At 54.6% G+C, this 115,343-nt stretch carries 108 protein-coding genes, 6 tRNA genes, 3 pseudogenes, 2 CRISPR repeat arrays and 1 other annotated feature (2 of these 120 running past the window's edge); of the genes and pseudogenes, 75 read left to right on the top strand and 42 right to left on the bottom strand.

The window, feature by feature from the left end:
* The 10 genes from cofE to TTER_RS09430 all read left to right on the top strand — a co-directional run.
* Positions 1-517: the 3' portion of a coenzyme F420-0:L-glutamate ligase gene (cofE, locus tag TTER_RS09475; RefSeq protein ID WP_012875799.1), read on the top strand. 245 nt of this gene lie to the left of the window's left edge; only the last 517 of its 762 coding nucleotides appear in the window; its start codon lies off the left edge, out of view; the stop codon is at positions 515-517.
* 18 nt (positions 518-535) lie between these two features.
* On the top strand, positions 536-1,543 hold the full coding sequence (locus tag TTER_RS09470; RefSeq protein WP_012875798.1) for a TIGR03557 family F420-dependent LLM class oxidoreductase: 1,008 nt from the start codon (positions 536-538) through the stop codon (positions 1,541-1,543).
* Between the two features lie 172 nt (positions 1,544-1,715).
* On the top strand, positions 1,716-3,671 hold the full coding sequence (locus tag TTER_RS09465; protein ID WP_012875797.1) for a glycosyltransferase family 39 protein: 1,956 nt from the start codon (positions 1,716-1,718) through the stop codon (positions 3,669-3,671).
* A gap of 91 nt (positions 3,672-3,762) precedes the next feature.
* The gene (locus TTER_RS09460; protein ID WP_041424444.1) at positions 3,763-5,709 is read left to right on the top strand and encodes a glycosyltransferase family 39 protein; all 1,947 of its coding nucleotides are present in this window, start codon (positions 3,763-3,765) and stop codon (positions 5,707-5,709) included.
* A 175-nt stretch (positions 5,710-5,884) separates the two neighbouring features.
* Positions 5,885-7,888, top strand: a complete 2,004-nt coding sequence (locus TTER_RS09455; protein ID WP_012875795.1) for an ArnT family glycosyltransferase — start codon at positions 5,885-5,887, stop codon at positions 7,886-7,888.
* A gap of 12 nt (positions 7,889-7,900) precedes the next feature.
* Positions 7,901-8,764 (top strand): TIGR03560 family F420-dependent LLM class oxidoreductase, encoded by an 864-nt coding sequence (locus tag TTER_RS09450; protein ID WP_012875794.1) that lies wholly within the window; start codon positions 7,901-7,903, stop codon positions 8,762-8,764.
* Positions 8,757-9,809, top strand: a complete 1,053-nt coding sequence (locus tag TTER_RS16270) for a TIGR03668 family PPOX class F420-dependent oxidoreductase (RefSeq protein ID WP_012875793.1) — start codon at positions 8,757-8,759, stop codon at positions 9,807-9,809. Before TTER_RS09450 ends, TTER_RS16270 begins: the two co-directional genes overlap by 8 nt.
* A 47-nt stretch (positions 9,810-9,856) precedes the next feature.
* Positions 9,857-9,930, top strand: a tRNA-Arg gene (locus tag TTER_RS09440).
* Between the two features lie 115 nt (positions 9,931-10,045).
* The gene (locus TTER_RS14845) at positions 10,046-11,290 is read left to right on the top strand and encodes a serine hydrolase (RefSeq protein WP_012875792.1); all 1,245 of its coding nucleotides are present in this window, start codon (positions 10,046-10,048) and stop codon (positions 11,288-11,290) included.
* Positions 11,287-11,601 (top strand): helix-turn-helix domain-containing protein, encoded by a 315-nt coding sequence (locus TTER_RS09430; RefSeq protein WP_012875791.1) that lies wholly within the window; start codon positions 11,287-11,289, stop codon positions 11,599-11,601. Before TTER_RS14845 ends, TTER_RS09430 begins: the two co-directional genes overlap by 4 nt.
* A gap of 13 nt (positions 11,602-11,614) precedes the next feature.
* Here the strand turns inward: TTER_RS09430 and TTER_RS14840 are convergent, their stop codons facing one another.
* Complete coding sequence (locus TTER_RS14840) at positions 11,615-12,775, bottom strand: ABC transporter permease (RefSeq protein ID WP_012875790.1); 1,161 nt, start codon at positions 12,773-12,775, stop codon at positions 11,615-11,617.
* Between the two features lie 158 nt (positions 12,776-12,933).
* Here TTER_RS14840 and dxs point away from each other — a divergent pair, with 158 nt between their 5' ends.
* Entirely contained in the window at positions 12,934-14,856 is a 1,923-nt protein-coding gene (gene dxs / locus TTER_RS09420; protein WP_012875789.1) for a 1-deoxy-D-xylulose-5-phosphate synthase, read from the top strand.
* On the top strand, positions 14,840-15,595 hold the full coding sequence (gene rsmG, locus TTER_RS09415; RefSeq protein WP_012875788.1) for a 16S rRNA (guanine(527)-N(7))-methyltransferase RsmG: 756 nt from the start codon (positions 14,840-14,842) through the stop codon (positions 15,593-15,595). Before dxs ends, rsmG begins: the two co-directional genes overlap by 17 nt.
* On the opposite strand, the gene ychF is transcribed toward rsmG, so the two are convergent.
* On the bottom strand, positions 15,596-16,648 hold the full coding sequence (ychF, locus tag TTER_RS09410; RefSeq protein WP_012875787.1) for a redox-regulated ATPase YchF: 1,053 nt from the start codon (positions 16,646-16,648) through the stop codon (positions 15,596-15,598).
* A gap of 164 nt (positions 16,649-16,812) precedes the next feature.
* On the opposite strand from ychF, the gene TTER_RS09405 reads away from it, so the two are divergent.
* The 8 genes from TTER_RS09405 to TTER_RS14825 all read left to right on the top strand — a co-directional run bounded on the left by TTER_RS09405 (position 16,813) and on the right by TTER_RS14825 (position 26,086).
* Complete coding sequence (locus TTER_RS09405) at positions 16,813-17,991, top strand: NAD-dependent epimerase/dehydratase family protein (RefSeq protein ID WP_012875786.1); 1,179 nt, start codon at positions 16,813-16,815, stop codon at positions 17,989-17,991.
* A gap of 133 nt (positions 17,992-18,124) precedes the next feature.
* On the top strand, positions 18,125-19,042 hold the full coding sequence (locus tag TTER_RS14835) for an NAD-dependent epimerase/dehydratase family protein (protein ID WP_012875785.1): 918 nt from the start codon (positions 18,125-18,127) through the stop codon (positions 19,040-19,042).
* 2 nt (positions 19,043-19,044) lie between these two features.
* The gene (locus tag TTER_RS09395) at positions 19,045-20,202 is read left to right on the top strand and encodes a glycosyltransferase family 4 protein (protein ID WP_012875784.1); all 1,158 of its coding nucleotides are present in this window, start codon (positions 19,045-19,047) and stop codon (positions 20,200-20,202) included.
* Positions 20,196-21,497 (top strand): flippase, encoded by a 1,302-nt coding sequence (locus tag TTER_RS09390; protein ID WP_012875783.1) that lies wholly within the window; start codon positions 20,196-20,198, stop codon positions 21,495-21,497. The genes TTER_RS09395 and TTER_RS09390 overlap by 7 nt, the downstream gene beginning before the upstream one ends.
* 112 nt (positions 21,498-21,609) lie before the next feature.
* Positions 21,610-22,575, top strand: a complete 966-nt coding sequence (locus tag TTER_RS09385; RefSeq protein ID WP_012875782.1) for an NAD-dependent epimerase/dehydratase family protein — start codon at positions 21,610-21,612, stop codon at positions 22,573-22,575.
* An 83-nt stretch (positions 22,576-22,658) separates the two neighbouring features.
* Positions 22,659-23,735, top strand: a complete 1,077-nt coding sequence (locus TTER_RS09380) for a glycosyltransferase (RefSeq protein WP_169302663.1) — start codon at positions 22,659-22,661, stop codon at positions 23,733-23,735.
* 9 nt (positions 23,736-23,744) lie between these two features.
* Positions 23,745-24,935, top strand: coding sequence for a glycosyltransferase family 4 protein (locus TTER_RS14830; RefSeq protein ID WP_012875780.1), 1,191 nt, complete (start codon positions 23,745-23,747; stop codon positions 24,933-24,935).
* Positions 24,932-26,086 (top strand): sugar transferase, encoded by a 1,155-nt coding sequence (locus TTER_RS14825; RefSeq protein WP_012875779.1) that lies wholly within the window; start codon positions 24,932-24,934, stop codon positions 26,084-26,086. Before TTER_RS14830 ends, TTER_RS14825 begins: the two co-directional genes overlap by 4 nt.
* A gap of 78 nt (positions 26,087-26,164) precedes the next feature.
* On the opposite strand, the gene TTER_RS09365 is transcribed toward TTER_RS14825, so the two are convergent.
* The 13 genes and pseudogenes from TTER_RS09365 to TTER_RS09315 form a co-directional block, all read right to left on the bottom strand.
* Positions 26,165-27,538 (bottom strand): glycine--tRNA ligase, encoded by a 1,374-nt coding sequence (locus TTER_RS09365; protein ID WP_012875778.1) that lies wholly within the window; start codon positions 27,536-27,538, stop codon positions 26,165-26,167.
* 74 nt (positions 27,539-27,612) lie between these two features.
* Positions 27,613-27,813, bottom strand: a complete 201-nt coding sequence (locus TTER_RS09360) for a hypothetical protein (protein ID WP_012875777.1) — start codon at positions 27,811-27,813, stop codon at positions 27,613-27,615.
* Complete coding sequence (locus TTER_RS09355) at positions 27,810-28,742, bottom strand: site-specific tyrosine recombinase (protein WP_012875776.1); 933 nt, start codon at positions 28,740-28,742, stop codon at positions 27,810-27,812. The genes TTER_RS09360 and TTER_RS09355 overlap by 4 nt, the downstream gene beginning before the upstream one ends.
* A gap of 84 nt (positions 28,743-28,826) precedes the next feature.
* Entirely contained in the window at positions 28,827-29,687 is an 861-nt protein-coding gene (gene rsmI / locus TTER_RS09350) for a 16S rRNA (cytidine(1402)-2'-O)-methyltransferase (protein ID WP_012875775.1), read from the bottom strand.
* Between the two features lie 15 nt (positions 29,688-29,702).
* Positions 29,703-31,010 carry a GTPase ObgE gene (gene obgE, locus TTER_RS09345; protein WP_012875774.1) on the bottom strand — a complete coding sequence of 436 codons (1,308 nt, stop codon included), beginning with the start codon at positions 31,008-31,010 and terminating at the stop codon, positions 29,703-29,705.
* Between the two features lie 5 nt (positions 31,011-31,015).
* Positions 31,016-31,192: pseudogene (locus TTER_RS16445) on the bottom strand (sigma factor-like helix-turn-helix DNA-binding protein); the annotation flags it as partial.
* Positions 31,193-31,384: 192 nt separating this feature from the next.
* Positions 31,385-32,077 (bottom strand): annotated as a pseudogene (locus TTER_RS16440) (sigma-70 family RNA polymerase sigma factor); the annotation flags it as partial.
* Between the two features lie 459 nt (positions 32,078-32,536).
* Positions 32,537-32,692 (bottom strand): annotated as a pseudogene (locus TTER_RS16435) (sigma-70 factor domain-containing protein); the annotation flags it as partial.
* Between the two features lie 258 nt (positions 32,693-32,950).
* Entirely contained in the window at positions 32,951-34,822 is a 1,872-nt protein-coding gene (gene dnaG / locus TTER_RS09335) for a DNA primase (RefSeq protein ID WP_012875772.1), read from the bottom strand.
* Positions 34,823-34,853: 31 nt separating this feature from the next.
* Positions 34,854-35,912: a deoxyguanosinetriphosphate triphosphohydrolase gene (locus TTER_RS09330; RefSeq protein WP_012875771.1), complete on the bottom strand. Its 1,059-nt coding sequence runs from the start codon at positions 35,910-35,912 to the stop codon at positions 34,854-34,856.
* 151 nt (positions 35,913-36,063) lie between these two features.
* A complete protein-coding gene (locus TTER_RS09325) occupies positions 36,064-36,363 on the bottom strand; it encodes a metal-sulfur cluster assembly factor (protein ID WP_012875770.1) in 300 nt (99 codons plus the stop codon).
* 54 nt (positions 36,364-36,417) lie between these two features.
* Positions 36,418-36,888, bottom strand: a complete 471-nt coding sequence (locus TTER_RS09320) for an EVE domain-containing protein (RefSeq protein WP_012875769.1) — start codon at positions 36,886-36,888, stop codon at positions 36,418-36,420.
* Between the two features lie 16 nt (positions 36,889-36,904).
* Complete coding sequence (locus TTER_RS09315) at positions 36,905-39,244, bottom strand: UvrD-helicase domain-containing protein (RefSeq protein ID WP_012875768.1); 2,340 nt, start codon at positions 39,242-39,244, stop codon at positions 36,905-36,907.
* 139 nt (positions 39,245-39,383) lie between these two features.
* On the opposite strand from TTER_RS09315, the gene TTER_RS09310 reads away from it, so the two are divergent.
* From TTER_RS09310 to TTER_RS09245, 15 genes are all read left to right on the top strand, one after another.
* Positions 39,384-39,635 carry an FmdB family zinc ribbon protein gene (locus TTER_RS09310; RefSeq protein WP_012875767.1) on the top strand — a complete coding sequence of 84 codons (252 nt, stop codon included), beginning with the start codon at positions 39,384-39,386 and terminating at the stop codon, positions 39,633-39,635.
* Positions 39,636-39,718: 83 nt separating this feature from the next.
* A complete protein-coding gene (gene cysS, locus TTER_RS09305; RefSeq protein ID WP_041425147.1) occupies positions 39,719-41,077 on the top strand; it encodes a cysteine--tRNA ligase in 1,359 nt (452 codons plus the stop codon).
* On the top strand, positions 41,059-41,853 hold the full coding sequence (rlmB, locus tag TTER_RS09300) for a 23S rRNA (guanosine(2251)-2'-O)-methyltransferase RlmB (RefSeq protein WP_012875765.1): 795 nt from the start codon (positions 41,059-41,061) through the stop codon (positions 41,851-41,853). The genes cysS and rlmB overlap by 19 nt, the downstream gene beginning before the upstream one ends.
* A gap of 45 nt (positions 41,854-41,898) precedes the next feature.
* Positions 41,899-41,970: transfer RNA gene (locus TTER_RS09295), tRNA-Thr, on the top strand.
* 12 nt (positions 41,971-41,982) lie between these two features.
* Positions 41,983-42,065 (top strand) — tRNA-Tyr (locus TTER_RS09290).
* Between the two features lie 22 nt (positions 42,066-42,087).
* A tRNA-Thr gene (locus tag TTER_RS09285) sits at positions 42,088-42,163 on the top strand.
* A gap of 83 nt (positions 42,164-42,246) precedes the next feature.
* The gene (gene tuf, locus TTER_RS09280; protein ID WP_012874665.1) at positions 42,247-43,449 is read left to right on the top strand and encodes an elongation factor Tu; all 1,203 of its coding nucleotides are present in this window, start codon (positions 42,247-42,249) and stop codon (positions 43,447-43,449) included.
* A gap of 91 nt (positions 43,450-43,540) precedes the next feature.
* Positions 43,541-43,705, top strand: a complete 165-nt coding sequence (gene rpmG / locus TTER_RS15410; protein ID WP_012875764.1) for a 50S ribosomal protein L33 — start codon at positions 43,541-43,543, stop codon at positions 43,703-43,705.
* A complete protein-coding gene (gene secE / locus TTER_RS09275) occupies positions 43,706-43,936 on the top strand; it encodes a preprotein translocase subunit SecE (RefSeq protein WP_012875763.1) in 231 nt (76 codons plus the stop codon). It begins immediately after the preceding gene.
* Between the two features lie 31 nt (positions 43,937-43,967).
* Entirely contained in the window at positions 43,968-44,573 is a 606-nt protein-coding gene (gene nusG / locus TTER_RS09270; RefSeq protein ID WP_012875762.1) for a transcription termination/antitermination protein NusG, read from the top strand.
* Positions 44,574-44,597: 24 nt separating this feature from the next.
* Positions 44,598-45,020 carry a 50S ribosomal protein L11 gene (gene rplK / locus TTER_RS09265; protein WP_012875761.1) on the top strand — a complete coding sequence of 141 codons (423 nt, stop codon included), beginning with the start codon at positions 44,598-44,600 and terminating at the stop codon, positions 45,018-45,020.
* Between the two features lie 55 nt (positions 45,021-45,075).
* Positions 45,076-45,804, top strand: coding sequence for a 50S ribosomal protein L1 (rplA, locus tag TTER_RS09260; protein ID WP_012875760.1), 729 nt, complete (start codon positions 45,076-45,078; stop codon positions 45,802-45,804).
* An 11-nt stretch (positions 45,805-45,815) separates the two neighbouring features.
* Positions 45,816-45,970: a sequence feature (ribosomal protein L10 leader region), on the top strand.
* Between the two features lie 17 nt (positions 45,971-45,987).
* Positions 45,988-46,527: a 50S ribosomal protein L10 gene (rplJ, locus tag TTER_RS09255; RefSeq protein WP_012875759.1), complete on the top strand. Its 540-nt coding sequence runs from the start codon at positions 45,988-45,990 to the stop codon at positions 46,525-46,527.
* Positions 46,528-46,566: 39 nt separating this feature from the next.
* Positions 46,567-46,968 carry a 50S ribosomal protein L7/L12 gene (rplL, locus tag TTER_RS09250; protein ID WP_012875758.1) on the top strand — a complete coding sequence of 134 codons (402 nt, stop codon included), beginning with the start codon at positions 46,567-46,569 and terminating at the stop codon, positions 46,966-46,968.
* 78 nt (positions 46,969-47,046) lie between these two features.
* Positions 47,047-47,120: transfer RNA gene (locus tag TTER_RS09245), tRNA-Pro, on the top strand.
* Positions 47,121-47,187: 67 nt separating this feature from the next.
* Here TTER_RS09245 and TTER_RS09240 read toward each other — a convergent pair.
* The 8 genes from TTER_RS09240 to TTER_RS09205 all read right to left on the bottom strand — a co-directional run bounded on the left by TTER_RS09240 (position 47,188) and on the right by TTER_RS09205 (position 54,038).
* Positions 47,188-47,907, bottom strand: coding sequence for a CdaR family protein (locus TTER_RS09240; protein WP_012875757.1), 720 nt, complete (start codon positions 47,905-47,907; stop codon positions 47,188-47,190).
* Complete coding sequence (locus TTER_RS09235) at positions 47,904-48,806, bottom strand: hypothetical protein (protein ID WP_012875756.1); 903 nt, start codon at positions 48,804-48,806, stop codon at positions 47,904-47,906. Before TTER_RS09235 ends, TTER_RS09240 begins: the two co-directional genes overlap by 4 nt.
* 2 nt (positions 48,807-48,808) lie before the next feature.
* Positions 48,809-49,609, bottom strand: coding sequence for a diadenylate cyclase CdaA (gene cdaA / locus TTER_RS09230; RefSeq protein ID WP_012875755.1), 801 nt, complete (start codon positions 49,607-49,609; stop codon positions 48,809-48,811).
* A gap of 78 nt (positions 49,610-49,687) precedes the next feature.
* Positions 49,688-50,530: an ATP-binding protein gene (locus TTER_RS09225; RefSeq protein ID WP_012875754.1), complete on the bottom strand. Its 843-nt coding sequence runs from the start codon at positions 50,528-50,530 to the stop codon at positions 49,688-49,690.
* Positions 50,531-50,546: 16 nt separating this feature from the next.
* On the bottom strand, positions 50,547-51,887 hold the full coding sequence (dnaB, locus tag TTER_RS09220) for a replicative DNA helicase (RefSeq protein WP_012875753.1): 1,341 nt from the start codon (positions 51,885-51,887) through the stop codon (positions 50,547-50,549).
* 1 nt (position 51,888) lies between these two features.
* Positions 51,889-52,338, bottom strand: a complete 450-nt coding sequence (gene rplI, locus TTER_RS09215) for a 50S ribosomal protein L9 (RefSeq protein ID WP_012875752.1) — start codon at positions 52,336-52,338, stop codon at positions 51,889-51,891.
* 89 nt (positions 52,339-52,427) lie between these two features.
* Complete coding sequence (locus TTER_RS09210; RefSeq protein ID WP_012875751.1) at positions 52,428-53,651, bottom strand: DUF2851 family protein; 1,224 nt, start codon at positions 53,649-53,651, stop codon at positions 52,428-52,430.
* A gap of 6 nt (positions 53,652-53,657) precedes the next feature.
* On the bottom strand, positions 53,658-54,038 hold the full coding sequence (locus TTER_RS09205) for a CBS domain-containing protein (RefSeq protein WP_241215202.1): 381 nt from the start codon (positions 54,036-54,038) through the stop codon (positions 53,658-53,660).
* 162 nt (positions 54,039-54,200) lie between these two features.
* Between TTER_RS09205 and TTER_RS09200 the strand changes: the two genes are divergently transcribed.
* Both TTER_RS09200 and rdgB read left to right on the top strand, forming a co-directional pair.
* Positions 54,201-55,064, top strand: a complete 864-nt coding sequence (locus tag TTER_RS09200) for a diacylglycerol/lipid kinase family protein (protein WP_012875749.1) — start codon at positions 54,201-54,203, stop codon at positions 55,062-55,064.
* On the top strand, positions 55,057-55,659 hold the full coding sequence (gene rdgB, locus TTER_RS09195) for an RdgB/HAM1 family non-canonical purine NTP pyrophosphatase (RefSeq protein WP_041425139.1): 603 nt from the start codon (positions 55,057-55,059) through the stop codon (positions 55,657-55,659). Before TTER_RS09200 ends, rdgB begins: the two co-directional genes overlap by 8 nt.
* Before the next feature lie 5 nt (positions 55,660-55,664).
* Here rdgB and TTER_RS09190 read toward each other — a convergent pair whose 3' ends face one another.
* The 3 genes from TTER_RS09190 to TTER_RS09180 are packed head-to-tail and all read right to left on the bottom strand — an operon-like array spanning position 55,665 to position 59,168.
* The gene (locus tag TTER_RS09190; protein WP_012875747.1) at positions 55,665-57,248 is read right to left on the bottom strand and encodes an FAD-dependent oxidoreductase; all 1,584 of its coding nucleotides are present in this window, start codon (positions 57,246-57,248) and stop codon (positions 55,665-55,667) included.
* A complete protein-coding gene (locus TTER_RS09185) occupies positions 57,245-58,279 on the bottom strand; it encodes a Gfo/Idh/MocA family protein (protein ID WP_012875746.1) in 1,035 nt (344 codons plus the stop codon). The genes TTER_RS09190 and TTER_RS09185 overlap by 4 nt, the downstream gene beginning before the upstream one ends.
* Positions 58,280-58,334: 55 nt before the next feature.
* Positions 58,335-59,168: a sugar phosphate isomerase/epimerase family protein gene (locus TTER_RS09180; RefSeq protein WP_012875745.1), complete on the bottom strand. Its 834-nt coding sequence runs from the start codon at positions 59,166-59,168 to the stop codon at positions 58,335-58,337.
* A 349-nt stretch (positions 59,169-59,517) separates the two neighbouring features.
* Between TTER_RS09180 and TTER_RS09175 the strand changes: the two genes are divergently transcribed.
* The 5 genes from TTER_RS09175 to TTER_RS09155 all read left to right on the top strand — a co-directional run bounded on the left by TTER_RS09175 (position 59,518) and on the right by TTER_RS09155 (position 66,380).
* Entirely contained in the window at positions 59,518-61,827 is a 2,310-nt protein-coding gene (locus TTER_RS09175) for an ABC transporter substrate-binding protein (RefSeq protein WP_041424442.1), read from the top strand.
* 79 nt (positions 61,828-61,906) lie between these two features.
* Positions 61,907-62,890 (top strand): ABC transporter permease, encoded by a 984-nt coding sequence (locus TTER_RS09170; RefSeq protein WP_012875742.1) that lies wholly within the window; start codon positions 61,907-61,909, stop codon positions 62,888-62,890.
* Between the two features lie 29 nt (positions 62,891-62,919).
* Positions 62,920-64,083 (top strand): ABC transporter permease, encoded by a 1,164-nt coding sequence (locus TTER_RS09165; RefSeq protein WP_012875741.1) that lies wholly within the window; start codon positions 62,920-62,922, stop codon positions 64,081-64,083.
* Between the two features lie 23 nt (positions 64,084-64,106).
* On the top strand, positions 64,107-65,219 hold the full coding sequence (locus TTER_RS09160) for an ABC transporter ATP-binding protein (RefSeq protein WP_012875740.1): 1,113 nt from the start codon (positions 64,107-64,109) through the stop codon (positions 65,217-65,219).
* Between the two features lie 42 nt (positions 65,220-65,261).
* Positions 65,262-66,380, top strand: a complete 1,119-nt coding sequence (locus tag TTER_RS09155; RefSeq protein WP_012875739.1) for an ABC transporter ATP-binding protein — start codon at positions 65,262-65,264, stop codon at positions 66,378-66,380.
* 50 nt (positions 66,381-66,430) lie between these two features.
* Here TTER_RS09155 and TTER_RS09150 read toward each other — a convergent pair whose 3' ends face one another.
* Positions 66,431-66,760 (bottom strand): helix-turn-helix domain-containing protein, encoded by a 330-nt coding sequence (locus TTER_RS09150; RefSeq protein WP_012875738.1) that lies wholly within the window; start codon positions 66,758-66,760, stop codon positions 66,431-66,433.
* Positions 66,761-66,888: 128 nt separating this feature from the next.
* Between TTER_RS09150 and TTER_RS09145 the strand changes: the two genes are divergently transcribed.
* The 5 genes from TTER_RS09145 (at position 66,889) to TTER_RS09125 (ending at position 73,206) form a co-directional block, all read left to right on the top strand.
* Positions 66,889-67,785 (top strand): polysaccharide deacetylase family protein, encoded by an 897-nt coding sequence (locus TTER_RS09145; protein ID WP_012875737.1) that lies wholly within the window; start codon positions 66,889-66,891, stop codon positions 67,783-67,785.
* Positions 67,736-70,639, top strand: coding sequence for an ABC transporter permease (locus tag TTER_RS09140; protein ID WP_083768879.1), 2,904 nt, complete (start codon positions 67,736-67,738; stop codon positions 70,637-70,639). The genes TTER_RS09145 and TTER_RS09140 overlap by 50 nt, the downstream gene beginning before the upstream one ends.
* A gap of 67 nt (positions 70,640-70,706) precedes the next feature.
* A complete protein-coding gene (locus tag TTER_RS09135; protein ID WP_012875735.1) occupies positions 70,707-71,255 on the top strand; it encodes a hypothetical protein in 549 nt (182 codons plus the stop codon).
* 223 nt (positions 71,256-71,478) lie between these two features.
* Positions 71,479-72,336, top strand: a complete 858-nt coding sequence (accD, locus tag TTER_RS09130) for an acetyl-CoA carboxylase, carboxyltransferase subunit beta (RefSeq protein WP_012875734.1) — start codon at positions 71,479-71,481, stop codon at positions 72,334-72,336.
* Positions 72,337-73,206: an acetyl-CoA carboxylase carboxyltransferase subunit alpha gene (locus tag TTER_RS09125; protein ID WP_012875733.1), complete on the top strand. Its 870-nt coding sequence runs from the start codon at positions 72,337-72,339 to the stop codon at positions 73,204-73,206.
* Between the two features lie 78 nt (positions 73,207-73,284).
* On the opposite strand, the gene TTER_RS09120 is transcribed toward TTER_RS09125, so the two are convergent.
* Both TTER_RS09120 and TTER_RS09115 read right to left on the bottom strand, forming a co-directional pair.
* The gene (locus tag TTER_RS09120) at positions 73,285-74,313 is read right to left on the bottom strand and encodes a 6-phosphofructokinase (protein WP_012875732.1); all 1,029 of its coding nucleotides are present in this window, start codon (positions 74,311-74,313) and stop codon (positions 73,285-73,287) included.
* 97 nt (positions 74,314-74,410) lie between these two features.
* Positions 74,411-74,493 (bottom strand) — tRNA-Leu (locus TTER_RS09115).
* Between the two features lie 53 nt (positions 74,494-74,546).
* Here TTER_RS09115 and TTER_RS09110 point away from each other — a divergent pair.
* The 5 genes from TTER_RS09110 to pnp all read left to right on the top strand — a co-directional run bounded on the left by TTER_RS09110 (position 74,547) and on the right by pnp (position 79,562).
* On the top strand, positions 74,547-75,116 hold the full coding sequence (locus TTER_RS09110; RefSeq protein ID WP_012875731.1) for an RNA polymerase sigma factor: 570 nt from the start codon (positions 74,547-74,549) through the stop codon (positions 75,114-75,116).
* Between the two features lie 63 nt (positions 75,117-75,179).
* Entirely contained in the window at positions 75,180-75,896 is a 717-nt protein-coding gene (locus TTER_RS09105) for an anti-sigma factor family protein (RefSeq protein WP_277422784.1), read from the top strand.
* 21 nt (positions 75,897-75,917) lie between these two features.
* A complete protein-coding gene (locus TTER_RS09100) occupies positions 75,918-76,958 on the top strand; it encodes a lysylphosphatidylglycerol synthase transmembrane domain-containing protein (protein ID WP_012875729.1) in 1,041 nt (346 codons plus the stop codon).
* A 36-nt stretch (positions 76,959-76,994) separates the two neighbouring features.
* Positions 76,995-77,282: a 30S ribosomal protein S15 gene (rpsO, locus tag TTER_RS09095; protein ID WP_012875728.1), complete on the top strand. Its 288-nt coding sequence runs from the start codon at positions 76,995-76,997 to the stop codon at positions 77,280-77,282.
* A gap of 78 nt (positions 77,283-77,360) precedes the next feature.
* Positions 77,361-79,562: a polyribonucleotide nucleotidyltransferase gene (gene pnp / locus TTER_RS09090; RefSeq protein ID WP_012875727.1), complete on the top strand. Its 2,202-nt coding sequence runs from the start codon at positions 77,361-77,363 to the stop codon at positions 79,560-79,562.
* A gap of 31 nt (positions 79,563-79,593) precedes the next feature.
* On the opposite strand, the gene coaE is transcribed toward pnp, so the two are convergent.
* Entirely contained in the window at positions 79,594-80,202 is a 609-nt protein-coding gene (gene coaE, locus TTER_RS09085) for a dephospho-CoA kinase (protein WP_012875726.1), read from the bottom strand.
* 1,078 nt (positions 80,203-81,280) lie between these two features.
* On the opposite strand from coaE, the gene TTER_RS15785 reads away from it, so the two are divergent.
* From TTER_RS15785 to TTER_RS09060, 4 genes are all read left to right on the top strand, one after another.
* The gene (locus tag TTER_RS15785) at positions 81,281-81,454 is read left to right on the top strand and encodes a hypothetical protein (protein ID WP_169302662.1); all 174 of its coding nucleotides are present in this window, start codon (positions 81,281-81,283) and stop codon (positions 81,452-81,454) included.
* Between the two features lie 174 nt (positions 81,455-81,628).
* Positions 81,629-82,267: direct repeats of the CRISPR family, unit length 29 nt; unit sequence CGGTTCACCCCCACGCGTGTGGGGACAAT.
* Positions 82,268-82,959: 692 nt separating this feature from the next.
* The gene (locus tag TTER_RS09075; RefSeq protein ID WP_012874478.1) at positions 82,960-83,148 is read left to right on the top strand and encodes a hypothetical protein; all 189 of its coding nucleotides are present in this window, start codon (positions 82,960-82,962) and stop codon (positions 83,146-83,148) included.
* Between the two features lie 418 nt (positions 83,149-83,566).
* Positions 83,567-83,842, top strand: a complete 276-nt coding sequence (locus TTER_RS09065) for a hypothetical protein (RefSeq protein WP_041424317.1) — start codon at positions 83,567-83,569, stop codon at positions 83,840-83,842.
* A gap of 791 nt (positions 83,843-84,633) precedes the next feature.
* Positions 84,634-84,879 carry a hypothetical protein gene (locus TTER_RS09060; RefSeq protein WP_041424440.1) on the top strand — a complete coding sequence of 82 codons (246 nt, stop codon included), beginning with the start codon at positions 84,634-84,636 and terminating at the stop codon, positions 84,877-84,879.
* A 186-nt stretch (positions 84,880-85,065) separates the two neighbouring features.
* On the opposite strand, the gene TTER_RS09055 is transcribed toward TTER_RS09060, so the two are convergent.
* From TTER_RS09055 to TTER_RS16210, 4 genes are all read right to left on the bottom strand, one after another.
* Positions 85,066-86,535: an SH3 domain-containing protein gene (locus TTER_RS09055; RefSeq protein WP_012875721.1), complete on the bottom strand. Its 1,470-nt coding sequence runs from the start codon at positions 86,533-86,535 to the stop codon at positions 85,066-85,068.
* A gap of 93 nt (positions 86,536-86,628) precedes the next feature.
* Positions 86,629-86,949, bottom strand: a complete 321-nt coding sequence (locus TTER_RS09045; protein WP_012875720.1) for a GlsB/YeaQ/YmgE family stress response membrane protein — start codon at positions 86,947-86,949, stop codon at positions 86,629-86,631.
* Positions 86,950-87,022: 73 nt separating this feature from the next.
* Positions 87,023-87,928, bottom strand: a complete 906-nt coding sequence (locus TTER_RS14810; RefSeq protein WP_012875719.1) for a DNA-3-methyladenine glycosylase family protein — start codon at positions 87,926-87,928, stop codon at positions 87,023-87,025.
* Positions 87,929-88,744: 816 nt separating this feature from the next.
* Positions 88,745-88,876: a hypothetical protein gene (locus TTER_RS16210; protein ID WP_277422771.1), complete on the bottom strand. Its 132-nt coding sequence runs from the start codon at positions 88,874-88,876 to the stop codon at positions 88,745-88,747.
* 1,216 nt (positions 88,877-90,092) lie between these two features.
* On the opposite strand from TTER_RS16210, the gene TTER_RS09020 reads away from it, so the two are divergent.
* The 10 genes from TTER_RS09020 (at position 90,093) to TTER_RS08980 (ending at position 98,393) form a co-directional block, all read left to right on the top strand.
* Positions 90,093-90,860, top strand: coding sequence for a TetR/AcrR family transcriptional regulator (locus TTER_RS09020; RefSeq protein WP_012875715.1), 768 nt, complete (start codon positions 90,093-90,095; stop codon positions 90,858-90,860).
* Positions 90,841-91,758, top strand: coding sequence for an ABC transporter ATP-binding protein (locus TTER_RS09015; protein WP_338131987.1), 918 nt, complete (start codon positions 90,841-90,843; stop codon positions 91,756-91,758). The genes TTER_RS09020 and TTER_RS09015 overlap by 20 nt, the downstream gene beginning before the upstream one ends.
* Positions 91,759-91,776: 18 nt before the next feature.
* The gene (locus TTER_RS09010) at positions 91,777-93,417 is read left to right on the top strand and encodes an ABC transporter permease subunit (RefSeq protein WP_012875713.1); all 1,641 of its coding nucleotides are present in this window, start codon (positions 91,777-91,779) and stop codon (positions 93,415-93,417) included.
* Positions 93,418-93,685: 268 nt separating this feature from the next.
* On the top strand, positions 93,686-94,123 hold the full coding sequence (locus tag TTER_RS15780; RefSeq protein WP_012875712.1) for a GNAT family N-acetyltransferase: 438 nt from the start codon (positions 93,686-93,688) through the stop codon (positions 94,121-94,123).
* 39 nt (positions 94,124-94,162) lie between these two features.
* Positions 94,163-94,354 (top strand): DUF1059 domain-containing protein, encoded by a 192-nt coding sequence (locus TTER_RS15395; RefSeq protein ID WP_148211929.1) that lies wholly within the window; start codon positions 94,163-94,165, stop codon positions 94,352-94,354.
* Between the two features lie 253 nt (positions 94,355-94,607).
* On the top strand, positions 94,608-94,937 hold the full coding sequence (locus TTER_RS09000; protein WP_012875710.1) for a hypothetical protein: 330 nt from the start codon (positions 94,608-94,610) through the stop codon (positions 94,935-94,937).
* A gap of 3 nt (positions 94,938-94,940) precedes the next feature.
* Positions 94,941-96,248 carry a phage portal protein gene (locus TTER_RS08995; RefSeq protein WP_012875709.1) on the top strand — a complete coding sequence of 436 codons (1,308 nt, stop codon included), beginning with the start codon at positions 94,941-94,943 and terminating at the stop codon, positions 96,246-96,248.
* Positions 96,249-96,259: 11 nt separating this feature from the next.
* The gene (locus tag TTER_RS08990) at positions 96,260-97,150 is read left to right on the top strand and encodes a major capsid protein (protein WP_012875708.1); all 891 of its coding nucleotides are present in this window, start codon (positions 96,260-96,262) and stop codon (positions 97,148-97,150) included.
* Positions 97,151-97,162: 12 nt separating this feature from the next.
* Positions 97,163-97,738, top strand: a complete 576-nt coding sequence (locus TTER_RS08985; protein ID WP_012875707.1) for a hypothetical protein — start codon at positions 97,163-97,165, stop codon at positions 97,736-97,738.
* A 55-nt stretch (positions 97,739-97,793) separates the two neighbouring features.
* On the top strand, positions 97,794-98,393 hold the full coding sequence (locus TTER_RS08980) for a hypothetical protein (RefSeq protein ID WP_012875706.1): 600 nt from the start codon (positions 97,794-97,796) through the stop codon (positions 98,391-98,393).
* 291 nt (positions 98,394-98,684) lie between these two features.
* Here the strand turns inward: TTER_RS08980 and TTER_RS08975 are convergent, their stop codons facing one another.
* Positions 98,685-101,981: a type ISP restriction/modification enzyme gene (locus TTER_RS08975; protein ID WP_012875705.1), complete on the bottom strand. Its 3,297-nt coding sequence runs from the start codon at positions 101,979-101,981 to the stop codon at positions 98,685-98,687.
* A 250-nt stretch (positions 101,982-102,231) separates the two neighbouring features.
* Between TTER_RS08975 and TTER_RS16205 the strand changes: the two genes are divergently transcribed.
* From TTER_RS16205 to TTER_RS08955, 5 genes are all read left to right on the top strand, one after another.
* Positions 102,232-102,357, top strand: coding sequence for a hypothetical protein (locus TTER_RS16205; protein WP_277422770.1), 126 nt, complete (start codon positions 102,232-102,234; stop codon positions 102,355-102,357).
* Between the two features lie 67 nt (positions 102,358-102,424).
* A complete protein-coding gene (locus TTER_RS08970; RefSeq protein WP_012875704.1) occupies positions 102,425-103,018 on the top strand; it encodes a protoglobin domain-containing protein in 594 nt (197 codons plus the stop codon).
* Between the two features lie 23 nt (positions 103,019-103,041).
* Complete coding sequence (locus tag TTER_RS08965) at positions 103,042-103,749, top strand: glutamine amidotransferase-related protein (protein ID WP_169302661.1); 708 nt, start codon at positions 103,042-103,044, stop codon at positions 103,747-103,749.
* Complete coding sequence (locus TTER_RS08960) at positions 103,750-104,340, top strand: MarR family winged helix-turn-helix transcriptional regulator (protein WP_012875702.1); 591 nt, start codon at positions 103,750-103,752, stop codon at positions 104,338-104,340.
* A 145-nt stretch (positions 104,341-104,485) separates the two neighbouring features.
* On the top strand, positions 104,486-104,782 hold the full coding sequence (locus TTER_RS08955) for a hypothetical protein (RefSeq protein ID WP_012875701.1): 297 nt from the start codon (positions 104,486-104,488) through the stop codon (positions 104,780-104,782).
* A gap of 619 nt (positions 104,783-105,401) precedes the next feature.
* A CRISPR array of direct repeats spans positions 105,402-106,162; the repeat unit is 29 nt; unit sequence ATTGTCCCCACACGCGTGGGGGTGAACCG.
* 1,171 nt (positions 106,163-107,333) lie between these two features.
* Here TTER_RS08955 and TTER_RS08945 read toward each other — a convergent pair.
* Positions 107,334-109,298 carry an AAA family ATPase gene (locus TTER_RS08945; RefSeq protein ID WP_012875700.1) on the bottom strand — a complete coding sequence of 655 codons (1,965 nt, stop codon included), beginning with the start codon at positions 109,296-109,298 and terminating at the stop codon, positions 107,334-107,336.
* Complete coding sequence (locus tag TTER_RS08940; RefSeq protein WP_012875699.1) at positions 109,282-109,494, bottom strand: helix-turn-helix transcriptional regulator; 213 nt, start codon at positions 109,492-109,494, stop codon at positions 109,282-109,284. The genes TTER_RS08945 and TTER_RS08940 overlap by 17 nt, the downstream gene beginning before the upstream one ends.
* A gap of 223 nt (positions 109,495-109,717) precedes the next feature.
* Between TTER_RS08940 and der the strand changes: the two genes are divergently transcribed.
* Together der and plsY are read left to right on the top strand one after the other, a co-directional pair.
* Positions 109,718-111,064: a ribosome biogenesis GTPase Der gene (der, locus tag TTER_RS08935; protein ID WP_012875698.1), complete on the top strand. Its 1,347-nt coding sequence runs from the start codon at positions 109,718-109,720 to the stop codon at positions 111,062-111,064.
* Between the two features lie 2 nt (positions 111,065-111,066).
* Positions 111,067-111,663, top strand: a complete 597-nt coding sequence (gene plsY / locus TTER_RS08930; RefSeq protein WP_012875697.1) for a glycerol-3-phosphate 1-O-acyltransferase PlsY — start codon at positions 111,067-111,069, stop codon at positions 111,661-111,663.
* Here plsY and TTER_RS08925 read toward each other — a convergent pair.
* Positions 111,660-112,145, bottom strand: a complete 486-nt coding sequence (locus tag TTER_RS08925; RefSeq protein WP_012875696.1) for a hypothetical protein — start codon at positions 112,143-112,145, stop codon at positions 111,660-111,662. The two genes, plsY and TTER_RS08925, sit on opposite strands and share 4 nt — an antisense overlap.
* A 36-nt stretch (positions 112,146-112,181) precedes the next feature.
* Between TTER_RS08925 and upp the strand changes: the two genes are divergently transcribed.
* Positions 112,182-112,808 (top strand): uracil phosphoribosyltransferase, encoded by a 627-nt coding sequence (upp, locus tag TTER_RS08920; protein ID WP_012875695.1) that lies wholly within the window; start codon positions 112,182-112,184, stop codon positions 112,806-112,808.
* A gap of 10 nt (positions 112,809-112,818) precedes the next feature.
* Here upp and TTER_RS08915 read toward each other — a convergent pair whose 3' ends face one another.
* Together TTER_RS08915 and rsfS are read right to left on the bottom strand one after the other, a co-directional pair.
* On the bottom strand, positions 112,819-113,004 hold the full coding sequence (locus TTER_RS08915) for a hypothetical protein (RefSeq protein ID WP_012875694.1): 186 nt from the start codon (positions 113,002-113,004) through the stop codon (positions 112,819-112,821).
* A 13-nt stretch (positions 113,005-113,017) separates the two neighbouring features.
* Positions 113,018-113,386 (bottom strand): ribosome silencing factor, encoded by a 369-nt coding sequence (rsfS, locus tag TTER_RS08910; protein ID WP_012875693.1) that lies wholly within the window; start codon positions 113,384-113,386, stop codon positions 113,018-113,020.
* A gap of 283 nt (positions 113,387-113,669) precedes the next feature.
* Here rsfS and TTER_RS08905 point away from each other — a divergent pair, with 283 nt between their 5' ends.
* Positions 113,670-113,954: a hypothetical protein gene (locus TTER_RS08905; RefSeq protein ID WP_012875692.1), complete on the top strand. Its 285-nt coding sequence runs from the start codon at positions 113,670-113,672 to the stop codon at positions 113,952-113,954.
* A 28-nt stretch (positions 113,955-113,982) separates the two neighbouring features.
* On the opposite strand, the gene dnaJ is transcribed toward TTER_RS08905, so the two are convergent.
* Together dnaJ and dnaK are read right to left on the bottom strand one after the other, a co-directional pair.
* Entirely contained in the window at positions 113,983-115,113 is a 1,131-nt protein-coding gene (dnaJ, locus tag TTER_RS08900; protein ID WP_012875691.1) for a molecular chaperone DnaJ, read from the bottom strand.
* Positions 115,114-115,225: 112 nt separating this feature from the next.
* On the bottom strand, positions 115,226-115,343 hold the end of the coding sequence (dnaK, locus tag TTER_RS08895) for a molecular chaperone DnaK (RefSeq protein WP_012875690.1). Its footprint extends 1,796 nt past the window's final position; only the last 118 of its 1,914 coding nucleotides appear in the window; its start codon lies beyond the right edge, outside the window; the stop codon is at positions 115,226-115,228.

The following is a 115,343-nucleotide window of genomic DNA, read 5'->3' as shown; positions in this document are numbered from 1 at the left end:
TCGACATGTAGAGGTTGTGCTTCGAGAGAGTAACCGCATAGTGCGTATGGATAGAGGCATTATTATTTCTGAGACCCGGCATGGATTCGTGTGCGCTAATGCGGGCGTAGATGCTTCTAATGTCAGAGGAGAAGAGTGTGTATGCCTCCTACCCTTGGATCCGGATGCCTCAGCCAGATCTATAGGAAAGCGTTTGGAGGAGCGCACTGGTTTCCACTTACCAGTGATCATCACCGACTCCTTTGGCAGGCCTTGGAGAAGCGGTATAGTAAATGTAGCTATTGGTGTTTATGGCATGTCCCCTGTTGCTGACTATAGAGGACAGGCTGACATATATGGTAGAGATCTAGTTGTAACTGTGATGGCAATAGCGGACGAGATAGCCAGTGCTGCAGAACTGGTAATGGGTAAGTTGAGCGCTGTGCCCGTAGCTATAGTTAGAGGATATCCTTATGAGCAAAGTGAGGGATACGCAAGATCCCTAGTAATGCCCGCAGAGCGTGATCTATTCAGGTGATTTTTTAGGAGGTTGGTTATGGGAGTTATAGGCTACGCTGCTATGTTTGAGCAGTTTCATCCTACTGACCTGCTGAAGTGGTGTCAGCTGGCCGAGGATGTAGGCTTTACTTCAGTGATGGCATCAGATCATTTTCATCCCTGGACTCCGCAGCAAGGCCAGAGCGCTTTTGTATGGTCCTGGATGGGTGCTCTAGGTGTTCAGACTTCTCTAAGATTTGGCACCGGAGTAACACCACCAGGGTATAGATATCATCCTGCGATCGTTGCTCAAGCTGCTGCTACTTTAGAAGCTATGTTCCCTGGCAGGTTCTGGCTTGGCTTGGGTGCGGGTGAAGCGCTGAACGAGCACATTGTGGCTGAGTACTGGCCCGAGCCGGCGATTCGTCTAGAGAAGCTGATGGAGTCGATCGAGGTGATCCAGAAACTGTTTACAGGTAAACCTGTAAAGTATCAAGGTAAACATATCAGGATGGAGACCGCCAAACTGTATACCCTGCCGGAAACTCCTCCCCCTATCTATGTAGCTACCTCTGGTCCTATTATGAGCGAGCGTACAGGACGCATGGTAGATGGTATCATCACCGTAGGTGCAGCAGATGAGAAGATCAAGATGCTGCTAGGCAGGTTCGAGAAGGGGGCTCGGGAAGCAGGCAAGGATCCATCCAAGATGCCCAAGATAATCCAGCTGCATGTATCCTGGGCTGAGTCTCAAGAAGCTGCGATGGAGCAAGCGATTAAGGAATGGCCCAACGGCGGTATGAACTTCCCCAAGCAGGATATACGCAATCCCGAAGACTTCGAGGCTATGGCCAAGCTAGTAAGACCTGAGAACTTCAAGGGTAGAGTACTAATATCTGCCGATCTGGAGGAGCACCGAGAACATATACAACACTTCATTGACCTTGGATTTACTGAGGTCTACGTACATAATGTTGGTCGTAATCAAGAGCAGTTCATAAAGGAGTTCGGAAAGAAGGTTATTCCAAATCTACATTGGCCTGAGTATCAAGCAGTCCCATCCTAATCACCTGCTTGATTCAAGTGAATTCTGGGAATATATCATAAAGTTGGCTATGACTCCTCACAGAGTGAGGAGTCTTTTTGTATGCCCTAAACGTGGGGTGTATTGCTGTATTGGTATAATGATCAGGCTCGTTTACTTGTCCCTTAGCAAGGCGTAATCCTTTGGAGGTAGAGTGTCTAAAGACTCTGGACAGTATACTCTCTCGAAGAACCTCATCCTTGATCTAGCTATCATCATACTAGTAGTCCTAATATGCAGCTTGCCGGTATTGTACTGGTTTGGGCGTAACTGGAGGTTAGCCCAGGACCCAGCATGGTACATACTGCAGGGACTCAACCTTGCTGGAGGTAGAGGGTATACCACATACGGTGATCTGCCATCTCCCCTGCGTGGCCCAGTAATGGCAATGATCATTGCCCTGATTATTAGTATTTTGGGGACCGATATTGTCAAGATAGTTTGGGTAATAAGATTGCTCTCAGCATTGTCACCAGTAATACTAGCTTTAGTTGTACGTAAGGTTGCTGGTATCTATCCTGGGATAATTGCTGGTGCTTTGACTGCGTTCTTTGGGCTCTTGTCTGTTCTTAGTATTGCGTTTACGGTTGATGCTGTACTGTTGCTCTTCTACTTGATATCCCTGTTGCTTCTCACGCATGCTGCGCGTAACGAGAGATCTTATGCTTCCTGGCTTCTCTCCGGTGTTAGCCTGGGGATTGCTATCCTAACTAAGGAAACAGCTTTAGTTGCTTTACCTTCCGCACTGCTGACATCGTTCTTGTTCGGAACTTACTGGAGTAAGCCTGCGCTTCACTACCTGGGCTTGTTAGCTATCCTTTTACCCTGGTGGGGATGGGTATATCTGCGAACTGGAGATATATATCTTGTCGATCTAGGCCAGGCTACTCTTAGCTTAGGCCTAGTGTCTGCGGCTCTTTTAATGGCTTTAGTAGCTTCGCTAGCTGGGTGGTCGTTACGTTACAGAATTCTTGCCCTTATCAGTAATAAATCTACAAGGGTTGTTCTTAGCTGGATCCTTGCGGTTATATGGTCTTTGGCTATGTTGATGCTCCTCTCTGTGAGCGTGCGTGATATAAGTAGCGATTCTCCTTTAGAGCATATAAGTAAAGATATATTGCCAAACCTAAAATTATGGTTTTTCTATCCCTTGGTTATTCTCTATTTCCTTTGGAGGGTCATCAGTGATGGTAGAGCCGAATGGCATCTCTATGGAACCTGCCTTTTGGTGTGGATGCCAGTTGTAGTGATCGTTTTGATGATGGGTTATGCCCCACGGCAGCTCATGGTTCCACAGGCTCTGCTGTTCGGTCTACTTGGATGCATGATCTTTGATCTCTGCACTTTGCCCTTCAAGAAAGATAGGTATTATTCTGCGTGGCTACGTATATCAGGAATATTTCTTAGTTTGATCGTATTTGCTGTAGTGGCGTTTTCAGCGCTTGCCCATGCGAGAAGCTTAGCTGAGCCACAGTCTAAGAATCTAGCAGCTTCAAGGCTTCCTTTACAAATTGACAGATCCGTTAGCCGTACCGAGAATTGGATCTCGGCTCATATACCAAGTGATGAGCCTATTACTGTTATCCTTACTGATGCTGCCAGATATCTGGATCAAGTTGCTCTCAGGGATAAGCTCTACCATAGATGGCAACAGTTCAATATACCTGTACATAACCTTGATCAGGTAAGCAACACTAATGTCTGTTCCTCAATAGAGTGTAGTAAAATTATATGGATACAACATTTACAAGAATGTAATTTTAGATTGCTATCTAGTACGGATCTATTAGAGTTCATGCAGCGCTCTGGTTCTCAGTACCTGCTATTGCCCGTTACAGAGGCCGATCAGCTTGCTGGCAGGATCTGGCAGGAGCGACTGGTAGATACTGGAGCCTTCGAGGTTGCTTACTCTGATGTAAGATCCAAGACTAGGTATTTTCAAGGATACGTGATACTTAGAGCTAGGTTTGGGGCAACTGTCAATACAGTACCTTACGCTGTAGGCAGCTCTGAGGTAGAAGGGAAACTTACCAGTTGTCTCAAGAAGGACAGAAAGGAAATGTTTTTCCCGCAAGGTAAAGCGACCGCCATACCAGAGCCTACAAACTAAATTTGGAACTTTTTCGTTTCTGGATTCGCTATTAATGCGGTGGTTTATCTGGGTTTGAGTTAGTTAGTGTTCTGCATGAATATGAGGAGTAATGTTGGAGAATCGGCATAGTAACCTGTTTGGTCGTCTTGTGGATCTATTAGTTATAGCTTTATTTAGCTTGCTTCCTCTCTACTGGTTTACACGCAATTGGATGATTTATCCGGACGGTAATCGCTACCTGCTGGAAGGTCTCAATCTATCAGGTGGCAAGGGATACGAGCTTTTCGGCGCGCCAGCTTATCCTTTACGCGGGCCTGGTATGGCTATTGTCATAGCTTCCATTATCAAGGTTGTCGGGGCTGATCTTGACAGGGTAATGTGGGGCATGCGACTGTTCTGCTTAGTAGTACCTTTTGCCCTTTATTTTATTGTGAGCAAGGTATCTGGACGCTTAGCTGGCGTGCTTGCTGCAGTGATGGTCACGTTCTTTGGCTTGCAGTCTGTTCTAACCATGGGGTTTACTGTTGACTCTGTCATGATGGCCATATATCTGTTGTCGTTACTATCCCTGCTTTGGGCCGTAGATCGTGATAGTTTGCCTCTGGGCTTCTTAGCAGGATTATTGTTGGGATTTAGCATAATCACTAAGGAGACCTCAATAGTAGGTTTGCCAATAGCGCTTCTGGCAGTGCTGTTTTTTGGTAAAGGACTATATACTCTTATACCCTACTATCTAGGCGCAGTGATTGTAGCGACACCTTGGTGGGTATGGGTCTACCAGAATACGGGACAAATATATCTGGTAAGCACAGGACAAGTAGCTATTACTCAATTTATTCCGGAGCTTATTGCTCTGGGGTGTTTATCGTTGTTAGCAATCGTTATAGCTCTGCTTCTGATTTATAGATATCGTACCCTTATCTTGCAGAAGATAAGCAGTTATAAGACTAGAAGGATAATTGCTTGGGTCATAGCTATAGCGTGGGTAGGTGTTATCACTTATATGCTCTCCAGCGGAGCTGTTTATAGCTATAAGAATTTGACTCTTGCTGAACATATAAGAGAAGACATAATACCCTTTACTCGACTGTGGTACCTATACCCTGTCTCACTTCTGTACGTTTTATGGAGGCTGCTGGTTAGGCCTAACCCCAATTGGGATTACTTTAGTGTTGTGCTTGTTACTTGGTTGCCAGCAGTAATCGTTACTGTCTTCTTTGGCTTTGCTGCGAGGCAGCTTATTGCTCCTCAGGTGTTTATTCTCGGAGCTCTTGGGTGCCTAATCGCTGATTTTATATGCTCTTTGCCACGGCTAAAGATAGCTAGATTTACTAGCAAGTTGCTCTGGGCGCTTGGATCAGTCATATTCTTGATTGTCCTAGCCTCGGGCGTTGCCCAGGCACTTGAATTTGTAACCGAGCATCGGCCTGAAGTAGCTGCTCCAGTATATGTTCACACTTATTCTCAGCAGGTGGCTAAGTGGATCAGACAGAATGTACCTAATGGTCAAACCGTGATGCTTATGACGGATAGAGGTGGAAACTATTACATAGCCGAAGTGCCTTTTCATGATGCATTGCATCATGATTGGCGGATGGTCGATCCTGTGGATTTGCAAGTCAGCTCTGCTTCGAGTCTGCGTAATCTATGTGAGCGTTTTGACTGCAGCAGTGTTTTCTGGATCGAAGAAAACACAACTACAAGGAACATAGCCTGTGACTTTAGACTAATTGGTACTGATATGGTCTCCAAGAGAATGCAAGAACTGCATTCTACTTACTTGGTACTAATGATTCAAAATGAGACGAGAAACACGGCAATTTGGTACAGGAAGCTTTTAGAGTCTAGAAAATTTCAAGAGATCTATAGTGTTTCCCCTAAGAGTAGCGATACTAGCTTTGCAGGATTTCGCGTGTTTCGAATCATTGACAGTGTATCGTTCAAGCGTCAACCCATTTATATGACTTCTAGTAGTCTTACCAGCCTTAACAGATGTTTAGGTGATCCTTCTGTAATAGAACGCTTCTTTCCTCAGGGGGTGGAGGAAATGAAATAACAGGAACCTAAGGTTTCTCGGGTGCGTCTCATTCTTCTGGAACGGCCCATAGTAGGTAGTTATTCTCCTTAGAAGACATCATGCGTCGATCTCTAGTTACAGAAAGTTTATACAAGTATATTCAAACATATAATACTTACGTATAAAATTTGGAAAATAATCCTCAGGGAGTGTTATGCGTCGCCTGCTAATCTCAAAAGTTATCTGTAGGCTTGATCTGCTCATTTGTACACTACTGGTCTTGCTAGTCAGTATACCTGCCTTGTACTGGTTTGGGCGTAATTGGAGGTTAGCCCAGGACCCAGCATGGTACATGCTGCAGGGACTCAACCTTGCCGGAGGCAGAGGGTACACCACCTACGGTGATCTGCCATCTCCCCTGCGTGGCCCAGTGATGGCAATGATTATTGCCCTGATCATTAAGTCGCTAGGGGTAGGGGCAACGAGAATCGTATGGATGATGAGGTTTATTTCTGTCCTCACTCCGGTCAGCCTTTACTTGGTTATCAAAGAGGTTAGGGGAAGGGATAGTGCTTTCTTATCAGTTATCCTATTTGCGTTCTTTGGCCTCCTTACAATGATGTTTATAGCCTTCTCCCCAGATGCTATTATGATGGCCTTCTATTTTTTGTTCCTGTATTTATTTGTGAAGAGTATAAAGTGGCGTCAAGCACTCCCAGCCTTTCTCTCCGGCCTGCTGTTGGGCTTAGCGGTTCTCACCAAGGAAACGTCTATGGTGGCTTTGTCCATTCCATTTATTGCATTTATTCTAATGCCAAATTCCGGTTTGCTTAGCTTTGTATGTTATAGTGGGTTATCTCTGGTACTTCTTCCGTGGTGGGTATGGGTATATATCAAGACTCATGAGATCTACTTAATCAATCTAGGCCAGATCAACATAAGCTCTCAGATATTTCTTCTGTCGCTAGGCGTTGCCTTGGTAATGCTAGTTATCGGAGCTCTTGCTCTGGTTATAGCTTCGAAGAGAGGGGTCTTCAGTAATATTCCTAATATCCCTATAAGCCTGAGAATTATGTTTTCTTGGCTATGCTTGTGTCTATGGGTTGTGCTTATTACATACGTGCTTATGAAAGGGGTATATGGCTACAAGGAACAGCCTCTAATTCAGCAACTAAAAACAGGTATTATTCCCTACTTAAAGCTTTGGTATCTGTATCCTCTGGCAGTGGCTTACGGCATCTGGATGGCATATAGATGTAGAGACAATTTGTTGCATCTGTTTGTGATTTCTTCGGCTACTTGGATACCCATATTTATAGTAACCGTATCGAAAGGTTACGCTGCTCGCCAGCTGATAGTTCCACAAGCTTACATATTTGCCTTCTTAGGTATGATGATTGCGGATCTTACCAAAAATACCCTTTCTTGCTCTCTTCGTAAGAGAGAAGTTACTGTAGATATTCCCAGGTTTGTGGTCTTACTCCCTCTATGGATAATCCTGCTCGGAGCTGCTGCCTTTCATCTCAGGTGGATGCTAACTTTCACTGATGATTTAAGGCGGTCGGGCTCTATATATGTTCGCCAAGCTGCGGTTAACACAGCCTCATGGCTTAGTCAAAACGTCCCCCATGGGCAGATGGTGTTTATCACATTAGACGGTACTAGCAAGATACCTGATCACTTACCAGATATTCTGGCATTTGAGGATAAACTTAATCACTACTGGAAGTCTCCTTACTATATCAGCAATATCAATCCTGACAATTATGTAAGAGCCTTATGTGCTCAAAGAAATTGTTCCAGTGTTATTTGGATAGGTCAGGATGATGGTTGCAGGTATAGAGTGTTTTCCCTTGACTATCTTCGATCTCTTATGCAAGAGCATCACAGTAGTTACCTGATTGTATTTAAGGTCAGACCTAATCCAGCGACCAGCTTTTGGGCTAATACCTTGGCTAGATCCGGCATGTTTGATGTCGTATATAACAGTAACCCCAAAGCTTACAAGACCAAACGAGACTTCCAGGGATTTGTGGTTTTCAGGTTGAAAAGTGATGCTCGTCCAGCCTCTAACTTACCCGCAGCTATTGACTCGAACTCACTCAATGAACTCAAAGCTTGTACAGCTAACAGAGTTAAGTCTATAGGTGACTTGCTTGGTAAGCAGGTAAGTATAATAGAACCACCATACAATGTGCTTTCTAATCCGGCTCGCTAAGAGGAGGTCACCTTGAACAATACACTCCCCAGACCTGGGTTTGGCATGTTTCTACGCCAAGGCGGCAGGACTTGGCCTGAGATGGTTGAGAGGTTTCAGCTAGCTGATCAACTAGGCTTTGACTATGCTTGGACGTCAGATCACTTTGTTGCTGGTGAGGATGGTCTACAGAATCGCCTTGAAGGGTGGACTCTTATCGCTGGTCTTGCACCACTCACATCTAGGATAAAGCTCGGTGTCCTGGTTTCTGGTGTTACCTTCAGGCATCCTTCGCTCCTTATGAAGGAGGCTGTTACAGTCGATCATATTAGTGGCGGTAGGGTTATCATAGGTATTGGTGCTGCTTGGCATGAAGCTGAGCATCGCATGTATGGCTTTACCCTTCCTCCTGCTGGGGTGAGGGTTGCTATGGTTGCCGAAACTTTGCAGATCATGCATAGCCTGATGACCCAGCAGTACACTACTTTCAAGGGGCGCTACTATACCTTGGAAAATGCTCCTTTTGAGCCCAAGCCTGTTCAGAAACCGCGTATCCCGATACTGGTTGGTACAAGTGGGAATAAGATGCTAGAGCTGACGGCTCGCTATGCAGATATGTGGGATACCATTGGAGATCCTGAGTTTGTAGCTGAGCGCATGCGGTTTCTGGATAGTAAGTGTAAAGAGATAGGAAGGGATCCTTCTGAAATCCGCAGGTTTATACGTGAACCTGAGGATGACAGTGTTGCGACTTCGGTCGACAAGTTTCTGGATTTCTATAACCGCTATAGATCACTTGGATTTACTGATTTCACCATAGACTTCCCAAAGAATGGGGATGTTCGTACGTTGGAGAAGATAGCAACCGAGGTTATCCCGGAGTTGAGGAATGCGTAAGTCTGAGCTCTCTCCCCAAGAGTTGGCTTTTCTGCAATCTAGACGTGTTGCTCGCCTTGCAACAGTTAGTGAGAATTGCGCTCCCAGCAATATCCCTGTCTGCTTCGTTTACAAGGATAACCGCGTCTATATTCCATTAGACGAAAAACCAAAATCCGTGGCTCCGACATATCTACGAAGAGTTAGAAACATAGTCAAAAACCCTTTAGTATCTTTGGTAGTAGACAGATATTCTGAGGACTGGGATTGTCTAGCTTACATACAGATACAGGGCAAAGCTTCTCTCCTGCATGAAGGCAGTGACTACGATGAAGCTATAGCCTACCTCAGGGCTAAGTATTCTCAATATTTGGATATGAATATCCAAGCTAACCCACTTATAGTAATTGAGCCGGAGTATTTCAATGTTTGGGGCAGAAATTTTGCTCCTGATCGCTCCGATCGTGACCTGATGACGATTATTCGAGAACGTAGATCGGTTAGATGGTTTCTGCCTGAACCGATCCCTGGAGAGCTCGTAGGAAAGATATTGGAAGCTGGCAGGTGGGCTCCATCCCCACATGGTGTACAGCCTTGGCGCTTTGTTGTGCTTACTTCAGAGAGTCGTCGTCAAGAGCTCGCAGAAGCTATGGCCGAGACTTGGCGATATCAGTTGGAGATGGATGGCCAAGAAGCGTCAGTTGTCGAACAACGTCTAGCAAAGAGCAAAGCAAGACTTATATCTGCCCCTCTGGTAGTTATACTATGTCTTTACCTCCAGGATCTGGACCGCTATCCAGATCCTGACAGGCAACAAGCAGAGGAGATAATGGCGATTCAAAGCCTTGGGGCAGCAGCTCAGAACATGCTACTTGCAGCTTATGCTCTTGGCCTAGAAGGCGGATGGATGTGCGCTCCGTTATTTTGCCCGGATACGGTTCGAGATGTCCTGCATCTGGATGCATCTCTGATTCCCCATGCTATGCTCACTTTCGGGTTTATGGCTAGGGAACCTGTTAGGAAGCCTCACAAACCTGTAGAGGACCTTGTAGTCCTGTACGATTAGCCTCTTGGTTGTATGCGGGCCATCGTGATAATATTAAGCTGTGTACTGTTCCCGTAGCTCAATCGGATAGAGCGTTGGCCTCCGGAGCCAAAGGTTGTGGGTTCGAATCCCGCCGGGAACGCCCCACCACTCCCCTCACCTCCTCTCCCCCTCCCCGATCAATAAGCATATAGTGTAGAACTGATCCTGTTTTGTGATACACTCTTCTGCACACCTTATTCTCTTGGGAGGTGATAGTGCTTTTTAGGAAGAAAGGGAGTAATCCCCTAATACTGTTCCTCAGCTTTATGCTCATACTTGTTGTAGCTTTTGCGCTGGGTCGATGTGGCAACGACTTAGCTCCCGAAGGCGTCACCCCTTCACCTACTGTAGGCGCCTCGCATGCTTCTCCAGGTTCTAGTAATTCAGCAGTCCATTCACCAACGCCAGCGGCTGGCGCGCAAGTTACTCCAACGAAACCAGCAAGCGTGCCTCCGAGCCCTGCTCCGACTCAGCCAACTAGAGAGCCCACGAGGAATCCAAACAGGAGCCCTAGACCTACAGCCACTCCAAAGGAGAAAAATAGAGCTAGGTACTATGTCGTGGTTGCAGGGGATACTCTCTGGGGTATAAGTAGAAAGTTTGGGATCACAGTAGATGACCTGGCTCGTGCTAATGGTCTTAGTGTCAACGCTACTTTGCAGGTTGGGCAAAGACTTATAATTCCTTCAATGGATGAGGATTCTGATTTTGAGCTTCCTCCCATAACCAATAGGCTTGATGCCCCTAAACAAGCCAATCTTAGATCCATAGCCCCAGATCTTGTGGAATATCTTACATCTCGACAGGGTGTATCAGCTGCGGCTGTATATCTGCCCGAGACCGACACTATCTATACATGGAATACCAATATAAAGTTTCAGATGGCTAGTACAGTAAAGGTTCCAATCATGGTTACACAACTGAGCCAACAGTACAGGCGCGATCCTTCGGCCTCATCTCCAGGCACTGATCTGCTGGTACCGATGATAACGGTTAGCGATAACGATGCCGCTACAGCCCTGCTTAATGCTGTTGGAGGTCCTGCTGCTGTTGAGCGTGAGCTAAATCGCAGGGGAATTACACATACAGACATCAATCCTAATGCTTGGGGGCTAAGTACGACCACTGCTCCTGATATGGTAATGCTTCTTAGAAGCCTTTACTATGGTCAGTACCTCAATGAGCCGTTACGAGGCGTGGCCATCCGTCTTATGGCATCAATAGTACAAGACCAACGCTGGGGGGTGCCTCAGGGACTCCCTGCAGGTACGCCGATAGCCTTCAAGGGTGGTTGGCTACCACTTGACGATGGCTGGCTAGTGCATCAGATAGGTATCACCGAAGTGAAAGGCAAAACTGTCATATTTGCTTTCTATAATAGTAAGCAGCCTACTTGGGATTACGGAAAGGATACGTTGCGCAACTCTGCCATGATTCTCAGTAGAGAAGATCTACCATGATAAAGAAGGACCACATGACGGTTGCTGAATTGAAGCACATGCTACATAAAGAGAGGATGGAGGCTATAGCAACGAGAGATCCATTGGCTATCAAATATGCCGATAGCCGCTGGGAAGTTATTACTCAGCTCATAGCTGGGAAAAAGGACGATGAAGAGTTGGATCTGAAGAGAGTCACAGTAGGAGTGAAAGCTGCTTCCGAAGTTTTAGGGTATACGCCACAACAAGTCAGGAAATTAATCCGCGAGAAGCGTCTGGATGCCCATAAGGAGGGTGAGCAATGGCGCATTCCGCTCAAATCAATCCTATAGATATTAGGAGAGTCTATTTGCGTTTGAAGTCCCTACCTAGTATGAAACTTGATGCTAGGGTAGTTATTAGAAATATTGCTCCTAGTGCATATAGATTCTCTTCCTTTATGTGGATGCCTAATAGTAGGACTTCTTTGAGCGAATCTATTGCATATGTTACCGGCAAAATGTACGAGATCCATCTTGCGTACTCATTCAAGCTTTCAATGGGAAGAAAGAAGCCGCTGAAGAAAATGCTGGCAAGCAGGGTTAGCATGGAGAACTGCACTGCTTGACTTTCACTCTTACTGATTGCGGATATAAAGAAGCCTATACCCAGAGAGGAAAAAGTCAACGCCGCTAACAGTATGGCCAGCTCGTACACAGATCCTAATAGTGGCAGACCTAAGAAGTACATCATGGATGCTATAAGCACTACTCCAACTATCAACGTAACTATCCCATAGCCTAGATATTTGCCTGTAATGACCTCTGTTCTACCTACTGGTGCTACACGAAAGAGCTCTATTGCACCGATTAATCTCTCACGCACCAGTGAGAACGAAGCCAAAGTGATCGCTAGATGCTGCAGTAGTAGTGCAATTGCACTCGGAAGATAATAGATAACTACTGAGGGTTGGTATGGCACTATATTTCTTGTCTTGGCGTCTAATGGAGCAACGATTACCTGGGGGGAAAGTGATGTGTTCTCGAGTAATCGAGTGGAGCTGATAGCCTGGGTCACTAGCTGTCTGTTCATGCTGTCTATGGCCGCACGCGTGAAGTAGGGAATCCAGCTGCTCGCTATCGGATCAAGCTCCCTATAGATGACTTGTACGGTTGCTCTATGCCCGCTCCTTATACTCTGCATGGTATCCTCAGGAAAGATTATCACGACCTCAGTTTGCCCAGCTTGTAGCTTAGCAAGTGCCTCCTCTGTGTTTCTGTATAAGCCGTCGATCACAAATGGAGGAGGTATATGGCGAGTGTATTCTTGCTGGTTGCCTGGTAAGCCGGAGTTTTCGGGGACAACCAGCAGGGCATGTATAGGAGGTTGTGTCGAGTTGTAGCCCAGCCCGAAGGCAAGGAGTATGAGGAAAGGTCCCATTATCAAGGTTAGTACTAGTCTTGGCTGGCGCTTGATGTCCGTTATCTCTTTGGCAGCGAAGGAGAAGATGCGCACCAGGGCTCTCATTTCCATCCCCCAAGTAAATTCTCAACAGCCTATAGCTAGAACCTTGCCAGGGCGTTTGGGGGCTGCAACTTATTCACTCATTTGACCGTTCTTAAGTTGACTGCTATTATCACAAGGAAAGATAGGTAGATAAAGTCTATATAACAATTGGAGAGAGTATGTCTAGGATCTTAGATACTATTGAGTCGCCTGATCAACTCAAGAATCTGACTCATGATCAGTTGAAGCAACTAGCCCAGGAGATGAGAGAAAGGCTAGTTGAGACTGTTTACGGAGTTACCGGTGGACATTTTTCCTCCAACCTGGGGACAGTGGAGATAGCTATAGCTTTACATACTGTGTTCGATTCGCCTCGCGACAAGATTATCTGGGATGTGGGACATCAGGCTTATCCTCATAAGATGCTTACCGGGCGAAACAAACTCATGCATACTATTAGACAATATGGGGGGTTGGCTCCCTTCCTGATGCGTGAGGAAAGTCCTCACGATCAATTTGGAGCTGGGCATGCTAGTACCAGCATATCTGCGGCACTCGGCATGGCAGTAGCTCGGGATATGCAGGGTGAGGACTACCATGTGGTGGCAGTCATAGGGGATGGTGCTCTAACTGGGGGTATGGCCCTGGAGGCTTTAAATAACCTGGGCCATCTGGGTACTAAGATGATCGTGCTGCTAAATGACAATGAGATGAGCATCTATCCCAACGTTGGAGTCGTACCTAGGCTGCTCACCCGCCTACGCACCAGCAGGACTTACCATCGGGCTAAAGGGGATGTGGTATCCATTCTACAAAGGATGCCAGCCGGGGACGCTCTTGTTGAGCTTGGTAAGCGCTTCAAAGATAGTGTCAAAGAACTCGTCATCCCCAATATGATGTGGGAGGAGTTGGGGCTAACTTATCTTGGACCCATAGATGGTCATAACTTGGCCGATCTGCAGGAGACGCTGACTCTTGCCAAGCAATTGGATCGCCCTGTGCTCATACATGCTATAACTATCAAGGGCAAGGGGTTTGAGCCTGCGGAAGCTGAATCTAAGACACATAAATGGCACTCAGTAACTCCTAAGTCTCCAGGTAAATCGGATAACAAGCCATCTGCTCCCAGGTACCAGGATGTATTTGCTCAGACACTTATAAGGCTTGCGGAAGAGGATGAACGCATAGTGGGTATTACTGCCGCGATGCCTGATGGCACCAGCCTTGATCAGTTTGGCAAGCGTTTTCCTGACCGAATGTTTGATGTGGGCATAGCAGAGCAGCATGCGGTCACTTTTGCTGCTGGATTGGCAGCTGCAGGTATGCGTCCTGTTGCGGCTATATATAGCACATTTCTTCAGAGAGCTTATGACCAAGTGGTGCATGACGTTGCCATGCAGAATCTGCCTGTAGTGTTTGCCATGGACAGAGCGGGTATAGCTGGCAACGACGGTCGTACTCACCATGGTGCTCTGGATATAAGCTATCTCAGATGCGTGCCCAACATGACGCTGATGGCTCCGAAGGATGAGAATGAGCTCCAACACATGCTCAAGACTGCCCTAAGCCTGGAAGGTCCAGCAGCTATCAGATATCCAAGGGGCAATGGCTATGGTGTGCCTCTATCAGAGACCTTCCACGTTATCCCAGTCGGCACTTGGGAGTTACTGCAGGAAGGCGAGGACCTCCTTATACTTGCTACTGGTTATAGTGTCTATCAGGCTCTTGAGGCTGCTAAGATATTGTCCAAGCAAGATGGTATATTTGCGACTGTGGTTAACTGTCGGTTCATCAAGCCTCTGGATGAAGAGCTGCTTCAGAAGCTTGTTGCTAAGCACGATTACTTGATCACAGTCGAGGAGAACGTCCGGATGGGAGGATTTGGCAGTGCCGTGTTGGAGTCCCTGGCTGATCACAGCATGGTACCAAGTCGTTTCGTTCGTCTCGGTATGCCTGATCGCTATGTTGAGCACGGCAGCCAAGAGATACTCAGGAAGATACTAGGTTTGGATGCTGAAGGTATAGCCCAGACAGCTCGTGAGCTCTTATACAAGACTACTGATTTGCGTGATAAGACCTTGAAAGATGTCCATCAGCGCTAGTGATAGCAGGCGGGCGGAGATCTATTTTCTGTCAGAGTCCGCATATAATCTTGGTATAGAGGTAGAAGAAGATCAGCTAGAGCTTTTCCTGGCTCTAGCTGATCTCGTTAATGAGTGGAGTTACAAATACAACATAACTGCCATTAGATCAAGACGGGAAATCCTTACCAAGCATATTATCGATTCTCTCTCTGTTGCTATAGGGCACTGGCAGATCAATGATGGAAAAGTGCCTGCTAATCTGCTAGACGTGGGAAGTGGAGCTGGATTTCCTTCACTTCCAATTGCGATCGCCTTCCCGGATATAAATGTAACGGCCCTGGAGGCGATCAGAAAGAAAGCCTCCTTTATAGCTGCTGCTTCTGAGTCTCTGGGGTTGAACGTTACAGTATTGAATCAGCGCGCCGAAGTAGCTGCTCATCTTCCTGACCTGAGAGAGGCTTTTGAGCTGGTAGTTGCGCGAGCGGTGGCCTATATGCCTACTTTACTAGAGTATTGCTTGCCGTTCGTGAGGTTGGGGGGTAGGTTTGTCGCAATGAAGAGTGAGAATCTGGATGAGGAGCTGAACGATTCCTCACAAGCGCTGGAGATTCTCGGTGGTGAATGGGGACAGACGTTGCACTACCGACTGCCGGATGTAGATGGTATCAGGAGTCTAGTAGTCGTAAATAAAGTGAGATCTACCCCACAAAGGTATCCTCGTAGGCCAGGGATTCCCGCAAAGAGACCTTTGAAGTAGTTAAACATTTGCCAAGAAGTGGCAAATGTCTCCATCCTTGACTATATAGTTTTTGCCTTCGAGGCGCAGTAGACCTTGTCGGCGGGCTTCTGCCAGGCTTCCCACACGTATGAAATCGTCGTAATGAACCACCTCAGCGCGTATGAATCCCCGAGCAAAGTCGGAGTGGATAACGCCAGCTGCTTCAACCGCCGTCGCCCCCGACTTGATGGTCCATGACCTGACCTCGTCCTCTCCCACGGTAAAGAAAGAGATGAGATTTGCTGTGTCATAAGCTGTCTTGATCACCCTATTGATACCTGGCTCTCGTAGCCCTAGATCTTCCAGAAATGCCTTAGCGTCATCTGGCGGCAGCTCTGCTATCTCAGCCTCTATGATGCCAGATACCTGTACAGTGGGCAGGTTGAGATGCAGGTCTAGATCCTGTTTGCTTGCTTCGGTCTCTGCTACATTGAGGATTACGAAGGCTGGTTTAGCAGTCAGGAATCCATATCCTCTCAGCATTTTTTCTTCGTCGGCAGATATTTCTAACTCTCGTATTGGTTTATCATTTGTCAGCGCCTGCTCGAGTCTTTGGAGCAGTTCACGCTCTTTCTCCAGCTCTACTCTTCTTGCGGCGGGGGTCTTGGAGATTTCTGAATTCAACCTTTCAAGGCGCTTTTGTATAACAGAAAGATCTGCTAGGTTAAGTTCCAGCTCTATTTCTTCTAGTTCGGCTTGTGGATCGGAGCCGGGTAAGAACTTGCCAACTACTATCCCTAATACATCTACATTACGTGCAGCGGCTAGGAAAGTTGAGCTAAATCCTTTGCTCCTAGCAGTATCTACTCCCTGGAGTCCTGCTACGTCTGTGAATTCCACTGATGAATAGATGGTTCTCTTTGGTCTGAATATCTCTGATAGCTTATCTACTCTCTCGTCCGGTACGCTTACTACTGCCAGGTTTGCAGCTTCCCTTTTGCTCGAAGTACTTATACTGGATCTGACACCAGTTAATGCCTGGAAGATCGTAGTTTTGCCGCTTCCCGGCAACCCTATAAGACCTATCTGCAATTTTTACACCTCTGCATTAATTCGTATACTTGAGTTGTGTTATCGTATATTTGACAGCATTGGCGCACCCTTTTATACTGGGCACGGCCACAATCGTTACCTGTCGGATTATGGTAGATTAACCTGATTATTTTAGAGGTAATGTTAGGAGGGTATCAATCACCATGACTATACTTCTAACGGGCGCTGATGGATACATGGGGTGGCCCACCCTTTTGAAGCTAGCTAAGGAATTCCCGAATGAAAGAATCGTTGGTGTAGATAATTTCGGGCGGCGCAGATGGGTTGAGGAGATAGGGTCTGTATCTGCGGTGCCTATAGCCTCGATGGAGGATAGAGTCAAGGCTGCCCATGAGAAGGGTCTAACCAATATCAGCTTCATCTACGGCGACCTCGTTGATCGAGATTTTGTCCTGGAGCTGGTATCTGTTTTCAAGCCAAGGGCAATCGTACATCTGGCAGCTCAGCCCTCAGCCCCCTATTCTGAGATAAATGGAGAGAGGGCTAACTACACCCAGCATAATAATACCCAGTCCACCCGTAATCTACTGTGGGCCCTCAAGGAACTCAATGCTCTGGACACACTCTTTATAGAGACTACTACGACTGGGGTCTACGGTCAGCCAGGATTCCCTATACCTGAGGGTTACGTAGAGGTTGAGCGTAAAGGACAGAGGGATACTATTATCTTTCCAGGTATGGCAGGCTCATGGTACCACATGAGCAAGTGTCATGATGTAAATAACCTCTGGTTGGCGAATAGCAAGTGGAAGCTACCGATTATAGACCTTAGAACTGCTATCGTCTATGGGACAAGCACTCCGGAGACTCAGGAAGATCCCAGGTTTGCTACCAGATTTGACTTTGATTTCTACTTTGGTACGGTTGTGAACAGGTTTGTTGCCCAGGCTCTTGCAGGCTTTCCAATAACCGTCTATGGCAAGGGTGATCTCAAGCGCCCGATGATAGGACTTCAGGATGCTGTTAACTCCACAGTTGCGGCTGTCAAGAGAGGCACCGACGGTAAGTTTGAGATCTTCAACCAGACAAGTGGTCCTGTCAGCATTCAGGAGGTAGCTAACGCAATTCAGAAGATAGCTGGTGAGATGGGGGTTGAGGTAGAAGTTGAGCATCTTCCCAATCCTCGTGTTGAGAAAGAAGAGCACCAGATGGTTATGGAGAACGATCGCTTCATACAGGAACTGCTGCCCGACATACATGTAGACATAGAAGCAGGTATCAGAGACACCTTGGAGAGTCTCTTGCCATATAAGGATGTTCTTTCTGCTTACAAGGACAGATTTATACCTGAACAACTTTTGGCCAAGGTTGCTGCGAGATAAAGCCTAAGTGCTCTATAAGACTATTTACTAGAAAGGTCCCCTGAATATAGGGGACCTTTATTTTGGAATGCTTTTACACCCAAACTTGGTAAGATAAAAATTGCTTGATCAACATCACCTAGGAGAGTGAGCTTTGAAGATACTCGTTACAGGTGCGGCTGGGTTTATTGGGTCCACTCTTGTGGATCTGCTTAGGCACGATCACGATGTTAGAGCTATTGATAATTTTTCTGTAGGAACGGTGAGGCAGATAGGGGATGTTACAGTAGAGGAGATGGATTGCGCGATCCCCGAACATGCTGAGGAGATGGTAAGAGGATGTGATGTGGTAGTACACCTTGCAGGTATGACAGGAATTCCTCAGTGTGAGCAACATCCTCTGGATGCCTCTAGAGATATCCTTGTGGCGACAAAGTATGTTTCTGAGGCGGCTGTTCGTGCTGGAGTAAAGCAGTTTCTGTTCTCTTCTACATTCGCTGTCTATGGCCAGGCCTCTGGCTTGGTTACGGAGGATACTCCCAGAGCTCCCATCGGTATGTATGGGTTCTTGCGAACAGCTAGTGAACACTTGCTATTAGCAGCCCAAAAGCTTGACGGGTTGAACGTTTTGATATTCAGGCAGACAAATATCTACGGTAAGGGTATCACCAAGAAGAACACTTTGCTGAATGTGCTTGCCGATCGTGTGCTCAATCACCAGCCTATTACTATCTATGGGACTGGTATGCAGGCAAGAAACTTCCTGCATGTGATGGATACGGTGCAGGCATATAAGCTGGCAATAGAGAAACAAGCCACAGGTATCTATAACCTTGGTAGCACAGAGACCCTTACAGTCAAGACTGTGGCCGATATCGTCAACGATGCAGCCGAGCGAATACTAGGTTATAGAGTTCCCATAGAGCAGAAGCCGGATAGAGGCGCAGGCAACAGGGAGATATCAGCAGATAACTTCGTCGTCGATATAAGCCGTATATGTCACGATCTTGGCTTTTCACCACAGCGTACGGTAAAGGGAACCGTGGAAAGATTGCTATCAGGTGAGGAGTAGATGTGCCGCCCAATATAAAAGTCCTAATAGTAATGGGGCCAATAGCTCAGGGTGGAGCTGAATGGCAAATATATCATCTATTAAGGCTCCTAGATAAAGATCGTTTTCAGCCCTTCCTGGCGTCTGTTAGATTTGCTGATTCTTCACTCGTTATCGATGATGGCGATCGTCTCATTAGAGATGAATTTTACAGCCTGGGTGTGCCCATATACGAGATAAGTGAATATGGACGTAATGATCCAAGTAATGCCTTGGCTTTGGCTCGTATAATTCGAGACCTGTCTGTGGATGTGGTACATGCCAACCTGTATCCAGGAGAGACCTGGGGAAGACTCGCTGCCTTTCTTACAGGTGTGCCAGTGATCATTCATAAGAGAGGCATGCCTTTCCTGACTGGAAAGTCTACCCATGTTCTGGTGGATTGGCTTCTCAACCTGCGCACGACTAGAATAATAGTTCCCAGTAATGCTGTTAGAGATAGGCTTATTGGGCTTGAGCCGTTACTTAAGGACAAGGTAAACGTTATATATTCGGGAGTGGATTTAAACTCTTGGAAAAGAGCTTCATCTGATGAACTGATTTCTTTCAGAAGAGAGTTGGGCATCTCTGAAGGCGAGTTCGTAATAACAAACGTTGCTAGGCTTAGAAAGATAAAGGGACAAGAATATTTGATAAGAGCTGCTCCTAAAGTCATAGAGCAATATCCTAACACACGCTTTCTATTTGTTGGCAACGGAGAGCTGCAACAATATTTGTCTGATCTAGCTAATAGTTTAGGTATTGGCTCCCGTGTACTTTTCCTTGGAGCTCGTAAGGATATAGACAGAATACTTTCGCTAACGGACGTATTTGTCTTCCCTAGCCTACAGGAAAGCTTTGGGGTGGCGTTGGTGGAGGCTGCTCTTATGGGCGTACCGGCGGTAGCCACCAGGGTGGGCGGCATTACCGAGATAGTTATTGAAGGGGAGACGGGTCTTTTAGTGCCTCCTCGTGATCCTGAAGCTTTAGCAAGCTCAGTGATCAGGTTATTGTCAGAAGATAGTTTGCGCGAGCATATGGGATTGAAGGCCAAGGAATGGGCAGCCTCCAGATTTGATATAAAGCTTACTATTGGCAAGTTACAGGAAGAGTATCTCAAGGCGGCAGGTGTTAGATGCTAAAGGATACTGTCCTGGTATTTATTAGCCGTAACTTTCAGAAAGTGGTATCCCTGTTGCTTACGGTGATGCTGGCTCGTGTAGCAGGTAGGGAAGGACTTGGGTCCTATGGTTTATTGGTAACCATATCTACTTTCGTAACTACGGTCGCTACTTTGGGACTTGGCCCTGCCCATGTACACTTCAGGGGGCAGAAGCAGCTTTCCCTCGAGGAGATAATAGGCAACTCGTTTATAGGCGCAATTATATTTGGCCTATCTTCAATATTGGCGTTCTCCATACTAAGGCCTTACCTCAATATGGAGCTAGAGTCCAAGCTCTCTATTACCATCATTACCCTGACATTCCCTGTAGCGATATTGCAGAGTTATCTAGATTATGTTTGGGTTTCCGAAAGGAAGTTGGACTGGTTTAGCGCCATGTATGTGGCCAGATACCTCACTCTCCCGGTGTTCATACTCTTGGGGCTTGTCATTTGGAGCGGGGATGTGGGGATAGCTTTTGGTTTGGCTGCCAACTCTATTACGACACTTCTTCTATCTCTGGTAACTATTGCCCGAAATCTAGGATTTAGCTTCAGAGTAAGCCTGGATGCTTTTTTCAAGGCCGTCAGATATGGATTTCATATAGAGGCTGGTACAGTCGCTCAGGCCATTGGTTATAGATTCGATTACTTCCTTGTGAAGTACTTCTTAGGTTCATCTCATCTAGGACTGTATGTTCCTGCTACTAACTGGGCCGAAGTAGTGTGGCTTATACCTGGAGCGATCTCTACAGCTCTACTACCAAGAGTCTCGGTTGCGGACAGGAAAAGTGTCAAAGACATAACAGCAGCCACGATGAGGATTACTTTTACTATCTCTCTGATCATAGGGCTGGGGATAATGGTCTTCTCGCATTTCATAATAACTCTCCTGTATGGTCGTAGCTTTCTAGGTGCTGTGGATGCCCTTCGCATACTGCTCATAGGTACTGTAGTTTTTTCCCTACAGAGGGTGCTTTCGAATTACTTTATAGGTCAGGGGGAGGCTAAATGGTTTCAAATCGCTACCTTGGCGTCTATGTGTATAAATGTCGTAATGAACGTATTTCTTTTGGGGGTTGCGGGGTGGGGCATAGAAGGGGCAGCGTTATCCTCGGCCGTTAGTTATAGCCTCTCGACAATCTTCCTCACCGTGCTGTTCATTCGCTGGTCAGGATTGCCGATTAGAGATATTTTGATAATCAACTCCATGGATGTATCCAAGATATTGCAGCAAGGGAGCTTGATCTATAGGCGAATAGTCGAGGCAAGGTAATTGATAATTATTTTTTGCTTGACGATACCTTCTAGACAATAATAGTTGATCCGAAGTGTATAATTCCTTCTTGGTAGATGAAAACAAAATCGTGAAAAGAGGTGTAAGGCAGTTGAACATACTAGTAACAGGTGGCGCTGGGTATGTAGGTTCTCAACTCATCAGGGACTTGGGAGAGCATCCAGAGTTAGCAGGATCCAGGATAATCATTTTTGACAACATGCAAGACGAAAGATACCAATCCCTGATGAACTTACCACCAAGTGGTATCTATGACTTCGTATACGGTGATGTGCAGAACCTTGACGATCTGGTTGATGCTGTTCAAGGGTGCGATGTAGTTATACATCTTGCGGCTCTGACCAATGCAGTGGTTTCCTTTGAACGTATTCCGGAGACGGAGCGAACGAACTTTCAAGGAACCAAGAACGTTGTCGAGGCTGTTAAGAGATCTAGTACAGTCAGACGAGTAATATACGCTTCCACATGTAGTGTCTATGGTGAGACTACAGGGATAGTCAATGAGGAATCAGAATGTCATCCTGAAAGCCCCTATGGTGTGTACAAGCTTATGGGAGAGCAAGAGGTCCTTGCCCTTCCATCTCAAACTAACGGCAGAATAAGTGGCACAGCATTGAGGCTTGCTACTGTATTTGGTCTGAGCCCCGGACTACGCGTGCATACCGTGGTAAACAAGTTTGCTATATATGGCGCGTTGGGTATGCCGATTACTGTGCATGGTACGGGGGAGCAGAAGCGACCTTTTATACATGTAAAGGATGCTAGCTCGGCCTTTATCTTTGCCCTCTTGAATCCAGCGACTGAGAACGGTGTATTCAACGTGGTTGGTGAGAACGCTTCCGTAAATCAGGTGTTGTCTTACGTAAGGCCCCGTTTCCCAAGGCTCAAAGTGGAGCGTAAGGAAGGAAGGCACCTCAACCAGATCTCCTATGAAGTCGATGGATCAAAGTTCAGGGCTCTGGGATGGAAACCTACCATTTCGGTAGAAGATGGAGTTGAGGAGTTCGCCAAGCTCTGCTCGGGCATAAATTCAGGTATATACGCTATGGTGAAATGAGGCTATATCTTCATCCTCTGCGCTGGTTGTTTTGGTTGTCCTCACTCATGGTCGGATATACCTGGGTGGCGTATCCGTTTCTCTTGAAGCTGCTGTCTATTTTGAAATCCAAGAACGGCTCTCGGCAGGTAAAAAGCTGGCCTTCAATATCTATAGTAATGGCTGTTCATAACGAGGCTTCGGTCATAGAGGATTCTCTAACTGATTTGTTGGCTATGGATTATCCGCATGGGGAGCTCGAGGTCGTTGTTGTGTCTGATGGATCTACGGATGCGACCAATGAAATCGTACGCAGCATATCTTCAAAGGATTCGAGGGTACGCTTGATAGAGCTACAAAGATCTGGTCAGACTGCAGCCATCATACAAGGGGTTCTGGCTGCCAGGTATGAGGTCATTGTCAGGTCAGATGCTGATACACGTCACGATAAGGATTTCCTAATCCATATAGCTAAGCATTATCTTGATCCGCGTATCGGATGTGTGGGGGGAGAGCTCAAGATAAGGAACACTAGTGCTTCAGGTATATCGCAGAGCGAGGGGATCTATTGGAGATACGAAATGCTACTTAGAAGGCTCGAGAGCGATGCAGGCGTACTCTCAACAACCAGTGGTGCTGTTATGAGCTTCAGAAGAGAAATCTTCGAGCCCTTCTCTCCAGATTGTAGTGAAGATGTTGTTATACCCAAGCTTGCGATAAAGAAAGGCTATGTGATGGTACATGAGCCCAGGGCTGTGGCTTACGAGGTGATGCCATCCAGCGCAAGAGGAGAGGTAAATGCTCGACGGCGGATGGTGTCAAGAGCTCTTCGAGCTCTTTTTAGCGATGAGGGGAGTATTAACCCTTTGAGACATCCCCTACATTGGTGGGCAGTATTCTCGCATAAAGTGCTGAGATGGATGACTCCTGTATTTTTGATTCTATCTTTTGTCTCATCGATAGGCTTAAGATCCCATAAAAAGATTTATTCCCTGGCTTTATGGTTGCACCTTGTGTACTTTTCTATGTCTTTATGTGGTTTTCTTTTGGAAAAGGTGGGCAAAAGGGTTGGCTTGCTCTCTGCTGCATACAGTTTCTTTGTAGCTAATTTGGCTTTTCTGTTGGGCTGGAAGGACCTGCTTCTGGGGAGAAAGATTAGGACCTACAGTTCTGTGGAATGAATCGGAAGTATGAAGATAAACAGATTGTGCCTTGTAACAAGTGACTATCATTTTGTGGATGAAGATAAGGTCTGCACTACCAGCGCCTTTATGAAATTTGTCCCTGAGCTGCTTGCTTTTACTGAAAATATAGAGATTTGCTGCCCAGTACATGCCTCTGGCGTTGGCGGATTTAGTATAGAAAGCGAGCGTATTCGTTATATAAAGCTTCCACCCTCAAGGACTATCGAGCAGTTCATGAAGCAGCTGCCGAGAGATCTTCCGGTTATAGTGCGGAAGATTTACCAATGTGTTCGCAGGTCAGACTTAGTGTGGATAAATGGCCCGCATCCTCTGCTACCTATAACGGCTTTCGTCTGTCTATTGCTAGCAAAACCGTATGTCCTCTGGATACGAGGGGACATAATGGAAACTACCAGAGCTAAGTATGTTTCCAAAACAAAACGGGATAATATGGCTCGAAGGCTTGCAGTCTACTTGGATAGAAGCATGTTATTGGCTGCTAGGAGAGGGGCGGTATTAGTAACTGGCAAGGGGCTCAGTCGATATCTCGAAAGATCCAAAAATGCGATCATTGCTAATAGTAGCCTGGTGAAGGAATCTGATATCAGCAATAACCCTAAGGGTGTACTGCATAATCCTGTGCGTTTACTTTGGGCAGGTCAGCTCAGACCAGTCAAAGGCCTTGCTTATCTTCTTGAAGCGGTAAAGCTTCTAATCGATAGAGGCTTCAATGTGCATCTGACAATAGTTGGAGATGGGGAACAAGGAGACTACCTTAGGGATCTTGCTTCTAAGTTAGGCTTGAAACATGCTGTTGAGTTCCCTGGCTATGCCCCCCCTGGTCCGGCGCTAAAGACCTACTTCGACAGAGCAGATATATACGTTCTGCCGAGCCTTTCTGAGGGCATTCCAAAAGTGCTGCTTGAGGCTATGGCAGCTGGACTGCCCATAGTGGCGACGAAAGTGGGCGGTATACCCGATATCATAGAGGATGGCGTCAATGGTCTATTAGTAGAGCCTGGGGATGCTAGGGCTCTAGCTTTTTGTGTTCAACGCTTGATACAAGCAGACGATCTAAGGATGAGTTTATCTTCAAATGCGCTGCGTTTTGCCCGGGATCATACCGCTGAGGCTGAGGTTCGAAGAATACATAAGCTGTTAACAAAGGCATATCCATATATTTGGAGAACATCATGAAGCTAGGGGCTTTCTGGTGGTTCATAATAGATGTGCTGTGTGTGGCTGCTTCTTTTATACTCAGCTTTGCAGTGCGTGTGCCTTTTCCATATCTGGAGAGGGAGCTTCCGAGATTTATTGACCTGTTATTCCCTCTTATAATTCTCAGAATAGCTCTATTTGCCCTTTTTGGACTATATAGATATATTTGGCAGAATGCTGCTTTGAGAGAAACGGTAGCTGTAGTGTCCGCTACTGTAGTGGGGTCTATAGTTGCAACCCTCCTGTTAGTATTCGTGTCCCTTCAGGATCCTATTCAGGAGTTCCCGAGAAGTGTTCTAATATTTGAAGCAGCTATCACCACTTCTCTTGTGGCAGGATATCGCTACTCCTTACGTATCCTGGATCTGCGCGATCTCGAGCCCAGGGAGGCTCATATACATGACAGACAGCAATATATACTAGATGCCAAGATCCAAGAGTGGCTTTACAATGCGCCTATAGAAGTACAGATACTTTGGGCTGAGAGTCAGAAGTGGAGCCTCAAAAGAGTTCTCAAGAGAACTTTTGACATAATAGTATCTCTGACAGCCTTGCTGATATTTGCTCCCCTATTGCTGATAGTGGCAATACTAATCAAACTGGAATCTCCTGGGCCAGTCATGGCGGATATTCCCAAGAGGGCGGGGAGGCATGGTGTACCTTTCAAGATGTATAAGTTCAGGGGTATGGTGCCAAACGCACACTTACTTCTGGTAAACAACCCAGTACTGTGGGAGAAGTATAGAAGAAACAACTTCAAGCTTCTAGATGATGATCCAAGGTTGACAAGGGTAGGCAGGTTCATACGTAAGACTAGCATCGATGAGCTTCCTAACCTTATCAATGTCTTGCATGGCGAGATGAGTATAGTGGGGCCAAGACCTCGCTACCCCTTCGAGATCATAGCTCAGGCAGAGAGATTTCCCGAGACAATACCCGACATACTGAAGATGCTGACGGTTAAGCCTGGCCTAACAGGCCCTTGGCAGGTAGCAGGTAGATCTAATCTTGGCTATGAGGAACGCACCAAACTAGAAGCTGAGTATGCTGAGAACCATACGCTTCTAGGAGATATAATGCTGTGTCTAGCCACCATACCGGTGGTGTTGAGGCAGGAGGGCGCTCACTAGCCCTCCTGCCGACAAGTTATTCTCCGTACTTTGAATGCTTCTTTGCCAGGATTCCCACTTTGGGTATGTTGTGGGCTCCTAGAACCCAAGCTTATCCTTGAGGACAGACTCGAGCTCAGAAATGCTCACCCTGTCCTGCTGCATGGTATCTCTGTCTCTTATAGTAACGGCGTTGTCTTCTAGTGTCTGGAAGTCAACCGTTACGCAGTAAGGAGTTCCGATTTCGTCCTGCCGGCGGTATCTCCTGCCTATACTGCCGGTCTCATCGTAGTCGGTCACATACACATCTGCCAGTCTGTCTCTTATCTCCCATGCTATCTTGATGAGAGGCTCCTTGCGGGATAGCGGTAGCACAGCGACCTTCACCGGAGCTATCCTTGGGTGGAATCTGAGAACTACGCGAGTACCTTCATTGTCTGGTTCCTCATGATAGGCATCTAGAAGGAATACCAGGAAGGATCTGTCTACTCCTAGTGATGGTTCGATGACGTATGGAACTATGTGGCTCTTAGTCTCTTCATCGTAGTAAGTCAGCTGCTGCCCACTGACCGCCATATGAGCTTTGAGGTCATAGTCGGTGCGGTTAGCGATACCCCACAGTTCGTTCCATCCAAACGGATAGAGGTATTCCAAGTCGGTTGTTGCCTTCGAGTAGTGAGAGAGGTCTTCCTTAGCATGCTCCTTAAGGCGCAACCTCTCTCTGGATACTCCCAGAGACACAAACCAATCTATCGCAAAGTTGCGCCAGTAATCATACCATTTGTCATCTTCGCCTGGCCGTACGAAATACTCCAGTTCCATTTGTTCGAATTCTCTCGATCGGAATATGAAATTGCCTGGGGTTATCTCATTACGATAAGCTCGGCCTATCTGGGCTATGCCGAAGGGCAATTTCTTCCTGCTAGTCATGAGTACGTTTGAGAACTGAACAAATATAGCCTGGGCAGTCTCGGGTCTTAGATAGGCTACCGCGGCCTCGTTTTCTACTGGCCCAACGAACGTCTTGAACATGGTGTTAAATGGGCGAGGAGGTGTTAGATCTTTCGATCCGCAGTTGGGGCAGGAGAGTCCCTCTATTGGATTCTCTTTCCCTGCTCTCTTGTTCTCTTCGTAACCAGGAAGATGATCAGCTCTGAACCTTTGCTTGCAGTTCCTACAGTCGACCATTAGGTCGTTGAAGTTCTCAAGGTGCCCAGAAGCTTTCCATACTAGAGGATGCATTATCGTAGCTGCATCTATACCTACGACATCGTGTCGGATTTGTACGACGTCATGCCACCATGCCTTCTTGATATTTTTCTTCATCTCTACGCCTACGGGGCCATAGTCCCAGAAAGCTGACCAGCCACCGTAGATCTCGCTGCTGGGAAAGACGAAACCTCTCCTTTTGGCGAGAGATACGATAGTATCCATGCTCACTGTAGTTTCGGTTGTTTCCTTAGTTTCAGCCATCCTAACCTCCTAAAAATGAAAGCCAACCCCAAACATTGGTGGGGATGGCTAGATATCTTGCAAGGAGCTTGATTTCATGCACGCTTCGTTTCTGGTTGAGGCAGTGCCTTGCGCGGCATGCGCATGTAAGCAACGAAGCCTGGGGTCTTGCTGAAAGAGAACCTCATTACCTTTCCCCCATCTGGGGCATCGTACACTTTTACCACAGGAAATCCTAACTTGTATGCAGAAAGTGCGATTAGCCCCGTTAGCAAGGCGATGAATGGAGATCTCATTTAGCTACTTCCTCGGGTATTCTCTCTTCCCTGCTTTTAATGTCTATTATTTTCTCTGAATGAGAGTTCGACTTTATCTGTCTATAGACCTGGGTGGTCGTTATGCTTGCGTGTCCAAGCCACTCTTGTACCTGCCTCAGGTCTATTCCTCCATCGATCATATGAGCGGCAAAAGAGTGCCTGAGCGTGTGAGGTGTAATCCCTTTGATCCCAGCCTCCGAAGCATAAGCCTTGAGAATTAACCAGAAACCTTGTCTAGTGAGCCTCTGCCCTCGGTGGTTCACGAATAGTGCCTGCTCGTCTTGCCCTCTGACCAGCAAAGGTCTGGATCTCTCAAGATACAACTTGAGGACATCCACTGCGGGTTGAGACAAAGGCACCTTTCTGGTCTTTCCTCTGCCTATGCATTTGAGGTGGCTTTCGTCTAGATTTATATCGTCCACATTCAGGCTAACCAGCTCACTCACTCTCAGCCCGGTGCGATAAAGCACCTCAAGCATTGCTCTATCCCTAATTCCCTCTGGCGTCTCTGAATCACTGGCAGCTGCAAGTAGCATATTGACTTCTTGCACGCTTATGGCTTTTGGCCAGTATTTCTGTACTCTTGGGCTTATGAGATCGCTGGCTGGATTTTGATCCACTACAGACTTGGCTACCAAGAACTGGAAGAAGCTCTTTATAGCTGCCATCTTACGTGCCTGTGTGCTTGGAGCGTAGGCCCTGTCCTGATTACCTTTCAGGTACAGGAGGTAATCCTGTATGTCAGAAGAGGTTACCGCCGCCCAAGAGTTGATATGATCCTTACCCTGAAGCCAATCGTGGAACTGTAATATATCGTTTTTATAGGCAGCAGTAGTGTTGTTTGAAAAATGCCTTTCCGATTCTAGATGGGATATGAACTCCTCAACACTGCTCAGTCCGTCGAACAATGGTTCTCTCCTGTTCGTGAAGTAAACCCAGAAACATTCTATCATTATGGAGTAGCGTTATAGCAAGTAAAAGTCAAGAAAACGCTACGACTTTTTATCTTGATTTATGTTTTGTAAGTGATCTAACCAAGCCCTATAAAGCAGATTCCTGGATATGCCGGTTTGTGTAGCTATCTGCTTTATGATGTCCTTAGCTTTTTTGCCTGCTCTTACTCCCTCTTCTATCCTATCAAGATAAACAGATAAGCTTTGTTCATCTTGACCTGCTTCTTGTAATGCTGCTGATGGAGCTATAACCAGGGTATATTCTCCTCTAGGCTCAGTCTTACTCCAATACTCTATTTCTTGAGATATGTGGGACCTGCGAAACTCCTCGTGTATCTTGGTCATCTCCCTGGCTACTACTATTTGCCTGTCGCCAAGAGCGTTTAGCAAGTCTTGAAGGGTTTTTACCAATCTATGTGGAGCTTCGAACAGCACTATCGTATACGGGGTCGTGGTAGCCTGAGCCAGGGCCTCAGCCCTTTCCTTGGAGCCTCGGGGCAGAAAGCCCAGGAATAAGAATCGATTTGCAGGGAATCCAGACCCCATTATTGCGGTAGTTAGAGCGGATGCTCCAGGGAGTGGAGTTACCTTTATACCCTTTTCTAGTGCCGTAGCTACTAGGGTCATTCCTGGATCAGATATACCTGGAGCGCCCGCATCCGTTGCGTATACAACATCCTGATCCTGAAGTACACTTAGTATCTCATCTAACCTAGAAGGTGGGGAGTGTTCGTTATAGCTTATCAGTCTACAATGTATGCCATAGTGAGACAGGAGCTTCCTTGTTACTCTGGTATCCTCTGCTGCAACTACACGCACGCTTTTGAAGATCTCTAGCGCACGTAGAGTTATATCCCCTAGGTTCCCTATAGGCGTGCTGGCTAAGTAGAGAGTGGCCAAAGCTATTCGACCTCGCTACTTGTTTTGGTCTTTATCTAAGCTGGGTCCCCACTCTATTTCCACCCCCCCAATTCTCACTACATGGCCCGGCTCGATACCTGCGTTCTCCAGATCCTTGGTGATGCCCATCCTGTCCATCTCTCTCTCCAGGCGATTCACTGCCTCAGGATTTGTGATATCGGTCATCACTGCTATACGCTCGATTGTAGGGCCATGTACCTCCCAAGTACGCTTGCCTTTACGCCTTATTTGGTACCACCTGTGATCTATTGATCTAGGGCGTATGACTGCTTGCTCTTCTTGGGGTGCAAAGGTGCCTATAGGTGGTGCGTTTTCCAGCATTTGAGAGAGTTTATATATCAGCTCTCTAAGTCCCTCCCTGGATGCGCCACTAACTGGTAGTGCTTCGTACCCTAGAGTCTCAACTTCCTTCTTGAAAGACTCCCATCGTTGCTGAGCTTCGGGAAGGTCAATCTTATTGAACGCTACCAGTGAAGGTCTCTCAAGAAGCTTGGGATCATAATATCTAAGCTCTTCTCTAAGGATTCTTATGGCATCCAGGGGATCCACACCATCCTGGGAAGAACCATCTACCACGAAGAGTAACACTCTCGTTCTCTCGATGTGTCTGAGAAATTCGTCTCCTAATCCTGTGCCCTCGTGGGCTCCTTCTACAAGTCCTGGGATATCTGCTACTACAAAGCTCTTTTCTGATCCTGGAACTTGTACCACCCCTAATACCGGTTCAAGAGTAGTGAAGGGGTAGTTCCCTATCTTGGGTCGTGCAGAACTTATGGCTGATAAGAGTGTGCTCTTTCCTGCGTTTGGCAGCCCCACTAGCGAGACATCAGCGAGCAGTTTCAGCTCTAGCCTAAGTCGTCTTTCCTCACCCGGTTCACCCTTTTCGGCAAACCTAGGAGTCTGATATGTACTAGTAGCAAAATGGGTATTGCCTAATCCTCCACGCCCCCCTCGAGCCACAAGCACTTTTTGGCCAGGGGTAGAGAGATCCGCAAGCAATTCCCCTGTTTCGTCGTCATATACTACTGTACCCACGGGTACGGGCAAGAAGAGATCTGCGCCTGCTTTACCATGGCGCTTCTGGGATCTACCGTGACCACCTGATTCTGCTACATATCTCTTCTTGAAGGTGTAGGGGAGGAGAGTGTTCTCGCTAGGATCTGCCACAAGGTAAACAGATCCTCCTCTCCCTCCGTCTCCTCCATCCGGACCACCCTTGGGGACGAATTTCTCACGCCTTAGGCTGGCACTGCCATTTCCGCCATCGCCAGCTTTTACCTCTATTACTACTTGATCTACCATGCTATTTAAGATAGCAGATCTTCCAGCTGCCTTCGGAATACATCTCGGCGAAGTTTGCGAAGAGCCTTTGATTCTATCTGCCTGATCCTCTCCCTGGTTACTCCAAAGGCTCTACCAACTTCTTCCAGAGTTCTAGGTTGTCCTATATCTAGGCCAAACCTGAACCTCATCATATCCCTTTCAGGAGCTGGAACATGTAACATCACGGATGCCAGAGCTTCGCGTAGCTTTTGGTCGATCTCCCTTAGCTGTGTCTGAGTTAGCTTGTATTTGAGGCGAAAGCTTTCTTCACTCATGGGAGACCTATCTAGGTGCCCAAATCTATCGAGCAACATCTGATAGTCCTCTGGAGAGAGCCTGGCTGCAACCATGTCGAGCACTCGGCTTTCAGCCTGCATGACTTGATTAGGAGACACAGCGAGTATATGTGCTACCTCTCTGTATGGACGAGGTTCACAGTCCAAGCCGAATCGCATCAGCAGGACCCCTCTCTCCCTCTCGCTCAGGTGCTTAAGTACCTGATCTATCTGATCCCTCAAGAGGGATTGGGATGCCGCATCCATAGGGGCAGGAGCCTTATGATCTTGTATGAAGTCTCCAAGCGAGGTGTCCTCTTCCTCTCCTACAGGGTTCTCCAGAGATATGGGCTCCTGTGATATCTTCTGTACCTCTCTGATTTTTTCTACTGGAATCCCCAAGTAGTTTGCTATCTCTTGTTCTGTAGGCTCTCTCCCTAGTTCTTGAGTTAACCTTCTTCTGGCCTGGGCAATTTTGTTAATCGCCTCGCCCATGTGGACTGGTATGCGTATAGTACGGGCTTGGTCTGCAATGGCTCTGGTTATTGCTTGCCTAATCCACCAAGTGGCGTAGGTTGAGAACTTATATCCCTTTTGGTGCCTAAACTTTTCAACGGCTTTGATTAGCCCTATGTTACCTTCCTGTATCAAGTCTAATAAGGTTATGCCCCTACCGGTATACTTCTTAGCTATACTGACTACCAGGCGCAGATTTGCCTCTATGAGCCTCTTCCTGGCAATATCACCTTCTGCTATCCACTTGGTGATCTTATCTTGTATATCAGCTTGATTAGCACCAAAGTGTTTTATCAAATCCGACGTGAAGTCAAATGGCCTATAACTAGTCCTAACTATCTTCTCGGAAATATCTGCAGGCGCCAGCTCTTGTAGTATGTGCAACCTAACTATGGCCCAATCTATCTCAGAATAGATGCCTTTGGATTCTGAATCTTCATCCGACTGTTCTGTGGTTTGTTCTACCCTAGATTCCAATCCTAGGTGTTGGACAACTCTTTCTATTAGTTCAACCCAGTAGTCTGGAATACTATCGGCAGGGAATATATGAGTATACAATTCCTTTGCTGCCTGCAAGGAACTCTCCAGATCGGTGATGAGTGTGACAGCCAGCTGCTCGGTGAACTGAGATGGGTCAAGTCCTTGCAGTGAGGATCGAATATTTGAGAGATAATTGCCTCTTTCGTTCTTTCTGGCTAGCTCTATTTCTTGTTCCTGACTTAGAAGGTTCTCCTTGCCTATTTCCCTTAGATAGAGCCTTATAGGATCATCTAAGTTTGTCCCTTCAAGATCCTCAAGATCCTCTGGATCCTGCAGGCTTTCCTCAATCTCGAGGTCGACATAATCAGCATCATTTTCCTGATTCTTCATTCTCATGCCTGCTCTGTAAGAAGTGTCCCGTCGGTTAGAAACATACTTATAGATCTCTCCTTCCTGATCGGAAGGAGTAGGTTTGGAGTTTATCGAGCCTGATATTGGTACCATCCCCTGCCCTCCATAGACTACAAGGGGCTGTTGCATATATGTTGAAGTGAATTCCTGGTTTTCACGAAGTCTAGGATAAGAGGTGTTCTCGTGTCAACAGCCAGAATTTAAAGTTTACGTTTCCTTTACCTAAAATTGATGTTTTCATACGATTTCAGACCTTGAATCCTTGAAATAAGGACTTGCTGGTGGATCATATTGCCTAAGCTCAGATGCGAGCGTAGGGACCAGCTGTAGTAAACTCCTTACGGATTCTTCATCTCCTTGTTCCATGGCTTCTTTTAGTAGTAAGGAGTGTTGATGTAGCAGGTCTCGCAGTCTCTGCCTGCGGATAAGGTTGATCTTCTTATTTAGCTCAAGCAACTGCTCATTGCTGAATAGTTCAGGCTGAGTGGATGCTAAGGCTACCAGTCTTTCAACGTGCTGTCTGAGGGATTCATCTACGCTCTCAAGTAAGCTCTCTGGTGTTAGTTTCTCGTGCCCCAAAGTTTGCATCTTTTCCAGGATCTCTTTGTTAGGGGAATTCTCCATATCATTGATGAAATCCTCGGGTAGATTGCCCAAGAGCCTGGGATATCTAATGAGCAGAGCTAGCACCATCTCTTCCTGAGACACACTATTGAGATTGATAGGAGCAGCCTCGCCTCCACCGGGTCGTGAGGATTGTTTTCTGGCTTGAACGACGTGTAGATGTATTTCATTCTCATCTACACCCACTAGCTTGGCTAGCCTGGATTCATAGTGAGCTCTCTCGATAGGATTGCCCAAGTCACCTATTACTGGTGCCAAATCTGCTATGGCCTGAGTTTTCCCCTGTGGAGTCTTTAGATCATAGCCTCTTTCAACTATTTCGAAGAAGTGATCTATAACAGTTTTTGCACCTTCGATGATCCTGGCCCATTCTGATGGATCCTTGCGGATTAGAGTATCCGGATCTTCCCCTTTGGGTAGAGTGGCTATTTTTACGAGCACTTCAAGCTTACTATCTGAGCTTATCACCCTGCCCTTGGATCTGATCGGGATGCTTCTTCTACGGATTGAATCCCTGAGAACTTCCCATCCTCTTAGCGCAGCTGCCTGTCCTGCGGTGTCGGCATCGAGAGCCAGGCAAATATTAGCAGCCATTTTGGATAGTAACTTCACATGAGAGGGGGTGATTGCTGTCCCTAGAGTAGCTACAACATTCCTAAAGCCATATTGGTGAGCGGTGATTACGTCTACGTAACCCTCTACTACCACTACCAAGTTGGATTCCTTGATCGCAGACTTGGCAACATCAATACCATAGATGTGTTCTCCCTTTGTGAATATAGGAGTCTCCGGAGTGTTCATGTACTTAGGAATGCCCTCGCCTATGGCTCTTCCGCCAAAGCCGACGAACCTGCCATCTTTATCCTTGATTGGGAACATTAGCCGGTCGCGGAATCGGTCGTAGTATCCTCCACCTGTTCTTTCGACCGTAAGCCCTGCCTTGAATATGAGATCTTCCGAGAAACCCCTCTTCTGGAGGAACTTTGACGTTACATCCCAGGAATCAGGGGCATAACCTAGCATCCACTCTTCCCATGTAGCAGGAGACAACCCTCTGTCTTTGAGATAATCTCTTGCATGCTCTGCGGCCTTTGAGTTCATAAGCAGGTGATTGAAGAGCCTGGCAGCGAGCTTATTGATCTCATACAAGGAATCAATCTCAGACTGTGGAGATTTCTCCTTGGGTTTCTCGGGCTCAAACCTGACACCTGCCTTCTGAGCCAGCTGCTCCACTGCCTCCCGGAAGCTGAGGTTCTGGGTTTCCATGAGAAAGGATATTACGTCTCCACTTTTTCCACATCCAAAGCAGTGGTAGGTCTGACGCTCTGGGAATACTATAAAGCTTGGGGTTTTCTCCTGGTGAAAGGGACATAACGCCTTGAAGCGTGAGCCCGTACGCCTAAGCTCTACGAAGGAGCCTATTACCTCCACGATGTCAATGCGACTCTTGATCTCCTCGATTATGGTTCTGCCAGAAGCTACCATGAGTCCCGTCCTAATAAACAAAAGACCTAAGTTAGTAAGACCATGATTGAGGTGTAAACAGCTTTACAAAGAGGTTACAGGCGAATCTATCCGTCATACCTGAAACGTAGTCTGCCACTGTCCAGTCGGTGTTGCTCTCCTCATTCCCCAGATACGTTTTGAACTCCTCAGGATGACTTGCAAAATATTCGTATAGTTTGGTCACAACCATCATGGCCTTTTGAGCTTCCTTCTCCACAGCAGGGTGCCTGTAGACGTTTTTGAACATGAAATCGCGGAGTATATCCGTAGCCTTAAGCAACTTAGATTCCATTCTTATGGTTGCTGAGCTGTCCCCCTCGGATATTCCCCAGCTCTCTCTAATTATGCTGTGCACCATTGCTTCGATGCGCTCGCCATGAGAGCTTCCAAGCACAGCGATAGCTTCCTGAGGCAAATCGTGAAAAGTAATAAGACCTGCTCTTATTGCGTCATCGATATCAGCATTCAGATAGGCTATAGCGTCAGCCACTCTTACCACACAACCTTCAAGGGTACTGGGCATGGATATAAGAGGCTCGGATACCGACTCTTCGTGCTTGGAGTGATAGGAAATACCGTCGCGAACCTCCCAAGTGAGGTTGAGTCCTTTCCCGTCTTTCTCGAGGACTTCCAATACTCTTAGGCTCTGTTGACTATGTATGAAGCCACCAGGTACCAGTGCGTCAAGAGCTCTTTCCCCTGCGTGGCCAAAGGGGGCATGTCCTACATCGTGGCCTAGTGCTATGGCTTCTGTAAGATCTTCGTTCAGTCTTAGTGCACGTGATATGGTTCGAGCTATCTGGGCTACTTCTAGAGTATGACTTAACCTTGTTCTATAGTGGTCCCCTGCAGGGGAAAAGAATACCTGGGTCTTGTACTTAAGGCGACGAAAGGACTTTGAGTGTAATATTCGATCTCTGTCTCTTGCGAACTCGGTTCTGGTTTCAGAAGGCTGTTCTGGTCTTTGACGCCCCTTTGAGTAAGCGCTCTTAGCAGCGAGAGGAGATAGCCTAGAGATCTCCTCTCGCTCAAGTCTTAGCCTGATGCTTTCCAAACTTACATCTTTCATAACCATCACCTAATACCGTAAGGAAGTATAGATTTTGTCACAAGGGTATTTTGTTAGCAAGGGAGCTTTTGTAAAGATTTTTTCCTAAAGCAAGAAGGTGTGGCGAGTGCCACACCTTCTTGTAATCATCTCAGATTGATGGACTCAACGGTTAGGCGAAGCCTAATTCAAGCTTGGCATCTTCCGACATCATCGAGGGATTCCAGGGCGGAGTCCAAACCAGCTGGACATTTACCTCCTCTACCCCGGGCAGTGAGCCAATCACCTCTTCAATCTGTTGTATGAGTATAGGACCTACGGGGCAGCCCATGGAGGTCAAAGTCATCTCTATATCTACTTTGTTCTCTTTGACCTCTACGTTATATACAAGCCCCAGGTCTATGATGTTTATACCTATTTCTGGGTCATAAACATCCTTTAGGGCTTCTCTCACGATCTCTTCGTTGACCATTTTGTAAACCTCGCTTGCAAAGCCTATCCGTCTAAATATTGTAACTTATTGCGTCTAGGTTGCCATCACCTTTTGTGTTTCTTCAATCCTTGATTTTATGAGCTCATAGTCCGTCTTGGGGATTTTATGAACGTTACCCTGGAAGGCAAGGCGCCAATGCTCTGGAGGCCACTTCTTTGTGTACTCCATCTGCTCTACTAATTCTACCGCGGGTATGTACTTTCCCGGATCAGCTGCCACTTCTATCTTTATTGGGAAACGGTATGGGTAGAGTTCCCCCTCTTTCTTGCTTACCCATATTGGTTCTTCACTATACTCAGCAGTACCTGTTACCTCCGCGGTACCTCCAAAGGCCATTACCCCTGTCAAGTAAAAGACGACTTTGTCTCCTGGTTTGACTTGAGCTGCTTTCTTACCGTGCCTGCTCTTCATGCCCGCGAGGTCGAATCCTCTCGATCGGGAGATCTCGAAATTTTCTGCCGAAGATACTAGCATCCAGTAGGTTACCTCTTCGCTAACACTCATCGTATACGCTCCCCAATCAAATTTTTTGCAGCCTGGCCATACTTGCCAAGAGTTTCTTCGTACTGCCTGCTGCGAATCTGACCTCTACCTCTGCGTCCTCGCCCTGGATCTCCACTTTGAGAACAACCCCTTCTCCAAATTTTGGATGCCTGACTCTGTCACCAGGCTTGTATTCCTGTATTATCCTCTCCAAGTTGCTACTAGATACGAAGTTGCTGTTTGAAGGAAATGGTCTATATGATTGACCACTATAGTTGCGTGCACCACCTGGGTAGGTACTACCAGATGGTGTTCTGGGAGAGGTTGTGGAAGTTAATCTCCCCGGCCCTCTTCTTCCCAAGGATGGGAGGCTGCCGTCCAACAAATCAGGTGGGATGTTTGCCAGGAATCTCGATGGCACATTAGTTTGTGTGGCTCCAAAGACATTGCGGTGAAAAGCGTATGAGATATATAACTTTTCCATGGCTCGGGTAACTCCTACATACGCGAGCCTGCATTCTTCCTCTATGTCGCTTTCCCTGTCCATGGACCGCGCATGTGGTAATAGTCCCTCCTCAAAGCCTATTATAAAGACTACTTTGTACTCTAGCCCTTTGGCGGCATGGAGGGTGATTAGAGTAACTTGGTTCCCATTGTTTTGCATGGTGTCCACATCACTTTGAAGAGCAACCTCTTGGAGGAACTCAACCAGTGCCTCGGAAGTGTCTATAGCCGCGTAGTCTTGCGCGATGGATATGAGGTCTCTGGCGTTTTCTAGTCTTTCAAGATCCTCTTCTGCCCCGCTACTTAGGAAGGATGCATAGCCACTCTTGATAAGCAATGTGTCGATTAGGTGAGGGAGTGTCAGAATGTCACGTTGCTCTCTAAGCTCGTATATTAGTCCTACGAGCTGCTTGAGAGACTCTTTAGCTTTGGATTGCAACTTGGGAATTTCGAGGTTGGGTAGAAATGCTCCTACCTCTTCCAAACTCTTGATACCCAATGCTATCTCTATAGCGTCCCACAAAGATATGTGTGCTCTGGAGGCAAGATCCTCCAGCGTTTTCATTGTGCCTTTACCTATGCCTCTTCCCGATGGGGTGTTCTCGATTATTCTGCGCAGGCTAGCTGCATCATGTGGATTGTGTATCAGCCTGAGATAAGCCAGTACGTCCTTTACCTCTCTTCTTTCGTAGAAGCGAGTACCGCCTATGATCTGATATGGGATTCTGTACCTGGAAAACGCTTCTTCTACCGGGCGTGATTGCGAGTTGGTTCGGTACATTACTGCGAAATCTGAGTAGGTATATTCCCCTAGTGATGTAAGCCTGCTGATCTCTCGTGCTATATATGAGGCTTCGTCCTGCTCGTCATAAGCCTCCCTTACGCGTACCAGCGCACCTCCAGATTTGTTTGTCCAAAGTTTCTTGGGACGTCTCAGGCGATTACTGCTGATTATGTGGGAAGCTACGTCCAAAATCTCTTGGTATGATCTGTAGTTTTGTTCTAGTAGTATTACCTTTGCCTCTGGGTAGTCTCTCTCAAAGTTCAGTATGTTTCTTATATCAGCCGCTCGCCAGGAGTATATACCCTGATCTTCGTCTCCTACTACGAATATGTTGCGGTGCTCCTGAGTAAGCAAGTTGATGAGCATATACTGCGCTCTGTTTGTATCTTGATATTCATCTACTAGGACGTACTGCCATCTATCCCTGTACTGCTGGAGTATGTCAGGGTAGGACTTCCACAGCAGTACCACTTTCATTAGTAAGTCATCGAAGTCTACAGCCTGATTGATTTCCAGTAGCTGTTGGTATCGACGGTATACTCTTGCCGCTATCTCATCGAAATAACTTGAAACTCCCTGACTTGAGTAGTCTTCGGGATCCAACAGCGCGCTCTTGGCACTACTGATCCTAGCTTGTATGCTTCTGGGTGCGTACTGTTTTTCGTCCAGTCCTATCTCGTTGAGTGCTTGCTTGATCAGTCTTATCTGGTCATCGTCGTCATAGATTACGAAGTTGGGACTGATGCCTATAGCTCCACCATCACGCCTGAGCACTCTGGAGCATATAGAGTGAAAAGTTCCCATAGTTATATTTCTGGCCTCATAGCTACCAAATGCGCCGCCTACCAATCTCTCTATGCGTTCTCGCATCTCTCTTGCTGCCTTGTTGGTAAACGTCACGGCCAGTATGTTAAATGGACTAACTCCTTGAGACAGGAGGAAGGCTATTCTGTGAGTAAGGACTCTGGTTTTGCCTGACCCTGGTCCTGCTAGTACCAGTACAGGACCATCTGGGGCCGTTACGGCTTCGAGCTGCTTATCATTCAGTCCCTCTAATATCGAACTATAGATGTCTGGATAGTTACTCATAGCTTGATCATTCTATCAGTATGTTAGCCTAGTTGGCAGCGTCCAAGGAGGTTTGCGCGCCGAATCACAATTGAGTTAACATATACTACTGGAATTCCTCCTGAGATCTGTGATTCCAGTATCTGAGCAGAGGTGGACTATGCCTACATACGAGTATGAGTGTGTGAGCGGTGGACATAGGTTTGAGCGGTTCCAGAGCTTCTCGGAGCCTGCCATTGAGGTCTGTCCGGAGTGTGGTGGTCAGGTACGTAGGGTGCTCTTTGCAGCTCCCGTTATATTTAAGGGGCCGGGATTCTTCAGGACTGAATCTCGTAAGAACTCGGATGGTTCGGGAGAGTCTAATAAAGACAAGAGCGAATCCTCCAACGGTTCATCCGAATCTGAAGATTAGTATCAGGGATAGACAAATCGGTGTAGATATTTACTTTGCCCGGCTCTGCCGGGCATATTTGTACCATCATGGAGGGCGAAGTGCTGTACATACACAACACACTTACTGATAGAAAAGAGGAGTTTATACCTCTTAATCCTCCCAACGTACTTATGTATGTGTGCGGGCCTACTGTATATGGGCCGGCACATATAGGCCACGCCATGTCGTACACCGTCTTTGATATAGTGCGCAGATATTTGGAATACAAGGGCTACAAAGTAAAACACGTCCAGAACTTTACCGATGTCGATGATAAGATCATCGCGCGGTCCAACGAAGAGGGTATTAGCTGGAAGGATCTGGCGACCAGATACGAAAGGGAGTTCCTCAGGCAGATGGACAGCCTGAACATTTTGAGGGCTCATTATTATCCTCGGGCTAGCGAAGTTATACCCGAGATAATTGAGGATATACAAAGGCTTATAGCTCGAGGCTATGCTTATGTCGTTGACGGGGATGTATATTTTAGGGTTCTCAAGGATGAAGAGTACGGTGAGCTAAGTCACAGACGGTTGGATGAGATGAGAGCAGGTGCAAGGATCGAAGCAGATCCTCGTAAAGAGCATCCTATGGATTTCGCTCTCTGGAAGTCGGCCAAACTTGGCGAACCATATTGGGAAAGTCCATGGGGACCCGGCAGGCCCGGGTGGCATATCGAGTGCACGACGATGAATCTGCGAATGCTCGGGGAGCAGATAGATATACATGGTGGTGGAGCGGATCTCATATTCCCTCATCATGAGAACGAGATAGCCCAAAGTGAAGCTATTACAGGTAAGCATCCGTTTGTCAGGTATTGGATACACAACGGCCTCTTGCAGCTGGAAGAGGAGAAAATGGCTCGCTCGGTGGGTAACGTGCTGTCGATAGACTTTATAGTGAGACAGTACGGAGCAGATGCTTTTAGGTTGTTTGTGCTCTCTTCACATTATAGAAAACCTTTGAACTTCTCATTCGAGGCGCTGGAGTCGGCAAAGAGAGGAGTCCTCAGGCTTTATCAGGCTGTAGGTGAAGATGCAGGGCCTGCTGGTTCGGAATTCAAGGACTTTCGACAGAGATTTGAGTCTGCTATGGATGATGATTTCAATACTCCTCAGGCCATAGCCGTTCTCTTTGAACTAGCAAGGGATGTGAACGCACTTCGGAGTGAGGGTAAGGACGCTTCTACAGCAGCGGGTCTACTCAGAGAGCTGTCAGCTTTACTGGGTTTAAGGCTGGACTCTGTGGGTGGCGAGGCCACAGAAGCTGAGCCATTCATAGATCTGATTGTAGGAGTCAGAGATAAGCTTCGAGCTTCCAGGATCTATGAGCTCTCGGATTACATCCGAGACAAGCTGGGAGAGCTAGGAGTAAGCGTGATGGATACCCCTGAGGGGAGTAAGTGGAGGCTAGAGAGATAAGAAAAAGTCACGAGCAAGAGTCTGTTAAACCTTCAGGTAGGGTGTATATATACGGCCGTAATGCTGTCAGAGAGTGTCTGTTAGCTGGCCGGCGGAAGGTATACAGGCTGCTTGTTGCTTATTCGCATTCTGCGTCTCAAACGTTAGAAGCTATAGAATCACTGGCTGCCAGATCTGGATTACAGATTGAGAGGGTAGAACGTAGCATTCTCGACAGGCTCACACATGGTGCTAATCACCAGGGAGTAGTGATAGAAGCCTCAGAGTTTAGCTATAGTTCAATTGAAGATCTGTTAGCGAGTGGGGAGCTGAGGGGCAAGGACATCCTGATGTTGGATTCTCTTCAGGATCCACAAAATTTTGGAACCCTGCTTCGAACTGCGGAGGTATTTGGTATTGGGGCGGTCATAATCCCTGAGCATAGATCTGTAGAGGTCACGCCCGCAGTAGTAAATGCCTCTTCTGGTGCTACCGAGCACTTGAATATATCCAAGGTAACTAACCTGGCAAGGACAGCGTCCAAACTCAAGGAATACGGATACTGGGTTTTGGGTTTGGAATATGATGAGAGCTCCAGTGTTATATGGGATGTAGACTTGAGGATACCTATATGCCTGGTAGTAGGTAGTGAAGGCAGTGGTATAAGAGAGTTGGTGCGTAAGCGCTGTGATTTGCTAGTCAAGATCCCCCAGGCGGGGAGGATCGGATCTTTAAATGCGGCGGTTGCAGGCTCGATAGCCTTGTATGAGATCTACAAGAGCAAGAGCTCTAAGTAGACTTGACCACTCGTTCCCGTGTTACGTATAATTTGAAGCTGGCAGGCCGACGTAGCTCAGCGGTAGAGCAACTGTCTTGTAAACAGTAGGTCGTCGGTTCGAATCCGACCGTCGGCTCCTGCAAGATAAGGGTCGGTGCCGGAGTGGACAAACGGGCCTGGCTGTAAACCAGGTGGCGAAAGCCTTCGGAGGTTCGAATCCTTCCCGGCCCACCTGTAGCCTTGTGCTACGGATGCCCACGTAGCTCAGGAGGTAGAGCACATTCTTGGTAAGAATGAGGTCACCGGTTCGAGTCCGGTCGTGGGCTCCAGTGCTGCATGTTTTTATGCGGCCTTTTCGTATTTAAGTTATCTAGGAAGACAAAACTACTAAGATCACTAAGGAGGCCTGAGGTTGGCGAAGCAGAGGTTTGAGAGGACGAAGCCGCATGTGAACGTAGGGACGATAGGGCATGTGGATCATGGGAAGACGACGTTGACGGCAGCGATCACGAAGGTGCTGGCATTGAAGGGGGAGGCGCAGTACCGGCCGTTTGAGACGATAGACAAGGCGCCTGAGGAGAGGGCGAGGGGGATAACGATTTCGATAGCGCATGTGGAGTATGAGACGGACAAGAGGCATTATGCGCATGTGGACTGTCCTGGGCATGCGGACTACATCAAGAACATGATCACGGGTGCGGCGCAGATGGATGGAGCGATTTTGGTGGTGAGTGCGCCGGATGGGCCGATGCCGCAGACGAGGGAGCACATATTGTTGGCGAGGCAGGTGGAGGTACCTGCGATAGTGGTGTTTTTGAACAAGGTGGACATGATGGATGATCCGGAGCTGTTGGAGCTGGTGGAGATGGAGGTGAGGGAGCTATTGACGCGGTATGGATTTCCTGGGGATGAGGTGCCGATCATACGTGGGAGTGCGCTCAGGGCGTTGGAGAGCAGCAGCACGGACATCAATGCTCCGGAGTATCAGCCGATATTGGAGTTGATGGATGCGGTAGATGAGTACATACCGACGCCGCAGAGGGCTGTGGACAAGCCGTTTTTGATGCCGATAGAGGACGTATTTGCGATCAAGGGTAGGGGGACGGTAGTAACTGGTAGAGTAGAGAGGGGTAGGATCAAGGTAGGTGACACGGTAGAGATAGTAGGGTTGAGGGCAGAGAGGCGGAGCACGGTAGTGACAGGGGTGGAGATGTTCCAGAAGACGTTGGATGAGGGGGTAGCAGGGGACAACATAGGGTGTTTGTTGAGGGGGATAGAGAGGACAGAGGTAGAGCGGGGCATGGTGTTGGCGGCGCCAGGGAGCATCAACCCGCACACCAGGTTCAGGGCTGAGGTGTACGTGTTGTCGAAGGAGGAGGGAGGCAGGCACACACCGTTCTTCAGTGGGTACAGGCCGCAGTTTTACATTCGGACGACGGATGTGACAGGGGAGGTGAAGCTGCCTGAGGGGGTAGAGATGGTGGTGCCTGGGGACAATGTGAACTTGGAGGTGGAGCTGATAGCGCCTGTGGCGATAGAGGAGGGGTTGAGGTTTGCTATCAGGGAGGGTGGACGCACAGTGGGCGCTGGCGTCGTCACCCAAATCCTAGAGTAGGTATACTTAAGGATGTAAAATACTGGCCCGAGCTGAGCTCAGCTCGGGCCAGGTCGTGAATGATAACAAATGTTTGTAGGTAGGTGGCAAAGTGCCTAAGAAAGCTGATAGACAACTAATAACCCTGGAATGCACGGAATGTCGTGAGCGTAACTACCTGACTGAAAAAAACAGGCGAAACGATCCTGGTCGCCTGGAGCTTAGAAAGTATTGTCCAAGGTGTAGGGTGCATACGCTTCATAGGGAGACTCGCTAAGTGAAAGCCATTAGAGTCAGGAGAGGGTTCTTCCCTCGCCTCCGAAGTAACCTTTCGAAGTTCTACGAAGATACTAGAGCAGAGATTAGAAAGGTATCCTGGCCGACCAGGGATGAGGTAATCAGACTATCGATAGTAGTGATAGTCCTGTCGGTGTCTATGGCCATTTTCCTGGGGGTCATAGTAGATGGCATATTTCTATGGCTTTACCGTTTGATAGGTGGCATATAGAAACCAGGGGTGAGATACTTGGAGGTTACTAGTGAGTAACGATTCGGTGCTCGAGAACCAGCAGTCACAGCCGGTAGAGGCAGAAGCTATTGCTCAGGAAGAAGAGGATGGCTTCCAGTGGTATGTTATTCATACCTATAGCGGCTATGAGGATAAGGTAAAGAGAGACCTTCAACATAGGGTCGAAACCATGGGCATGTCGGACAGAATACGAGACATAATTGTGCCCACTGTGGAAGAGATCGAGATCAGGGAAGGTAAACGTCATAAGGTACAGAAGAAGGTCTTTCCCGGTTACGTGCTGGTCAGGATGCGAATGGATGATGCGGCCTGGAATGTGGTCAGGTACACCCCTGGTGTAACTGGATTTGTTGGCTCCGGCACTAAGCCTACTCCTCTCGATGAGAAGGAGGTTGAGAAGATCCTCCAGCGTATGAGCGAGGAGCCTCCGAAGGTTAAGATGAGCCTCAGGCTTGGAGAGGCGGTCAGGATTGTCGATGGTCCTTTCACGGACTTTGAGGGAACTGTGGACGAGATCAATGAGGAGAAGGGAAAGGTCAAGGTGTTGATTAGTATATTTGGGCGTCCAACACCTGTTGAACTTGACTTCCTTCAGGTTGAGAAGATAGTTCCATAATAGATCTTTTCTTGGGAGTGCAAAGTGGCTAAGAAAGTAAAAGCAGTTGTAAAGCTTCAACTACCTGCTGGTAAGGCGACTCCTGGCCAGCCAATTGGTCCGGCTCTCGCTCCTCATGGGGTTTCCATACCCCAGTTCGTTAAGGAGTATAATGAGAGGACGGCCTCTATGGCTGGGCAGATCATACCGGTAGAGGTTACCGTTTACGAGGACAGGTCCTTTACATTTGTTACAAAGACTCCGCCTGCTGCTAATCTTCTATTGCAGGCTGCTGGAATCGAAAAAGGTTCAGGTGTTCCCAATCGTCAAAAGGTTGGTCGTGTTACCAGAGACCAGATTAGAGAGATTGCTGAGCTTAAGATGAAGGACCTGAATGCCTATGATGTAGAGCATGCCATGAAGATGATAGAGGGTACCGCTCGTAGCATGGGCATAGAAGTAGTATAAGGTTGTACGTATTTTGTGGGAGGGTAATCCCGCTATTACCACGGAGGTATAAGAAATGGCTAAGAAGAGAGGCAAGAGATATCTAGAAGCTCTTAAGCTAGTTGATGAGTCGAAGATCTATTCCCCCCAGGAAGCAATAAAGATTGTAAAGGAAACTGCTTCCAAGACTGCTAATTTTGATGCTACTATAGAAGCTCATCTAAGGTTAGGTATAGATCCCAGGCATGCTGATCAACAGGTGAGAGGCACTGTGACTCTCCCTGCCGGTACTGGCAAGCCGGTCAGGATATTGGTTTTTGCGCAGGGTGAGGCCGAGCGAATAGCGCAGGAAGCTGGCGCTGATTACGTGGGATCTGACGATCTTATACGCAGGATTGAAAACGAGGGATGGTTGGATTTCGACGTTGCCTTGGCTACTCCTGATATGATGGCCAAGGTTGGTAGGCTTGGTCGAATACTGGGTAGAAGGGGCTTGATGCCCAACCCCAGGAGTGGGACTATAGTCCAGCCACAGGACCTGCCTAGGGCGATACAGGAGATACGCAAGGGTAAGGTTGAGTTCCGTAACGACCGTACTGGTATACTGCATGTACCTATAGGAAAGGCCAGCTTTACAGAGGAACAGCTTAGACAGAACTTCGATGCTCTTATGGATGCTGTTTTGAAAGCTAAGCCTTCTGGTGCCAAAGGCACTTATATTAAGAGCATCTACCTGACTAGTACGATGGGTCCTAGCGTCCAGGTAGATGTGTCAGAGGCTCAGGCCGAAGCTAAGGCCGCATAGTTAATGCTATAATTTGCAAGCGTTGCCTGCCTGAGACAGCTGGTGCGCCCTGAGCGCTTAATGTTATCGCCAGCCGAGGCAAGGGGAGTGGGTAGAAGATATATACCGAGCGTATAGTGGTAAGCCCCTGCCTGTCTCAAGCAGGTAGGGGCTTACTTTATTGTAAAGGAGGTGAAGACCGAAATGCCCAATCCTCAGAAAGAGGCTGCTGTAGCCGAGCTGCAGGAGCTTCTGAGCAAATCGTCCGCGGTAATACTTGCGGACTACAGAGGGCTGAACGTGGCTCAGATGAATGAGCTGCGCAGAAAGATGCGTGAGGCTAATGCGGAGTTTCACGTTGCCAAGAACACCCTTACCCGTATAGCCTCTAAGGCTGCGGGGATAGAGGGACTGGATCCTTACCTCGAGGGGCCAACAGCTATAGCTGTATCCTTTGGAGATCCCACGGTAGTTGCGAAGGTCATAAACGACTTTGCCAGGTCCACTAGGATTCTTAGTGTCAAGGCGGGAGTGCTCGAGCACAAAGTCATATCGGCTGAGGCTGTGAATGATCTGGCTAACATAGAGCCTCGAGAGGTACTGCTTGGCAAGGTGGTAGGAGGTTTGAATGCTCCGATAGCCAACTTGGTAGGAGTGCTTAACGCCGCAGTAGCTTCCATAGCTTACGTGTTGCAAGCACGAATAGATCAGCTTGGTGGTGTTCCGGCTGAAGCTGCCGGTTAGAGTATAATTAGTCTTGAACATAAAGGAGAGGTTAGGAAGATGGCTGTAGAGAACAAGCTTTCCCAGGAAGAAATTATTCAAGCTATAGAGAACATGACCGTCTTGGAGCTTTCTCAGCTGGTAAAGGCGCTTGAGGAGAGGTTCGGCGTCACCGCGGTTGCCCCTGTAGCTGCAGCTGGTGTAGCTGCTGCGCCTGGAGCTGCTGCTCCGGCTGAGGAGCAGGAGGAGCAGACTGAGTTCGATGTCGTGCTCACTGATGTAGGGGCCAACAAGATTGCCGTTATCAAGGCGGTACGCGAGCTAACAAGCCTCGGCCTAAAGGAGGCTAAGGATTTGGTCGAGTCTGCTCCAGCTCCTGTCAAGCAGGGTGTGTCCAAGGAAGAGGCACAGGCAGCAGTTGCTAAGCTGCAGGAGGCTGGCGCTAAGGCTGAGATGAAGTAGCTTTTCTGTTTGACAAGTGGAGGGGTGTTCCCCCTCCACTTGTAATTTGGCACCTTGGGTTTGGTATAATCTGATTGCCGGGGCGTGGCGCAGCCTGGTAGCGCACCAAGCTGGGGGCTTGGTGGTCGGAGGTTCAAATCCTCTCGCCCCGACCTTATAATCACGCAGGGGCTTGAAGATATTTGCTTCAAGCCCCTATTTTTGTTATCAATTTGGTCTTTAGGATGGCGATGGGGTGGGTGTTTCTTGTGGTGTTATCCTTATCTTCACCTGCTGGGGATCAATAGTCACGCTATCGATTACTCTGTTGTTTTCGTCGTAAGCTTGTACCTCTGCTGTTATCTCTGTTCCAGGTTTCAGGGTCTGCTGGTTGATATTAGCTACTACTTTTTGTACTCTTGACAGCTGATTCATGGTCCCGCTAACGGTCACTTCTTTGGGCTCTACGGTGAACTTGAGCTTACCATTTGTGTTTATCCCTTGAGGACTCATCTGAACCTGCACTGGATACTTTCTAGAGAGTATCTTTCTAAGAATGACTCTTACTCTTCTCGGTGAGACATCTACGATCTGTGCCCCTGGTAATCCCTCAATCTGTACTGGCAGAGTATGTACTCCGGGACCTACTCCAGACAGGTCCACATAAGCTCTGGGTCTGTCTATTTGTCCTCCTAGTACGGGACTAAGCGGTTGTATAGTTACAGTCACAGTAGGTACCCTGCTAACCAGTACCATATCCGGAGGCAGGTTACGGAGTTCTACCTCGACCGCAGGGTAAAGTATCCGCTGGGTGTCTATTGTGGAAGTGACATATAGCCATAGCAGTATGGCCATGCCTAAGGCTATGGCTGCCCGAGGTAATCTGGAAGATATAGCTTCAAGCTTGGAGCTGGGGATCTTCGTAGCTACGAAGATCCTTCTCCAGGGAACTTCCTTCATAGAGATAGTATATCTTGAGTATCAGCTTTATTGCTGGAGTAGATACCTGTTTTGTCCAGGAAAAGCATCAGCAAGCTTGTAAGATCAAACAACTCTATAGCAAACGGGATGAAACCAAAGAAACCCAACCAAGGCATCTCAAAGTAGTGAGGTCCTGCGCTCAGAGGGTAGGGGATGGTATACTCCCACCTGGCCTCAGCCCAGTAGTTCCAGAATTCCCACAGTGCTCCGGTTATTACTCCAGCGATGAGCAGGCTTACCAGACGTGTTGTATGGCCCTTTGCTAAATCGCCTAATATTGAAGGCTTATTTAACAGGTATAGTATGGGGTCCAGGAGCAATATAAATCCGATCCAGACAAGTGCAAACATGTAACTTGCTACTCGCTGGGGCATCAGTAGAGGTAGAATCAAGCATAAAGCTCCTAATAAGATAGATGAGTTTAGCAACTTCTGCCCTGGCGTCCACTTGTTGATTCTTACTCTTGGAGCTAAGAAAGCTCTGACGAAGTCGGCTGACTCAAGCACGCCTGGAATTATTGTTGCGAAAGCCCATACGTATCCCAGGAGCCTCGGGGTAAGGTCCTGAGGTAGTCCGAAATATTGCCAGTTTCTCAGATGGAGGTTGTAACCTTCGAATACTAGCCATGTAATTATGGACCAGGGCAGTATGATAAGAAACAAGCTGAATCTCGTAGTTATGAGAGATCTGCCAGTTTTGGCCTTGACTAGCCCATCAACCAGCAATATGTAGCCGGTCCATACTATGGGTGTGAAGAAGGTAGGTACAGGTTTTACCCTAAGGAAGAGTAGTATCTCAGCAAGGACTATCCATATAGCTCCTACCCAAAGGTAGGTGGGAATACGGATTTTGTTGGAGTATCCAAGACTTTTACTCATATCTAGCTGGGTTTGAGAGCTGCTGTGAGGAACCTCATCAGCCTCTCTTCAGTAAAGTTACTCAGTAACCTGCCATTTTGGGCTACAGATATCACACCTGTTTCCTCGCTGACCACCACCGCTATTGCATCAGAGGTCTCGGTTACACCCAGTGCTGCTCTGTGCCTTGTCCCCCTTTCTCCCAGTACCCTCATATTCTCACTTAAGGGTAACACACATCCAGCTGCGACTATCCTGCCGCGGCTGATTATGACAGCTCCGTCATGTAGAGGCCCATTGGGCATGAATATGCTTTCGAGCAATCCTGGATCCGCACAGGCATCGATCCTTGTCCCTGTGTCTGCTATATCCTCAAGCCCTGTCTCTCGCTCAATGACTATGAGCGCGCCTATTCTTCTGTCTGCAAGATCGGTCACGGCTTTGGTTATGTTCTGGGCCAATTTAGTTATCTCATCTGTTTCAGAATGGCTGTAAAGAGCTGAGAATGTGGTGGATGTGCCGATTCTCTCTAACGCTCTCCTAAGCTCCGGCTGGAATATAACTGGAATGGCCACTACAAATCCCGGGAGCAACGCCCTTTGAAGCAGGAAGTCCAGAGCTCGAAGCTTGAAGGGCGTAATTTGGAAGATTATCAGGAGCGCTACGGAGGATACAAGGATTATGGCTAATCCTCTAAGTACTGGTACAGCCCTTGTGCCCTTAACGAGTCCCAGTATCCAATAGAATATAGCTGCTACTACTAGGATGTCTATTACTGACAGTAGAGGGCTGATATGGTTTGTGCGACCTATTACTTCGGTCACGCTGAAGCTGCTCCATAAGGGACGAATCTCTACTTGTAGCAGTATATCAGTTTATGTGAGCGTGTATAAGTATATGTTCTAGGGCCAGGCGTATACTTTTCGTTGACTTTTTCTGGTAGGAGAGTGTTTACCCTGCTGATACCTATAGTCCGGTGCGTCCAGTACTATGTGCATAACCAACCTGGTGTCAGAAAGCCTGGATCGAATACGATCGTCTATGGCCTCAGGTGGTTGGTTGGTAGTGATCACGGTGGGCATCTCAGAGTTGTATCTGTGGTTTATTAGCTGATAGAGCTTCTCTCTCGCCCAGCTTGTAGCATTCTCGGTACCGAGATCGTCCAGAACCAATAAAGGTACCTCTCGAATCATCAGGAAGCGTTCATCGTAAGTTATATCGGATTTGGGGTTGAAAGTTTCTCTCAAGTAATCCAGCAGGTCAGGCACTATCATAAACAGGCTGTTGCTTTGGCGAACGCTTATGGAGTAGTTTACTATGGCAGCAGCCAGGTGAGTCTTACCGCTGCCGCATGGTCCACACAGCATGATCCAGCCATGAGGGTTTTCGGCGTATTGTTTGGTAGCTTCGAACGCTGTGGCTGCGGACGGATGCACTGAGGGGTCAAAATTATCGAAGGTCTTTTGTCTTAGGTGGCTCATGTTGCTGAGCTCTTCGAGCTCCTTACGTAGCAATTCTTCCTTTCTTTTTGAGTAGCACTTGCATGGCCACAGCTTACCGAAGTTAGGATGGTCTACAGGCACGTCAAGCCTGAGCCATCCTACTCCGCCACAGATAGGGCAGTCATTTTCGTTTTTTTTAGTCTGTTCCTCTAGGAGCTCTTTTGGTAAAGCCACTGGGTTATAGGAATTCTTGGGTATCTTTTTGGAGAGCTCTTTGAGTATATCGCTTAGTTCTCTGGCCATAGATATCACCCGAATGCTATATATCTGGTTCCCTGAAGGTCTCCAGGTCTGCGAACCTGGTAGTGTCCTTGAAAAAGCGCAAGGGCACTATGCCTACGGGCCCATTACGATGTTTTGCGACGTGTATCTCAGCTATGTTCTTTTTGTCGGTTTCAGGGTTATATATCTCTTCTCTGTATATAAACATTACAACATCTGCATCCTGTTCTATGCTACCTGATTCTCGAAGATCTGACAGCTGTGGGCGATGATCCTGCCGTTGTTCCACAGCCCTGCTTAGCTGGGATAGTGCTACCACTGGTATATTAAGTTCTCTGGCAAGCCCCTTGAGCCCTCGGCTAATCTCAGATATTTCCTGGACTCTGTTATCTGTCCTGCCGCTTTGCATAAGTTGCAGATAGTCTATGACTATCATCTGTACGCCTTTCTGCGCATGCAGCCTTCTCGCTTTGCTACGAAGTTCTTGTGATGAGGCTGCGGATGTATCGTCTATAAATATGGGAACCTCCGACAACCTACCTATAGCGCGTATAAGCTTGTCCCACTCGTCATCGTCTAAAAAGCCCATCCTGAGACGGTGAGAATCTATCCCAGTTTCCATAGCGAGCAATCTAAGCACTAGCTGTTCAGCACTCATTTCCAGGCTGAATATCCCTACGGGCACATTGTGCTTGATTGCCGCATTGGCTGCCATACACATGGCGAAAGCAGTTTTTCCTACACTAGGTCGAGCAGCCACTATAACCAGGTCAGATCTCTGCAGTCCCCCTGTCAACTGATCAAGATCTCTGAACCCGGTGGGGATGCCGACTATTTCACCTCTATGTTGGTGCTGATAGTCTAGCTTATCGAAGAACTCTGCCAGAGCGTCTCGGAGGGATATAAAGTCCTTGGTGCTTCGGTTTTGAGCAACGCGATAGAGTATCTGCTCCGCTCTGTCTAGGGCTTCATCAACCTCTAAGCCTTCTTCATAGCCTAGGCCAGCAATCTCACTACCGGCTGATATCAGTCTGCGAAGGATCGCAGTTCTCTCTATTATGCGCCCGTAGTACTCAACGTGGACGCTAGTAGGTACTGAGTTCATGAGCCAGGTCAGGTAACTGGCTCCGCCTACTTCTTCTGCGTATCCTCGTCGCGATAATTCTTCATGAATAGTGACCAGGTCGGGAGGCTCACGCCTGTTATATAGATCGAGTATGGCCTCATATATGCGAGCGTGAGCCTCTCTATAAAAGTCCTCAGGTCTAAGGAAAGGTGCGACTTTTATGATCGCATCTCGATCCAGCAGGAGGCTACCCAGAAGTGATTGCTCAGCTTCTATGCTATGTGGTGGTAGCTTCTCCAGCGTCTCTATCAACTTAGGACTCCGATTCCACTACTACTTTTATCTTTGGTGTATGGTTAGAAGATAGCTTAACTGGCACATCAAATGTACCTATCATGTGGATGGGTTCTTCGAGAACTATCTTGCGCTTATCTATCTCTACGCCGATCTGCCTGGACAGCACCTCGGCTATGTCAGCATTAGTTATCGATCCATAGAGCCTGCCTTCGCTTCCGGTCCTTACTTTGAATAGCAATTCTTGCCCATTGATCTTGTTGGCAAGCTCTGCGGTTTGAGCTTCTGCCTTCTCCTGACGCCTCTGCTCAGCTGCCTTGATTTGCTCCACTTGCTTGAGGGCTGCCTGAGTGGCGGGAGCTGCTAGCTTGCGTGGTAGCAGGAAGTTACGTGCATACCCATCTGCTACCTCTTTTACTGTCCCGGCGCTACCTACACCTGGGACGTCCTTAAGTAGTACTACTTTCATTTCTATTTATCCTCCAGTCGGGCAAATGAAATACTAAGGTTTATATGTGTCCAGTTGCAATAACCTTCAGGAAATGGTACGTAGAGTTTTTATCTGTCGTCAAGGATCTGGGTTGTGTGGTCTGAAGCTAGTTTACCTAATGGGCAATGAGCGCACATCTGATAGCGGCAGAACTTTTTATAAATTTGTAGTAATCCCTGCTGATGTCTTGCTTTGTATATAAGCTTGCCGGGGGCCTGGAGCTTTAGATTGGACCGCATTAGCCTGTCTATTTTGTTGGTGGGTAGCAGTGGGATCTCCTGCCACATCCGAGTCGCGAGAGACTCGATTTGCTGGTCCTCTATATGTCGTCCTAGTGCGACGTTGAAAGGCAGCACTACATTGACTATCATCTCCATTGCTCTGCCACGACCTATGAGGGCTTTGCCTTGGGAGTCAAATACCACTAATTTTTTGACAAGCGAGGTATAGGAATTTGAGCTCACACGCAAGTAATCAGACAGGCTACGACACTCTATATATGCCCTGTGAAGGATCTCTGCCATTCCGGCCAGCCTACGCCTAGGATGGTTGAGTGGCCTCATCCTCGCAAGATTCCACTGGTAGCTGGATATCACTGTCCCCTCAGATTTGCCTTTCAGTCCGGAAGAAGTATAAAGCAGGTCAAAAATTTCCTCAGGAGCTAGCCCCATTAACGCCTTTACATGGATGGATTCAGCTAATAGTCTAAATGGAAGTTTGTTGGCTGAATATCCCAGAGACTCCATGAGGGCGACGTATATGACCTGGTCGCTATGCTCGTAAGATAAATCTCCTTCAAATCTTCTGCACCAGCCTTCAAAACGTTCATCAGCAGCAGACTCGATGACCAATCTTAGTGCTTCAGGGTCCTTTTGGCTTATTCTCACACATGGGTTCTCTGTAAGATCGACCTTATGGCCAGCTGCAAGTAATTCTTCAAATGTCATAAAACGTGATAGTTCCAAGCATGGAGATTTCAAGGGGTATGGTACATCCAGCTCCCAGACAACATGTAGTATGACGTTTTCGTAAAGCGGGTTCGTTTGGTGGTTATGTCTGTACCAATCGGACATCCTTACGTGGAGCTCGATGTCTCCTCGAAGTAATTGCTTGTTGCCCAGGAGTATAAGAGCGTCTCTAAAGTCAGGGCCGTAACCTCCACTCCATCTACCCCTGGAGATGATTTGTATTGGGGCTAAGTCTGAGGTTAAGCAGTGGCTGGGAATCTTGCCAGCTTGCCATAGTTTCCATAGAAGTTTTTCATCTATAGGGCGATCATTAGCTTTAGGCAAGTTAAGCTATGCGCTCTGAATGGTTTTATCTGCTTGTATGCCTGCTTCTATATAGCCCTTGGCTATAGCCCTGACTATGTCCGCACGCGTGACTATTCCGACCAGTCTATCCCCTGATAAGACAGGAACTCTGTTGATCTTATTGTTTGTCATAAGACTACAGATAACCTCTACTGGGGTATCTTCGCTTGCTGAGATGACCTGACTCTGCATTACATCTGCTACTGTGAATCCATTTTTGGCTATAACATCTGCTTCGCTGACTATACCTACTACACGGCCACTGTCATCTACCACTGGGGCACCACTGATGCCTTTTTCGGTAAGGATCTTAGCTAGATCTCTTATGCTCATATCAGCTGTAACAGTGACAACCGGAGTAGTCATTATGTCTCTTGCAAGCATGTTTTCGTCCTTACTAAATGGCTATTTAGTTTATGTCTCTGCAGAGACAGGGCAAAATTATAGCACCAAAGGGCTCCTTTGCTAATTATCTAATATAGATCATAATTTTGAATAGATTCAGAAATCTCTCCAGAGAGGTTGTGCTTGAAAGCGATCGTTTTTATTAATAGCAAGAGTGGTACAGCTAGAGCCCATGATGAGATCAGGCAATATTTTGCTGACTATGGGCTGTCTCCGGAATTCGTTGATATAGGGCTTCTAGATAAATCTCGGGATAAAATAGCCGAATCAGATCTGGTAGTCGCTGCTGGGGGTGACGGTACGCTTAGCAGCGTAGCGAATGCTATCTTCAGGTCAGGTTCAGATGCTGTTATGGCCGTTCTTCCCCTTGGGACTTGTAACGACTTTGCTAAGACGGTTGGCGTATCAACTGATCTGGAGGATGCCATAAAGGTAGCCGTAGATGGCAAAGTAAAGAGAATAGACCTTATCAGGTCTGGTGATAGGACTATCCTGAACCAGGCGAATGGTGGTCTCTCCGGTGAGATAGCACAAGAAGTTGAGGAGCAGACTGGGAAGAAAGGTGTGCTCTCGTACTGGAGGGCGTCAATAGAAGTACTCAGAGATTTACCTCGTTACAATGTGACCCTTAGTTTAGATGGAGAGGCGGTCGACCTCAGACTGCTAAACCTTACAGTCGCAAATGCTAGGTATTCTGGGGGCGGAATTCCTTTGGCTCCCCTGGCACAACTAGATGATGGCCTGATGGATATAGTGGGGATAAAGGATCAGCAGTTATTGTCCTTAGCTCCAGTATTGCCGAGGATACTTACAGGTAGCCATCTTGATTCTGAGGCTGTGTTTTACAAGCAGGCATCTTCTGTTGAGATACACTCTGAACCAGTTATGCCTTTTAGTGTGGATGGTGAACTGGACGAGTTCCGAACCGAAAGGTTTGAGGTCGTTCGGGAAGCATTGGCAATAAAGGTCGGTGATGAAGTTGAGTAAATTGCTCATAGCGTCAGATAACCCTGGTAAATTGGCTGAATATCAGGAGTTACTGAGTGGTCTCGGGATAGAGATCGTCTCTATGAGGGATGCTGGAATTGAGCGGGCTCCCGAGGAGACAGGCAGTACTTTTGAGGAGAACGCTCTAATCAAGGCCAGGTATTGTTGGAATATGACTGGCATCTCGTCCATTGCCGATGATTCAGGGTTGGAAGTAGCAGCTCTAGGAGGAGAGCCAGGTGTAAGGTCCAAACGTTGGGCTGGGGAGCAAATATCTGATGCGGAGCGAAACAAGCTTTTGATAGAGAGGTTGAACAAGGCCTCATCATCTAACAAGAGCGCTCGGTTCGTGTGTGTTATAGCGCTTATCGACCGTTATGGGAATGAGCACTTGTTCAGGGGTGAGGTGGAGGGAGTAATCATTGATCATCCCAGGGGTAGCCATGGTTTTGGTTACGATCCTATATTCTACTTGCCCGAGCTTGGCAAAACGTTTGCCGAGCTGGATATGTTGGAAAAGAATAGGGTGAGCCACAGAGCCAGAGCTGCTCAGCTAGCTGTGGACTGGATAAAGCGCAATTTGGATAAGCTATAGAAGCTCTATCTGGGTATTATGCGTATTTCCTGTGGCCATGCCAGCTGGAAGCCAAGCTTGTTCTGCAGCAGGTGCTGGAAGTCCGTCAGGTGCTGCTGCATATTCCTGACCGCCCTGGGTGTGAGATCGTGCTCCAGGCAGTAGGCAGCCAGAGCTCCAGCTGCTTCTCCTATGTTCCACTCTACAGGATGCAGCCTGTAACACCCGTTGGTGATGTGAGTTACGCCCAGGTTCTTGCAGGCTGGTAGTACGTTCTCCACCCTTATAGGGATCAAGGCCCCAAGAGGTATCTGGAAGGGGTAGCTGCTTATATCTATATAGGTTCTGCCACCTGTGCTGGGATGCAGGTCTATCCGGTAGCTCCCCACTCCCACGGAGTCTGGAAACTCCTCCGCTCCTTGGAGCTTGCCCCTGGCCTCCACACCCACGTGGTGCTCCAGCACCGTGAACTCCGCCCTCAGCCTTCTGCTCTCACGCACATACATGTGCTTGGCCAGTCCGTCGGTCCCAAGCACATCCCCCCGTAGCCTCAGCTCGGGGTAGCCATAGCCACCATCATGCCTGGGAGCCTCGGTCTGCATCCAGTACAGCAGTGACAGGCTCAGTTGGCGTGCCCTATGCAGGTGGATGTCCTTCTCCTGTGGGGATACTCCTACGATGGGTCCCAGCCAGTAGTCGTTCTGTGGCCAGTTGACGAGGGTGATGTCGCTGGGATAGGTACCCTCTGGATAGTGCCCTCGAAAGAAGATCCGCCTGTACCTCCAGAGGTCGAAGTTACCTTGGGGATCAAAGAGCTTGTGTGTCCTGACCTCTAAGGTCTCGGGATGCACATCGGTCCATCCCAACTGCCTGCCGGGCCAGAAAGAGGCCTGATAGCGTCTCCAGAAGTCGTATTCCGAGGGTTTGTCTATCGTGTGGTCTTCCCCCTCGATGAAGTCCAGCGCAAAGCACCAGGTAATGGCCTGCTGATCCAGGGGATTAGGATCACCCTCCAGGGCATGAGGTTCGCCGGTCTGGGCCTGGCTTTCAGCTCCTATCACGTGCTCTATCCCCGCCAGCTCGAGGATGTCGCCTAGTTCCGTGGCATCCAGGATGTAGCTGGCATGTACCTGCACCTTCTCCTGAGACCCGAGCGCTTCCAGGGTGACCGACCGCACGATGTCCCCATCGCTCTCGGCAGCCACGGGCCTGTGCTCCAGGAGCACCTCCAGTCGTCCCGTGGCGCGATAGGGAGCCAGGAGCTCCTCAATCGCGGCCAGAGCCACCCTGGGCTCGTGACACAGAGCGCTGACGTTACCTTTGCCTGGGTTGAGATAGGGATCTTGCCTGGAGGATGCCAGCAGTGGGTAGTTGCGCCTGTAGTAATCCCTGATCTTGGTTCTCAGGAGCCTATAGCTTGCTGTACAACCTGTGGACTCTATCCAGGGATGCTCATCAGGGGGCACGCCCTGAGAAGTGAGCTGTCCTCCCAGCCAATCGGTCTCCTCGCTGAGCAGGACCTTCCTGCCCATGCGGAGAGCTGAGAGCGCAGCAGCTACTCCTCCCAGCCCTCCACCCACTATCAGGATATCGGTCTCAAGCTCCCTCATCGCCCTACTGGCGATATGTCTGATATCTTTATGGCTTGCCCTGTACGGGCAGATTCGTAGATGGCAGTGGTAAGTTCTGCCACCCTCACCCCAGCGTCCGGAGGTGATGGGTTTTCTCCTTCGCCCCTAATGGCAGCTATCCAGGCCTCATCCGGGCTGGAATACATCTGAAGCCTTAGAGGCTGGATCAGGTTACCATCCTTGCTATGGGTTATTCTGCCGGTTCTCCACGGGTGCTGTGGGTCACTTTCGTACTTTAGTATGCCCTCGGTACCTATTATGAGTACTTCTTCTATCCAGGTGATTGGCAGGTTTCCATTGACAGTGAACTGAGCCTGTGTGCCGTTGGTAAATTTGATCGTGCTGGTGCTGTTTATATCAACTGGGGTGTCGCAATTATCTACAGTGGCGTACACGCTCTCTACAGGCTGTGAAGTTAGCCAGAGCAGCACGTCTGCCAGGTGACTGCCGCTGTCCATGAGCATGCCACCACCGGAAAGCTCTGGGTTCTGTCTCCAGGTACCTGTGGTACCTTTCTTCCATGCCTGGCAGCAGATCACTGAGATAGTCTGGATATCTCCGATCTCTCCGCTGGTTATGGCGTTCTTGATATAGTTGTAGCCCGGATCGAGTCGTCTCTGGTAGCTAACCATAACGACCTTGCCAGTGTCTTGAGCTCTTTGCTTGATATCCTGGGCATGTTCCACGCTACAAGCCAGGGGTTTTTCGCACAGGACATGAGCTCCGTGCTCCAGAGCCATGACTACGTGCTCGTGATGCAGGGTGTGTGGGGTACAGATCTCTACAGCATCTGGACCGATAGCCTTGAACATCTCCTCCGGTCCCGAGAAAGTGGGGACGTTCGATAGCTGCGGAATCCACTTGACCATGGCGTTGAGATTTTCCTGGCTAGGATCAACCAGAGCTACGATTTCTACTCCCGGGATACGATAGAGAGTAGAAGCATGCCACCTGGCTACGGCTCCACATCCTACCATCGCTACGCGGATATTGGCTTGCCCTTCTTGCATCTTCGTACGGATCCTCCTCCACTTATCTGTATTTTGTGCTGATCACGCGGTTTGATCAGATCAATTCCGATAGGAACCTGGAAGATCTGATAAAGCCTTCTTCGATGGGAAAGGCTCTGTCTTCGTGCTCGATGGAGATAGCGCCGTTGTAACCGATATCTCTCAGGGCACCTATGATCTCCCCCCATGGTAGAACTCCGTATCCTGGGAGGACATATCTCCACCATCCCTCCCCTAATATACCTCTCCGGGATCGGAGAGACGCGTTTATTGTTACATCTTTTGCGTGAAAGTGAAATATACGATCTCGGAACTCATATATGGCTCCGATTGGATCTATACCCTGCCAAGCCAGGTGGGATGGGTCGAAGTTAAGCCCTAGATTTTCATTTGGAAGAGACTCGAACAATGCTACCCAGTGATCTAGGTTTTGGAGATTAGTAGCGTACCAGTTCTCAAGTGCGATGCGTATGTTGTGCTGTTGAGCGCGTTCAAGCAGTGGTTTGAGGATATAAACCAGGTCTTCTTTTATTGTCCTGAATCGATCTTTCCCTGCGGAGGGGAAGCCACCCAGGGTACATATCGTGTCAACCCCAAGTCGTGCTGCCAGGGCAATGGCCCTCTCCAGAAACCTGCGGTTGGTCTCGATTTTTTCAGTGGTCGTGCCTGTCAGTACCGTATAGGCAGCCAGTGCAGATATCTTAACATTATGTTTTTTGAGCAGGTCCAAGGTATTCTCTACTACTACCTCTCCGGCAGTGGTTGCATCTAAGTGAGAACCGGAGCTTACATCCACCTCTAGGCCAGCTATATTGTTGGAAGATGCCCAGGTGATCACCTCAGATAACGGTTTTTCGCGGACCGGGGCTGTTAACACTCCAATATACATAGACATTTACTCCGGGACGGGTTTGCAGCAGTGCACGATTTCGGCATCAATTATGCCCTATATGAGCAACAATGTCATTATTTGGTTAGAATTTCGATGACAATACTTGACCTGACGGCAAAACGGGTTTATATACAATGTTAGCAGGAGGAAGTGGTAGTTCGAACTTGATCATATCAAAATAGCAATTGACAACCCTACTCACAAATAGTAATATTCAGAACACTGTATACCTTGTGAAAGGAGTGATGTAATCCGGCAGGAGCTGTAGAGATTTTCAGATATAACTCCGTTAGTCTTTCGTATCTCTAGACTTTGAAAAATTACTTCCAAAGGGAGGTAGTAGATAGTGACAACCAAAGAAAAGCTCAGTAGGAGGAGATTCCTGAAGTTCTCGGCGGTAGCGGCTGGGAGCGCCATTCTAGTGGCCTGTGGAGGAGGCACTACCGGTACCACCCCCACAGCTCCCACGGGAGCCTCACCATCCCCATCAGCCGCCAGTCCATCCCCATCGGCTGCCAGTCCTTCACCCTCAGCAGCTAGCCCATCCCCATCAGCCGCCAGTCCATCTCCTGGCATGACCCCACCAGCAGCTGGTGCCACGGTCACAACCACAGCTGGTCAACCAGAGGGTACCACGGGTGTACAGATCATCAAGCCGCCTGCTGCGCCGTCCACCTTGAAGGAGGCGCCGATGCTGGCTGAGATGGTCAAGGCAGGCAAGTTGCCACCTGTGCAGGAGAGGCTGCCCAAGAACCCCTATGTGGTTCCTCACCCCTGGCTCAAAGAGGGCAAGTACGGTGGCACACTAAGGCAGCTGTGCTCCAGCTCTGACGACTGGGGTACTACGCACCTTATCCAGGAGTCGATGTATGGCAACTCACCGTTGAGGTGGCACAAGGATGGGTTGGCGATCAGTGGAGGCTGGGTGGAGGCCTGGGAAGCCAACGAGGATCTTTCCACCTGGACCTTCCACATCAGGGAGGGCATCAAGTGGTCCGATGGAGAGCCATTCACCGCGGATGACGTCCTCTTCTGGTGGGAGGATATGGTGCTCAACGAAGAAGTTGCTGAGGGGCCGCCTGATGAGGCCAGGTCTGGCAAGGGGACTTTGGCCAAGTTCAAGAAGGTGGACGACTACACCTTCCAGATGATCTTTGATTCCCCGACGCCCCTGACTGCAGACAGGTTGGCGATGTGGGTGAAGAGAGGTATAGGACCTGGTTGGTCTGCACCCAAGCACTACTCGCAGAAGTTCCACAAGAAGTACAACCCCAACGTCAAGAAGAACTGGGCGGATGATTTCTCATTCCCCGGTGGTAAGGCTGTGGACTTTGCGACCAATCCGGAGTGTCCCACCCTTACGGGATGGAAACTCAAGTCCTACACCAAGATGCGCAACTCGATCTGGGAGCGCAACCCATACTACTGGTGTGTGGACAAATGGGGCAACCAGCTACCCTACATCGATACAGTAATCATGACCAATATCCAGGACCCCGAGGTGCTCAAGCTCAAGACCATTCAGGGAGATTGCGACTTCTCGCATGGTGGTTTCCAGCCGTTTACTCTGGCGGATGTATCCACCTTCAAGCAGAACGAGAGCAAGAGCAACCTGCATGTGGAGTTCTGGGACTCTGGTTCTGGTACCTCTTCCATGTACTTCTTCAACCATGACTATGCTGATCCTAAGCTAAGGGAGCTGGTGCGGAATCCCAAGTTCCTGAAGGCTCTATCTCATGCCTTCGACAGGCAGACTGCTCAGACCCTGATCTACTACAAGACAGGCGAGCTGACCACAGGTACTCTTAGCCCGAAGGCCATCGAGTACGTGATCAACGATCAGGGCAAGCAGGTGTACAGGTCCTGGCGAGACAGCGCTGTGGAGTACAACCCAGACAAGGCCAAGCAGCTTTTGGACGAGATAGGTCTGAAGGACACAAATGGTGATGGATTCAGGGAGTTCCCCGACGGCTCCAAGCTGTTGATCACCATCGATTATCCGGCCGACCAGCCCCAGAACGGTGAGCATGTTCGCAAGAACGAGCTCTTGGCCAAGAACTGGCAGGCAGTGGGTATCAACGCCAGGATGACTCCTCAGCCACCGACCGGATACGACGACAGGTGGCAGGCGGGCAAGATCCTGATGAAGACTGCCTGGGAGGTTGGTGACGGTCCGAACCACCTGGTATATCCACAGTGGCTCGTGCCGATGGAGTATTCCCGTTGGTCTCCACTCCATGGTAACTGGTACAACCTGAGGGGTACCCCCAAGGAGAACCAGCAGAAGAACGTTGATCCATGGAAGCGCAATCCACCCAGGATAGGGCCTTTTGATAAGGAAGCTGATCCCAACATCAAGAAGATCTGGCAGATGTACGACCAGACCAAGACTGAGCCGGACTTCATGAAGAGGACGCAGCTTGTCTGGGACATGATCAAGGTCCACGTTGATAATGGTCCCTACTTCTGTGGTGTTGCGGCTAACACTCCCAGAATCGAGCTGTTCCACAAGGATCTTAGGAACTGGCCGACTCATGATGATCTGAAGAGCTGGGGCCAGGGTGGATTTGTGAACCCATGGATTCACCCGACACCTGCTGTGTATGATCCTGAGACCTGGTACTGGGAGAACCCTGATCAGCACACTCAGAGCTAATTCCCCTGATGGGCGGTTGGTACTACCAACCGCCCATTAATAGCATTCACCGCTTCTTCTGAAGTAAGGGGGTCGAGCAATGACGAACTATATCATCAGACGCCTCATCTACATGGTATTTACTCTGTGGTTTATATCCCTGATAAGCTTCTTCCTGATAGAGTTGCCTCCTGGATCTGCGTTGGATGCACGCATCCAGCAGCTGAGAAACATGGGCGGCGACATGTCTGTCCAGCAGATAGAGGCCCTGAAGCAGCAGTACGGTCTAGGTGACCCGTGGTACGTAAGATACTGGAAGTGGATATCAGGGGCTGTACATGGCGACTTCGGGGATTCGTTCCAGCAGGGAGCTCCGGTTTCTCAGCTGATATGGGGTAGATTAGGGTACTCGGTCATGATATCAGGTTTCGCGCTGATATTTGCCTGGTTAGTGGCTATACCGCTAGGTGTGTACTCGGCTACTCATAGGTATACGATTCCGGATTATTTGGTAACGGTTATCCAGTTCATCGGGATTTCCATTCCTGAGTTCTTGCTAGCACTTCTTCTAATGGTGTTCGCGGCTAGGTACCTGAACGCGGACGTAGGCGGTCTCTATTCTTCTCGCTTCCAGAATGCCCCCTGGGGCTGGGATAAGTTTGTGGATCTGCTTAAGCATCTCTGGATCCCAGTTATAGTGGTGTCTGCCGGTAGCACCGCCTGGAACACGAGAGTCATGCGGGCTAACCTGCTAGACGTACTCAATCAGCAGTATATACAGACTGCGCGAGCCAAGGGGCTGAAGGAAAGTGTGGTGGTCTGGAAGCACGCGGTACGCAACGCGCTTCACCCGTTGATCATGTCTCTGGGAGGCGTATTGCCTGCTCTTATATCTGCCGAGGTCACTGCTTCCATAGTGTTGAATCTGCCAACTACTGGTCCATTGTTTGTAAATGCTCTGATCAACAAGGACATGTACCTGGCGATCACCTTCCTTATGATGTTGTCGATACTCTTGGTGATAGGTAACCTTCTGGCTGATTTGCTGTTGGCATGGGTTGATCCAAGAGTGCGGTTGGAGTAGTATTTACGCATTAGTAAAGGGGGAGTGTTATGGCTACAGCAGCTAAGGTAGCTACACCCGAAGCTAGAAAGCTAGCTAAGAAGAAGGATGTAGGCCAGATATCGCAATGGCGATTGATGGCCAGGAGATTTGCCCAGAACAGGCTATCCCTTACTGGTTTCGTAGTTCTGGTCATATCTTACTTAATCGCAATCTTTGCGCCTTTTATAGCTCCTTATCCATATGACCAGATAGACACTAACTTCTCCTGGGCTAGTCCTACGCCTATCAAGTTCATCAACGGTAGACCCTCCATATGTCCTGTCACGCAGCAACTGGACACTTCTTCTTTCACTTTGATCTACAAACCTGACTGCAGCAAAGCGCAACCTATAAAGTTCTTCGTAAAGGGCTTTGAGTATAAACTCTTAGGTATAATCCCCACCAACATACATCTGTTTGGCCTGGAGTCTAAGGAAGAGAATCAGCAAGGTGATGTGCTGGCCGGGCAGGGAGCCGAGGCCAAGATCTATCTGTTCGGTGCTGACTCGCAGGGGCGCGATATGTTCTCGAGGACCGTATATGGCTCGCGGATCTCTCTAAGCGTGGGCCTTGTGGGGGTGCTGATATCGGTCGTGATTGGTGCCATCCTTGGTACAGCTTCCGGTTACTTTGGAGGAGCGGTAGATAACCTTATCCAGAGGCTAATAGAGATAATATCCTCTATGCCTACGCTACCTCTGTGGGCGGCTATGGCGGCTGCTCTACCCCGAGAGATGACGGTGGTACAGAGATTCTTCCTGATCACTATAGTGCTCTCGCTGGTTTCCTGGACGGGCCTGGCTCGTCAGGTGAGGGCCAAGGTAATGGCCTACAGGACACTGGATTACACAGCTGCAGCCAGGGTGGCTGGAGCTTCGCACATGCGGATAATCCTCACACACCTACTGCCCAACTCTTTGAGCCACATAATCGTTGTGGCTGCGTTGGCGGTACCGGCATCCATCATTGGTGAGACGACGCTGAGCTTCCTCGGTCTGGGAATGCTGCCGCCAGCGGTCAGCTGGGGAGTGCTGCTGAGAGATGCTCAGAATGTACAGAACATCATCCAGCATCCATGGATGCTGATTCCTGCAGCGACGGTTATCTTCGCGGTCCTTTGCTACCAGTTCCTGGCCGATGGTCTGCGAGATGCCGTTGACCCGTACAGCTAGATTTGTAGGTTGGGGGTAAGAACATGGCTGAACCTGTAATAAAAAATCAAGTGAAGACCACGGAAAGTACCCCACAAGAAGCCGACTATGTGGTGGAAGTCAAGGATCTCTACCTTAATTTCTACACTCAGGTAGGGGTCGTTCGAGCCCTGAACGGGGTAAGCTTCAGCATACCCAGGGGAAAGGTGCTGGGTATAGTAGGTGAGAGTGGTTGCGGCAAGAGCCAGACCGGGCTCTCCATCCTGCAGCTGGTGCCGCCTCCTGGAAGGATAGAAAAGGGTCAGATTCTATTTAAGCGAAATCCTGATGATGAGCCTATAGACATCCTTAAGTTGGGGCGCAACAGTGATGAGATGCGCAACATACGAGGTGACGATATCTCCATGATCTTCCAGGAGCCGATGACATCCCTTAACCCGGTGTACACAATCGGCGACCAGATAATGGAGGCTATATTACTCCACCAGACACCCGATAAAAAAGAGGCTCGCAGGAGAGCCGTAGATATACTTCGAAGGGTGGGCATGCCTAACCCTGAGAGGATAGCAGATAGTTATCCTCATGAGCTGAGCGGTGGCATGCGCCAGCGCGCAATGATAGCGCTTGCTCTATCCTGTACGCCTGTGCTGCTGATAGCAGACGAGCCCACTACGGCGCTCGATGTGACGACGGAGGCAGTGATTCTTGACCTGATGAGGGAGCTGCAGGCAGAGATAGGCACTTCGATCATGTTCGTGACGCACAATATGGGCGTCGTGGCTCAGATGTGTGACGAGGTTGCAGTGATGTACTTGGGGCGTGTAGTAGAGAGAGCTCCAGTGGATGACATATTCTACAACCCCAAGCACCCGTATACGATAGCTCTACTGAGGTCTATCCCCAGGATCGGGCAAAAGAAGAGGAAGAGGCTTGAGGTGATCAAGGGCAGCGTTCCGGACCCCTACTCGACCGTGACTGGATGCCCGTTCCATCCCAGATGTCCAAACTTCATGCCGGGGCTTTGCGATAAGGTGCTTCCTGCGGAGACCCCTGTGAACGGGGACACAAAGCATACCGTGAGATGTCACCTGTACCCGGGAAGCGTGGAAGTGCCATCTCAGGCTTCTACACATGGAGGCGCTGCGGTGGCCAGCTAACCCCATTGAAGTTCACGTAATTTTACTGTGCGGGGGAGATATATGAGCAACAATGGCAAGCAGGACAACAACATACTGTTGGAAGTAAGAGGTCTGAAGAAGCATTTCCCCATCCATGGTGGGTTGCTGCGCCGGGTGGTAGGTTACGTCAAAGCCGTGGATGGTATAGACCTCTACGTGCGAGAGGGAGAGACGCTTGGCCTGGTAGGTGAGTCTGGCTGCGGTAAGAGCACTACGGGCAGGACTATAATCAGGCTGCTTGACCCCACGGACGGGGAGATTATATTCAACGATCCGGATATGGGGCCCGTGCATGTTGAGCAGCTGCAAGGTGAGCAGCTCCGACGCCTTCGCCGCAACATGCAGATGATCTTCCAGGATCCGTTCTCCTCGCTCGACCCAAGGATGACTGTAGGAAGGATCATAGCGGAGCCTCTGGTCATCAACAAGGTGGCCAAGGGGAGGGCTCTGAAGGATCGAGTTGCCGAGCTGCTGACCGAGGTGGGGCTCAGGCCGGAGTACGCAAGCCGTTATCCCCATGCCTTCAGCGGTGGTCAGAGGCAGCGTATAGGTATCGCGCGGGCATTGGCCCTGAACCCGAAGCTGATTATCTGCGACGAGCCTGTGTCTGCTCTCGACGTATCTGTACAGGCTCAGGTGCTCAACCTTCTTGAGGAGCTGCAGGAGAGGTATAACCTTACTTATATCTTCGTGGCCCACGATCTGAGTGTCGTGGAACACATCTCCGATCGGGTGGCCGTGATGTACGTGGGTTATGTGGTGGAGATGGCTCCCACCGAGGAGCTATATACTAATCCGAAGATGCCTTATACCGAAGCATTGCTGGCAGCTATACCTAAGCCAGATCCCAGGAATCGTACCCGTCCAATAAGGCTGCCAGGAGATGTTCCCAGCCCGGCCAATCCACCTTCTGGATGTTATTTCCATCCGAGGTGTCCGTATGCTCAGGAGATATGCAAGAGGGAGAGGCCACCCCTGAGACTGGTGGGTCCTGACCACTGGGCGGCCTGTCACTTTGCGGAGGAGCTCAATCTCAAGGGTATTCCCAAGCTTGGCGAGCTACCTGTTACCGCAGCTGAGAGCATGGAAGAGGCAGGAAGAATGCAGGCGGGCAAGGCACGACCTGCAGGCCAGGAGTAGGGACGTTCCGCCGGCCAGCGCGCAGATAAGCACTAGACGGAAGACGAAGGTCAGATGATCTTCGTCTCTGTCGTTTGTTCGGGTTCTTCGGGCTCGCTTGTGGCGGTTGTGCCCACGACTGCGGCTTCTTCCTCTATTGATCTGGGCCATTTGCCCTCCGAGGCGCTTGGTTGCTTCTCCTCGACCGACTTCACTATCTGGTGAGGCAGTACACCGAGCACCGTGCAGATCCTGCTGAGGGTTGGCAGGTCTAGCTGCACGGATTGCCCCTGCAGGATCTGATCTGCCAATGAAGGTGGGATGTTAGCGGCCTCTGCGAGCTTTGCGGCATCCATCCCCTTCTGCTGCATCACTTCGTTTACGTCCATCGTCAGCTTCATTTTGGGCCTCCTGGCGTTGATGGTTTGTAGTATAAACCAGAACTTCTACTTGGTGTTTTGTTTACTTAGTCATAAAATACTGCAAGAAGGATGCCCTAACGAAAGCAGGTGTGTGAAAGGTTATCATCATGGAGGATCTGTACGTAGTCTTTACAATGGAATGTCGGGTGCCTTCTCTGAAGGCTCAGTTCGACGCCCCACAGACATGGGAACAAAGTGCCAGGTCAATCGACGGTTTCTGTACGTTGATGCTAAACAATGGTTTTGCCGTCACGCTGCTGGCTTCTCCGGAGTGCGCTGAGGAGCAATCCCCTCTGCTGGAGGAGTTCTGGGGCAAGCGTGTGGAGGTGGGGTTGTACGTAGATCCTCCGAGCATCAGAGGCTCCAAGTACAAGCGCGATCTAGGTACTTATGGGGTTGATGAGCAGCGCGACATAATTGAAGAGTCCATGCACAGATTCGCTGATGCCCTTGGCCGGCGACCCAGGTCATTCAGGGCGGCTCAGTTCTCGGCAAGCGATGCTACCTACCAGCTGCTTTATAATCTGGGTTTCACCCAGGGCTCGCTATCCAGTCCGGGCCGGAACTTACCAAGGCGCTCGGCGGTGTGGGTAGATGCTCCCAATTTCCCCCACTATGTGGATCCACACAACAGGCTGAAGGTGGGTAGCCTGGAGTTTCTGGAGATACCGTTGTCTACCATGAGGGAGGGCAGAACCCTGTACGCTGGTATGGTGCCGGAGCTGGTGATAGAGTCCGGCGACTTTGAATCGGTCCACAAGCCCATAATCGATGCGCTGCTTGCCAGCCTGGAGTCGGAGGGAGCCGAGTTCAAGGCTATATGTGCTACTACGTCCAACCACGTGGACTACCGGTCGGACACCAAGGTGGTAAAGTCGGTAGAGACCATGATTAATTATCTGCAAAATCTGGAAGACAGGTATAGAATAATACCGACCACTATGATAACTTTGCATGAAAGATATAGAGAATACTACCTGGAGAAGAGCCGGGCAGATGGCTAAGGTGAAATATGCGGAATTGCCGTTGCCGGCGTTCGCTTCTTTCCTGCAGCTGATAGTCAACAGACTAAGAGGACAGATATATCTCGTGCTTGTGGCCTGGCTGGGGCTTACCCTGGCGGTAGGATTGGTCACCAGCATACCCATGTACTCCGAGTGGGCGGGTTATAAAGCTCTGCTGCGTAATCTCGAGCAGTCCAACGAAGACAGTAACATCCCGCCATTCTCGCTTATCTATGGCTATCAGGGGTCTTCTGGGCCTTCCATGACGTGGAACGACTACCACAAAGCCGATCAGCAGATAGGGTCTGTCCAGCAGTTAGGCCTATCTCTGCCGGTACTCAAGCAGGTCAAGTATGCGGCTACCGAGAGGATGAGGGTCTTTTCCAGCGACGGTAAGGTCGAGATCACTGGGCAGAGATTTGCCTTCGTGACGGACCTTTACCCCAACATAACGCTCGTTGCTGGGAGTCTTCCGAAGCCGTGGAGTGGCAGAGGGCCCGTGGACGTCCTGATTACCCAGTACGCCTCCGACACGTACACGATGCTGGTGGGGGATCTGTACTGGCTTAGCACGACCACTCCTTCCGGGCAGGTCAATATCCCGATAAGGATAGCTGGCGTATGGCGTCCCAGCAACCCCGCAAGCGACTTCTGGTTTTACCCTCCGGAGGCCTTCAACTCCATGGTGCTGGTACCTGAGGAGTCTTTTGAGGCTGCATTGAGGAACTATCCCCTTATCAGCTATGCTACCTGGTATTTTGCCTTTGATCACGCTGGTATCAGGAGCTCGCGGTCGCAACAGATCATCAATAGCCTGAACGAGGCCACGGAGAGGATACGCAGGGCACTGCCCGGGGCGGAGATAGTCAAGAGTCCGGAGCAAGCCCTGGTGCAGCAGAAACGGCAGGTAAGCATCCTGAGCATAACTCTTCTGCTGTTCAGCCTGCCGCTGGTTGCGTTGGTGCTCTACTTTATATGGCAGATGGCTGGGATGCTGATCCAGCGGCAGCAGCAGGAGATAGCGGTGCTGAGAAGCAGGGGTATCTCGCGCCTGCAGATGGTATTCCTTTCTATAGGGGATGCCATCTTCCTTGGGGTGGCTGCAGTGATCGTGGGGGTACCTCTGGGCCTGGTGATCGCGCAGGTCATGGCCTGGACGAGGTCTTTTCTTGACTTTGACAGGCTTCCGGACGTGCCCGTGCAGATGCTGGGTGAGAGCTGGTACCACGGAGCTCTGGTGGCTGCCTGGGTGGTACCGGCGTTGATGTTCCCGGCAATGGGCGCCTCCAGGTGGACGATAGTATCCTACAAGCAGGAGCGAGCGCGTGCGGAGAAGCCTCCCTTCTGGAAGAGGGCTTATCTGGACATACTGCTGCTCATTCCCGCCTTGTATGGGACGTACCTGCTGCGCTCCCAGGGGTTGATAGGCGTACCAGGGCTCACAGAGGCCGCTAACGACCCCTTCCGCAATCCCCTGATAATCCTTGCGCCTTCCCTGCTGGTGTTTTCTCTTGCTCTCCTGGCTTTGAGGCTGCTGCCGATTGTGCTGCGCATCATGGCCTGGGTGAGCAAGTACACTCGGGGTGTCGCGGTGATCATAATGAACTACCTGTCCCGCAGCACCTATAGCTACACCCCGCCGATATTGATGATGCTCCTGACGATATCTCTGGCTATATTTACCGCCTCGATAGCCAAGACGATGGACTCTTACTCCAGCCTCAGTGCTCGCTACAGCACGGGTGCTGACCTGAAGCTGGTGTACACCTGTGCTGGCCCTAACCAGTTTGGGGGCTCCTCCCAGTTCCCTGGGCAGTCCCAGTCGGATTGTGCTCCTACGGACTATGTCTATCTGCCGGTGGACGACTACCTGAAGATAAGGGGAGTGCAAGCCGTGACCAGGGTGGCAAAGAGCGATACCCTGGTGGATCTGCCGGGGGGAGATACTTTTCGAGCTACATTTATGGGAGTCGACAGGATAACGCTCGCGGGGGTGATCGACAGGGCCTGGCGTGACGACTACGCTGGCGAGTCCCTGGGGGGCTTGCTGAATCGTCTGGCCTACGATCCGTCCGCGGTAATAGTGTCCAGGGATATAGCGCAGCAGGAAGGGTTGCGGGTGGGCGACAGGATCACTCTTACGATGGACGACCTGGGGACGTCTGTCAAGGTGCCGGCCATTGTGGTAGGTACCACCAAGTACTTTCCCACTCTCTACCCACAGGATGGGCCGTTCGTGATAGGCAACCTGGACTACTCGTTCGACCAGCAGGGCTCGCCCTATCCTTTCGAGATATGGATGAAGCTGGGTCCTAACCCCGACATGAACGGCATAGTGGCTGCGGCATTCGATGCGGGGCTGGTGGTATCGAAGGAGTCGCCTCGTAGCATCATAAGCAGCGAGCAGAGCACTCCCTCTCGCCAGGGGTTGTTCGGGGTTCTATCCATCGGGTTCATAGCTGCGGGGCTGGTCACCACCGCCGGGTTGTTGATGTATACTCTAGCATCCTTCCGTCGCAGGGCTGTGGAGATCAGCATACTGAGGGCGATAGGCCTTGGTTCGGGGCGCGTGGCGACCTTGCTGACTCTGGAGCAGCTGCTGGTGGTGGGCATAGGTGCCGTTGGGGGGACGATCCTGGGGATAGCTGCCTCGGAACTGTTCATCCCTCTGCTACAGATCAAGACGGGCAGGTACTCGGGTACACCGCCGTTCATAGTCGAGCTTGCCTGGGACAGGGTCGTGCTGGTGGATCTAGTTGTGGCCATACTCCTGCTCGTTACTATAGCCGTCACGTACGTCTTCATGCGAAGGATGAAGATCTTCGAGGCGGTGAAGCTGGGAGAAACTGTATAGTGTTCGATAATGGTATAAAATCAATAAACACGACATCGTGGCAAAAATATGAGCAAGAGGTAGTAGCATGGCAGAAAGGCAGCCCCCAAGGTTCACGGGCGTAAACACATATATAGATCCCTACGGCAGGTTTCACTTCCGTCACTCGTGGGAGTGGGAGCAGTTCGAGCTTGACGACAACCGCGACGGCGTGATGTTCGTCCCGGACACCAAGGACATGAACACCTGGTTCGCCGTGTGGATAACTGAGTTGAAGGACCAGCACGTGGTGGCTGAGGACCTGGACATCCTCAGGGAGGGACTGGAGGAGGGCCTGGAGCAGCTGGAGGATTGCAAGGTGGAGCAGTCCTCCGAGGATGTGATGGGCAACCTCATAAAGTTCGAGCGCATATTCACCTTTAAGGAAAACGGGCAGACTCGCAAGCGCAAGCAGTGGGTTCTGTACGTGGACAGGTGGATGATAGTCGTGATATTCCAGGGCTCCACGGAAGAGGAGTACAAATACTGGCTGGCCATGGCGAACTACTCGTTCGCTACCTTCAACCTGCCGGAGGAGCTGTGGTTCATGACCGACAGGGATCTGGCGGGGTACTGGAAGGAGTACACCAAGAAGTAGGGACCTGAGTATGACCGTTCTGAGGGACTAGCTACATAGGGGGCTGACTTGCCAGGCCCCCTATTATTTTGGGGACCGGTGGGTGTTACCAGGGCTGATAGCGAGTACTGGCAGTATCTCTACAAATGTGCAGCGGTCAGGGTATAGAATTGGTTGGTTTGGTATGTTACTAGTAATGGTTGAGAGGGTGATATAATACCCTTTGTTTGTGGAGGTTGCGGGTTTGAGGGATTTCTTCCGTCGTCATAGCCCAACTTTTCACCCTGCTCAGGAGAACAGGGACATCCCAGATGATCTCTGGGTGAAGTGCACCAAGTGCAAGGAGCTGCTGTATCATCGTGAGCTCGAAAACAACGAGATGGTGTGTCCTCGGTGTGGGCACCATTTCCGCCTGAGGGTGCATCAGCGGGTCAGGTACCTGGTGGACGAAGGCTCTTTCGAGGAGCAGTTTGCATGCATCTTCCCGGACGATCCTCTGGGGTTTGAGGCCAACGGTGAGACTTACCTCGGAAAGGTTCGCGAGAAGCAGAGGGAGACAGGAATTGCGGACGCCATGGTGGTGGGCACTGCCAAGATCGAGGGTCACCCATTGGTGCTGGCGGTAAGCGACTTCAGCTTCATGGGCGCGAGCATGGGCTCGGTGTACGGGGAGAAGCTGGTCAGGGCGGTGGGCCTGGCTTTGCAGAGGCAGCTTCCCATACTCACGGTATCGTCCTCTGGGGGCGCCCGCATGCAGGAGGGGATCTTCTCGCTGATGCAGATGGCCAAGACGGTGGCGGCGTTTGCGGAGCTGGGTAGGCGAGGGCTGCCGCACATATCTCTCCTGACGGACCCCTGCTTTGGGGGTGTGACGGCCAGCTATGCGATGACTGCGGACGTGATCCTGGCTGAGCCCAAGGCGCTCATAGGCTTTGCGGGTCCCAGGGTCATAGAGCAGATAACCAGGCAGAAGCTGCCGCCAGGGTTCCAGACGGCCGAGTTCTGCCTGGAGCACGGCATGATCGATATGGTGGTCCCGCGGAGGGATCTGCGACCGGTTATAGGCAATTTGTTGACCATATTTGATCGGGAGGGGAGCTAGTTGTCCGAGAACTCCAAGACAGCCTGGGATAGAGTGCAGACGGCGCGCAGGGCCGACAGGCCCAAGACGCTCGACTACATCAACGCTCTTATCGATCCGTGGTTCGAGATGCACGGGGACAGGGCTTACGCCGACGATGCTGCCATGGTGGGAGGTATAGGCCGGTTCCGTGGCCGTGCCGTGGTGGTGCTTGGCCACCAGAGGGGCAGCGACACGAAGGAGAACCTGAGGCGGAACTTCGGCATGCCTCGTCCTGAGGGGTATCGGAAGGCTAAGCGGATCATGGAGCTGGCTGCCAAGTTCTCGTATCCCTTGATCTGCTTCATAGACACTCCTGCCGCGGATCCTGGCATGCAGTCCGAGGAGAGGGGGCAGGCGCAGGCGATCGCTGCCTGTCTGTACACCATGGCCAACCTTCCTGTGCCCGTGGTTGCGACGGTCATAGGCGAAGGCGGCAGCGGAGGGGCTCTGGCCATAAGCGTAGCGGATCGCCTGTACATGATGGAGAACGCCATCTACTCTGTGGCCTCGCCGGAGGCCAGTGCGACTATCCTGTGGCATGATGCCAGCAAGGCGCCGCTTGCCGCGGAGGCCATGAAGATCACAGCGCAGCATCTGCTGGAGTTTGGGATCATCGATGGGGTAGTGCCTGAGCCGGACGAGGGGGCACACGCCGAGCCAGCAGCGGCCATAGCAACGCTGGGGGACTACATCGCCAGTGCGTTGAGCGAGCTTGACGCGAAATACCGGAACGGTCGGGCATACAAAGCCTCTGCCCTGATAGCCGACAGGCTGGAGAAGTACAGGCGCATAGGCAAGTGGCAGGAAGAGTCCCGGGCGGCTCTGAGCGAGATTCAGCCCTCTTCGTAGCTGTTGTGACAGGGACAGGAAAGGGGAGCTACATGACATAGCTCCCCTGTTTAGTTTCCCCTGCTTATACCGAGGGTATCAGGCGTTGAGGTTCTGGATCAGCTCGATGAACTGTGGGTAAAGCGTCTTGGTCTTGCCGGCGATCTGCGCCAGGGGCACGGTGGTGAGGTCCAGGCCGTGCAGCACGACCATCTGACCGAAGCTGTTGTTGTGTGCCAGCTCCACAGCTTTCTCGCCGTAGCGGGTGCCCAGTATGCGGTCGAACGCGGTGGGGGAGCCACCTCGATGCAGGTGCCCTATCTGGATGGATCTTGTTTCCCAGCCGAGCCTGCTTTCGATCTCCTGTGCAAGGCGCTCGCCGACGGCCTTCTCTGCCAGGATCACGTGCCCGAAGGCGTCGGTCTTGGCGTTCTCGGGCACCTGAGCCTCACCGAAGCTGATGCCCTCGGCTGCTACAACTATTGCGTAGCTGCGCCCTCTGCTGCGGACCTTCTCCAGGCGCTGGGCGACGTCATCGAGGTCGACCTCTATCTCGGGCACGAGGATCACGTCGGCTCCTCCGGCGAGGCCACCGAAGCCAGCGACCCAGCCGGCGTCGCGCCCCATGGCCTCCACGACCATCACCCTGTGGTGGGACCTGGAGGTGGTTCTGAGCCTGTCTATAGACTCCATGAGGCGGTTTACGGCCGTGTCGAACCCGATGCAGTAGTCGGTCTCGGGGACGTCGTTGTCCATGGTCTTGGGCACGCCGACCACGGGGAAGCCTCTGCGGTCCAGCTCGGCAGCGACGCTCAGCGTATCATCGCCGCCTATGGCTATCAGGACGTCCAGGCCGTTCTCGCGGAAGTGGTTCTCGACGGCCTTCATGGTATCTTCCGACTTCATGGGGTTGGTGCGGGATGTGCCCAGGTTGGTACCCCCGACCTCATGGATGTCCTGTACCCATTCCCTGTCCAGGGGGATCGTTAGGTTATCCTGTACGCCTTTCCACCCATCTAGGAACCCGACGACTTCGTCGCCACGGGAGAGTGCGCTCAGGACCACTGCGCGGATAGCGGCATTGAGCCCTGGTGCGTCCCCTCCTCCTGTCAGAACACCAACTTTCATGCTCTTCTTCTCCTGGAAAGTGAATATAGGCTGTCTGAGGGTTTATAGTATAAGCATGACAACCGGATGTGATGGCTGCCCCTTGGGGCAGAACCGGTGCCGAAGGTGGGATTCGAACCCACACGGGGTTTCCCCCACTCGCTTTTGAGGCGAGCGTGTCTGCCGTTCCACCACTTCGGCTCTTCAATATGGCAGTATAAGTAAGAAATATATCTTCAGTCAAGCGGTGAGCAGTGGAAATACCAAACGACGATGAACTAGTTAGAAGAGCGCAGGAGGGGGACCTGGACGCCTTCAACAAGCTTGTGGAGCGGTATCAGGTCCAGATGTACAACCTGGCCATCAGGTATATCGGGGATCCATTCCTTGCCGAGGATGTGACCCAGGAGGCGTTTGTGGCGGCATGGAAGGCCCTCGGGAGCTTTCGTGGGGGGTCCTTCAGGTCCTGGCTCTTCAGGATACTGATCAACGAGGCTCACGATCTCAGGCGGAGGCACGTCAAGCGCACGCCAGGGTCGCTGGACCAGATCCTTGAGGAGCTTGGGGAGTTCCCGCAGATGGGGGATCCTCACATCGGGCCGGAGGAGACCGCGGTATCTGCTGCCACGTTCAAGGCGATAGAGAAGTGCATCCAGAAGCTGCCCGAGGAGTACAAGCTTGTGCTGCTGCTGGTGGATGTGCAGGGGCTATCCTACGACGAGGTTGCCACGGCGCTGCGGCTGCCGCTTGGGACCGTGAAGTCGAGGCTGTTTCGGGGACGATGCATGCTGCGCGAGTTGTTGAAAGATTCGGGGGAACTGTAAAAGAATTGTTAACGTCTAATATCCAGAAGCTACAAGGAAGGTGGTGAGAGGTTTTTGGAGAAGATGGAGCCTACAAATCATCCTGAGCCAGAGAAGCTGGCGGGCCTGATAGACGGTGCCCTGCCAGATACCGAGAGGATACTGGTCAGGCGTCATGTGGAAGCCTGCCAGTCCTGCAGGCGCGCGTTGGAGGAGATGGAGAGGATGGTCGCCCTGTTGCGTGCCCTGCCGCAGTATGCTCCCAGGAGGTCTTTCCTGCTGGATGAGAGCCATGCGAAACAACGTCCTGTAGGCTCCTTTGCGTCGGTGTACGCATCTCTTGCCGCCTCGGTGATCCTTGCGCTGGGCATGGCGCTATCGCTCCTCATCGGTGGATATGGGCCGGACCAGCCGGAGATAGTGCTGACACCTGAGGACTCCAGGGTCTCGCAGGAGTCCGTTCAGGGGATGGCTCCGACCGCGACGGTGAGCGCGGGCATGATGATGCCGGCGGGGGTGGGCGCTGGCGCTGCCCCAACGGTGACGATGAGTCTGGAGACTCCGGCCTCCGCGTTTGCGCCCGGCGACAGGTCGGTCAGCAGCTCCGGGGGCGCACAGGCTGCGGGAGGGGTGTCGCGGACTACCCCCTCGGCTTCCGGAGGGCAGGAGCCGGTGGAGACCTCCACCTCGAGCTCCAGCGACTACACGGGCACCCTGGCGCGGACTCTTGGAGCTCTGTCGCTGGGGTCCCTGCTGCTGTCCATCCTGCTTTTCATGCGCACAAGGCTCTACTTGAGGTGACCATTAGGGTATACTCGATCTGTGAGCGACGGTAACGTCTCTGCGAGTGTGAGGGCCCTAAGGGGGCGATTACTTCTGGGGTTTGGGCTTGGCCTGCTGGTCGTGCTCGTCCTGGTGATGCTGACGGACCTGCGGAAGCTGGCGAGCACCCTGGAGACCTTCAGGTGGGAGCTTGTGCCGCTGATCCTGGGGCTGACGCTCTTCAACTATGTGCTGCGCTTCCTCAAGTGGCACTACTACCTGGGCCTGATAGGCGTCAGGGGCATCAGGCTCTCGCACAGCGTGGCGATCTTCCTGTCGGGGCTGACGATGGCCATGACGCCCGGCAAGGTGGGGGAGCTCCTCAAGAGCGTGCTGCTGAGGAGGGTGGCCGGCACGCCTGTCAGCGTCTCTGCGCCGGTGGTGATGGCCGAGAGGCTCACGGACGGGGTAGCTCTGATAGTCCTCAGCCTGGGAGGGCTCTATCTCTTCCATGTGGGGGGTGCGATGCTAGGCCTCATAGCTCTTGGGGCGGCGCTGCTGGTGTTCGTGTTCGTCACGGAGAGCGGCAGGTCGCTGACCATGGCGCTGGCGGGGATGGTGCCTTTCGTGAGGGAGCGGACCCATCATGTGGTGGCGCTGTACGAGAGCTCCCGGAGGCTACTTGCGCCCAGGCCCCTGCTGCTTGCGGTCGCCATCGGCATAATCTCCTGGTCGGGGGAGTGTCTGGCGTTCTTCCTGGTGCTGGCGGGGCTAGGAGAGGAGGCTTCCTGGCGACTGCTGGTGACGGCGGCGTTCGTGCTGGGGGCTTCGACCCTGCTGGGCTCGGCCTCGCTGATGCCTGGTGGGCTGGGGGTGGCAGATGCCTCGGTGACGGGGCTGCTGCTGCTCGTCATGCCCGGGGCTGTTACGGTGCCGGAGGCTGTGGCCGCCACGCTGCTCATCAGGTTCTGCACGCTGTGGTTCGGTGCCCTGGTGGGGGTGGTGACGCTGCTGGCGACCAGGAGGATGTTCGAGGGAGGCGCTCCGGAGGTCGAGGATTCTCTTGAAAATTCTCGAACGATTTCTGATATACTGAGTTGATTAGAGGAAGATTATACATAAAGTTTAGGAGGCAGAATGACTTTGGAGGCAACCGACAAGGCGTCGGTAATAGAGCAGTTCAAGAGGCACGACAACGACACCGGCTCCACGGAGGTGCAGGTGGCTCTGCTGACCCAGAGGATACAGCACCTGACGGACCACCTTCGGGAGCACAAGCACGACAACCACTCGCGTCGGGGCCTGCTCAAGCTGGTGGGGCAGAGGAGGCGCCTTCTGAGATACCTCTACAGGCACGACCTGGAGAAGTATCGCGAGGTGGTGCGAGCTCTAGGTCTACGAGAGACAATTGGCATCAGGAGATAACCCTGTGCCACTTATATCGCAATAACGGAGCCCAGGGCCAGTCGCCCTGGGCTTTTCATAGAGGTGTGGAACGCGAAGATGATTAGCAAGTTTGAGACTATCTGGGCAGGACGGAAACTATCTATAGAAACAGGCAGGATAGCTGGCCAGGCACACGGAGCTGTGCTGGTCCAGTACGGAGATACCGTGGTCCTTACCACGGCCGTGAGGGCGGACGCACCCTCCAACATGGACTTCTTCCCGCTGACGGTGCAGTACGAGGAGCGGATGTACGCGGCGGGCAAGATCCCTGGGGGCTTCATCCGCCGTGAGGGCAGGCCCTCGGAGAACGCAACGCTGGCCGCAAGGCTGACCGACCGCCCTCTGCGCCCTCTCTTCCCGAAGGGCTACAAGTACGAGGTACAGATCATCACCACGGTGCTCAGCACCGACCAGCAGAACGAGCCCGACCTCCTCTCGATAATCGGCGGCAGCGCGGCCCTGAGCATCTCGGACATCCCCTTCCTGGGGCCCGTGGGTGCGGCGAGAGTGGGGTACATAGACGGCGAGTACATACTCAACCCCACCGCCGACCAGCGGGAGGAGAGCCTGCTGGACCTGACGGTGGCGGGCACGAAGGACGCCGTGATCATGGTGGAGGGCTCCGCGCACGAGCTGCCGGAGTCGGTCATGCTGGGCGCGGTGGAGTTCGGTCACAGGATGCTGCAGGACACCATAAAGCTGCAGGAGCAGCTGGTGGCTGTGGCGGGTAAGCCTAAGCACCACTTCGACGTCCCCGAGGTGGACGAGGAGTTCACCGCCCGGGTGCGCGAGTGGCTGGGCGACAAGCTCAAGGAGGCCGTGAACAACCCGGACAAGGTGCTGCGCGAGGAGGCCATAGCCGAGGTCAAGGCCAACCTGATCGCGGCGATGATCAGCGACGACGTGGCGGATCCCGCAGACCTGACGGGAGCCGTGGCCCGCGAGTTCGAGACGCTCCTGAAGGAAGAGGTGCGCAACCGCATACTGAACGAGGGCGTTCGCCCGGACGGAAGGGGCCCAAAGGAGATTCGCCCAGTCTCGGCGGAGGTGGGGCTCCTGCCGCGGACACACGGGTCGGCGCTCTTCACCCGCGGCCAGACCCAGATCATAAGCGTGGTGACGCTGGGCACCAGGCGCGAGGAGCAGATCCTCGACGACCTGGGCATGGAGGAATCCAAGCGCTTCATGCACCACTACAACTTCCCGCCATATAGCACGGGCGAGATCAGGCCGCTGCGAGGCCCCAGCAGGCGCGACATAGGCCATGGCGCCCTGGTGGAGAGGTCCCTGCTGCCGGTCATGCCCTCGGAGGAGGAGTTCCCCTACACGGTCCGCGTGGTCTCCGAGGTGGTCAGCTCCAACGGCTCCAGCTCGATGGGCAGCGTGTGCGGCTCGACGCTGGCGCTGATGGACGCTGGCGTGCCGATCAAGGCGCCGGTCTCCGGCGTGGCGATGGGCCTGGTCACGGGCCCGGACGGCAAGTACGTGATCCTGACGGACATCCAGGGCATCGAGGACGCGCTGGGAGACATGGACTTCAAGGTGGCGGGCACCGAGAAGGGCGTCACAGGCCTGCAGATGGACATCAAGACCACCGGCATAACCTTCGACATCATGAGGGAGGCGTTCGAGCAGGCGCGCGAGGGCAGGATGTACATCCTGGGCAAGATGCTGGAGGCGATACCCGAGGTCCGCAGTACCCTCTCCGGGTACGCGCCGCGAATCCTCACGATGAAGATCAACCCCGAGAAGATCGGCGCGGTGATAGGGCCCGGCGGTAAGACGATCAGGGCGATCACCGATGCAACGGGGTCCCAGATCGATATCGAGGACGACGGCACGATCCTGATCTACTCGACGAACGCCGAGGGGGCCGAGGAGGCCAGGCGGCGCATCGAGATGCTCACCCGCGACATAGAGGTGGGGCAGGTCTACACCGGCAAGGTGGTAGGGATCATGCCCTACGGGGCGTTCGTGGAGCTGGCGCCCGGCAAGGACGGTCTGGTGCACATCAGCGAGCTGTCCGATACGCGGGTGAACCGTGTGGAGGATGTGGTCAAGCTGGGCGACGAGATCACCGTGATGGTGACGGACATAGACCGCAACGGCAAGATAAGCCTCTCGAGGCGCGCTGTCCTGACGGGTGAAACGCCATCCTCCAGGCAGTCGGGCAAGCTGGCGGTGGCCTCCGGATCCCAGGGATCCAAGCCCTCCAGGGGTGGGCGCCCCTCCGGCAAGCCCCGATCCTCAGAGCGATAACACCAGGGGCACGGCGCGTGGTTGCCGTGCCCTACGTAGCCAACCTCTCAGCTATCCTCTCCCATTGGGCGAGCACCTGCTGCCTTGTATCCTCGACACTCCCCGAGTTGTCGATGACGACATCAGCCCTGCGGACCTTCTCCCCCTGAGGAGGCTGGGCGTTGATCCTCCGTAGCGCCTCCTCCCTGGTGAGCCCACTCCTGGCACGCAGCCTCTCCAGCTGCTGCTCGGGTGTACAGGTGACGACCCACACCTCGTCGCACAGTGAGTCGAGCCCGCTCTCAAAGAGCTTGATGGCGTCGATGACCACCACTCCCGGGCTCCCCGAGACCTCATGGGATATCCGCTCCACGACGTAGGGGTGCACAATCCGCTCCAGCCTGCGAAGGGCGTCGGGATCCGCGAACACTATCCTCCCCAGCGCGGCGCGATCCACGCTGAGGTCGGTCCTGAGGATGTCGCTGCCGAACTCCTGGACCACCCGCTGGTAAGTGGAGGTGCTGGGCACGAGCGCCTCGTGAGCGATGAGGTCGGCGTCGAGCACCCGCGCGCCGAGCTCGGCAAGCATCCCGCTGACGGTGGACTTGCCACAGGCTATGTTACCGGTGAGGCCAATTACGAATCTGCTGCGATCTTTCAAGGTGTTTCCCCCCTTACAGGTCTATGATACCCTGTAATGCCCCCGAGGGGGCACTCCCTCCCCCCGCCCCCCTCCGGGGGACTGCCCCAGGCGGGGTGCCTCTCATGGAGAGTGGTCTCTCCAAGCCTCTCCTCTGTGGATCTTCCACCACGCAGTGGTGTAAGGGGGATTCATGGAGAGGAGGGGGACGGGAGTCGCCGCCCCTCCTCTCCATGACCTCTCCCTAGGGTGGATCACCCAGGGCTGGGTGTGTTAGGGATTCATGGAGAGTACCCTCTCACGCACTCCTCCTGGTGGAGGAGCACCACTCAGTGGCGAGGGGGGCTTCCTCTCATGGAGAGTGATCTCTCCAAGCCTCTCCTCTGTGGATCTTCCACCACGCAGTGGTGTAAGGGGGATTCATGGAGAGGAGGGGGACGGGAGTCGCCGCCCCTCCTGGGTCCCCGGACGATCATGGATCGTCTGGGGTTCCCCTCCTCCTCTCCATGGCCTCACCACCCCCCACAAAGCTGTGCCATGGTGCCATCCAGGGAGGTTGTGGAGAACATATGAGTGCTCTGAGGCGTCCTGCTCTGTCCCAGGGACCCCCTCTCCCCTAGCCCCTCTCCCACCTCTGGAGAGGGGGACGCTCGGTGGTGTCCAGTGGACTGGGTCATAGAGTAGGGATCAGTGGAGTTTAGAAGGGTGGTTTGGGGATGGGATTGGGATGGGGAGGGATGGTGGCCGGCCGAGGTAGTGGGAGGACAGGGGGCGCATCCCTGCTGGAGAGAGGGAAGGTTGGACGTTAGGGGCCTGGATAAGGGTTGGGTCATGGAGGATAGGGAGGGCTTAGGGAAGGGAGTGGAGTGTGCTATGAGGGGTGGGAGAGAGTGGCATTATGGTAAATTCCCGATTTCCCGGTTCTTAAGTAATCGGGAAATCGGGAATTGCTTCGGAGGGGTCCGTCGTGAGAGGGGTGCATGGGGCCTGGGGGCTGGAGGTGACCCTGCGCTGAGGAGTAATTAGAGACAGGTATATCAAGGCCTGCGTGTGGCCCGGGAGTGAGGTGTCGGGGCCAGAGGAGGCCGCCTGTCCCACGATGGACGGAAGCCTGGCAGGGCCAGAGGTGCCCCTTGCCCGCAACTACACCCTGAGAGTGCTCCGCAGGAAGCAACGCCACAGACGGATGCCTGAGCGCAGGGTCATGAGGACTTCCCTCAGGCGATGCTACCACCATGGTGCGGGGTATCACTCATCTACAGCATTATGGTAAATTCCCGATTTCCCGGTCCCTTAACAATCGGGAAATCGGGAATTAGTCGTAAGTACTCCCTCTGCAGCAGGCGATGACCTTTCCCCCTGCCGCAGCCACAAGCCACAACCCTCACACTCTATATCCCACCCAAGGGGAGGAAGGCACAGCTTGCCTCTCGCCGATCTCAAGCCCCGGTTCACCCCCACGCGTGTGGGGACAATCGTTCTGGGACATGCCCAGCCGCTCGCGGACGCGGTTCACCCCCACGCGTGTGGGGACAATTAAGGAATTCACGCTTGATCATCTCGTACCTCCGGTTCACCCCCACGCGTGTGGGGACAATCGGCCCCTGTGGGCGCGTGCTCACCTGGAGGACGGTTCACCCCCACGCGTGTGGGGACAATCACACTACAAGGAGCAGACGATGAGCGCATACCGGTTCACCCCCACGCGTGTGGGGACAATTGGTGGCAGGCGCAGTACCTGGGCTCACAGCCCGGTTCACCCCCACGCGTGTGGGGACAATGCCTCGCGGATGCGGGCGTCGTCGTCACAGTACGGTTCACCCCCACGCGTGTGGGGACAATGTCTCGGGAGGTGCCCACACCCTGCCACGCCACGGTTCACCCCCACGCGTGTGGGGACAATGAGGGATTTCGCCTGCTCCCAGGTCGTGAGCTCGGTTCACCCCCACGCGTGTGGGGACAATTGGACGCTCTTCACGGTTCGTGGTCTCGGTGGCGGTTCACCCCCACGCGTGTGGGGACAATGGTGTATTCCGCATCCCTAAAGACTGGCTTTCTGGTTCACCCCCACGCGTGTGGGGACAATACTTGCTAACTCCGCATTCTACCTGGGGGTTTAGTTTTAGATACCCCGTTTGGTATCAGCCAGCCCCTACTCTACACCCCTCCGCCCAGGCTGTCAAGATACCCCCCGACATGTCCAGGCTCCACTCCATGCAAGGGCACAGGCTCTAATTCCCGATTTCCCGGTCTCTTAACAATCGGGAAGTCGGGAATTTGTCCGAAGGGGGCCGCTTGACGGAGAGGCTACCTGAGGACTGGGCTCTGCCAGGGGAGTTCGCGAGGAGGGGGTCCCAGAGAGGGGTGTCTGAGACCTGATGGGGCGTACGACGAGGCACCGGTCCGTACATGGAGCTGAAGTGCCTGGGATGGGACAAGTGGGAGCTGAGTCCTGAGGACTTCTGGAGAGGGGCAGTGGCGGAATGTGGGCGTGCCCCGGACCATCTCTGCTGCCTTTGAGAGGAGGATGCGCAGGGGCGAAGACCAATTCCAGATGCCAGTAATCCTGCCCCTGCAGACCCTCTGCAGCAGGAGGACGGGAAGCCCGGGCCACAGGTGGGCGGCGCCGGACAGGGACGGCTCACCTGTGGCAGGGGGCGGGAGTCATCCAGCGTTATGGTAAATTCCCGATTTCCCGGTCTCTTAACAATCGGGAATTCGGGAATAAGGGTGGTGGGTGTGGGGTATCCCTGAGGGCGAGCTGTTGGGGAGGCCGCTGTGGGGCTGTGTGGTAGCGCAGCTGGGAGCTTTGAGTGCAAGGCCATGGCAGGCACCAGGGACTACAGGGGCAGGGTACGCTCTGGGAGTCCACTGCCTATGGAGTGGAGGCAGGATCTGCCCACGCCTCACACCTGGGTGCTCGAGACCTCCCCGTGGTGCAAGCCCGCAGGGAGCACTTATGACTAATTCCCGATTTCCCGGTCCCTAAAGAATCGGGAATTCGGGAAGAAGGGTGCTACATGAAGGGGGTCATGGATTGGCGGGGAAGGGCTCGGAGGATTGTGAGCTGGGGGTGCAGGGCTGGGGAGGGATATGCGGGAGCCACCTCCTCAGGGGACGTGGGGGAGCTGGGAGGTGCTGGAGCCTCGGGGCAGCTCCCGGGGCAGGGGACCCTGGAAGGCAAAGGGGAAGGGATAGGGGCTGGAAGGGTCTGCCTCCCGCTTGCTCACCTGCTCCGTGGGTGCCTGTGCATGTGAGGGGTGTGGTCACGGGGAGTGCCAGGCAACCTCTACGATCCCCAAGGCAGGATAGATGTTATGACTAATTCCCGATTTCCCGATCCCTTAACAATCGGGAATTCGGGAATAAGTGGTTGTGGTCTTGCATGGAGGGATGGGACACGTGGGATCGTGGAGGTGGGGCGCAGAGCGCTGTGAGAGCTATCCCCTGCTGGAAGGGCGCTACCGGTGAAGGTGGCAGCGTCATGCGTGGTCCTGAGGATCCGGCAGGGGCCATAAGAGCGGTGGGGGGAGCGGGCCAGATGCCTGGAAGTGGGCACTCGCGGGGTCAGTTGGGTCCTGGCAGGGATGATGGACTGGAAGGTGGGGTGGAGGCGAGTGGATGGCAGGCAGAGCTTGCAGGCCATGAAAGCTGCTACTAGACTTCCGGCTGGCGGTGGTCGTGAGATCAGGTGATGGGGCAGTTGGGACTGAGGGTTCGGCACAGGGAGAGTACATTGGGTCAACATAGAGGACGGTAAGTGTTATGGTAAATTCCCGATTTCCCGGTCCTTAAGTAATCAGGAATTCGGGAAAAAGTGGCGTGGGGGTGGAGAGATCTCTTGCATCCCTGGGAGGGTGGTGTCTGGGGAGCATGGGGTTGAGGGGGTGGGAGGGCTGGGGGGTCAGTGGGGGTAGAGGGATTGCCTGCTGTGGGGAGGGATACTCCCCCTGGGGGTGCACCGGGTCCACAGGCAGTGCAGGGTGTCATGACTTATTCCCGATTTCCCGGTTCTTAAGTAATCGGGAAATCGGGAATTGGGGCTGGGGCTATTGATGTGGGGTGCAGGGGGTTGTGGGAGGTGGGGCGTATTGCCAATTGCCTTGCACCTCAGAGCAGATACGAGGACTGCACGCGTAGGAGTCTTTGAGGTGCCATACCCTCTTATCCTCTTGCACCTCAGAGCAGATACGAGGCCTGCACGTGGGGTCGTGGGGGTGGTAGATGTGACCGGCATATGGGTAACGTGGCAGCGCCAGTAGCCTGGCTGGTCGTGGGGGTGATACATGAGGCCGGGAGGGTTGCCGCGTAGGTGCGGAGGGTGGGGGGAGCACCGAGCGGCCAGTGCCTCTGGTTGGCCGGCAAGGGTGGCCGCGTAGGTGGCTGTGGGGCATATAAGGTCCCGGAGGCGATGACCACTGGTTGCATGGTGCCTGCACCTGCGGGTGCTAGGTGCATAAGCTGCCATATGTCCTGGGTCAGGTGTACGAGAGCGCTCTGCCTATACCTATGGGTGCGGGGTACGTAAGGGCTGGGGGCGTGGTGGTGGCGGTGACGGCTGAGATGGATGGGATAGGGAGGTGTCAATATGTATCCCAAATATGTATCCCAGGTGGAGGCCCTGGGCTGCCAGGGGCTTGGGTGCTCTTGTGGTGGGTGATCGCCATGTGCCGCAGGTGGTGGGTGCGGGGAGGGTGAGCTCCCGAGGGCCTGGGGCTGGGCGATGGGTGCAGGTGTATGTGGAATGCGATATATGCGGGTGGAGCTCCTGACAGGCTGGGGCTGAGGACAGGGTATGTGCTCAGGCTTTGCCCTCTCGGGGTGGGCTGGGGGACGGTGAGGGGTCCCCCTCTCCCGAGCGGAGAGGGGGGTAGGCATGGCCTGTCAGGCGAATATGAGCAGGTCGGGTGGGACGTGCATCCGGATGCCTCCCGGCACGGGGGCGTACCCGAACACCTGGCGCATCGTCATCAGAGGGGTGTCGAAGTGTCCCTCGGTGGTGGATGGTCCCTCGGGGAACAGCTTGATGCCCCTGTAGCGCACGAATGGGTAGCGCGAGCTGTCGGTGAAGAGGTTGTACTTGAACGTCTTGATGTAGGGCGCGCCCAGACCGTCGGCGTCGATGATGAGGTCCACCTCGGGGTACAGCCGGATGGTGTCCTTGTTCTGGATCATCGACTCCAGGAACTGGTGCACGATCAGCACCTTCTTGTGGGGCAGGCCCTCGCGACGGACGTAGTCGTTGAGCATCTGCTGGACGGCGTTGACCTGGGAGCCATCGATGGACCCCACGGGGATGCCCGGTCGGTCGTGCCCGGGCACCACGTGGAACTCGGGATCCAGCGCCACCTGGACGTTGTCGTACTTGAGGTAGCCCTTGTCGATCATCCGCTGCACCTGCTCGACGGGGTTGGAGCTGCCCAGCTGGGTGTCGAGCACCACCAGCCAGCCGAGCTCCTGGGCGGGCTTGATGTACGTGTTGACGATGTCTACGCCCGTGTCGTCCAGGTACGACAGGCAGTCGCTGTCGCCCCAGCAGGGCACCGCCATCGCGTAGATGAGGTGTATCTCGGGGCGCACCTGCTTGTCGCCTATGTAGGGGCGCATCTGCGCCTCGAAGCGCTGGACGTCGCGAGCCATGTCGTCCAGGTTGCGGTACAGGCCTACGCGTCCCAGGATGGGTGCCACCCCGAAGGACCGGCCATACATCCCCAACAGGATGGTGTTATCCATCCAGGAGGCGGCCCTGCCCCTGGGCACATGTATGGTGGGCGCGGGCTTGGGAGGCTGCGGCTCTTCGTCGGTGAGCAGGTTGGCGTAGGCGTACCCCAGGTGACCCTCGTAGCGCACTTTGTACCAGGACTCTCCGTCGACCGATATCTGGCAGATGGCGCGCACCTGTGCCCCGAGGGGCATCGTGAGCAGGATGTCGGCCTCGGTGCTGGGCTCTGCCCTCAGGTTGAGGCCGCTGTCGGATGTGACGTACAGTGCCCGGGCCCTGGCGGGCTGGCATCCCGCCTGCTCGTCGCCGGGGGGCCTGGTGGGCGTCGGCGAGGGGACGCTTGTGGGGCTGGGCTTCGGGCTCGCCACCGCGGTGGGTGTGGGCGAGGGCGCAGGGCTCTCGCTGGGGCGAGCGGTGGGTGAGGGCTCGGGGCTGGCGACCTCTGTGGGCGTCGGCGAGGGCTGCCCCACGGAGGCTGCAGCCGTCGGCGAAGGTGCGGGCGATGCCTGGGGGCCGGCGGAGCTTGTGGGGTCGGGCGAGCTGCCGACCGTCGGGGTGGGGGATCCTCCCCTGCCGCCACAGGCCACCAGCAGCAGGCACAACAGCACTAGCAAGGAAAGTCTACGGTACATGTTCACTCCTTACAGCAACTACTTGCCGGCAGGCAGGTCCCGCCGGCGCTAACATATATAACGCCCTCCTGGTGGACAAAGTTACATGACTGGCTAGGCGCGCCTTCGCTGGCCGATCCACTCCAGCAGGAACGCCAGGATGATGGCGCCCACCAGCGCGGGGATGACGCTGATCCCGCCTATCTCAGGTCCCAGGTTCCCCAGCAGCAGGCCACCGATGAGGCTGCCGAGCAGCCCCGCCGCGATAGCGCCCAGCCAGCCGTAGGGCAGCTCCCCTGGGACTATCATGTCGGCGATCCATCCCACGATGCCTGCAACGATCAGCGTGAAGATCAGGCCGATCAGGCTGCTGGCGATGAGGATGATCACCGCGAACACGATCAGCGCTATGATGAGCAGGATTACCAGTGGCATACACCTCTCCTTATACCCTTGATGACTTACACAGCATCCTTGCAAGAAGGGTACCAAAATCTTGACCCTCTATCTACACCCCTCTGGTCACCTGCAGGTGCAGCCACCACAGCCATGCCCCCCAGGCCCTCCAGGGACTCCACGCCGCGGAGATCTCCCTCACCTCCGCCTCCGTCGCTACCCTGCCGCCCAGGTAGTGCCGCCCCATGACCGCCCGCAGGCCCAGGTCCGCCGCAGGGATCACATCGGCTCTCCCCAGCCCCCGCATCAGGACGTACTCCGCGGTCCACCTGCCCACTCCGAGGAACCGCACGAGCTCCGCGATCGCCTCCTCCACGGGGAGGACACCCAGCGCCCGCAGGTCCAGCTCCCCCGAGGCCACAGCCCTCGCCAGCCCCAGTATATAGCGGGCCTTCTGCCGGCTGAACTGGTTGCCCCTCAGCAGGTCCTCAGGCAGATCGGCGATCCTCCACGCCGGCGGGAAGACCCAGTACCGCTCGCCATCCACCTCCAGGACACTCCCACACAGCTCCACCAGACGGGCCTTCAGCTTGCGCGCGAACGCCACGTTCACCTGCTGGCCGATGATCGCCCACATCAGCGCCTCCAGAGGATCCGCGATCAGCACGGGCCGCGCCCAGAGGTAGTCCTCCATCACCCGGCCCAGCACCCTATCCCTGAGGGGCACCTCGCGGTAGAAGGCCCCAGGATCCTCGTCCAGCAGGAAGATGCGCCTCACCTCGGCCTCAGCGGCCGCCACGGTCGCATCGTCCAGCGCGTCGCCCCAGAGGGTCACCCGCACGCCCTGCCCTTCCTGTCGCACCTGCAGCAGCACCGCTCTTTCATTAATACGAAGAGCCCGCCTGCAGGCATCCTCCGTCACCTTCTCCAGCACCGCCGAGGGCGAAGTGCGCAGGTACAGCAACGCATGAGCCAGCCGCAGGGGCCCATTGGGGACAATCCACCTCTCGACCCACATACTACCTCCAGGAAGCTTCTGTATGTGCTGCATCCCATTATGCCGGATGAGCCCGGGGGGGCATCCTTGCCCCCGGAGCGCGGAGAGAAATTCCCGATTTCCCGATTGTTAAGGGATCGGGAAATCGGGAATTAGTCATAACTCCCTGCCTGTGCAGCCGTAGGGGCTTCAAGCCTCAGGACCGCATGCCACCGTGCACCAGACACGCAGCTGCTACCCTTCCCAGGAAGCAACTGCCACTCCTGCTGTGGCAGCTCAGGGTGGGGACCGGGGCTGCAGAGCACGCTCAATCGGTGGTGTGCTACCAGTCCTGTCCCCTCCTTGCATCCCTCACCACTCTTCACCCAGCCTCTCAGCGGGCAGCCTCCCTGATAGTCCATCCTCAGAGTCCACACCGCAGCCCAACGCGTCACATGCCAAGTGCCAGGCGCACTTATTCCCGATTTCCCGATTCTTTAAGGACCGGGAAATCGGGAATTTACCATAAGACTTACTCCCTCTGTGTGGCCAGTGCACCCTCTTGTGATGAGCAGTTCTCCCCGCCCCTCCTTCCACCACGTTCCGTCCCTTTGCCACCCTTCTACATCCCACCACTTCCCACTCCAAGATCTTGCCTCCTGAGCGCCGCCGAGTATCGCCCTCTCCAGTAGGCAGGAGAGCCCCGGCGCACTAATTCCCGATTTCCCGATTGTTAAGAGACCGGGAATTCGGGAATTAGTCATAAGTGTACTCTTTGCAAGCCAGGCAACGCGGCCCTGGATGTGTACCCAGCGCTCCACCTCACCCCTCCCCCGACTCTCCATATGCAGGGCACTCTCATACCTGGCAGGGATTGACGACGCACCACATACCCTCCACCTCCTCGCAGGTCCTCAAGCTGCCAGTGTCCAGCCCCTCAAGGTCAGTTCCCCAGTCCTCAGTAGCCTCGATCAGGCGTCTCCTCCTCATCACCCTCATAGCCCCCTGCACCCCCGATCGCCAGGCAAAGCCCCACAGCCCCTAATTCCCGATTTCCCGATTGTTAAGGGACCGGGAAATCGGGAATAAGTCATAACACTACCCTCTCCCACCACTCCAATCCCACCCTTATCCAACCCCCTAACACCCCCAACCGGTCCCTCTCCAGCAGGGGGGTGGCCCTTGTCCTCCCACTACCTCAGTCGGCCACCCTCCCTCATCCTCTCCAACTCCATCCCCAACCCACCTCTCTAAATCCCTCCATGACCCAACCCATATCCAAGTTCCCTGGACACCACCCAGCGTTCCCCTCTCCAGTGGTGGGAGAGGGGCTAGGGGAGAGGGGTCCCTGGGACAGAGCAGGACGCCTCAGAGCACTCATATGTTCTCCACAACCTCCCTGGATGGCACCATGGCACAGCTTTGTGGGGGGAGGTGAGGCCATGGAGAGGAGGAGGGGAACCCCAGACGATCCATGATCGTCCGGGGACCCAGGAGGGGCGGCGACTCCCGTCCCCCTCCTCTCCATGAATCCCTAACACACCCAGCCCTGGGTGATCCACCCTAGGGAGAGGTCTGGAGAGATCACTCTCCATGAGAGGAAGCCCCCCTCGCCACTGCGTGGTGCTCCTCCACCAGGAGGAGTGCATGAGAGGGTACTCTCCATGAGACAAAAACGCCCTCGCCAAATCGTGATGGAAGGCCCACAGGGGATTGGGGTGGAAAGCTTCTCCCTCAATGAGGGGAAGATCACCCAGAGGAGAGGCTTGGAGAGACCTCTCTCCATGAGAGGCACCCCGCCTGGGGCAGTCCCCCGGAGGGGGGCGGGGGGAGGGGGCACTCCTCCAGGGGCTCGGGGAGAAATTCCCGAATTCCCGATTGTTAAGAGACCGGGAAATCGGGAATTTCGGGAATTGGGGCACTGGAGCTGGTGCCCCACATGAGGGCTGAGGGGATATAAAGGCTGGGGGTAGGCAGGCTACGAACTCCCTTCGCGAAGGTGCCGAGATCTGAGGGAATATAAGGGGGGCAGGGGTGCGCCCCCGGCGGCGGGAGGGGCTTGATTTCGGATCGAGGGCAGAGTACAATCGTGCTGTGAATTTTATGACGCAAAATACTTATTTGGTCACAAAATTGGAGGTGGGAATGGCCAGGTGGATGTTTCCCCCGCAGGGTGGCTGCTCCCGCCGCCGGTGGAGGCGCTGAGATGGACGAGCAGGCGAGTACCCGCGGCAGGCGCAGGCTGGATGCCCGCAGGCGCAGGGAGCGTGCCGAGCGCATCCTCGACGCGGCGACCTCCCTGGCCGAGCGCTGGGGATTCGATAAGACGACCATGGAGGATATCGCACGGGAGGCCGGCGTCGCCAAGGGCACGATCTACCACCACTGGAGCAGCCGCGAGGACCTCTTTATCTGTGTGCTGCTGCGCGAGTGGCTGCAGATGGTCGAGGAGCTCCAGGCCCAGGTGCGGGAGGATCCCGAGGGGCTGACCCTCCATGGCCTGGTGAAGTACAGCGTGCTGGCGACCGTTCGACGGCCCCTGCCTCGGGCCCTGCTCCTGACGGACTCCCGCACGCTGGGGAGCATTGCGCGTCACGAGTACCTGCGAGAGGGCTCGCTCATGCGCCGGCGGATGGACTTCCTGCGGGACCTGCTGGTGTTCCTGCGGGAGGAGGGCATGGTCCGCACGGACCTCTCGCTGGAGGATGTGCTGCACACGCTGGGGGCGATCTGCATCGGCTTCATGACGGTGGAGCACTTCTGGCCCGAGGGCGTGACCATCCCGCTTGAGAGGCAGTGCGATCTGCTGGCGGAGGCCACGCGGCGCACACTGGAGACGGGGCACCAGCCGACTCCGGAGCACCGGCAGAGGCTGTCCCGCTTCCTGGAGGAGCGCCTGGGCCAGATGGTCACTATGGTGAGGGCATACCTGCAACAGCATCTAGAGGAGGTGGATGATGGGAGCGCTGATTGATGTCCAGGGGTTGACCAAGAGCTATGGCCGCAACAGGGGTATCGTCGACCTGACGTTCCAGGTCGAGGAGGGCGAGATCTTCGGCTTCCTTGGGCCCAACGGTGCGGGCAAGACCACGACCATCCGCACGCTGATGGGGTTCCTGCGGCCGTCGGCCGGCAGGGCGACGATCGCGGGGCTGGACTGCTGGGCGCAGTCGACGGCCGTCAAGCGGCTGGTGGGCTACCTGCCATCGGAGTTCGCGTTCGACCCCGGGATGACGGGGGCGCAGATCCTCTCGTACCTGGGGCACCTGCGAGGCGGGGTGGATCGCCGGTACGTCGCGGCGCTCTGCGACCGGCTGGACTTCGACCCCGGCAAGCGCTTCCGGGAGTACTCGAGGGGCAACCGGCAGAAGCTGGGGATCATCCAGGCGTTCATGCACAGGCCCCGCCTGCTCATCCTGGATGAGCCCACGGGAGGGCTCGACCCGCTCAACCAGCAGGAGTTCTACCGCATCCTGCGGGAGGTGCAGGCGGAGGGCGCCACGGTGTTCCTCTCCTCGCACATCCTGCCGGAGGTGGAGCACACCTGCCAGAGGGTGGGCATCGTGCGCGATGGGCGCCTGGTGGAGATCAACGAGGTGGAGCAGCTCAAGAGGCTCCGCCAGCAGACGGTGGTCGTGACGTTCGGCAGGCAGGTGCCCTCGGAGGAGTTCGCCTCCCTGCCGGAGGTGGAGGACCTGAAGGTGGAGCGAGATGGCCGGGAGCTGCACCTGCACGTGCGGGGCGGCGACCTGAGCGCCGTCATCCGGAAGGCCGCTGAGTACAACGCCCAGAACCTCACGGTCCAGGAGCCCAGCCTAGAGGAGATCTTCATGCGCTTCTATGAGCCCGAGGGCGTGGGCGCGCGTGCATAACTGTCTGGAGGGAGAGAGATGTTCCGGTCGGTCTGGCTGAAGACGATAAGGGATCACAGGGTCGCGGTGCTCGGCTGGAGCATCGGGCTGGGCCTGCTGCTATATGCGCTGTACGCTACCGCGGAGCAGGCGCTGAGGGGCGGCGTGGCTGAGATCTACCAGTCCTTCAGGTTCTATGCCGACCCCGTGGCAATCGACACCGTCCCAGGGTACATCACGTTCCGCGGCACGAGCGTGCTGATTCCCACGGTGCTGGCGATATGGGTGCTGCTTACGGGAGCAAGGCTGCTGCGCGGGGAGGAGGAGCGGGGCTCCATGGACGTGCTGCTCTCCTACCCCCTGGGGAGGGTGAGGCTGCTGCTGGAGAAGCTGATCGGCGTGGCGGTGAGCATCCTCCTGATCTGCCTGATCCTTGCAGGGTTCGCGATGTTGGGGCAGGCCAGCGCTCACGAGGCCGTGGACTACGGGCGGGCGCTAGGGGCGATGCTCAACGTCGGGCTATTCGAGCTGTGCGTGCTGCTCGTCGTCTGCCTCCTGTCGCACTTCCTGCGGACGGCCGGCGCGGCGGCGGGCTGGACGGGCGGGGTGCTACTCGTGATGTTCATGCTCGACGCTGTGGGCCGCACCGTGGAGGGCGCCGGCTGGCTGCGTAACCTGTCGCTCTACCATTATTACAACGCCAACAAGCCGCTGATCCCCTCGGTGCCCGCCGACTGGGCGGCCCTGGCGGTGCTGGGGGTGGCGCTGCTGGCGCTGCTGGTGATCAATGCCTGGGTCTTTGCGCGGCGGGACCTCGGGGGCGTCGTGCTGGACCTCTCCGCAGGGGGCCAGAGGGAGGAGAAGCCTCTGGAGCTCCTGGAAGAGGCCTGGGGCTCGCCCTGGCTGCGGTCGCTGGGGTGGCGCACGCTGCGGGCGCGGTCGCTGGCCATCCTGGCATGGACGGTCGGCATCTGCGGGGGCTACGCGGGCCTGCTGACCTGGATGCTGCCGAGGCTGCTGGATGTGTTCCGCAGGATCGTCGGCGAGGGCGGCGTGCTGGGCGAGCTGTTCAGCGGGCAGGATATCTCCACCAACCAGGGGGTGATCAGCGCTGCACTGTTCGGCTTCATACCGGTGCTCGTCAGCTTCTACGCGCTCACGCTGGCGGCCTCCTGGAGCCGCGACCTCGACAACGGCCGCATGGAGATCGTCCTCTCCACGCCGCAGCCCAGGTCCCGGCTGCTGCTGGAGCACGCGGCGGCGGTGATCCTGGCGGCGATCTTCCTGCCGGTGGTGCTGTGGCTGGCGATCCTGCTTGCGGCCTGGGCGGTGGACCTGCGGGTGGACGTCGCCAGGCTGGCGGCAGCGTCGGCGGCGATCTTCCCGCTGGAGCTCATCGCCGCGGGGCTGGTGTACCTGCTGGCCTGCAGGCTGCCCTCGGGCGCCGCAACGGGCCTGGCGAGCGCCTTCCTGCTGGTCTCCTTCCTGGGAGAGTTCCTTCGACCGGTGGTCAGCATGCCGGACTGGCTGATCGGCCTGTCAATCTTTCACCAGTACGGCACGCCGGCGGTGACCGGCATGGAGTGGGGCAGGTTCCTGGCGCTGCTGGCGGTCGGGGTGGCGCTCCTCGTGGCCGCCGTGGTCGCCTTCGGCCGCACCAGCCTGGCAGCCCGCTCGTGAGGTGCCACGCGCCTGATCCCACGTGATGCGCCATCCTGCGCCCCGGGGAGCTGACCCCCTGGGGCTGATGCCCTCCCCGTCCTGGGCCGGTGGGAGCTCGCGGGCTCCTGCCGGCCTTTCGGCTGCTCCGGGCGCGGCGGTGGTCACCGCCCCCGCTTCGTTCCCTTTGGCCGCTGGGTGTGTCATCATGGTGGTGGCTCCTGTGGAGGGGCCGGCTCCTTCGAGCGGGCATCATGCGAGCAAAGATCAGTTGTGGAGGTGTCGGGAAGTGGGGAAACTGGATGTGCGGCCTGCATCACAGCGGGATGTGGAGAAGCTGAGCAACCTGTGCGCCCAGCTGGGATACCCCTCCGCGGTGGAGGACGTGGCCACGAGGCTTGGGAGGATCTCCGGGCGGCCCGACCACTGCCTGCTGGTGGCCGAGATCGATGGCGAGGTGGTGGGCTGGGCACACGTCTGCGAGGCACTTACGCTGGAGTCGGGAGCCTGCGCGGTGTTGGCCGGCCTGGTGGTGGACGAGGGCCACAGGAGCAGGGGCGTGGGCGCTCAGCTGCTACGCGCCGCCGAGGAGTGGGCCAGGTGCCAGGGCTACGGGCGCATCATCGTGCGCAGCAACGTGGTCAGGGAGCGCGCCCACCGCTTCTACGAGCGCCAGGGCTACACGCTGGTCAAGACCTCCAGGGTCTTCGAGCGCCGCCTGGAGTAGTCGGCGTGGCACGCTTGTTGATGCTGCAATGGTGATCGCTTGCAGGGTCATCCGTCGCAGGGGGTAGAGATGAGAGCTCTGGAGTGCGAGTGCGGAGAGCACATCGAGGCGGTCAACGACGAGGAGCTGCGCATCAGGCTGCGCGAACACCTCAACTACTACCACCAACAGGGCGAGATCTCCGACGAGGACCTGGAGAGGATCATCGCCGAGCGGGCCTACGACGTCTAGCGCTGGGGGGGGGCTGCCGGCCCGCCCCTGACATCCTGCCGTGGGGGCAGCGCGCCCCCCCTTCCAGCCTGCCCTTCGCGTGATCGCGCCGGGCGTGTTCCCCCGGGAAGCCCCGCCCTGGAGTTGTGTCGCTCCCTCCTGGTGAACATAAGTTTGCTTTATATTGATAGCTTTATAAAAATATCTCAAAAGACTTGATTAAGTTGTTGTTATATAGTATATAGCACTTAAGTTCTTAAACAAGGAGGGAGTAATGAGCAACACCGGTGATCCTGTGAATCCCAGCGTGGAGGAGGTGCAGCTCCGGCTGCGGGAGGCCGTCGAGCGCTACCGCCAGGCCGTGGTCGCCTCCCACCCCGATATCGTCCCCGAGCTGGTGGAGGGGCAGACGATCGAGGAGATCGATGCATCCCTGGAGGTGGCCCGGGCGGCCTACCAGAGAACGGTCGAGCGGGCGCGCCAGTCCTCGGTGCAGTCACTGCCGGCCTCCAACCCTGCGAGGTCTGCCTCCCCGCCAGCGGACGTGCGCAGTGCCCCCGCCATCGCCAAGATCGCCTGGGCGCTCGGCAGGCGCAGGGGGTAGGCGATGGCTGCGACCAACGTACAGATGGCCGACTCCCGCTGGGAGAGGCTGCGCCGCTACAGGGAGTACCTCGACTTCTACGCCGGCGACCAGTGGGAATCGCCCCCGCGGGCGGGCGAGAAGCGCCTGACGTTCAACTACGCCCGCGTCTTCGTCCACAAGGCGGCCTCCTACCTCTTCGGCAAGCCGTACAACCTGCAGGTCCCCCCCTCGGACGAGATGCCCCCGGAGCGCGCCGCCGAGGTGGAGCGCCTGCTCAAGGCCACCTACGAGGCCAACAACCTCTACGCGCTCGACTACGATACCGCCGTGGATGCCGCCGTCATCGGCGACGGCGCCTTCCGCGTCCTCCCCACAGAGGAGGGCGTCCGGGTCACCTCCGTCGACCCCCAGGCGCTGGACGTCGAGACCGACCCGCTGGACTTCCGGCGGGTGCTCGCCGTCACCCACAGCTACACCGTCGAGGAGCCCGTCGACCACGGCCTGTGGGCCGGCCGCAGGCTCTCCGGCGAGTTCGTCGAGCGCTGGACCGACTCCGAGGTCACGCTGCAGGTCGATGGCGCCCACGTCGCCACCCTGCCCAACCCCCTGGGGCGTATCCCCTACGTCATATTCCCCAACATTCGCAGGCCGTTCTCCTTCTGGGGAGAATCCGACCTGGTGGACCTCATAGGGCCGGCGCGGGAGCTCAACAAGCGCATGTCCGTGCTCGCCTGGGTGCTGGAGGTCTCGGGCAACCCGATCGCCGTACTTGAGAACGCCGAGGCGGACGGTATCCGCGTGGGACCGGGGCAGCTCTGGGAGCTCCCAGCCGAGAGCAAGGCCTACCTGCTCGACCTACTACAGGGAGGGGGCGTCAAACTCCATATCGAGTACGTGGACCTGCTCTACCGGGCACTGCACGACATCGCCGAGACCCCGCGCACGGCCTTTGGGGATTCCGGCAGGGTGATCTCCGGCGCGGCGCTGGAGGTCGAGATGGAGCCGCTGGTCCAGAAGGTCAGCCGCAAGCGCCAGATATGGACCGGCGTCATCCAGGCCCGCAACGAGCTCATCCTGCGCTCCCTGGAGCTCTTGGGCGCCGGCCCCATGGCACCCTACAGGACGCTCGTCCAGTGGCCCAGCCTCCTGCCGGAGGACCGCTCCCAGACCGTGCGCGACGAGGTGGCGCTCGTGGAGGCCGGCATCCACTCCCGCCGCCGCGCGATGGAGGTCCTGGGAGAGGATGACCCCGAGGCGGAGTACCGCCGCGTCGTGGAGGAATCCCTGTCCCCTGAGGACATCTCGCTGATGCAACTACAGTACAGATAGGAGGGTTACCCATGGCACTCACCAAGACAGAGGCTGCAAAGCTCACCAACGATATGCTGCTGGCCGGCGTCGTCGAGACGATCGTCCAGGAATCCCCCGTCCTGCGCTACCTGCCCTTCATGGAGGTGCAGGGCAACGAGCTGCGGTACAACCAGGAGGCCACCAACCCCGCGGCCTCCTTCTACGACGTGGGCGACACCTGGACCGAGGCCACGCCCACCTTCAATAGCCGCACCGCGGCCCTGCGCATCATCGGCGGCGATGCCGACATCGATGCCTTCCTCCAGCAGACCTACAGCAGCGTGCAGGACCTGGAGGCCGCCATCATCGCCGAGCGCGCCAAGGCCGTCGCCTACGCCTTCTCCGACTCCTTCTACAACGGCGACTCCTCCGCCAACCCCAAGCAGTTCGACGGCCTCAAGAAGCTCATCACATCCCCCTCCCAGATAGAGGACCTGGGAGCCAACGGCGGCAACCTCACGCTCGACGCGATGGACTCCTTCCTCGATCGCGTCAAGCCCGGCAGACCCGACGTCATCCTATGCTCCAAGCGCACCCGCAGGAAGCTCAACTCCCTGCGCCGCGCCTCCGGCTCCGTGCTGGAGACGGACGTCGACCAGTTCGGCCGCCACGTCCTCTACTACGACGGCATCCCCGTCGAGGTGGACGACAGTATCTCCGACTCCGAGACCAAGGGCACCGCCAACAACTGCTCCACGATGTACGCCGTCAAGTTCGGCTTCCAGACCGGCCTGATGGGCATCGAGAACGGCGGCATCCAGGTCGAGGAAGTGGGCATGCTGGAGACGAAGAACGCCCGCAGGTGGCGCATCAAGTGGTACGTGGGCCTCGTGCTCTTCCGCGAGATAGCCGCCGCCAAGATGGTCGGCATCCTGCCCTAGGAGGTTGCGCCCATGGTCACGCGTGCCGATATGCGCAACCGACTGCGATGGGAGCTGGGCGACGAGACCCAGCCCTACGTCTGGAAGGACCTGGAGCTCAACGAGTACATCGATAGCTCCGTGCAGTTGCTGACCACCCACGTGCCCCGCACCCGCTGCAGGGTCGTTAACCCCGACCCCGCCGACGGCGCCTACTACCTGCCGGAGGACTGCATCGGACCGCCCTGGAGGGTCGACATGGACGGGCAGGTGCTGCCGCCCAGCGCCTACTTCCTGCCCGATGACCACATCCTCATGCTCGAGCCCATGGGCACCCGCGGGGTGCGACCGATCGCCGTCACCTATCCGGCGTGCGTCTTCCCTCCCGGGGACGACACCACACCCCTGGGCATCCTCCACTGGGAGGAAGAGCCCCTGCTGTGGCTATCGGCCTACTCCGCCCTCTGCTCCCTGGAGAGCAGGCGACAGCGCGGCGGCGTCATGATCCGCAAGGAGGTACCCTCGATCGAGGCCTACGCCCAGCGCTACAAGGACTGGCTACGATCACAACCCAGGAAGATGCACTGCAGCTTCCTGCGCTCCTACTAGCTGCCGGGAGGGGCACCCGCCCCTCCCTCACTCCCCACTTCAGAAAGGAGATACCATGAGCATCATCCAGCGAGGACTCATCACATCCTACGACCCCTACACCAGGCGCGCCACCGTGCAACCCATCGACTCCGATGGTGGAGCCGTCTCCGCCGTGGTGGCCGATCACGTGCGCGACGAGCACCTGCAGGACCACTGCCTCCTGCTGCGGCCCCCGGCAGGCGACCTGCTCGTGGTGGCCACCCTCGGGGGAGCCCCCTCCCAGGCGGTGATCCCGGGCAGCCCAGCCACCACGTCCAGCCTCCTGCTCGGGAGCATCCCCTACGCGACGGGCACCCCCTGGCAGGACGTGCTCTCGGCGACGATCACCACCGATGCCCCCTCGCGGCTGTGGATCGCCCTGCAGCTCGAGGGCTACACCAGCGCGCAGGCCACCTCCGCCCTGGAGGTCCGCATCCTCGCCGGCACCTCCCAGAGCCGGGTCGCCGCCTACGGCTCCCCCCTGGCGGGCCTGCGCCAGGCGTTCACCCACTCCTCAGTCATCGCCGCCGCAAGCGGCACCCGCAGCGTGCGCGCCCAGGTGCGCAACCTCGCCTCCGGCAGCACCGTCACCCTCACCGGCGGCGCCATGGTCGTCCTCCCCCTGCACGAGTAGGTGACCGCCAGGGCACGGAGGCACCCCCGGGAAGTGTGCCCCGTGCCCCTCGAGGGCCCTCCCACGAAGGCCCCAAAGCCGCTCTCTACCCCCACCTTCGATGCCTGCCCCCACCGCGGTACTTGCTCTCCCTTCAGCCCTGTCCCTATACTTTACCCCCCACCCACAGTTTGCGCCGCCCCTACACTTTGTGCTGCCCCCACAGGTTGTCCTCCCTGCCGGTATGCCCCTCTCCCCCTCGCGGACGCCCTGGCAAGCGTCCTTCCCGGGGGCAGGAGATGGATCGCGGGCTTATCCTCCCGCCTGGGGGGCGGGTGAGATGACCCACACCTGGTCTATCCTGCTCATGAGATCCCGGGTGCGCCGCAGCGCCTCGATGATTCGCCTGTAGGTCTCGATCTCCTCATAGGAGAGCCGACGACCCTTGCGGTCCTTCAGCCACTTCTCGGCCACCTGGTAGCCACCGATGTGGAACTCCCACGCTTCCCGGGGGACGTGCGTGAAGTGCTGCGTCCGGTTGATCCAGACGACCTGTCTCTGCTCGTCGTAGCAAGGTGCCTCCACGATGTTGTCGCCGGGCTGGGGGAAGCCTACCTGCGTGTGCTCCAGGGAGGGATCCCGCAGGGTGTGCAGGTCGATCAGCTGCAGGCCCAGGTCCGCGAGCTGGAGGAAGGTATCGCCGTCGGGCGGGAGGGGCACTCGCGGGAAGTCCGAGCGCAGGAAGTCGGCGTAGCGAGTGCGGTAGCTGGGCGAGTGGAGCACGGCGTAGATCCACCCCAGCAGGTCCTCCGGCGTGAAGGTGCCGGGAGTGCGGGCCGCTGGACGGTTGGGCCACCACCCCTCGGGCTCGAAGCGCAGGCCCGTCCGCTCCGCGACCTCGGCGATGAACGTAGGCGCGAAGTTGGGCCAGCGGGCGTACTCCTCCCTGGGGAAGAGGGATCTCACCAGCTCGGGTATCTCCTGCTGGGTGCGCGCCACCTCGGCCGCAGAGGCGATCTCCATCGCCTCGACGCGCCTCACCGCCTCGCGTATCGCGTCCGCCCTGCTGTACGCCTCCCCACCCTCAGGATACAGGTAGAGGGGGAAGAGGTAGTTTACTTCCTTGATGGACACAGTATGGTGCTGCACTATGTGTCTTGTAGCAAATAGATGCTCAAATCCCCTGCCTATCTCGATTGAGCGCGTAGAACTTATCCCCACGTTCTCGCCGCGCAGCATGTGGCCCATGACCTCGGGACGAGGCCTGCATATGAAGCCTCTGCTCCTGCCAGTATAGTAGGTGTAGCGAACATCGAACGGCCGATACAGCACCGGCACTATGCGGTCCCTGAGGACGCCGTGATCGCGGATGTCCTGCTGCGCCAGGCTCACCTTCCAGTCCCTGACATCTAGGCCGAGATTGTAGCGCTGCCTGGCCTCCTCAGGAGGGAGGGAGACAAAATCTCGCACTGTCCTGAGCATGTCCTCTGAGCTCCACTGGATGGCGAGCTTATCGCGCGCGGTCACGATCCCGACGGAGTTTACGGGCATGATATCGGTGATCCTGGGGCCGCGCTCGTACTCCTCCGCAAGGTCCGTCTGGCGGGGCTTGAAGAGGTACAGGGGTGATGTGGGGTGCAGCTCCTGCCACTGGGTGGTCGTGACGTCCTGCTCCCCGAGGTACCGGTACTTCTCCTCGCGCCTGCCCCACAGGTCGGCATGGAACACGCGTTTCGGGCCCTGGTAGCCGGGAGTCTTGACGAAGATGCCGATGCACACGCCCTGCTGGATGTCGAACACGTTCTCGTCTGGCCCGCCGTCTGGCGCCTTCTCTTTCTTCTTGGTGTTGCCGTGGAGGTCCAGCAGGTAGATGTGGTCGAAGGTGCGCATCAGCGACTGGCGCATCCCCCTGAAGGTGGGGTTATCCAGGTAGCTGTGGTTGCTGATGTAGGCGAGGATGCCCTGGCCGGTGCGGTTGATCCTCCACTGCCCGAAGCGGATGAACTTGACGTAGTCATCCTGCAGCCACTTCGGGTTGCGCTCGCCCAGGGGCTTGCCGTCCACCTGGTAGTAGTCGCGCAGGAGGTTGCCTATCCACTCGCCCCGGTTGGCGGAGTGGCCGGAGTAGGGCGGGTTGCCGAGCACGACCATGATCGGCTTGTCGCGCTTGATCTCCGCGGCAGCGTTGGCCTCCTGGCTGATGTACTCGGCAAAGGGCAGGGGTGAGGCCTGCACCGCCTCCGCGAGGGTGTTGGTTAGATAGACCCCGATGCGCTCGGAGCCATCGAGGTTGTAGCCGGTCTCGCGCAGCAGCCAGGAGAGCTTCAGGTGCGCGACGGCGTAGGGGGCCATCAGCAGCTCGAAGCCGAAGATGCGTGGGATGAGGCGCTCGGCGACGTACCCCTGCCACAGGCCTCCCAGCCCACGACTCAGCAGGCTCTCGTGCACCCTGAGGATCGCATCGTAAAGGAAGGTGCCCGTCCCCGTGGCGGGGTCGAGCACGATGGTGTTAGGATCGGCAAGGCCGTGTTCCTGCCCGAAGTGCTCCTGCAGGAGGCGGTCCACCGAGCGCACGATGTATGAGACCACGGGCTCCGGGGTATAGTACACCCCACGCATCTCCCGCACCTTCGGGTCATACTCCGCCAGGAACGTCTCGTAGAAGTGGACCACGGGATCCTCCTGGCGGGTGGCACGACCGAAGTCGCGCATGATCGCCGCCATGTCGGCCACGGAGAGCAGGTCGGCGATCGCGTCAACGATCCAGTCGACCGCGCTTGAGAGCCCGGGACCAGTGATCGCGTCGAAGAACTGGCGCAGGAAGGGGTTGGTCCTGGGCAGCATATGGGCCGCCATGTAGCGGTTGAAAGTCGTGGCCGTATCGCCCATGATCCTGGCAGTGAAGAGGCCATAGGCGATCGTCTGGGCGTACATGTCGGCGAAGTCCTCGGGCTGCAGATCCGGCAGGAGGGTCTCCCTGAAGGCCGCCAGCTGCAGGATCAGCTTGCTCTCGGAACCTCCCTGTGCAGCAGCCAGCTGCTCGTGCTCGAGCGTGCGGATCACCTGGTCGCGCAGGGTGTGGGCGAGCTCCGCCATGCGGATCGCAAGCTCGCGGGGGCTGGAGATACTCGGTGGCGACTGGGAGATGAACCCCTTCAGGAGCTGGTGGACCTCCTCCAGGCCCTTCGTGTCCCTGGCGATCCTACCGGAGTGGTCCGCCGAGCCCAGGCGTGCCCTGGCGCGCAGATCGCCGTTGAGGTACCAGCGAAACTCCAGGTAGTCGGTGAGGATGAGGTTGGGCAGGGCCTTGCGGTAGCGCACGAGCTGTTCGGATCGCTCTACGCGGTCGAGGTCCGTGCCCACATCCTTGGCCTCGACGTAGCCGATGGTCATCATGCCGCCGGGGCGAGGGCGCTGCACCAGGAAGTCGATCGCGCCGAAGTCGCTGCGTCCCGGCTCGTTGATCGCACGGGTGTTGGGCTGCAGGCTCTCGACAAGCCTCTGGAGCGCGGCCCTGTGGGTGTGCTCGCCGGCGTGCCCCGTGCGCAAGTTGTCTTCAATGGTCTTCAGATACGCTCTTACGGCGTCTCTCCACTCGCTTACCTGCATGCTGACCTCACGTAGTTTGCTGGCTGACCCCTGGAGGCAAGGTGTTATGGAACTTGGTGCACTCGCGCACCGCTGTGGCATCACTTACAGGGACCAGGCCGTCAACAAAAGTTGATAGCTATATCATACTACACGAGGGCCAGGTGGCATAGATCGAGCTGCGCAGGAGGCCCGTATCCGCGGTGGACGCCACAGGCCCTGAGGGTGTCCCGATCCAGGCTTCCCCCAGCATTCGGCCGTGACCCACGGGGTGAAGGCGCCTGTAAGCCTGCCCCCCACCGAGGGAGACGGCTGGACCTTCGACCGGAAGCCAGCGCGTGAGACCGCCGGGGAGTGGATGAGGGCTTTGTTCCTGCTGCGGCCTGAAGGGGATTGACAGGACCTAAATATGTAGGTATCCTACATATTAACCCTCAGGGGAACTTGCAACAGGAGGAGTCGTGATGAGCCAGGTAGAGATTCCCGGATACACCTACGGACAGCCCTCGGTGCAGCCCTCGCCCGTGTCGATGGAGGATCTGGAGCACATCCAGTCCTGTCTGCTGTGGTCGGATGAGGACGTGCAGGCGCTGCGCAGGGCAGGCGAGATCCTTGGCCCCCGCAAGGAGGAGATCCTCGACGTGTGGTACGGCTTCGTGGCGTCGCAGCCCCACCTGCTGGCCTACTTCTCTCGGCCCGATGGTCCCAGCCAGGAGTACCTGCAGAGGGTGCGCGCCCGCTTCGGTCGCTGGATCGAGGATACCTGCAGGGCGGAGTACGACCAACGCTGGCTGGACTACCAGGAGGAGATAGCCCAGCGGCACTTCACCAGGAAGAACCAGACCGATGGCGCGGCCGCGGAGGGCACGCCTCCCTACATCCATTGGCGGTACATCAACGCGCTGGTGTACCCTATATATGCCACGGTGCGGCCCTTCCTGGAGCAGAGCGGGGAGCCGCCCGAGATGGTGGAGAAGATGCACCAGGCCTGGCTGAAGGCCGTGCTGCTACAGGCCACCCTGTGGGCGCGTCCTTACGCCAAGAACGAGGCCTGGTGAGGAAGGAGCCTACCTTGAAGAGAGTGATCGCGCTGCGTCATGTCCCCTGGGAGGACCTGGGAGCGTTCGAGCGTCACATCGTGCGCCTTGGGGCGGAGGTGGAGTACGTCGACCTGTTCGCGGGGAGTATGCCCTCCGCGGTGGGGGAGCCCTCCGCCCTGTTCGTGATGGGCGGCCCGATGGGCGTGTACGAGGGGGATCGTTACCCCTTCCTGAGGCGGGAGGTGGAGTTCATCCGCAGCTGCCTGGAGAGCGGCGTTCCGACCGTTGGCGTCTGCCTGGGGAGCCAGCTGCTCGCGGCGGCGCTCGGCGCCGGAGTGTACCCCAACCCCCGGGGCAAGGAGATCGGCTGGGGCGAGATCACCACCATGCCCGAGGCCGCAAGCGACCCCATCTTCTCGAGGTTCGCCCCCACGGAGACGGTGCTGCACTGGCACGGGGATATCTTCGACCTGCCGCCGGGAGCTATCCCCCTGGCCAGCTCGGCTGTTACCCCCTGCCAGGCATTCAGGTGGGGCAGTAGCGCCTGGGGCATCCTCTTCCACGTGGAGGCCGATGACGGCCTGCTCTCCAGGTGGCTGAGCGAGCCCCAGATGATCGCGGAGGCCAGCGCACAGGATCCCAACCTGCCGGAGGCGATCGCGCGGGAGGCGCCCCGCCACGTGCCCCGGCTCGAGTCGCTGCAGGCGGCTGTGGTCGACGCCCTGCTGGGGCCTGCGGAGGGAGGATAGATGGACCGCCTCGCGATGACCTTCCTGCGGCTGGGGCAGGCGATGCGCGCCCTCATCGCCCGGGAGTCGCACGGTGAGGGTCTGACGCCGGCGCAGGCACAGGCGCTCCTGTTCGTGCGGCATACCAAGAGCTTTGCGACGACGATCGGTAACCTCGCGCTCTGGCTCGCCAGCTCGCACGCCAGCGCCGTGGGCGTGGTGGACTCCCTGGAGCGCAGGGGGCTGCTGACCCGGGAGGTCAGCGACCGCGACCGCAGGGTCACGCTGCTCCGCCTGACGCCCGAGGGGGAGCGAGTGGCCTCGGCGCTCGCCCGCTGGGGAGACGCCCTCTCGGAGGCGCTGGCCGAGATGACGCCCGAGGATCGCCGCGTCTTCGAGCTGGGGCTAGGCAGGGTGCTCTGGAGCCTGCAGGAGGCGGGAGCGCTCTTCGTGGCGGAGCCCTGCCGCGGGTGCGCCTACTTCCGGGAGAACGCCCTCCCGGGGAGTCTCCATCCCCACAGGTGCGCGCTGATCGACGCCTACCTCTCGGAGGAGGAGTCGCGCAAGCTCTGTCCCGATCACACACCGGTGGCGAATTTCTCCGGCAAATAGCCGAGGGGTCTCGCATATCCCCGCGATAAGTTGTATAATAAGTAATCTCAACGGCGAGGCCGCTGGGAGTTGCTCGGTCCCGTTGTGACCGAGCTTATTTGTTTTATAGCGGGTCGACAGAGAAGACAACACAAAGGAGTTCTTAATGGTCAACGTCAGCACAGCAGCAAAGGAGATCCTGCAGGGCGTGGAGGTCGCCGAAGGCGACGTGCTCCGTCTCGAGGTGCTCAACACCGGCGAGATCGGCCTGGTGAGCGGCAAAGCTCAGGTGGGCGATCAGGTGGTCGAGCACGAGGGACACGAGGTGCTCCACATCTCCGAGGACGTCAGCCAGGCGCTCGACGGCTCCACCATCGACCTCATCGAGACGCCGGACGGCATCCAGCTCGGCCTGGTGTTCAACGATGAGGACCTGGCAGGCGACGAGTTCCAGGCGCAGTAAGTGATCCCAGGGAGGGGCATAGCTCCTCCCTGCACCATCTCCGCCCTTTGGCCTGCACCGCTGGTGCAGATATGCTTCCCTGGCCTTCCAAAGGCCACCCCCTGACACTCCCCAATTGCGGGGCCTCCACACCCTCCGGGCCATAGAGCCACCCCTACACCACTTCCCACCCGGGACTACACCCGGACAGGTACGGCTGGCCTCCACCCCCCAAGACCTCAGGGTACACACCCCACATCGCATGGCACCCTCGGGGAGGCACAATATTAGAACAAAATAGAACACCATGCATGTCGGCCCCTGCGCAGCCCCCCTCTTTCGACCACACCATGCAAGGTATGCCCAGGGGAGAGCCCGGATCAGGCCACAGCACCTCCCCCCTCCACCCACGCCCCCCCTGCGACCCACATCAATGACCCCAACCCCTTTTTCCCGAATTCCCGATTCTTAAGTGATCGGGAAATCGGGAATTAGGGGCTGTGCCCTTTCATAGAGGGGACCTGGACACGTTTTGGGGGTATCTTGACAGCCTGGGCGGAGGGGTGTAGAGTAGGAGCTGGCTGATACCAAACGGGGCATCTAAAACTAAACCCCCAGGTAGAATGCGGAGTTAGCAAGTATTGTCCCCACACGCGTGGGGGTGAACCGTCTTACGCGTCTTCTCATGGTTGGTCTCTGCGCATTGTCCCCACACGCGTGGGGGTGAACCGGACACCCTTGAGCTTGTCCCACATCCACTTGAATTGTCCCCACACGCGTGGGGGTGAACCGTGCGGCGGTCGTGGCGCTCACGCAGTTGGCGAATTGTCCCCACACGCGTGGGGGTGAACCGCGCGCTTGGTCATCACGATCACGATCCGGATCATTGTCCCCACACGCGTGGGGGTGAACCGTCCACGGAAGCTCACGGTCAGCTGTGGGGATTATTGTCCCCACACGCGTGGGGGTGAACCGGACCGGCCGGGCACCTGGTTCACCCGCAACGCATTGTCCCCACACGCGTGGGGGTGAACCGGTCCCCGTGCGCTCCTGGAGGCAACCGATGGTATTGTCCCCACACGCGTGGGGGTGAACCGGCCGTGACAAAGGCCAAGCGCAGGGTGACCCATTGTCCCCACACGCGTGGGGGTGAACCGAGCTCACGACCTGGGAGCAGGCGAAATCCCTCATTGTCCCCACACGCGTGGGGGTGAACCGTGGCGTGGCAGGGTGTGGGCACCTCCCGAGACATTGTCCCCACACGCGTGGGGGTGAACCGTACTGTGACGACGACGCCCGCATCCGCGAGGCATTGTCCCCACACGCGTGGGGGTGAACCGGGCTGTGAGCCCAGGTACTGCGCCTGCCACCAATTGTCCCCACACGCGTGGGGGTGAACCGGGGCTCGAGATCGGCGAGAGGCAAGCTGTGCCTTCCTCCCCTTGCGCGGGATACAGAGTGTGAGGGTTGTGGCTTGCGGCTGCAGCAGGGGAAGGGGCATCTCCTGCTGCAGAGGGAGTACTTATGACTAATTCCCGATTTCCCAATTGTTAAGGGATCGGGAAATCGGGAATTTACCATAACACTCACTCCCTTCCAAATTGCCTCCCTACCCCCTCCAGGACTCACTCTGCACCGCGATCCCCTCTGGCTCTCTTCCCCTCCAGGGAGCAGTGACTCGCATCCCTCACCACCCCACCCCAATCTCATCCCGCCTCCCCAACTCCTCCATGACACAACCCTTATCCAACCCCAAGCCCACTCCCCTCCCCAACCCACCTCCATCCCCACCCCACCCTTCTAAACTCCACTGATCCCTACTCTATGACCCAGTCCACTGGACACCACCCAGCGTTCCCCTCTCCAGTGGTGGGAGAGGGGCTAGGGGAGAGGGGGTCCCTGGGACAGAGCAGGACGCCTCAGAGCACTCATATGTTCTCCACAACCTCCCTGGATGGCACCATGGCACAGCTTTGTGGGGGGAGGTGAGGTCATGGAGAGGAGGAGGGGAACCCCAGACGATCCATGATCGTCCGGGGACCCAGGAGGGGCGGCGACTCCCGTCCCCCTCCTCTCCATGAATCCCTAACACACCCAGCCCTGGGTGATCCACCCTAGGGAGAGGTCTGGAGAGATCACTCTCCATGAGAGGAAGCCCCCCTCGCCACTGCGTGGTGCTCCTCCACCAGGAGGAGTGCATGAGAGGATCCTCTCCATGAATCCCTAACACACCCAGCTCTGGGTGATCCACCCTAGGGAGAGGTCTGGAGAGTCCCTCTCCATGAGACAAAGACTCCCTCACCACTGCGTGGTGGAAGATCACCCAGAGGAGAGGCTTGGAGAGACCACTCTCCATGAGAGGCACCCCGCCTGGGGCAGTCCCCCGGAGGGGGGCGGGGGGAGGGGGCACTCCTCCAGGGGCTCGGGGAGAAATTCCCGAATTCCCGATTGTTAAGAGACCGGGAAATCGGGAATTTCGGGAATTGGGGCACTGGAGCTGGTGCCCCACATGAGGGCTGAGGGCATGTCAGGAGGTAGGAGGAGGGGGTGGGGGGATAAAAGGGGGGTGGGGCTATTTTGCCACCCACCTCCCCCTCTCCAGCTGCTGCACCTTCCCCAGCGAGCGCAGCACCGACAGGTGGTTCTGCACCGTCTTCTGGCCCATCTCCAGGTCTTTGGCCAGCTCCTCGGCGCTTGTTCCCTCGGGGTGGCGTGCCAGCGCTATCAGCACCTGCATCGAGCGCGGCAGGTTGCGCTCCACGCCCGCAAGCGTCTCGCTCCCCAGCTGCTCCTCCCTCAGCAGTATCTGGTCTCCCTCCCAGCGGAGACTGAAGCCCAGCGTCAGTCCCCGGGGCGCCAGGTTGCTCTTGCTCACCCTCACCGCGGTGCCTCCGGCCTCTCCCGCCAGCAGCTGCAGCACGTGCCTGCCCTTGCCGTGCTTGGCGAAGGAGCCGTAGGGGCGGTAGTCGCTCAGGTTGGCTCCCGGGGAGGGTTTTGCGTGGTGATCCAGCACCAGCGCCGTTATCTGCAGCTCCTCCAGCCAGGTCAGGATCTCCACCACTGCCGCCACGTCCTTCGTGTCCGACTCGTATGCCCCCAGCGTCAGGGAGTCGAGGATCACCATCGCGGGGGCGAAGTCCCACGAGGCCTCCACCTGTGCCCTCACAGCAGGATCCGTCAGGGAGCCCTGCGTGCGCAGGTAGTAGATCCCCTCCGGCGGGCCCATCAGCCCCATGCCTCGGGAGAGCGCGTAGCTCCTGCGGACGAACTCCTCCGCGTCGAACTCCGTGTCCACGTACGCCACTGGGCCGCCGATCGTCTGCTTTCCCAGGAAAGGACTGCCGGTGCACACGTGCAGCGCCAGCGCCGTCGCAAAAGCGCTCTTGCCTGTGCCCGCGTCTCCGTACAGGAGGGTGATCGTCCCCTCGGGGATGAGGTCCTCGACGATCCAGTCGCGTGGCCGGGGCTCGGGCTGCAGCCACACGGGGACGAACCCGGGATGTTCCCGATTTCCCGATTCTTTAGGGACCGGGAATTCGGGAATACGCTCTTGCCGCCACCTGGTGGCCATCTCGGGAGTGACCGTCTTCACCTTGCGGGCCAGCAGCTTCTCCAGCGGCTCCCTGTAGTCCGCCAGGTCGTACCCCAGCAGGATCTTGACGGAGCCCTCGGGCGCGCCCATCTCCAGCAGGCGCAGGGCTATCCGCTGCATGTGAGCGATGCCTCCCTCGTCGGCGTCGGGCACGAGCACGACCTCCCTGCCCAGGATCGGCCTGAGAGCCTCCTCCCCCGGGGTGGTGGCTGAGCCACAGGCTGTGCCCAGCACGAGGTACTTCTCCGGTGGCAGGAGCTCCGAGAGCACGTCCGCTCCCTTCTCGCCCTCCGTGAGGACGATCGTCGCCCCGGGGGATGACGCCAGATGCTGGCTGCGGTACAGGGGGAGCGATTCCTTCGGCAGGTCGCCCAGGCCCCACGAGCCGTCGGGGAGCTTGTAGGGCATGGACACCTTCACACCCTCGGGATTCTCCACGCGGATGTGGTAGGCCACCAGCGCCCCCGCAGGATCGCGCAGCTCGTAGGTCTTCTCGCCGGCGGGAGAAATTCCCGAATTCCCGATTGTTAAGGGATCGGGAATTCGGGAATTTGTGGGGAGCTCGCCCGCGATCCTTGTGGCCTCCGCCAGCACCTCCTTGAACTGCGAGCTGTTGGTGCGGTCCCAAAGGCCGTTGAAGCGCACGTGCCCGAGGAAGTCGATCACGTCCCCCTTGCGGTCGCAGCCGAAGCACTGCCACCTCTGGCGCGAAGGGTATATCGCCAGGCTGGGAGTCTTCTCCTTGTGGAAGGGGCAAAGGGCCTTCAGGTAGCCCCCCTCCCTTCGGAGCTCGCCCGCGTGGCGCTCCACGAGCGACGCGAGGTCCAGCTTCGACTTGATCTGCCGGATGTCGGTTGTGGGCTGCTTCTGATGTCTTGCGCCGCGTGGCTGGGGGAACGGGGCGTCCGCCCGGGAGGAGTCGACAGGATTACTCCGCATCGCCATCCGCCGCCTCCTTTGCCGGCGCACTCTGGAGCTGCTGCTGCACCCAGTTCTCCAGGACGTCCAGCGGGACCCTGCGAGATCTCGGGGGCACGAGCACCGAGGGCAGGTATCCGGAGTTGACCAGGGCCCAAGCCTTGGCGCGGCTGATGCCCAGGTAGGAGGCGACCTCAGGAACCTTCAAGAGCCGTCTTTGCACGAGCATCCTCCTATTATTATATAATTATGTTCTACTATGTACTGGATAGGCGCATTATAGAAAATATAATCGATACGTGTAAAGACCTGGAGAAGGTGGGGGCTTCGTGGTACGCCCTGGAAGGCCTCGGGGGCGCCGGCTAGAGAACGCTGCCTTCTCTCTTGTATAATGACAAGTTAGTGTATCTCTGTTTTCCAAAATACTTCGAAAGACCAGGTGCTCAATGGCGGCAAAACCAATCGTAGCTATAGTAGGTAGACCAAACGTCGGCAAGTCAACTTTCTTCAACCGCCTGCTGGGGGAAAGGGCAGCGATAGTGCAGGATGAGCCTGGCACCACGCGCGACCGCCTCTACGGCGAGGTCAGCTGGCGCGGCAGGACCTTCACCATCGTCGATACCGGCGGCCTGGAGACCAGCGTCGACTCATCCTCCGATGAGCCCGACCCCATCCGCCGCATGGTTCGCGAGCAGGCAGAGCAGGCCATACGGGAGGCCGACCTGATCGTCTTCATGATCGACGTCAAGACGGGGCCCACCCCCTCGGACTATGAGATAGCCGACCTGCTCAGGCGCACCAACAAGCCCACCATCCTGGCGGTCAACAAGGCCGACTCCCCTCAGCGGGAGTACGAGGCCGTGGAGTTCTACTCCCTCGGCATGGGCGATCCCATCCCCGTCTCCGCCTACCACGGCATGGGCATCACCCCCCTCCTGGACAGGGTCGTCGAGCTCCTCCCTCCCGAGGAAGAGGAGGAAGAGGAAGAGACCGGCCCCGTCGTGCGCATCGCCATCGTCGGCAGGCCCAACGTCGGCAAGAGCCGGCTCCTCAACGCCATCCTGGGGCAGGAGCGCGCCATAGTCAGCGATGTACCCGGCACCACGCGCGACCCCGTGGACACGGAGATCCAGTGGGGCGACCAGCGCATAGTGCTCATCGACACCGCCGGCATACGGCGTCGGGGCAAGGTCGAGTCCGGCATCGAACAGTACAGCGTCTTCAGGACCCTCAGGGCCATCGGCCGCAGCGACGTCGTGCTGCTGCTGATAGATGCTCAGGAGGGCCTCACCGCCCAGGATGAGCACATCGCCGGCTACGTCCTGGAAGAGTACAAGGGGCTGGTGCTGGTCGTCAATAAGTGGGACCTCGTTGAGAAGGACGAGAACACCGCCAACGAATACGTCGCCCACCTCAGGGAGAGAATGCCCTTCGTCGACTGGGCACCCGTCAGGTTCATCTCCGCCAAGTACTCCCAGGGCATCCCCGGGCTGGTGGAGACCGCCCTCAAGATCGCCAGGGAGAGGGAGCGCAGGATCACCACCGCCGCCCTCAACCGCCTGCTGAGGGACGCCGTCGCCGCTCACCAGCCTCCTAGCAAGCCCGGCAAGTGGCTCAAGTTCTACTACGTCACTCAGGCTGATGTCAAGCCACCCACATTCGTCTTCTTTGTGAACGATCCCAAGCAGGTGCAGTTCGGCTACAAGCGCTATCTGGAGAATCGCATACGGGAAGCCTACGGTTTTGAGGGTACTCCCATCAGGATGTACTTCCGCAGCAGACAGGAGACGTAGAGATGTCCGTAGTCATTGCTTGCATTATCGGGTACCTTCTGGGCTCCATACCCAACGGCTACATCGTGGGCAGGCTGATGGCAGGAGTGGACGTGCGCACGGTGGGCTCCGGCAAGACGGGCGCCACCAACGTCCGCAGGCTCGTGGGGTGGAAGGGCTTCTTCCTCGTGCTCTTCATGGACGTCGCCAAGGGCGCCCTGGCGGTGCTGCTCGCTCGGTGGCTCCTGCCCGAACCCAACTACTGGGCACAGGCCGCAGCTGGCGTCTTCGCAGTCGTCGGCCACACCTGGCCCCTGTTCCTGGGCTTCAGAGGTGGCAGGGGACTGGCCACCGGGATGGGCGCCCTCCTGGTGATGGTCCCACTGGCGGTGCTGGTGCTGGCCGTGCTGGGTATCCCCCTGGTGATCATCTCCAGGTACATCAGCCTGGGGTCGGTGACCGGCAGCGCCCTCGCCCCCATAGTGGTGCTGCTGCTGGTGATCTTCCTGCACGAACCATGGGCGTACTTCGTCTACACCCTGGTGGCTGCCCTGCTGGTCATCGCCATGCACAAGGACAACATCCAGAGGCTCCTCCAGGGCACGGAGAGAAGGATCTAATGCCACAGCACCGCCGGCACGAGCGTTCGACGCAGCTTGATCTCCCTGGCCTGCGTGTCGAAGCTCTCACCTACCTGGACCCAGGACTCCGCTGAGAGGGTGAGGAGGCAATGCGGGATCTCGGAGTTGAGCATCACAGATCTGTCCAGCAGGAACACCTGCACGTTCTCCGTCCTTCGGGGCAGCGCCACGCATATGAGCGTCGTGCCGTACTGCGGGGTGAAGATCCTGCGGTTGTTGCACACGTAGAGCACGTCCGTCCAGCGAACGCGCACGCAGTGCAGCGCCAGGCGCCACCCCGTGCTGGGGATGCGCGTGAGAACCTGGTAGTCGTCCTCCCCACGGCTCCGCTTGCCCAGGTCGGGCTGCACCAGCTCTATCGTCTCCCCGTATCGCAGGAAGCTCTCCCTGTCGAGGACGTCGATGGCGATCGGTTGGGATCTCACGAGAGTAATAGTACGCGCTGCATGCCGGAAGGTCAACCTTCAGACACAACATCTTTCATCGGGAGGTAGATTTTGGGCAAGGTACATGTATCCAGTCATCCACTGGTGGCCCACAAGGTCACCCTCCTCAGGGATGTCAACACCGAACCTAAGCGGTTCAGAGAGCTCGTGGACGAGATAACCAGCCTCCTGCTCTATGAGGCCACGCTCGATTTCCCCCTCAGAGAGATCGAGGTCCAGACGCCCCTGGCCACCACCCGCGGGTACGACCTCCAGTGGCGGATCGGCTTCGTCCCCATCCTGCGCGCAGGCCTCGGCATGGTGCCGGCAGCCCTCCGCCTGATGCCCTTCGCCGAGGTGTGGCACCTGGGGATCTACCGCGAGCACGATACCCTCAGGCCCGTGGAGTACTACAACAAGCTCCCGCAGGACATGAAGATCGATGTCGCCCTGGTGCTCGACCCCATGCTCGCCACCGGGGGCTCAGCGGTCGCGGCGGTGGATGTCCTCAAGCTCCGCAACCTGTCCGCCGTGCGCTTCGTGGGGCTCATCGCTGCCCCCGAGGGCATAGAAGCCCTCACCAGGGCGCATCCAGATATCGAGATCTACGTGGCTGCTGTGGATTCACACCTCAACGACCAGGCCTATATCGTGCCCGGGTTGGGGGACGCCGGAGATAGACAGTTCGGGACAGGCTAGCAGGGGAGCTTTACTGGCTGAGCAGATCAAACCTCACCTGCTCCTGCTTGCGGGTGATCGCCCTGAAGAGCCTTCGCACGAGCTGGGTGACGTAATCGCCCAGCTCGTACGTGGCGATTGATCCAAGTACGAGGCCTCCTATGGCGCCTATGACTGCGCCGAATATGAACAGGTTACGTCCTGTAGTTGTCGACATTCCTTCCTCCAGGTTATTGGATGAGCAGCAGAGGCTTCGCCTCCTTCCAGAGCTCATCGAGCTTGTAGAACGCCCTCTGCTCTGGAGCAAAGATGTGCACCATCACGTCCAGGAAGTCTATCAGCACCCAGCCAGAGGCGCTGCTGCCTTCTATCCTTCTGGTGGGCACGCCCATCTCGTCGGCCCTCTCTACCAGGGCCTGAGACAGAGCGTTGATCTGCCTCTCGGAGCTGCCGCTGCAGATCACGAAGAAATCAGCAATGATAGATACGCCCCTGAGGTCCAGCAGCACGATGTCCGATGCCTTCCTCTCAGAGGCTACATCAACCAGTTCTCTCGCCAGTGTCTCCGGTTGTATCTGCGTAGAGTCAGCTGTAACCATCTATACCTCACTAAATTCTACCCGTCACATGTATTCGTAGCAAACATTATGCCCCTTTGTGTGGCTGCCACGCTTGGCAAATTATATGCGATATTTACAATCGTGTGGTTGCGTGCAACCTTGAAGGGGCCTTACGTTGTTATTAACAACGGATAGACATAAATATGCCCATGTGTTGTTGTATAACCTTCCAGGTTGCTGTTGAGTTATGGAATAGGGGATGAGTTTCCGCCCACGCAGGGGATGTAGGGGTATCGCAGGTCTTGTAGCAGGAGGTACAGGTGTGGTAAAGCACAGGGAATCCAGAGAGGATTCTGGTCAGATGTCGCACGAGGCGTTGTGCATCTACGAAGAGTGCAGGTTCTGCAAGCACAGAGTGAACGTGCATCGCACTCCCAACGAACAGGGACAATGCAACCTCGAGCTGCAGGGGGTCATGAAGGTCGAGATGTGTAAGGGGAAGCTGTTCTTCTCCCTGGACCCCAACCGCGCAGCCAAGTACAGGATATGGAAGCTGACTCAGCTGGCAAGGAGGACGCCCAGGGAGAATGGCCTGAGCATGATCTAGGGGACGGGCAGGGGCAAGGAGTCCGTGATCACAGCCCCAGCGACTCCCTGAGCCTGTCGAAGAAGCCCTTCTCGCCCTGCTCGGGCTGAGGCTTCTCGAGGGTGTCGCCCAGCTGCCTCAGGAGCTGCTTCTGCTTCTCGTTCAGGTGGCGGGGTACGACCACCCTGAAGGTGACCACCTGGTCGCCGCGACCGCTGCCCCGCAGGCTGGGCACGCCCTTGCCGCGCAGCCTTATCGTGTCGCCGGTCTGCGTGCCGGGCTCAACCCTCACCTCGGCCGTGCCCTCCAGCGTCGGGATGTCTATGGTGTCGCCCAGCGCCGCCTGCACGATGTTTATGGGCATCTCCAGGTGTATATCCCTGCCGACGCGCCTGAACAGCGGGTGCGGCTTGATGTCGAACTCTATGAACAGGTCGCCGCTCGGTGCCCCAGGATCTCCCGGCTCTCCCTCGCCCGACAGCCTCAGGTGGAAGCTCTCGTCGATGCCCGCAGGCACCCTCACCTCCAGCCTGCGTGGGGCGGTCACCCAGCCCTGGCCCCGGCACTCACGGCACGGGTTGGTGATCACCACGCCCTCGCCCTGGCACGTGTTGCACTGCGTCACCGTCACGAACTGCCCTATAAGGGTGCTCTGCATCCTCCTCACCTCACCTGATCCACCACAGGTGGGGCATCGGGATGGCGAGCTCCCCGGCTCTGCCCTCGTGCCCTGACACCTCGGGCAGACCGTGCGCCTGGTGATCTCTATCTCCTTGGTGGTGCCGAACACGGCCTCCTCGAAGGTCAGCGTCAGCCTGTAGCGCAGGTCGTTGCCCTTGCGCGGGCTCCTCGTCCGCCTCGTGGATGCACCAAAGAGGTTCTCAAATATGGTCTCGATGCCGAAGCCGAACGGGCTGCCGGTGAAGTCGTAGCTGCCGAAGCCGCCGTTGCCCACGCCCTCGTGGCCGAACCGGTCGTACATGGCGCGCTTCTCGGCATCGCTCAGCACCTGGTAGGCCTCGTTGATCTCCTTGAACTTGGCCTCAGCATCGGGCTCCTTGTTCACGTCGGGGTGATACTGCCGTGCCAGACGCCTGTATGCACGGCGTATCTCCTCCTCGGACGCGTTGCGAGGTACTCCAAGGATCTCGTAATAGTCCCTCTTAGTTCTGCTGTCCATAAGCACTCAACTCTAAGTAATGCTATCAACTAACAACTTACCTAATGCGTCGACAGGTGTCAAAAAGCAGTGTGGCCGGAGCACAAACCGACTCCGGCCACACCAGCGAGGCTTAGACCTCTCTGAACTCGCCCTCTATGGTGCCGTCATCAGGGCCCTTGCCCTGGCCGCCCTGTGGCCCCTGCTGGCCGCCAGGCTCCGGCCCGTAGGTACCCGTCGCCTGCTGGCCA

Source organism: Thermobaculum terrenum ATCC BAA-798 (genome assembly GCF_000025005.1).
Classification (GTDB): Bacteria; Chloroflexota; Chloroflexia; order Thermobaculales; family Thermobaculaceae; genus Thermobaculum; species Thermobaculum terrenum.
Note: the sequence above shows the minus strand (reverse complement) of the source record. Positions and strands in the feature narration are given on the sequence as shown.

What these genes read in the sequence shown, in the direction of transcription:
- TTER_RS09470 (WP_012875798.1), top strand. Translation starts at nt 536, where the DNA reads ATGGGAGTTATAGGCTACGCTGCTATGTTTGAGCAGTTTCATCCTACT.
- TTER_RS09460 (WP_041424444.1), top strand. Translation starts at nt 3,763, where the DNA reads ATGTTGGAGAATCGGCATAGTAACCTGTTTGGTCGTCTTGTGGATCTA.
- TTER_RS09455 (WP_012875795.1), top strand. Translation starts at nt 5,885, where the DNA reads ATGCGTCGCCTGCTAATCTCAAAAGTTATCTGTAGGCTTGATCTGCTC.
- TTER_RS16270 (WP_012875793.1), top strand. Translation starts at nt 8,757, where the DNA reads ATGCGTAAGTCTGAGCTCTCTCCCCAAGAGTTGGCTTTTCTGCAATCT.
- TTER_RS09430 (WP_012875791.1), top strand. Translation starts at nt 11,287, where the DNA reads ATGATAAAGAAGGACCACATGACGGTTGCTGAATTGAAGCACATGCTA.
- TTER_RS14840 (WP_012875790.1), bottom strand. Translation starts at nt 12,775, where the DNA reads ATGAGAGCCCTGGTGCGCATCTTCTCCTTCGCTGCCAAAGAGATAACG.
- dxs (WP_012875789.1), top strand. Translation starts at nt 12,934, where the DNA reads ATGTCTAGGATCTTAGATACTATTGAGTCGCCTGATCAACTCAAGAAT.
- rsmG (WP_012875788.1), top strand. Translation starts at nt 14,840, where the DNA reads ATGTCCATCAGCGCTAGTGATAGCAGGCGGGCGGAGATCTATTTTCTG.
- TTER_RS09405 (WP_012875786.1), top strand. Translation starts at nt 16,813, where the DNA reads ATGACTATACTTCTAACGGGCGCTGATGGATACATGGGGTGGCCCACC.
- TTER_RS09390 (WP_012875783.1), top strand. Translation starts at nt 20,196, where the DNA reads ATGCTAAAGGATACTGTCCTGGTATTTATTAGCCGTAACTTTCAGAAA.
- TTER_RS14830 (WP_012875780.1), top strand. Translation starts at nt 23,745, where the DNA reads ATGAAGATAAACAGATTGTGCCTTGTAACAAGTGACTATCATTTTGTG.
- TTER_RS14825 (WP_012875779.1), top strand. Translation starts at nt 24,932, where the DNA reads ATGAAGCTAGGGGCTTTCTGGTGGTTCATAATAGATGTGCTGTGTGTG.
- TTER_RS09365 (WP_012875778.1), bottom strand. Translation starts at nt 27,538, where the DNA reads ATGGCTGAAACTAAGGAAACAACCGAAACTACAGTGAGCATGGATACT.
- TTER_RS09360 (WP_012875777.1), bottom strand. Translation starts at nt 27,813, where the DNA reads ATGAGATCTCCATTCATCGCCTTGCTAACGGGGCTAATCGCACTTTCT.
- obgE (WP_012875774.1), bottom strand. Translation starts at nt 31,010, where the DNA reads ATGGTAGATCAAGTAGTAATAGAGGTAAAAGCTGGCGATGGCGGAAAT.
- dnaG (WP_012875772.1), bottom strand. Translation starts at nt 34,822, where the DNA reads ATGGTAGCTTCTGGCAGAACCATAATCGAGGAGATCAAGAGTCGCATT.
- TTER_RS09330 (WP_012875771.1), bottom strand. Translation starts at nt 35,912, where the DNA reads ATGAAAGATGTAAGTTTGGAAAGCATCAGGCTAAGACTTGAGCGAGAG.
- TTER_RS09325 (WP_012875770.1), bottom strand. Translation starts at nt 36,363, where the DNA reads ATGGTCAACGAAGAGATCGTGAGAGAAGCCCTAAAGGATGTTTATGAC.
- TTER_RS09320 (WP_012875769.1), bottom strand. Translation starts at nt 36,888, where the DNA reads ATGAGTGTTAGCGAAGAGGTAACCTACTGGATGCTAGTATCTTCGGCA.
- TTER_RS09315 (WP_012875768.1), bottom strand. Translation starts at nt 39,244, where the DNA reads ATGAGTAACTATCCAGACATCTATAGTTCGATATTAGAGGGACTGAAT.
- TTER_RS09310 (WP_012875767.1), top strand. Translation starts at nt 39,384, where the DNA reads ATGCCTACATACGAGTATGAGTGTGTGAGCGGTGGACATAGGTTTGAG.
- rplA (WP_012875760.1), top strand. Translation starts at nt 45,076, where the DNA reads ATGGCTAAGAAGAGAGGCAAGAGATATCTAGAAGCTCTTAAGCTAGTT.
- rplJ (WP_012875759.1), top strand. Translation starts at nt 45,988, where the DNA reads ATGCCCAATCCTCAGAAAGAGGCTGCTGTAGCCGAGCTGCAGGAGCTT.
- rplL (WP_012875758.1), top strand. Translation starts at nt 46,567, where the DNA reads ATGGCTGTAGAGAACAAGCTTTCCCAGGAAGAAATTATTCAAGCTATA.
- TTER_RS09240 (WP_012875757.1), bottom strand. Translation starts at nt 47,907, where the DNA reads ATGAAGGAAGTTCCCTGGAGAAGGATCTTCGTAGCTACGAAGATCCCC.
- TTER_RS09235 (WP_012875756.1), bottom strand. Translation starts at nt 48,806, where the DNA reads ATGAGTAAAAGTCTTGGATACTCCAACAAAATCCGTATTCCCACCTAC.
- TTER_RS09225 (WP_012875754.1), bottom strand. Translation starts at nt 50,530, where the DNA reads ATGGCCAGAGAACTAAGCGATATACTCAAAGAGCTCTCCAAAAAGATA.
- rplI (WP_012875752.1), bottom strand. Translation starts at nt 52,338, where the DNA reads ATGAAAGTAGTACTACTTAAGGACGTCCCAGGTGTAGGTAGCGCCGGG.
- TTER_RS09205 (WP_241215202.1), bottom strand. Translation starts at nt 54,038, where the DNA reads ATGACTACTCCGGTTGTCACTGTTACAGCTGATATGAGCATAAGAGAT.
- TTER_RS09190 (WP_012875747.1), bottom strand. Translation starts at nt 57,248, where the DNA reads ATGAGGGAGCTTGAGACCGATATCCTGATAGTGGGTGGAGGGCTGGGA.
- TTER_RS09185 (WP_012875746.1), bottom strand. Translation starts at nt 58,279, where the DNA reads ATGCAAGAAGGGCAAGCCAATATCCGCGTAGCGATGGTAGGATGTGGA.
- TTER_RS09180 (WP_012875745.1), bottom strand. Translation starts at nt 59,168, where the DNA reads ATGTATATTGGAGTGTTAACAGCCCCGGTCCGCGAAAAACCGTTATCT.
- TTER_RS09170 (WP_012875742.1), top strand. Translation starts at nt 61,907, where the DNA reads ATGACGAACTATATCATCAGACGCCTCATCTACATGGTATTTACTCTG.
- TTER_RS09165 (WP_012875741.1), top strand. Translation starts at nt 62,920, where the DNA reads ATGGCTACAGCAGCTAAGGTAGCTACACCCGAAGCTAGAAAGCTAGCT.
- TTER_RS09160 (WP_012875740.1), top strand. Translation starts at nt 64,107, where the DNA reads ATGGCTGAACCTGTAATAAAAAATCAAGTGAAGACCACGGAAAGTACC.
- TTER_RS09155 (WP_012875739.1), top strand. Translation starts at nt 65,262, where the DNA reads ATGAGCAACAATGGCAAGCAGGACAACAACATACTGTTGGAAGTAAGA.
- TTER_RS09150 (WP_012875738.1), bottom strand. Translation starts at nt 66,760, where the DNA reads ATGAAGCTGACGATGGACGTAAACGAAGTGATGCAGCAGAAGGGGATG.
- TTER_RS09145 (WP_012875737.1), top strand. Translation starts at nt 66,889, where the DNA reads ATGGAGGATCTGTACGTAGTCTTTACAATGGAATGTCGGGTGCCTTCT.
- TTER_RS09140 (WP_083768879.1), top strand. Translation starts at nt 67,736, where the DNA reads ATGAAAGATATAGAGAATACTACCTGGAGAAGAGCCGGGCAGATGGCT.
- TTER_RS09135 (WP_012875735.1), top strand. Translation starts at nt 70,707, where the DNA reads ATGGCAGAAAGGCAGCCCCCAAGGTTCACGGGCGTAAACACATATATA.
- TTER_RS09120 (WP_012875732.1), bottom strand. Translation starts at nt 74,313, where the DNA reads ATGAAAGTTGGTGTTCTGACAGGAGGAGGGGACGCACCAGGGCTCAAT.
- TTER_RS09105 (WP_277422784.1), top strand. Translation starts at nt 75,180, where the DNA reads ATGGAGCCTACAAATCATCCTGAGCCAGAGAAGCTGGCGGGCCTGATA.
- rpsO (WP_012875728.1), top strand. Translation starts at nt 76,995, where the DNA reads ATGACTTTGGAGGCAACCGACAAGGCGTCGGTAATAGAGCAGTTCAAG.
- pnp (WP_012875727.1), top strand. Translation starts at nt 77,361, where the DNA reads ATGATTAGCAAGTTTGAGACTATCTGGGCAGGACGGAAACTATCTATA.
- TTER_RS15785 (WP_169302662.1), top strand. Translation starts at nt 81,281, where the DNA reads ATGGACGGAAGCCTGGCAGGGCCAGAGGTGCCCCTTGCCCGCAACTAC.
- TTER_RS09065 (WP_041424317.1), top strand. Translation starts at nt 83,567, where the DNA reads ATGGAGGGATGGGACACGTGGGATCGTGGAGGTGGGGCGCAGAGCGCT.
- TTER_RS09055 (WP_012875721.1), bottom strand. Translation starts at nt 86,535, where the DNA reads ATGTACCGTAGACTTTCCTTGCTAGTGCTGTTGTGCCTGCTGCTGGTG.
- TTER_RS09045 (WP_012875720.1), bottom strand. Translation starts at nt 86,949, where the DNA reads ATGCCACTGGTAATCCTGCTCATCATAGCGCTGATCGTGTTCGCGGTG.
- TTER_RS14810 (WP_012875719.1), bottom strand. Translation starts at nt 87,928, where the DNA reads ATGTGGGTCGAGAGGTGGATTGTCCCCAATGGGCCCCTGCGGCTGGCT.
- TTER_RS16210 (WP_277422771.1), bottom strand. Translation starts at nt 88,876, where the DNA reads ATGAGGAGGAGACGCCTGATCGAGGCTACTGAGGACTGGGGAACTGAC.
- TTER_RS09020 (WP_012875715.1), top strand. Translation starts at nt 90,093, where the DNA reads ATGGACGAGCAGGCGAGTACCCGCGGCAGGCGCAGGCTGGATGCCCGC.
- TTER_RS09015 (WP_338131987.1), top strand. Translation starts at nt 90,841, where the DNA reads ATGATGGGAGCGCTGATTGATGTCCAGGGGTTGACCAAGAGCTATGGC.
- TTER_RS09010 (WP_012875713.1), top strand. Translation starts at nt 91,777, where the DNA reads ATGTTCCGGTCGGTCTGGCTGAAGACGATAAGGGATCACAGGGTCGCG.
- TTER_RS09000 (WP_012875710.1), top strand. Translation starts at nt 94,608, where the DNA reads ATGAGCAACACCGGTGATCCTGTGAATCCCAGCGTGGAGGAGGTGCAG.
- TTER_RS08995 (WP_012875709.1), top strand. Translation starts at nt 94,941, where the DNA reads ATGGCTGCGACCAACGTACAGATGGCCGACTCCCGCTGGGAGAGGCTG.
- TTER_RS08990 (WP_012875708.1), top strand. Translation starts at nt 96,260, where the DNA reads ATGGCACTCACCAAGACAGAGGCTGCAAAGCTCACCAACGATATGCTG.
- TTER_RS08985 (WP_012875707.1), top strand. Translation starts at nt 97,163, where the DNA reads ATGGTCACGCGTGCCGATATGCGCAACCGACTGCGATGGGAGCTGGGC.
- TTER_RS08980 (WP_012875706.1), top strand. Translation starts at nt 97,794, where the DNA reads ATGAGCATCATCCAGCGAGGACTCATCACATCCTACGACCCCTACACC.
- TTER_RS08975 (WP_012875705.1), bottom strand. Translation starts at nt 101,981, where the DNA reads ATGCAGGTAAGCGAGTGGAGAGACGCCGTAAGAGCGTATCTGAAGACC.
- TTER_RS08970 (WP_012875704.1), top strand. Translation starts at nt 102,425, where the DNA reads ATGAGCCAGGTAGAGATTCCCGGATACACCTACGGACAGCCCTCGGTG.
- TTER_RS08960 (WP_012875702.1), top strand. Translation starts at nt 103,750, where the DNA reads ATGGACCGCCTCGCGATGACCTTCCTGCGGCTGGGGCAGGCGATGCGC.
- TTER_RS08955 (WP_012875701.1), top strand. Translation starts at nt 104,486, where the DNA reads ATGGTCAACGTCAGCACAGCAGCAAAGGAGATCCTGCAGGGCGTGGAG.
- TTER_RS08945 (WP_012875700.1), bottom strand. Translation starts at nt 109,298, where the DNA reads ATGGCGATGCGGAGTAATCCTGTCGACTCCTCCCGGGCGGACGCCCCG.
- der (WP_012875698.1), top strand. Translation starts at nt 109,718, where the DNA reads ATGGCGGCAAAACCAATCGTAGCTATAGTAGGTAGACCAAACGTCGGC.
- plsY (WP_012875697.1), top strand. Translation starts at nt 111,067, where the DNA reads ATGTCCGTAGTCATTGCTTGCATTATCGGGTACCTTCTGGGCTCCATA.
- TTER_RS08915 (WP_012875694.1), bottom strand. Translation starts at nt 113,004, where the DNA reads ATGTCGACAACTACAGGACGTAACCTGTTCATATTCGGCGCAGTCATA.
- rsfS (WP_012875693.1), bottom strand. Translation starts at nt 113,386, where the DNA reads ATGGTTACAGCTGACTCTACGCAGATACAACCGGAGACACTGGCGAGA.
- dnaJ (WP_012875691.1), bottom strand. Translation starts at nt 115,113, where the DNA reads ATGGACAGCAGAACTAAGAGGGACTATTACGAGATCCTTGGAGTACCT.